We start from the raw sequence: 82,157 nt of genomic DNA, 5'->3' as shown, positions 1-82,157 counted from the left end.
AAATGTTGATAAAAGAGATGCTGAAAGTGAAAGGTTCATCTTAAAAATCCAGCCGGATAATAAATACTCTTTTTTTGACACCAATCAAGATTTGATTGATGAAATCAAGAAAAGTCTGGTAAAATATATTGAAAGAGGACAAAAAGATAATGATAACTTCGACAAAAAGCTCATCTTAAACTCATCAATCGATGATGTTGACGATGAGGCATATGGATTGTTTTTTGATTTATTAAAAGATGATGATTCATTCACTAAACTAAAAGATATAGATAATAAAGCATATCTGTTGGAAAGGATAGGTGCAGGTGAAATAGTTAATGGTGTTTTTCATTTAAACATTGCTGGAGCATTATTCTTCGCAGAGGATGTCAACAAATTTTTATCTCATGAAATCAAGATGGTGAGATTTAAAGGAATCACTAAATTCGATGCAATCGATCGGTTAAATTTTAAAGGTTCGCTTCTAATGGGAATCAAAGAATTTGAAAGATTTTTTAAAAAAAATACAAATTCTGGTTTTATCATTGATGGAATGAATCGTATTAATATTGACGAATATCCAATAAAAGCAATTCGTGAAGGTTTCATCAATGCCCTTGCACACAGAAACTATGAAAGGTCATCAAGTTTTATAGAATTCTACATATTCGATGACCGCATTGAAATAATAAATCCCGGAAAGTTAAAATATCCATTAACTATTGAAGACATAAAAAATGATGAAGGAATTGGTCATAGAAATGAGAGAATATGTGACATATTATATAAGACTAATTATATGGAACATATTGGTAGAGGAATTTCTCAAATGATTGATGAGATGAAGAACTCTGGTTTGGAAGAACCAGAATTTAGTGAAGGAAATGATTCATTTAAAGTAATGTTTAAAGGAAATGGTGGAAAGATATCTCATTATGAAAATAATGAAAATGTTATTAATTTAAAAGATTTGGGATTAAATCAACGTCAAATTGTTATCTTAACTGAAATTATAAACAATAATGTTTCCATGACATATGATGATCATATTAAGATGTTCAATACATCAAAACCAACTGCTGAGAGAGATTTTAGAAAATTGGCTAAACTCAATCTGGTTAAAAAGAGTATAGTGAATAGGAAAGTTCAATTCTCATCACCAGATTATTAAAATGATGGACTTCATCAATTTTTGATGGACTTTTTGATGGACTTTTTTATCAAAGAATCAATTAATTATTTACTATAGTTTTTACAATCATTCTCATTTAATAGATTGTATTTTTAATATAATTGGTAGTTAACTGACTTTGATGGACTTTATTCATCCAATGTAAGTTTTCTACAAATCTTTATTTTGTTATTGTTAAAAGAGATTATTGTATCTAAACAAAATATTATTTTTTTAAAACATAAATTTCTTGAAAAGTCAACTCCATCACATCATCAAATTTTTGAACTAAAACATGTGTAGCATCATCATATTCCACAATATTATACTTATTGTCTGAAAGATTAATGTAAATTCTTAATTCAGATTGATCCACTTCGTAAGACTTTGATAAAATATACTTTGCATGAGGTTTATATGTGTAATTAGTATAATATTCACTTAATTGGTTTGTTTTATAGCAAAAATCTTTAAATTCAAGATATTCATACTTATTTTCTTTCCATGATTTTAACATTAATTCTTTTTTATTTTTTTCATTCAAATCAAGGAAATAATTTATTTTTTTATCAAAATCAATATTTGAAGTAGTTTTTAAATAGTCTACTGGTTTTAAAATAACATAAAAGCTATATTTCAAACCTAAATAATCATAACATTTTCTTAATTTGGAAACTATTAATTCTTTTAAACTGTACAGATTATTTTCATAAGTTGAATCATATTCAAATATGAATTCTATATCTTTCCACAATTCTTCTGGAAAATTTTTTATATGAAAATCAAGTAATGGAGCAATTTTGATAATAATTTCAGATATGAGGTAATCTTTGATAAAATTATTATTTGCAACATCAACAATGTCATTTTTATTTTTTAAAGCGACATCAGATATTCTTTTATGTTTGTCGATTTTAATATAGTCAAAAATTTCGATTTCAGTGAATCCCATGTTTTTAAGGAGTTCATAATTTAATCTGACATCTGCATATGTGTTTAATTTAGGGATTTTGGTACCCTTACTAATTTTATCTGCTCCAACAGTTTCAAGTAAATATTTTAAATTAGATAAAAATAAATCATAACTCCCTTTAGTGTATAATTCATATCTTGTTTATCCATATCCTTTGTATCTACTATAAAATAATCAATACAATGAATTATATTTTCTATAGATTCTTTTTTAACACTAAGTGATGTTTCAAGTGTGAATTTCCAACCAGTTTTCGCATATTTAATAAACTCCTTGATAAAAGCAGAATATAACAGTGGTTCACCACCACCGAAAACTAAATCCCCTTCAGTTGCAAGAAAATAAAGATTATCAAGTTTTACTTCTTCATATAATTCATCAATAGAATATTTTTTAGGTTAAAGTGAATCATCCTATGTGAATGGATTAAAACAATAAGCGCATCTTAAAGGGCATCCCATACAACCAATTAGCGTTGAAACTCCATCACCTTCAGAGTTTATTCTTAATCTTGAGATTTTTGAAATATTAACATTATGCATAATTATCATTTTCTTTTAATGTGAAGATATTTTTAATATTAATTTTTTCACCAGATTCGTGTTTTTTAATTAGTTCATTTTCAAGATACTCTAGTTCTGCTTCACATTTAGGACAAGTTCCTAAGCATTCTCCTTCAAAAGTGCATTTTTCAATGTTAAAATCAATATTATTCTCATCTGCGATTTTTGTCTAATTTTATTTAATAAATCGCACTTTTCTTTTTCTTTCATTTTAATCACCAAGTTTTATCTGCAACCATATATAGTAATTGTTATTAATTTGTTATTATAAATATTTTATTAAAGGTGATTCAAATGGAATTTTTAGATGAAATAATAGATTTATTAAATTCGGGTGAATTTCAAAAAATAATAGATAGTATTGGTGATTTTTTAGATGAAAATCCAGCATATAAAACTATAGATTATCATCATTTTGCAAATCCTCTTGAAGAAATGTTATTTGATAATTATCTTGGAAATTTTGAATCAATTAAAACACTGGACTTAGATAAACCATTAGAAGATATTTATACTATATATTCAATAGCATATATGAATTTGGGACAAATAAATGAAGCAGAAAAGTATTTAAAAATAGCTAATCAAATTAATCCAGTATCTGCCCCAATATTAATTAGACTATGTGAATTCTATCAATCCAAACATGAAGAAGAAAAGTTAAAAGATTTATGCTGTGATATTTTCAAATATACTTATGATGTTGACATATTAACTTCAAGTTATTTCAAGCTTGCAGATTATTTATATCACACAAAGCAGAATATGGAATTATATAATCATCTGTCTAATTTCTTCGTATTCTTAAAATTTGATGAAGAACAAAAACCAGTTAAAGAGGATATTATATACTTTAGACAAAATAATATTCAAGTTGGTGTTAATCCTAAAATAATTCAACTATTAATGTATTTAATAGCACTTTACAGCCAAAATAATATGTTAAGCAGTTCAGGATACTTTAAAAATATTTTAGATGAAGTTTCTAAATTTAATAATTATTTAAATCATCTTGTTGATGATGAAATAGATGAACAAAATGTGGTTGAATTAAAAAATGAAACGGGGGTTGATAATTCACGATTAGAGGAATTAACAAAAGAAGAAATAACTCCAATAATGCAAATTGAATTTTTAAACATGTTAAAAGAGTCCAGATTATATATGCCAGTTAGTTATAGTGAAAATATGTTTGAGGGTATTGAAAGTGCAAAAGTAGGGGATGTGATTGGACCTACTGTCCAAATTGGGTTTAATATTGAATTTTTAACTGATGATAAAGGAAATAAAGCAGTTCCTTTATTTACTAGTGATGAAATGATGGAAGCTGCAGATTTTAGAAGTTCAACATATGTATTATATATGGGTGATTTGGCAGATATGTTAAAACAAACTGATAGATATTCTTTAATTGCAATTAATCCATTTACAGATTATAATATTAATGTGCCTATGGAAACTTTTTTAAGTTTATTTAATGACGAAAATGAAGTTACTGATATAAGAAATGATGAAATAAGAGAATTGTTACGTCAAGATTCTTTATCAGAAGACAAATTAAATGAATTTGGTGAAAAATTATTAACTTCAATAATGATTACTGGTTGTGTTGATGCTGATGGTACAAATTTTGTTTTAATATGGGATGACGATAATAAACCGCATTTGCCTTTATTCACAGACATTGATGAGTTTAAAAAGATTTTTAATAATTATGAAAGAGATATTTATCCCCAAGCATATCAATTTAAAGACCTGGTAAATGTTGCAAATGAAAATATTGTAATAAATCCCGCATCCGAATCAATAATATTGAATCCAGAAATGTTTAAAAACTAATATGAATATTTCAAGAAATATTCCACATATAAAAAAAATATCTGGAGGGAATATATGAATGATAAATACATGGGGAAAAGAAGAAATTACAAAGTTAAATTATGAATTTAGACAAGATGGAATATATGATAAAAAAACTTCAAAAAAGTTAAAATTAAAATTTCTTGAATATAATCATGGACTATCAATGAATTTTGGTTTTTCAAGACATAATATTAACATTGATTTTGAAAAAAAGATGATGGAAGGCTGTATAAATAAAAATATGACGAATAAAGATATTGAAATAGTATTTGAATTACTTGAAAAATATCATATTTATCAATTAAATAGTGGAAAATATTGGAAAAAATTAACTTATCATTCGTCATCGTGTTTTGATGGATATGAATGGAGTCTTTATCTAGTCTTTGAAAGAGATAAATATTTGCGGATTTTTAATGGTAATGATTATCCAGATATTTTCACGCATTTAGCTCAGGAGATCATTGATTTAACAGGAAAAGATATTTTAAATGTAACTTCTATCGATGAAAAAGATTTTAAATTATATAAAAAATATGGGGATGAAATATTAAATGAATAAAAGGGATGATGCCATAAATAATAAAATTTTAGTAGGGATTATAACTTGAGATTAATAAAAAATTAAGATAAAACTTTGAAAAATGTGATTTCAATGGAAAGAATTGAAGATTCTTTAACAATATGTAAATTATTATTTAAATCAAGAAAATATGTGGAATTGATTAAATATTGTGATGAATTATTGGAAAAATACTCTGAAAATGGAGTCTGTAAAATTTTATAGGCTTATTTGATTTTTATGTGTTTTTTCTGTCCAATTTTCCATTTGGTAGTCTAAAAATGTCAGGATTCCGTTTTTAGTTTTGTACAATTTTTTTATTTTTTCTGGGTTGGTTTGTCTGTAGTAATTTTCGACTGTGTTCGATGTTTTTTCAATATTTTCATTATCTAAGTATTGTACGTATCTGTGAAAGTGATTAATGATGTGTTTTCTTATAAAATCTTTTAATACTACTGACATGACTATGTGATTTTGTAAATATTGTTTAAATTGCCTTATTGCTTATTTTGTTGAGTTTTGTCTGAAACAGTTTTTCAATTCTTACGCATTTTCATAGATATGTTCTCTTTGTTTTGTGTTAATCTTGTTTCTTCTGCAGTAGACTTTTAATTTGTGATTTATTGTTTGAAATAAATGAAATATGCATAATTGGCGATTTACTCCTATTCATCGACTACATTGCGATACATTGGAAATAAATCTGTTGTTAAGCAAATAAATGGTTTATTTTTCGTTGAATCTAAGATAAATTTTTTAGTATTTTTTGGTATTCTGCGACGTACTATTCGTTCTAAGATTGGAACATTAAGTATAGCATCAAATAATGTTAATCTGTAATGTCTAACTTCATTAAGTCTTAAAAATTGCTCATCATATAAATAGTAGCCAGAATATTCAAATTTTTCGTTGTTGATTGTTTCCTTGTGATTTTTGTTGGACCAATTCTTGATTGTTTGATGAGATACATGGATTTTAAGGAATATTTCAAAGTATTTACTTATTTTACGAAGTGATTGATATCTAATTTTCATTATTCCAGGTATTTTATCCATTATTTCTTGTAAAAATTGTTTATTTTTTCCAATTAATGGATTGTTGTATATTTTAGAATTTTTTTCCACATTTTTTGCATTGATATTGCTGTTCTTTGAATTCTGTAGTTTTTCCATTGATATTTTGTTTGTTTTTTGTTATTGTGCCTTTTTTGATAATTTTATGAGCTCCACAAACTTGACAAATTGGATTAACATATGAAAATATGTTATTTTTGTCTAAAAATAGTTTTTGATTAGTATTTTCAATATTTGGGCTTTTGTTAAGCCTTTCTGAAATGATTTTTTCATGATCAATTTTTTCTTCAGAAAAATCAAAAAGTTTAAGTTGTATGAAGTTTAAATTACTATTGGGGGCAAATTTGTTTTGTTTGGTCATAAAATATTATTTGTCCTCACTTATTTAAGTAATTTACTATTTTTAAATCAATATTTTCTAAATTAAAGCAAAATTAGAACGAATTTTTCATCAAGGTGAAGTTTCAACTGTAAAAAAAATTAATTTGAAAAAAGCCTATAAAATTTTACAGACTCATGAAAATCAAATAATAAATTTCAAGGATTATGGAGCGAACAGCAGTCGTACCCGTTCAGTTACAATTGGCGTTAGAAGAGATTTAATTGATAAAGTACATCCTTTAGATTTATTTCCAGATAAAGAAGAACCCAAAACTCTTATTGAAGTCATTGGTAATTTATTTAGTCTGAATGAAATGGGAGAAATTGATCCTTCTGACATATATCATCATTTTAAGCCCTATAGAGAAGATATGAGAGCATGGATTCATGATATTTCCGAAGGTGAATCTGCATTTGATAATGAAGACATTAATAAAAGACCCCATAAAATTGTTGATGGAGAAATTGTTGTTCATAATAACAAACATGGTGATAAATATACAAGACAATGTTGGGATAAAGTTGGTCCTTGTGTGCATACTTATATGGCTAATCTAGCGAGTCAAAATACAGTCCATCCAGTTGATGATAGAGCATTTTCAATACGTGAATTATTATTAATGAATATTCCTAATAATTTTAAATGGTCTGAAATAAGTGAAGAAGAATTAAATAATTTACCATTAGAAGAAAAACAACAATTTTTAAAGGAAAATGAAGCAAATATAAGAGAATGTATTGGGGAAGCTGTTCCAACTATAATAATGCAAAAAATTGCAAAGAATATTAAAGAAGTATTGATAACTGGAAAAAAATCTCAAAAAAAAAGGACAAACACGTTTAATCTAATGGACTAAATTTTCATTCAAAATATTAATTTTATTTCCAGTTCATTTAATTATTCTTCCAATAGGAAACTGTATTTCCACATATCTTTCTAAATAAAATAAATAGCTTCCTTTAGCAATATCCGGAATTTTATTCTGCAGTTCTGATGCAGATGAAGTTAATTTATATTTAGTATAATCACTGTTTGCAACATACCCTATTTTTTTATCTTCAACATATACTGCAATTGCATCCTTATCAAATTCATTATCAGGTTCCTTGACAAGTTTCAAAGGTAAACCTGGATTAAATTGCACATCATTTTTATAATAGTTTATTCCAGTTATTGTAAATAGTTCTGATTTATCATATTTTTTTAATGTTTCAATGTTTCTTTTGAATTTTCTTTCATAGCCAATATAGAAATTTATTGAGTCCCATAATCGTAGATATTGATTAATATCTTCTTCACTATTTTCTCCGGGAAGTGCTTTCATTGCTTTAATGCATTTTTGTTTTGCTTCTTCAAGTTTATTGGATCCGTCGGGAATATCTTTTGACTCTTCAAGTAATTTATGTGCCCATCTAAATAACATTCTTGCCTTGTTGTCATAAACCATATTTCTTTTGGATAATTCCAGTGATTTATTGTAGCAATTTTCTGATGTTGCATACATTTTCAAGCCTTCAAGAATAATAGCTTTCTTATTCCAGTTTTCAACATGTCTATCATCAAAATCTAATGCCTGATTGATTTTGTAAATTGCATCATCATAGTTTTCATCAAGATATAAATCCCATGCTTGTTTACCTAATCTGTCTGCCCTGCTTTCAACAGGAGGATTATATGTTTCATCTTCATCTTCTGAAGTAATGTAACTACCACTGGCACCACAGCCATGACATATGTCTCCTTCATCAACCCAACTTCCACAATTCGGACAAATCCCCATATTTAATCACATCCATAGATATTTCATCAAACTTTGGTTATCCCAAACAGTTTATAATATATTCATCATCATAATTATACATTGTTATTAAATAGGTTATATACACAAAATATAAAAATACCTATAAGAAACTTTAATAATGGAATAAATAAGATAGTGAGTATGGTGATAAAATATGAGTTTACCTGCCGTGGATGAAAACTGGTACTGTGAAGACTGTGATTTAAATTTTGAATATTGTGATAAACCTGATTTTCTTTTCTGTCCGAACTGTGGCAAAGTTTTAAAAAATGATATGTATCAATATAAGTTAGATGGACTTATAGATTCTTTAAATAATCTGGGTAAAAGCATATGTGAAAATTGTGGTGAAGAATTTGACAAAGAATATAATTTCTGCCCATTATGTTCGGAAAAATTAAAAAAAGAAACCATACCATTTGATATTGAAAAAGACAACTCCGTTACTGTTGACTGGAATGGTGAAAAGGCATTGGTATATGACAAATGTGTTTATTTATCAAATCCTCATTTTGCAGTAGGCAGTATTATTGAATGCATATCATCTAAAAATTACACTGATGAGAAACTGGAATGTGACTTTAAAAGAATTGATGAAACTCTTCCCGAGAAACTTACTTATGATGAAGCATATTCCATATATGAATTAAATGGTTGGGGAAACCTTGTTCATATAGAAGAGTTCATATCCAAACTTAGTCAAGACATTTTAGAAAGTGACCAGTTTAAACCAAACGAAAAGATAAATTATATTGAAAATGAAAGATTCAATAGGATTTTAAAACTCCGAGAAGACCTGTATGTTAAATTAATGATTATAGAAAGTGGAATTAACTATTAATCTAAATTTTTGAGTCTGTAAAATTTTATAGGCTTATTTGATTTTTATGTGTTTTTCTGTCCAATTTTCCATTTGGTAGTTTAAAAATGTCAGAATTCCGTTTTTAGTTTTGTACAATTTTTTTATTTTTTCTGGGTTGGTTTGTCTGTAGTAATTCTCGACTTTGTTCAATGTTTTTTTCAATATTTTCATCATCTAAGTGTTGTACATATCTGTGAAAGTGATTAATTATGTGTTTTCTTATAAAATCTTTTAATACTACTAGTATGGCCACGTAATTTTGTAAATATTGTTTAAATTGTCCTATTGCTTCTTTTGTTGAATTTTGTCTGAAACAGTTTTTCAATTCTTACGTATTTTCATAGATATGCTCTCTTTGTTTTTTGTTAATCTTGTTTCTTCTGCAGTAGACTTTTAATTTGTGATTTATTGTTTGAAATAAATGAAATGTGCATAATTGATGATTTACTCCCATTTCATCGGCTACATTGCGATACATTGGAAATAAATCTGTTGTTAAGCAAATAAATGGTTTATTTTTCGTTGAATCTAAAATAAATTTTTTAGTATTTTTTGGTATTCTGCGACGTACTATTCGTTCTGAGACTGGAACATTAAGTATAGCATCAAATAATGTTAATCTGTAATGTCTGACTCCATTAAGTCTTAAAAATTGCTCATCATATACATAATAGCCAGAATATTCAAATTCTTCGTTGTTGATTGTTTCCTTGTGATTTTTATTGGACCAATTCTTGATTGTTTGATGAGATACACGGATTCCAAGGAATATTTCAAAGTATTTACTTATTTTACGAAGTGATTGATATCCAATTTTCATTATTCCAAGTATTTTATCCATTATTTCTTGTAAAAATTGTTTATTTTTTCCAATTAATGGATTATTGTATATTCCGAATTTTTTTTCCACATTTTTGCATTGATATTGCAGTTCTTTGAATTCTGTAGTTTTTCCATCGATATTTTGTTTGTTTTTTGTTATTGTGCCTTTTTTGATAATTTTATGAGCTCCACAAACTTGACAAATTGGATTAACATATAAAAATATATTATTTTCGTCTAAAAATAGTTTTTGATTAGTATTTTCAATATTTGGGCTTTTGTTAAGCCTTTCTGAAATGATTTTTTCATAATCAATTTTTTCTTCAGAAAAATCAAAAAGTTTAAGTTGTATGAAGTTTAAATTACTATTGAGGGCAAATTTGTTTTGTTTGGTCATAAAATATTATTTGTCCTCACTTATTTAAGTAATTTACTATTTTTAAATCAATATTTTCTAAATTAAAACAAATTTAGAACGAATTTCTCATCGAGGTGGAGTTTCAACTGTAAAAAAATTAATTTGAAAAAAGCCTATAAAATTTTACAGACTCATTTATTATATAATTTATTATTTATAATATATAAAGATTTATATATAATGGCTACTTTTTTTTTAAAGTGATAAACTATCTTCATCAAAAATACCATAACAAAAATAACCCCCTATGGGCCATATTAGCTTAAATAAAAGATAATAAAAGAGATGTTGCTATAAAATTACCTTAAAATATAATGTAAGTTAGACAAAATCTAAAGCCTATATTTAACACGCTTTTCAAATATTCTCTAAAACTTTATTAATTTACTAAAATATACTAGTTAATATGACTAACCAAATATTTTAAAAACAATTATCACATCACAAATTTGATGATAATCTTAATAAACAATTAGTTCTTGAATAAATAATATGAAATTGGATTAAGGTGTTGAATATGGTTGATTGGGCACAATTTAAAATAAATAGTTATGAAAAAGAAACAACCACATTTGAGGAAATGATTTATTTATTATTCTGTTCAAAATATGGTCGTGAAGAAGGCATTTTTAGTTATGTTAATCAACCGGGCATTGAAACCGAACCCATTGAAATTGATGGAGAATGTATTGGTTTTCAAGCAAAATATTATACTGACAGATTATCTGCTCATACAAAAGAATTAATTGATACAATAGAAACTTCTAAAAGAAGATATCCCAATCTAACTAAAATTGAAATCTATACTAATTCTCAATATGGCCCAGGTAGAGAAAAAGGAACAAATAAACCTAAATCACAAATTAAAGTGGAAAACATTGCCAAAGCAAATAATATAAAAATAGAGTGGTTTGTTAAAAGTAATTTAGATGAAATTTTAGCTCTAGAAAAAAATAAGATAATTCACGATAAATTTTTTGGAAAAGAAAAATCATCTTTAGATTATATTATTGAATTAAATAACTATTCTGAATCCATGTTTGATTCAATTGAGAATAAAATAGTCTACAATGAAAATAAAGAAATAAAACTGGATAGAAACGTATATCTTCAAAATATAAGTAATGCATTATCTGAAAAAAATTTATTAATAATTAGTGGAAAAGCAGGTTGCGGCAAATCAGCTTTAGTAAAAGAATTTCATGAAACCAAAAAAAGTCCTTTTCTAATGTTTAAAGCTGATGATTTTGAGGAAGATTCCATTCAAGATTTGTATAACAGATTTAATTTAACATTAGGAGAATTTAGAGATTTTTATAAGGATTCAAATGAAAAATTTATTTACATAGACTCTGTGGAGAAGATATCTCATTTAAAAAATCAACGCACAATTGAAGAATTCTTAAAATTAATGGTACTGGATGATTGGAAAATTATTCTAACAAGTCGAAATGACTATTCAGACATACTAAGAAATAATTTAAATATTAATCAGGGTCTAAAAGCTAATGAAATTAAATTGCCTGAATTAACAATAGATGAATTGGAGGAAATTTTCAGAGACCATGGTCTGACAATACCTGTCAATAGCAATATAAAAAACCCTCTACAAAATTTATTTTATTTGAGGTTATATTTATCCAACATAAAGAACATTAATCCTGACAATAATGATGAATTAAAAAACATATTATGGGAAATTATCATTAAACAATCATACCACCAATCAGATAACCATCACGAAAAAAGAGAACATTGTTTTCTAGAATTTGTAAAAAATAGATCAATTAATCCTCACTTTAAATTCAAGATAGATAATATCTGTTCTGAAATTATAAATGAATTTCAAAGAGATGGAATTATCGAAATGAGATATGGCAGGTTTTTTATAACACATGATGTTTATGAAGATTGGGCTCTGGAAAAAATAATTAATAATGAATTAATAACATCAAATGGAGATTATACTACTTTTCTAAATAGCATCTCTAACTCATTAAAATTTAATGATGCATTTAGAAATTGGATATGTAATAAATTAATTGATGATTATGAAGAAGCTAGTGAACTGATAGATTATATTATAACCAATGAAAAATGCGATGCAGCTTTAATTGATGAAACCATATTAGCAGTACTGCAATCAAACACTTTTAAATCATTTTTGACTAAATATAAATATCTTATCTTAAAAAACGATTATATTTTTGAAAGGATATTATATTGGTTGAAAACTGTTTTTATAATTGAAGATGATTCAGAATTTTCAAAAGTAATAAAAGAAACATCTAACAATACTATTTATAAACCTTATGGGAAAAACTGGAAGCAATTTATCTCATTTTTATATGATAATCTTGAAAAAATAACAGAAAGACAAATGGAATACATCATCCCTTCATTGTTATATTGGAATAAACATTATCCTAAAGGTGAAACAACAAGATATTCTTCTTTAATTGCACTGAAATTCTATAAAGAAATAGAACAAATAAATAATCACAATTATAAACAAATTAAACAAGATAACATTTCAATTATTTTACTAGGAGCAAATGAAATTAAACAAGAATTAGAAGAAGTTTTACAAAAAGTTATTTCAAATAACTGGAAAAAAAGAATGGATCCATATTATGATTTGTCTATAAGAATTTTAAGTTCAACATCAGGACATATTTGTGAGGTCATACCAAAATTGATTCTAAAACTTGCAAAAACATTTTGGATATGCAATGAAGAGCCAGATTGTTACAGATCTAGTGATGCTGAACTTTTTTCAATCGATGAAAATACAACATTTGATTATCATTATGCAAGTGCTTTTGAAACACCAATTCACCTATTGTTAACAGTAGATTCTAAATCAACAATTGATTTTATAATTGATTTTGTGAATGTTACAACCGAAAATTGTGCTAAAAATACATTTGATAATAATAGATATAGCTATTATAAACCCAATGTAATTAAATTAAATATTGATAACAAAAAAGTAACCCAATATATTTCAAATTCACTGTGGCAATGTTATAGGGGCACTAGTTCACCAGTAATGCCAAAATTATTAGAATCAATCCATATGGCGTTAGAGCGATTTTTATTGACAGAATGTGATAAAGATAATTTTGAAGATGTTGAAAGAATTATGAAACATATCTTAGGTAACTCTAAATCTGCATCATTAACTGCAGTTGTAAATAGTATTACTTTAGCATTTCCAGATAAATTTTTTGATATTGCTCTAATTTTATTTAAAACAATTGAACTGTTTATCTATGATACTAACAGATTATTAAGGGAAAGAGAAACCAAAACTCTTTATGGATTAGCATCCAATATAACAGAAAAATATATGATTAATGAAAGATTAAGCACCATTAATCAAAAATTTAGAAAAAACAATTTAGAATCATTGCTGCTAAGATACCAATATTTCAGTGAAGAAGAAATAGATGATGAAACATTTAAACAAAGATTGTATTCTATTCAAAGTGTAATTGACCAACATAAAAAAGAACTTAAATCTAAAAAATTAACCAAAGATGAAATGGATAATTATAGGATATTATTATCAAGAAATGACCGTAGAAACTTATCACTGAAAACAGAAGAAAAAGATAATCAGATTTTAATAACATTTGAGAATAATAATCTTGACGAAGATTTAAAAGAAATATCTGATAATTCATCCAAAGCATTTGAAAATTATTTCAGATATGTAGATTTAAGTTTATGGGCCAATGCTAAATTAAAACATGAAAAACTTGATGAAAAGCAAATAAAATATGAAAATGACTTGAAATTGGTGCTGGATAAATTTAAAGGATTAATTGATGATTTAAATAATAATAAATGTTATTATGAGCCTAGCAATACTCCATTATTAATTGCTTCATGTTTACTTACATTCTATTCTGAGCAGTTGAATAGTGATGATGAAGAACTATGTGAAGAAGTTATATTGGCTAATATTTATGAATTATTATTTAATGAAGAATATTTCTATCAAATTTCCCATGAATTAAATACAGGAATTAATGTAATGTCCATCATGTTTGACATGTTTCCAGAAGATTTAGAACTTTTCATGATTATATTATTATTAATATTGTTTAATGATGAAATAGTTTATGGAACTAATCATTATTGTGATTTTGCAATAATTACATTAAGAAAATTATATAAAATTCATCCAAATTATGTTAATGACATTTTATGCTGTTATTCCATTTACAAACAAAAATTTGATGACATTTATATTCCAATTTTAAAAGAAAATAGAGATTATCAAATTCATAATCCATTTGCATTAGCTATTAAAAAATTTTTAGAAAAATATGAAAATGAACTGGAAGATATTTTAAAATTTAATTCTATTAAAATTGAAAATTTAGATTTAAAACCAATGAATATTATATTTCAAGTAATCCCTATTGAAATTACCTTAGATTTACATTATGAATTTATTAAAGACATATTACCAATATTTTCAAAAGAATTGTTTGATAATGACTCTTCATTAAATGATTCCGAACATTTTATTCCAAGATATTTCTTTTTAAATAAACTTTCATTAATTATTTTAGAAAATAAGAAATATTTAAATGAATTTATTTCACCATTTTTAGATAATTTTTTAATGAATGATGGAACTGTTGAATTACTTGACGCATTTTGTAGAAATGTTAATGAAAACACATTTAATGAATTTTGGGATATTTGGTGGATGTTTTTAGATAAAATCAAAGAAAAACATGCAACCTGCAGAGAATATAATCTAGAAAAAGTTTTTAAAAAATTCATTCTTAATTACCAATATAAAATTGATGATGAATTAACTCATGAGGTTAACGAATTAGAAAAGCAATTTTATGGAATTCTATGTAAAGAGTTTAGCAAATACGAAATTGTTTTAGATTTGATTTCAAAAATAGTAATAAAAGACAAATTTATTTTATCAGGACTTAATTGGTTATATAATCTATTGAATGAAAATAATTTTGAATCAATCAAAAAATCTACAGTAACTAATTTAGATAATTATATTCATCAGTATATCCTAAAAAATGTAGAAAAGATAAAAATAAATGTTCAAATTCAGAATAAGCTTTCAATAATTATTAATCTCTTGATAAGTAATAATTCCAGCAATGCTTATAGATTTAATAAATGGTTACTTTCAATAAAATAAATTTAATATAATTCACTTCCAATTTTCAGCATCAATAATTGATTGATTAGCTTCACCACTTTCAATCATATTAATAGCCATATCAAAATTGGTTTTGATTTCACACATTAACTTTAGCTCTGAATTCCATGTTTCATTTTCTTGTTCTCTTGTGATTCCCCAAACGCTAGCATCCAGTTCACCTTCGGTTAGCTCTTCATTGAGAAGTTCTTCATAGATTGAGAAGTACTTTTCTTGGATGTTTTCTATGAGCTGTTTTAGCTCTTCGTAATCGTTTATTAAGTCTTCAACTTTGTAATTGTATAGTCTGAATCTGTTGTAGTCCGACATTAGCTTCATTTGTCTGAAAGCGTCAAGGACTTCTTTTTCATCAGCTTCAAGTTCATTGTATTTTCTAAATCGGTCTTTGGTCATGATAATCACCAATATTAATCATGTTAAATTACCCTTTTTTATTTGTCAAAATTTTACTAATATTATTCTGTATCATAATATTTTATTTCATAAATATCATTTTTTAATTCATCTAATGAAAAAGGTAGTTTATTTGTAACGGGAATAGGCTCAATTAGATTGTTAAGAATGTAATCTCCATTGTAATCTAGTAATTTCAATATTACTCTATTTAGTATAATCCTATATATTTCTACATAAATCATTAAATCGGAAAATGTGTCATGATCAATATCATTTCCATGTACTGGATCATTTCTAGAATATAATGCATTTTTTTCAATATCCCCCATATCCAAATTTATTTCTTCAAAAAATAGTTCTATACTTTTATTGATACTTAATCTATTTAATTGATTGAAATTATTAATAATTTGAGTATGCCCTTCAAATGTTTCTAAGAATACTGGACGTATATCCTTAATTAATTGTTTATATTTTGATTTTTCAATTATGACTGTACTTCTTTTTGAATTTATGGAATCAAACCATTTATTCATCAAAGATTCTAATGAAGCAGCCAATAGTATTATTCTGGATTCTGATGGAAGGAAAGTTGAACTCCAATAATTAATAAACATTGAAGTAAAGTCTAAAGTTTCTTTTTTTGAAATGAATGAATTTATCATGTTAGTCATAATTGATTCACTTGAGTCTCTACTATAATCATAAATAGGTATAGGGAAATTATCTGATGATTCACAAATATTTTTTATATCTAAATTATTATTAATAAAAGGATCAATCATAGTTTCTTTTATCTTATTTCCATTGATATCGTAGTAAGATTCTGCAATTTTAATTAGTTTCCTTCCAAATATAAAAGAAATAATATTTTCAATATCCCTGCGAAGGTTAATGTCATCCATATGTTTTTTTGAAGAATATTGCAAGCAAATATTATCCGACCAAGCAGGTTTCATTTCATCTGGAACTAAACTAATAATAATATTTTCATCATCATTTAATTTACAAAACATATAATTCCTACGTGTACTTGATACATGATTTGTTTCAATTTCAAATGGATTTGCTGTTTGTAATTCAGGAACAGAGTTATCTAATTGTTTATTATAAATTTCTTTTTTTTCAAAAGTAGTAGTTCTATGAAATATCCGATGATTATGTGGTCCATTCAAATACCATTCTTTTATCCAGGTGACTTCGCCATCAACTCCAGAATCAAAAAGAATTGATGTTACTGTTAATTTCAATGTAAAAATACCATGAGAATTTTCAACAGAAGTAATTTGTTCAAAAAGATGACAATTTTTAAGCACATAACCTTCTGAAGAATATTTACCTCTAATTTTAATAGTATAGGAATTTTCCTTTATTTCATTAGGAAGTTTTCGGTTCATTTCACATTCAATATTAATCAGTATATTATAAGATTCATCCCGTTTAATGAGTACATGTTTTATTTTAGGCATTTCAAATGGAAATTCAAAATTCCATTTCCCTGGTGTAAATTTTTTTTCTTCTTGTAAATTTTCCCATTCAATTTTATTATAATAAGGCATTATTTCACCATATTTAATCCTTTTAATTATCAGTATCTATATTTTCTATTTTAAGTATTTTTCAAATCATAATTTGAAATAGCAGTATGTTTAAGTTTTTTTCTCAAGTAATCAGTTTCTTCTTGTAAAACGGACAATATCAATATCTCATTTTGTTTTCTTGCCAAAAACCAAAAAATAATAAATTCGAATATTCCAACAATGACAATAATTAATATGAGAGAGCTAAATTCAAAAAGTTCAACCAGTATTATAAAAATTGGAGTAATTATTAGAACCGTTGTCATACTGTCTCTGCAGAATAAAAATTGTCTATTCTGTTGGTAAATCTTATTATCATATCTATGCTTATTATATATCTTGTACCATAAATTATTCTCTTCTACTTCTGTTTTAGGTTTCTCATGATTCTTCAATATTAAATCCACATCTATTAATTCTGAATCATATTTTATGTCATGATTTTTTAATCTGGTAAAAATATCATATGCAAATCTATGTGATTCATTTTTTGGATATAATAATTTATATTTCCATTCACGTGAAAATAAATTATTAATCACGTAAATAGGCAAAAATAAAACAGGTACTGTAAGCACAATAGAGATTATTTCATTATTTTCAACAAATGTTGCAGGGTTATTGAGAAGTAATGTAACTGCTACATTGAAGATAATAAGATATATTAGTTTATCATCATAATTTTTTAAATCATCCATTATACGTACCTCAACTTTAAGATTTTTTGTTTAAATATAGTGTCCCCCTATATCTTTCTCCGCTAGATAATTTAGTTTTATTGTCTTCATATTCTAAAAATTCATTATCAAATTTATTCTCAGTATACACATCTATTTTTCCAGATGCACAATCTAAAACAATGTTTTTAGTAGTGTTTTGTGTTATAGTATCAAAATCATTATAATAATTTAAATACTCGGATTTAGCTTCCCCAATAATAATTATTTTTGGCTCAATTTCATCTAAAATGTCTTTAGGTATTTTACCACTATTTCTTCCATGATGAGGAGCAAAAATAACATCTGCCTTTGGGAAATCTATTTTATCTTTTATTTTTTCAAGAAAATCACTTTCCATATCTCCAAACCATAATGTCGTTACTCCTTCGTTTAAAGAGTATTCGATTATTGGTGAAATATTATTAGCAGAATCTTTCTCACCATTTTCTAATTTTTCTAATTCCTCTTTAAAAGATTCATTATTAATGTCTGGCCATAAAATAAATACCTCCGAACTTTCTTTAGTATCATCTGATTGGTTCATCCATTTTCTTGAACAATTTTTATATATGAAAAATTGCTTGTCAGTATCATCCCTTAGTTCACAATATTTATTAAAATCTTCCTCATTATCTAATTCTATCTTATTTTCAACACAATAAAAATTTCTAATATTAATTTTACTATCAAGTTCAGACAATCCTAATAAATGGTCTTTATCAGGATGTGTTGAAATGAATCGTGTGACATATTTTTCTTTTCGAACATCAATTATCTCATCAATAATATCTTCTTTTCTTTCTTCAACTAAATTACAATCAATAATTGAAAAATTATCTGAATTATGTTTAATATAAAACATATCACCATTTTTTACACTAAAACTTTTTATGATGGACATTGTATCACCATTATTTTTCACAGTATACATTCAATGTTCCATTGTTTATAATTGCATAAATTGTTCCATCGTTACGTGTTGTTAAACAACTATGTTTAACAAGTTCTGCATTTTTTAATACCCAATCTCCACGAGAGTTTGAACTATATTTACTTGATGCAGTTACATCATCCTGATTACTTTTATCAGAAATTATTGTAATTTTTGGATTTACATAATCCATTAATTCTTGCTTATAACAGGATAATCTCCCATGGTGTGGCGCTAATAATAAATCGATGTTTTGAGCATTTTTTAGAAAATCAGAATTATTTAATAGTTCTTCAATATTTGTTTTTGTATTGTCTCCCATCAATAAGATTTTAAAACCTTCATACTCAAGAAATGTTGTAAGACTGTAATAATTTAAATCTTTTACATCGTTTTTTAAGGGAACATAATGTTTTAAATTAAATCACCATTTACAAAAGAGTTATCTGGATCAATGGTGTCTGGCACAGGAGCTGTGAATTTTTTATCAAGATTTAAATATTCTTCATATAATTTTCTATCGTCCACTGTCTGTGCTTTGCCAGTTTGCTCATAAATCAAATCTAAGGGTATGGTTGTATTTCTTCTAAAAACCTTTGGTGTTTTATAATCGATTCTTGAAATTCCACTAATATGATCTTTATGTGGGTGGGATATTATCAAATAGTCCAAATTCCCATTAAATGAAAATAAAGGATTTTTACCCGTTCTTCATTGATTCCTAAGTCGAATAACATATTCATTGTTCTTGTTTCGATTAATGTGGAATTTCCTAAATTTAAATCAAAAAATGTTAATTTTAATGCAATAATCACCTCATTTTTATTATTGTTAATAAAATATGTAATAAGATGTATAATTATTGTTCGCTAAACTTCGAACAATTTATAAATAGAAAATGAACTTAATTTAATTACAGTTCAGAGGTTATTTGAGTGTATAACCTCGCAAGTGTCTGTTCAATTTTGTCCTTTTTCAATTCACATTCCCACACTGTGATGACCTTCCATCCCAGTTCTTCCAGTTCTTTTTTGTTACGTTCATCCCGTTCTTTGTTTCCATAGAGTTTCTTCTCCCAGAATTCAACATTGGATTTCGGCATTGCTGCATATTTGCACCCCTCATGGAGATGCCAGAAACATCCATGAACAAATACAATTGTCTTGTATTTTGGCAGTACAACATCAGGACTTCCAGGATATCGTTTATCATTTTTTCGAAAACGAAGACCTTTTGAGAAAAGATAGCTACGGACAAGAATTTCGGGTTTGGTGTCTTTACTCCGAATCCGTGACATGTTATAACTTCGGACCTCTTTGCTAAATTTGCCGACCATATAAATCAACTTCAATATAACTATATTATATATATCATAATTAATATACAAATTTTTATTTTCAGATTAATAATAGATTAATTTACCATTAGTACTTTCAGTCAAACTCTCCTTTATGAAAATTAATTTATACTAATATCTTTAAAAATATTATTAGATATTTATCTTATTTTTTATGGTGAAAATATGGAAAAATTTAAAACTGTAGATTTATGTGCGGGCATTGGCGGGATAAGAAGAGGTTTTGAGTTAACTGGAAAAACTGAAAATGTATTGTCTGCTGAAAACGATAAATATGCTTGTAAAACCTATGAACATTTATACAATGAAAATCCAATGCATGACATCACTACAGACGAATTTAAAGAGTTAATGAAAGAAACTGATTATGATATTTTACTTGCGGGGTTTCCATGTCAAGCATTCAGTGCAGTTGGAAAACGAGAAGGATTTAAAGACGCCACTAGAGGAACAATCTTTTTTTATCTGGCAGAAATGATTGAAGAAACTAGGCCAAAAGCATTCCTTCTAGAAAATGTAGAAGGATTATTAACGCATGATAAAGGGAATACTTTCAAAGTAATCTTAGATACATTAATTAATCAATTAGATTATCATATAGTTGGTGTACAAGAAAATTTAATGGGTGATGGATTCTATTTTGAAAGATTAGATTTATTAAGAAATGCTAAAGATTTTGGTCTTCCACAAAATAGGCCTAGAGTATATCTTGTCGGTTTTGATAACAAAAGATATGGCGAAAAGTTAAAAGAAATTAAATTTAGACAACTACCAAAGAAAAGAACTAGAAAACCAATATATGATGATTTGAATGATGTATTAGTTATGGGAGAGGATAAATCATTCTATTTGGCTCAAGGTTATGTGGATACACTAAAAAAGCATAAATCAAAACAAGGTGCTAAGGGTAATGGATTTGGTTATGTGGTAGTTAATGCAGAAGGAATTAAACATCCAATTTCTAATGCGCTTTTAGCTACTGGAGGATCAGGTAAAGAAAGAAATCTTGTATATGACCCTCAGGAAGGAATCGCAGGATTAATAGTTAAAAACAAAAAAACTCCATTAAATGATGAGGGAATTCGCATGATGACACCTGATGAATGGGCAAAGCTCCAAGGATTTTTAGGTTATGGTTTTGTAGAAAATGGGGAAGAAACATTTTCTTTTCCAGATGATGTCAGCAATACTCAAAGATATAAACAATTAGGCAATTCTGTTGCCATCCCTGTAATTGAAGAAATAGCAATTAAACTTGTTGATTCATTAGAAAAGTTAGAGAGTGAATAAATATGAAGTACAATAAGGGCGAATGGAGTGAAGCTTACGCTTTTGTTAAGTTAATTGGTGAAGGAAAGGTTTTTGCTTCCGATGAAGATTTAAATAAACTTTCCAATAAAATATATCCCATCATGAAAGTATTTAAAGATGAAATCGAAAAGTATTATGAAACAAATACGGATGAAGGAATCGTAAATATGGTTAATTATGATGGAGACATCATCGCCACATTCGAATCTTCGAAATTCATTGATATAGCTGACAAATCATTAGACATTATAAGTAATGCAGAAGGTAGAAGTTTTGAAGTTTCCATCATGAAAAATTTCCTTAATGATATTGGAATTATTACTTTTAAAAGTTCCAGTGCGAAAAAAGAAGATATTAAAATGGAACTTTTTGATCTCATTTTAGATAAATCAGACATCTTAACATTTAGTATTAAATCAGAAATAGGCAGCAAACCAACTTTATTAAATGCTTCCAGATTGACAAATTTCACTTTTGAAGTTGAAGGAATGTCCGATGATGAATTTAAATCTTTGAATAATATAAACAAAGAATTTGATAGAAAATGGCTTAAGATAAAATTTAATAAGATATTTGGAGGCGTTGTGAATGGAAATTATAAAGTCAAATTATCTGATGATAAAAACAATGTGCTCTATCAGAATTTAAGATTAATTGATAGTAAATTGCCTCAAATGTTAGCTTTCATGTTGTTCTACTTTTATTCCCATGAACGATCTGGAGATATTAAATTATTGACAGATAAGTTAATAGAATTTAATCCGCTGCAATTGGGCAATGCTGAAAAAGATATTTTTTATAAAAAGAAGATTTCAGAGTTTATTGAAGCAGTTACATTTGGGATGATGCCAAATATTAAATGGGATGGAAATTATGAAATCTCTGGAGGATTATTAACTGTCAAAAAAGATGGGGAAATAGTTTGTCATCATATTTTTTATGACAATATTGCATTGAAAAACTATTTATTCAAAAATACTAAGTTAGAATCACCAAGTACAACTAGACATGGATATGGTCAGCTATTCAAAGAAAATGATAAGGTATTCTTTAAACTAAATCTTCAATTAAGATTCAAATAATCAATATTTGTCATGATTATAAAATAGTGAATAAAAAAGTTGAAAAATTAATCTAAATTAATGTTTTGAGTTACTTCTTCACCTTTATCCGTTAGTCTATATAATCTACCTTTTCTAGCTTCTGGATTAATATATTCAACTAGCTCATGAGCTTTAAGCTCAGAAAGTACTTTTGAAATGTGATTTGTCCTTATCCCTGAATCTCTGGCGATGGTACTTGGTATTTTAACATTACCGTCCTGTGCTTTCAATGTTTTTGTCCTATATTTGAAAATCTGTACATGCCTGATTTCTATTGGGAGTTCGTCTGAAAGTTCATATTATCACTTATGGACTTCCTACAAAATAAATTATATCATTGAATAGCTACCTGATGCATCTGAGATGAATCTGAAGAAAAGAGCATTATTTTTTTTGAAAATCTGTCAGATTAAAAAAAAGAGAGTGTTTGGTGTTTAATTGTTTTTTGGAGGAGAGTTAAACACCAAAAATTGAGGTTTAGGAAAATTTTTTTGGCAGAAGAAAATTTTCCAGCTTTGTATTAAATTAGAAAATTGTGGAAAGCTAATCTAATACGACATATTTGTATTTTGGAGATTGTATAGTATTTAACTAATATGTTTTGTTAAAGTGAAAATTTAGGCATGCCTAAATTTCATCACTTGTATAAGAGTTGGTCATAATCATATATAAATGTTTCTAAAAAGTTAGGAATACCTAAAAATTTTAGATAAAACATTACAATGACACCCCCACTAACTTCTGATAAAATAAATCGTATCGCTGTCATAGCTGCTTAAAGCATCATATGCAGACTGAGTCATGAATCGGAACTTACCGAAGACCCCATATTCAACACCCCCTGTAAACAGGACCTGTTGATTTTGCAAGATACATTTGTATACTTCCAGAATGTTTTAATGGTATCACTGAATACGGATCAAGAGATTCTGTATCCCAAGAACTTCCATTATACTCCTTAATGACCATAACAGGACTGGTAACAATAGTTACACGATAACCTGCACTGACACCAGTAGGCAATGTTGTTGTAGTTAATATCTGATCGACAGGCAGTTTCCATCCAGCTTCATCATCACTGCCCTGACCAGTTGCGCATGTAGCACCAGTGTCTCATTTAGGACTGGTTGCACCACTATATCCTTTAGCACCTGTTGAACCAGTATTGTCTGTATCTCCTTTGGGGACAGTTGCACCAGTATTACCTTTCAAATTCCCAACATTTTCCCAGGCATTTCCATTCCAGACATAAAGAAAACCGCCCATTATATAGCTGTTCCCAAGACTGCAGGTAGGATGAGCCACAATCAGTTCCTGGTAAGTGTTATATGAACCTTTAATAGTAGTACCAATACCTCTTTTTCCTGTTTTCGCATATCCTTTGGTGCAGGTATCACCAATACTTTCCATAAACTTATCCATCATGTGTTAATTATTCAATATTAATTTTTTCAAATTTTTCATGTTCTAACTGATGATTATGGGATAAATATTGCTTGAGTAAATGTTGGAATCTGTAGGGATCATGAAATCCATGAAAAAATCAGATTAGGATATCAAAAGCACTTAGGCAAAAATATAATCTTTATTTTTCTTTTAACATAAATTGAATTACTAAATAGATTCCTAAAGCGGCACTGAATACAAATCCTATCAGTCCCAATATTGAAACATCAAATATTTTAGGCCCCTTATCTGAAATGATGGCCAGTGATGACCCGATAATTAGTGCAGATAAAATAAGTGAAATTGACAGCTGGTTCATGATTTCACTGATTGATTCGTGCTTAAGTTTCACGCTTAAATTACCTGCTTCAAGTTTTGAAAGCATATTGTTAAGTGTTGTTGGCAGATCTTTAGCTAAGTGTTCTATTTGCAGCATGTAATTGGAGCTTACTTTTGCTAATCTGCTGGGGCCGTATTTTTGAAGTATTATTTTTCTGGATAATTTTTTCAGTTCAATTACTGCATTGAAGTCAGGGTCTAATTTCATTCCTGTATCTTCAATTAAACTCATTCCACGCCCAATCATTACAAATTCTCTTGGTAATTGGATGTTGTGTTTGATCATTACCTTTAGAAGTTGCTGTACTCCTCCGTGCATGTCTTTCAGGTCTGCACCGTAATACTTATTCATTATGTCATTTACATCGGCTTTTAATTCAGGAGTGTTTTGTGCAGGTGTTAATATGTCCATGTAAATTAGCTGGTTGATAATATTGTCTACATTTCTGCTTAATAGCAATAATATTAACTCTGCAAGTTCTTCTCTGAAATCATCATCTAAAATACCCATCATTCCTTCATCAATGTAACATAAGACATTGTTTTCCATTATCATCATATTTCCTGGATGTGGGTCGGCATGGAAAAATCCGTCAATCATTATTTGTTTAAAATAAGATTTCACTCCTCTTTTGGCAATTAATTTTTTATTATATTCCGGATAATCGTGAACCATTACTTCAGAAACTTCTTTTCCTTTTATTAATTCCATTGTAATGATTTTTCCGCTGCAGTACTCAGGATAAGCAGTTGGTATATGAATGTAATGTACTGCTCTGAAATTATGTGCCAAATTTTTCATATTGATTAGTTCTTCATGGTAATCAATTTCTTTGAATATTGAGCGTTCAAATTCTGTTAAAATAGAGGGAATATTATAAACTTTAGTCTGGTTTATGTATTTTCCGATTTTATCAGATAAAAATTTCATAATATTTAAATCGGATTCAATAGTTTCACGGACATTTGGTTTTTGAACTTTAATGGCTACTTCATCGTTGTTTTCAAGAAGTATTCCTTTATGGACCTGTCCGATTGAAGCTGAACCTAAAGGCTTTTCGTCAATTTCCTTGTAGATTTCATTTATTGGTTTTCCAAGTTCTTTTTCAATAACTTCTTTTATTTCATTAAATGGTGTGGTGGGAGTGTTGTCTCTTAAGGATTCCAGTTCCTTTGCTATTTCCACTCCAATCAAATCAGGTCTGGTACTTAACATCTGACCTAATTTAATATATGTTGGCCCTAATTCTTCTAACACATCTTTTATTCTTTTTGGAATGGATTCGTCGGGCAATTCTTTATATTTATCTCTTTTAGTATCTTTTAAAAAAGGAAAATTCTTAAAAAATGTATTTTCTTCGATAAGATAACCGAAATCATTTTTTTTAAGAACTTTATATATTTCCTCTACCCTTTTTATGGAATCATTTTTTGTGTTAGAAATTATTCTCATATTTGTGTAATTAGTTAAAACTTCTATATATTAATATCTTAAAATTTCTCCAGGATTCTTGCATATACCTGTTTCAGATTATCATCTGACTTTTCATAAATCCTTTTTAAGATAAGTTCAGGAGTACTTTTTGCAAGGAAATTCATTTTCGGAGTTCTGTCCACTATCAGATTATAATTTTCATCTAATCCTTTTGCTTCAATACCGTCTACACGAATATCTGTGTAATTCATCAGTTCTCTGGCCATATGTGTTACAATTATTCCGTAGGAATTGGATTCTTTAATCATGTCTATAAATGTTGAAATGATTTTAACTGCAGCTTCCAGTTCTGTTATTCCTTCAAGTTCGTCAAGCAATACCAATTTTTCACTTTCTGTTGTTACAATTGGAATAAATACATTTAAAAAGGATTCAAAAGCCCCGGCATCCAGTGATCTTTTCTTTGAAAAATGATATATTTCATCAAATAATTTGATTTTGGCTTCAGCAGCACTTACAGGAAGCCCCATTTGTGCCATTATGGAAATTTGGGTTAGTGTTTCAAGAAGGGTTGTTTTACCTCCACTGTTTGCCCCGGTAAGCAGTGCTATGTTTTCATCATTTGTAAGTTTGTAATCAATTGTCTGTGTGTTTTTATCATCTTTTCTAAGGGCCAGTTCCAGATGCAGTGCCTCTTTTAAATTTATTTCATCGCCAAATTCAGGAGCATTTAAATCATATTCATATGCAAAGCTGCCTAAGCTAAATTCATAGTCAAATTTAATTACATCTTCAACTTCTTTGATTGCTTGTTCTTTTATGGAGTTCAATTCAATGGCAGCACTTTTTTTAACATCAAAAATATCATTTTCTTTTTTGGATGACTGTTCCAGTTGGATTCTTTGGATTTCGCTGTCGTCAATTTCAATAGGATATTTTCTGAGATACGGATCAAAATCAAATCCTGTTTTTTCTTTGATAATTTTTTTCCTTTCATTTATAATTTCATCAAATATTTTATTGATCTTTGGAGGAAGGTTCTTGTTTAGCAGGTTAAGAATTTCATCTCCTTCAAGATCAACATTTTGTATGGCATTTTCTAATTCTTCATCCATATCCTTTTTCAAAGAATTAACTAATTCTTCAATATCCACTTCTCTTTTATCAATAACATTAAGTTCATCAATAATGGGGATAATTTCTCCCAAAATTGTTTCCCGACCTCTGATTTTTTGTATTTCATAAACTCTGTTAAAAAGGTTCTGGTTATGTGTAAAGAAGTTTATTATCTTTTCAGGAACAATTTCATAATCATTTTCTTCAATATTAATCATTACAAGGTTTGGCATTCCTTCAAAATCAAGTATTCCCTGTGAATATACATAAAAAATAAGGTCATAATTCATCAATTCTTCCTGTAGTAATGGAGAATCGCTGGCTGTAATTATCGGGTAATATTGGTTAAGTCCCAAATCTGTAAGGTAGGAATTGTCTTCTTCTGTTTCCACTAAAATAACTTTACTTGCATCATATTCTGCTTTTGCTTTTTCAACTTCCTTTAAGTTTTTCATCAATCCTCTTAACTTGATTATTGGAAGCTGTGAAACCTGTTTTTTTGCATCCATCACAAAATTGATTTGTTTTTCTATTTTTTCCATATCTTTTGAAGGGGAAAGCAGTAAAATCCTATTTTTTGAATAGGAAGTGTTTGAATATGCCAGTATCTTGTTTATGATGTCTTCATAAATCTCCATTGCCCTGTCGCTTTTAATAAACTCATATGTAGGATTATTTAATAGCTGGTTCATTATTTCAATAGCTTTCCTTTGGCTGATTCCATCAATATTTGCTATTTTTTCAACATCCGCATTTTCAACTATTTTTTGAAGATTTTCTTCTCCTCCAACACTATTTAATATTTTTTCAGAGATTTTATCTCCAATACCTTTTATGTTTTGCAATGTTACTTTCTCTCCTTGCATTTTAACCAAACCCTTTTTTCTATACATTTTTATTTAAATATATATCCAAAATTCCCTAGAGCATTTGGGAAGTATTATTTCTTATTTGTCAATAGCTGTGTTATATTCCTGTATTTTATTTAAATAGTTTTCATCTCTCCATCGACCGTCAATAGCAAAATTAACAAGCCCTATTGATTTTAAGTAGATAATGTCATTTAAAAGTGAGATATCTTCACTGTTTGAAATTATAAGTTCTTCATTAGATAGGCTTTTATGAATCGGATATCTGTTGTTTTTCTTATCAATCAGAAAGATGTCATCTGTGTTGTTCTTTAACTTTTTAGATTCTTTTTTAGTAAATAATCTGTTTCTGCTTTTCATTAGCTCAACAGATCCCTGAACAATAATTTCCAATTTGGAATTGTCACTACAATTGTCTAAAATATTTTTCAAATCTTCTTTTTTCAGTTCCGGAGACAATGTAATTATTTTGTAGTTTTCAAGACTGTTTATTGTTTGTGTATTTGTTACGTTCATGGAGTATGGTCCGTATTGGCCTGTAAAATCAGGAGCCATTATTTCAATATGGTAATGAAGTTTGTTTAATATGCCCCTTACCTTTCCTAAAACTTTTATTAAATTGTCATGGGCAATGTCCGGCCATTTCCAGACCAATTCATAGTCTCTGTTTCTGGAAATGTCAATAGCCTTTTGCAGATAGCTGACCATATAATTTATATTGTATTCTTCCCTGCTCTGATTTATTATTGATGTGTCTTCAGGAGGTATCTCCAAATAAACCCTTTCCACATTATTTATTTTATTCAAATCATTTAAGTTATTTGTATAATATGATAAACTGCATTGGTCAGTTTTCAGAGCATTGCTTTTGTTTTCAAGCTGTATTTTTATCTTTTTATTTGAGTATAGCAGATACACTTCCTTTTCTAATTTTTTGAAAAGTTCCCTTCTGATTTTATTGATTTCACTTAGGGGGATAAATAATGTTCCGTCATAGTTAATATTGGCTCCTGTAATGTCGAACGGGTATTTGTCAACTTTCAACAGTTGTTTTTTTATTGTTTCAGCATCTACACTTCTTTTAAGAGGTTTTTCAAATGGAACTTCTCCTTTAACTTCACATTCAATTTCTTTTTTATTTGCAAGAGTTAATCTGCCTTTTAAGTGGGGATATTTGTTTTTAATTGAAAATGTAAGTATTAATTTGGATTTGATAAAACTGCTGCCCTTATTTTCAATCTCTTTAACTTTTGAAGTTAATCTGTTTCTTTTTGTAAGATATGCTGTTGAATCGTTTAAATTGAAATGGTGTTTTTTATTCTGCTTTACTTTTTTAATGATTAAAACTCTGTTTTTTCTGTTAATGTCTTTAATTTCTTTATTTCTGCCTTTTTTATAATGGTTGAATGTTGTTAAAAGAGGGTTTTGTGAAATTTCAAATCCGTAGTCATCTTTTGCTTTTATTAATAATAATCCGTCACCTTTTTGGGGAATTGTTTTTAAACCGTCATCTAATTTAATGACTATTTGGCTGTTTTCACTATTGCAGACTTTACCTAATTTTAAACCGACATGTCCTGAACGGATACTTCTTGAAGATGCATAGTTAAATTGCCCTTCACTAAATCCTCTATTAAATGCAAGGCTTATTTCTTCACTTTTGCTGGTTTTATTGCTTTTCAATTTGTTTAAGGCTTTCCTATAATTGCTCACTGCAATAGCCAAATATTCCTTGCTTCTCATTCTTCCTTCTATTTTGATGCAGCTGATGTTTAGCTCTGCAATTTCTTTTAAATGATCGTATAATGACAAATCTTTAGGTGAGAGGTAATAATCTTCACTGTTCAAACAGGATAATCTGTATTTTTGGCGGCAGGGCTGTGCACAACTTCCTCTGTTTCCGCTTCGACCTCCTTTAAAACTGCTCATTAGACATTGTCCTGAATAGGAATAGCACAGAGCTCCATGAACAAATATTTCAAGTTCCATATTTGTTTTTAAGTTTTTAATTTCATCTTTTCTCATTTCACGGGGGAGAACTATTCTTTTAATTCCTTTGCTTTCAAGATAATCTAATTTCAGCTGGTTTTCTGCAGTCATTTGTGTTGAACCATGAACTTTCAGTTTTGGAAGGTGTTTGTTTATCAGTTCAACCAGACCTAAATCCTGAACTAAAACTGCATCTACTCCTATTGAATATAGGTGGGACAAATAATCTATTACATCCGGAAGTTCATCTTCTTTAATTAATGTGTTTACAGTTACATAAACCTTAACATTGTGCAGGTGTGCGGCGTTAACTGCTTCGGCTATTTCATTTAAAGTAAAGTTTTCAGCAAACCTGCGGGCACCATATTCTTTTCCAGATAGATATACTGAACTGGCTCCGGCATTAATAGCTACTTTAAGATGATCCATAGAACCTACAGGTGCAAGCAATTCAGGAATTCTCATGTTTGTCCTCGTGTAATCTGCCTTCAATATAATTTCCCTTGTTGATATATGACTGTGAGAAATCCATTATCTGGTATTTGTATTTGGAAAGCTCTTCATCATCTCTGTCTTTCAGGGAATCATTATAAATGGACAATATGTTTGTTGTGTATTTTTCATTGGAATATCTGCAGTCCAGGATTATGGAATCAATACCTAACTGTTTAATTTCGTTCATTTCTTCAATTAAACATAAGCAGTCTTTGTTTATAATGTGGCTTTGTTTATTGTAGTCAAATAAAACTTTATACTTGAATTTTTTCCTTTTTTTATCTTCTAAAATAGCATAATCTGCATTGTTGTGTATGATGAAATCTTTACCGTCATTTAAGTTACTGAAATCATCCTTACTTACAATAACTTCCAAATTCCCGTTTACAATCATTTCCAAATCAATATCTGAGGTATTATTTTTAGAAACTAACTGCTTAATTTCATTACCTGAAAGTTCTGAAGATAAAATCAGACCATCAAATCCTGCTTCTTTAAGATTTTTAACTGTAAATGAATTCCAGACATTCAGATTATGATTTCCGTAAATTGGACAGTCAAAAATCTCACCCATTCCAGGGAAATCTCCCATAACTGAAATAATTATTCCTTTTGATTCAAGCTCTTTAACTATTTCATTGCATTTAACAGCTTCTTTTTCATTAATAAATGATGATAATACCCAAACAAGTTCTGCATCAGGAGTCATAAGACGGGCTTCTTCTAAAAGCTTTGGAATATTTTCATAATAATCTTCAGGGTTATTGTATAAACAGTTTCCGTCAAAGTAAACCCGTTTAAGGTCAAATCCGGAAATTGATTTTAACTGGTCTAAATTATCAATAAATAAGGATATTTTAGGGTTTTTCTTTTTGCCGTTGTTATTGAAAGATTCATAATCTTCATAAAATTTATTCAGTTTTTTCCTTGTAGCTTTAACGGACTTTTTGGTTGGGGTGTAGTGATTTAACAGTAAATCCTGTGCCTGAACAAGAACATCTCTTCTGATCTGGTTAAGCTCACTGATTGGAATAAATAAACTGTCCGGCATATTGTGGAATTTGATTTCATCTATATAAAATGGTGTTCCTCCGGTTTTTGATAACTGTTTTTCAATTTTTTCTTTTGTAACAGGTTTGTTTTTAGCTTTTTCAAATTTGCCTACGACTTTATGTCTGAAATTGATTAATTCATCATCTAAATAATATTCAACATTAACAAATCCTGTTAAGTCTTCATTCCAGCTTAGGGTTAATGAAAGTGGGACATGGTTTTTAATAACTTCTTTTTGGAATTTTTTAAGGTTTTCATGAATTGACTTGGAAAAACTGATAAATACTTCAGTACCTTCCTTAACCAAACGTGTTGTATTAATTACAATTTCATTTTCGTCCTGTTTAACAATGTCTTCTAAATAAATTCCTTTGATTTTGCCGTTGTATTTAAAAGCTATTCCGTCACCCTTTTCCAGTGTGATGTAATTGTCTTTGTTTTTGATTTCAATTGTAACTTCAGTGCCATCTATTTTTACAATGTCGCCTATGTATAAACCTTCATGACCTGAACTGCCTCTTCCCATTACTTCACCGGGTTTATCTCCCATTATGTATCCGTTTGTAAATTTCCTGTTGAATACAAGATGTAAATTTTTGGCATAATCTCCGGTATTTCCGTCCAGTATATTGCGGTAGCTGTTTACAATGGTTCCGATGTAGTCTCCGGATTTCATACGGCCTTCTAATTTTAGAGAGGTTACTCCAGCATCTGAAATTGCGTCCAGATTATTGTATGTAGCCAGATCATGGGTTGATAAAAGATAGCCGTTTCCAATATTGTATCCTCTGTATTTCAAACGGTATTCCCGTCTGCATGGCTGTGCACAGGCTCCTCTGTTTCCGCTGCGGCCGCTGTTGTATGAAGACATATAACAGTTTCCTGAAACGCTATAACATAATGCACCATGTCCGAATACTTCAATTTCCATATCGATATTGTCTTTTTTCAGCTGTTCATGTGTTTTAGCTATCTGTTTTACATTAATTTCACGTGGAAGAACAACCCGTTTAATATTGTTTTTAGCAGCCCATTTAATGGAGCTGTAATTGCTCAATGCCATCTGTGTTGATCCATGAACTTCCAAATCAGGAATCAGGGTTTTTAAAAGCCAGCATATTCCAAAATCTTGAACAATAACTGCATCCACTCCTATTTGATATAATTTAAACAGGTAGTTCATTACATCAGCTATTTCAAAATTGTTTATTAATGTATTTACAGTAACGTGGACTTTAACTCCATTTAAATGAGCATATTCAACAGCTTTTTCTATCTCTTCCATTGTGAAGTTTTTAGCAAATGCTCTTGCTCCGTATTGTTGTCCAGCTATATAAACAGCATCAGCACCTGCATTAACTGCAATTACAAGCACATCATAAGATCCAGCTGGAGCTAATAATTCTGATAAAACCATTTTATTATTACACCCTAAGATTTAATCATTTAAAAATATGTTTTTTGTAATATAAATAAATTAAAAAATAGTTAAAGTTTAATATAGTTTAATTCAAATTAAAAATCATGTACATTGTTTTTGAGGGAATTGATGGTGCAGGTAAATCTACTCAGATTAACTTGTTAAAATATTGGCTGGAAGAAAACGGTTTTGATGTTGAAACAGTTGTGGAACCGACAGATTCAAAAGTTGGTAAGTTAATTAGAGAGATATTACAAAGACCGGATGCAACAACTAACAGAATTCAAAAAACATTGGGTTTGCTGTTTGCAGCAGACAGGATGCTTATTATGGATAAACTTAATGATGATTCTAAAGTTATTTTAAGTGACCGCTCTTTTATTTCTAGTTTAGCTTATCAGGAACCTGCAGACTGGATTAAACAGATTAATAAATATGCAAAAGAACCTGATCTGGTTTTACTTTTGGATGTAGATGTTAAAACTTCTGTAAATCGATGCTCTAAAAAAGACGAATTTGAAAATGAGGAATTTTTAAGTAAAGTCAAAGCTAATTATTTGGATTTAATTAGTAATTTCAATCATGAAATAATTGATGCAAGTACTGGGGTAAATAAGGTCTCAACAGATGTTAAAAAAGCTGTAGCCCCGTATATGGGTATTTGTCCGGATTGTATTAGGTGATATTATGAGTGAAGTCTTAAACAATGTAGTAAATGTAATAAGTGGTTTGGATGGTGTTTTGGAAGTAAGGCAACTTTCCAATGATGATATTTTAAAGATAATTGATATGGAAGCACAGCGTTCAAAGGATTTGGTTCCGGTATTTAATGAAGGAGTTCAGGAATGTTTCAAAAGGGATGTCTGTTTTGTAATTTTTAAAAAAGGATATTTCAGAGTTCCCCCAACTCCTACTGTTTTACTGACATTTGACGGAGAAATATTGGGTCATGATGTTTTTGCTCCTGAAGATAAGGAAAAATTCAGGGCTGATGAAGATATTATGTTTTTAAGTGATGATTTTGTAATTTTTAAAGATGTATTAAATAATTACAATTTGGAAAAAGGCAATGAATATTTTGTTTTACCTCCTGTTCCATTTCCGGAATTGGATCCTTTTAAATTAGATGGTGTTGTTTCATCAAGTCCGTCAACTAAATCTGACGAATATTTAAAAAATAAGTATAGTTATGGTGATGATTCTTCAATAGCTACAATTATTGTTTCATTTAATATTTAAATATTAAAATATTCATTTCTAGCTTCAACTAGTGCTTTAACATTAGCTAGTGGTGTTTTTGGAGCTAATCCACAACTTGGAGCTATAATATCAATATCTTCACTTAATACTTTTTTTACATCTTCTTTTACATCTTCAGGTGTTCCGCTCAATAATGTTTTAGATGTTGAAATGTTTCCTACAATAACACAATCATTCTCAATGCTCTCTTTAGCTTTTGGAATGTCAACAGCTTCTTCAATACTTATTCCGTCAAAGCCGACAGAGGACATGTCACTTATAATAGGTTGTGTTGACCCGCATATATGCAATACTTTTTGCACATCAATAAAATCAGCCAAATCTTCAAGATTAGGTTTAATCATTGATTTAAATTGAAGAGGATCAATTAATTCCGGTGATGCTGTAGGTTCGTTTACACAAATAACATCTGCATTATGTTCCTGAATTGCTTCAATATAATCCATACTTGCATCAAGACAGTTTTCCATAGCTATTTCTATTTCATCAGGATCAGTTTTCATATATCTTACGACATTTTCAATTCCAAGCAAATGTCCTGTTAATGTAAATGGTCCGGTAATTCCAACGATTATCGGCAAATCTTCATATTTTTCTTTTAAAATATCAATAGCTTCAAGAACTGTTGGAATACGCCCATTTTCTAAAAAATCATCTGGTGCTTCAATATCATCTGCAGATTCAAAAGGAGTTCCAGTTACTTCCGGAGTTCGCTCATTGTTTCCGAGATTCACTTCAGCCCCCATAGATTGTGCTTCAACTGTAAGTCCAAAAGGTATTCTTGCACATTCAAGGCCTGCAAGTTCATGTAGGGAACTTCCTAAAATTGCCATTTGCTCAGGATTGGTATGTGCTTCCGGCCAGGAAGCATTAGTCTGTTCCATTGCTTCGATAATTCCTGCTTGTGTTACACTTATAACAGGTTTAACTTCCACATCTTCACCTGAAAGTGCATTTTCAAGATTTTCTTTTAGATTCATATTAATCACTATATATCTTTGTAAAATTCTTCATATTTAAAAGCATGTTCTTTGCAATTTCCAGCACACCTTAAACAGCCAAGGCCTGAACATAAGTCTGTTCTTAATTTAAATTCATCTTTCTCAAAAGACAGAGCATTTTCAGGACATGAATTAACACAGTCCATACAGTAAATACATCTGTCAAATTTTGCAGATAATGTATTTTCAATATCAACTGTGTTTAAATCATTTTCTCCCAAATCTGCAATATCTCTTGGGTATAATTTAGTTATTTCAGGTTCTGTTTCAATATTTGGGATTTCCTGAATGCCGTATTTTTGCAGCCATTGATTATACATCCAAAATGGCATTCCCTGTTCATAAATGGCCAGTTCCAGGGAATATATTTTTTCAAATATTTCAGAAGTAGCAAGCATTATATGATTGCTTTCAATTTTATCAGCCAATTTCTGCAATTCATCTAATAATTCGGGGTTTAATACAATATCTTTAGCCATAGCTAATGATGTATTTCCAATTTGATAAACTTGTTGGGGGCAGGGCGGAATTTGTCCTATGTTTAATGATTTTTTAGCATCAACATAAAATCCTGAAGCTCCGGCCATATATACACTTTCAATTTCATCTAAAAGGATATCTGCACTTTCAGCTAGTGTTAACTGTCCTGCTCTAAAAGCACCTAATGCCTTTCCAATATTTGAAATATCTTTTTCTTTTAGATAAATGTTGTCCTGCAGGTAAATTGTATCTTTAATTTTGCCGTCTTTTATGATTTTATCATCACTACCTAAACTAAATGCAGCTATTACACCGGTTCCTGTAATTCCTTTTGCTTGTATGTCTGATTTTTTAATGACATTTCCATTAACAGGATCAATTAAATCTCCGTCTTCAACTATTAAATTGTCATTAAGAATTTTCATTTTCCAGAACATTTCCTCTTCATTAATATCGCAGATTACTCCTGGAGAAGCCAGCCGGCCTTTTTCAATATTCTGCCCTTCAATAGCAGGTCCTGCTGCAGCTGATGCAGTATAAATTTCTCCGTCAGCAATCAGTGCCATTTCAGCATTTGTTCCAAAGTCTATAATAAGTGAATATTCATCTTTTTCTAAAGCTTCGGATTTATAAAGCATAGCTAAGGCATCTGCTCCAATTTCATGTTTAATAGCTGGAGGAATGTAAATTTTGGCATTGGGATTAATATCTAAACCGATTGCTTGAGGATTTAATATTTTTCCCCGTCTGGATGGGGGAATTATATTTTTTTCTTTTAGAGCATTTTCTCCCCAAAAAGCCAAATCTCTTATTTCAATATTGTTAAATAAGGATAACTGTATTGGATTTCCGCAAACTGCCAGTCTTTCCACTTTATTTAAATCAATATCTAAATTAGCTATAACTCTGTTTATTGTAGTTATAAGAATGTTATGGGCAGTTTCACGACCTATATTTAATGCAAAGTGAAGATGATCTACTACATTGGCTCCAGGCAATGGATGTCTTAAAGTTATAGCTGTAGATATTGTTTTACCTGTGGTTAAATTGTAGCTTTGAGCCCTGATACCGCTAGTTCCAATATCTATAGCTATTGCATAATGTTCTACCATGGTTATCTAGTTTGAATATTCCGGTACAAATTCTCCTACAATGTCGCTGTATTCTTTTCTTAAATCTTCCCATGTTTTATGGTTCTTCAAGATTGCATCAGCTAATTTTGGTGTGTGGTAAGCTTCTACTCCGTATACTGTCATAGGCATACTTTCAACATAGTCTTTTCTTACAGCTCCCCCACCACATCCTATTGCAGGTACTTCAAGACCTTCTTTTTCAAGGGCATCTACAACTTTTGGAAATGCAGTCATTGTAGTTGTCATAAGTGCAGTACCGGTCATAAATAATGGATGGTACTTTTTAACAGCTTCAACAACTTTCTCGGTAGGAACATCTCTTCCTAAATCGATAGCTTCATATCCTCCTGCTCTTAAAAACATCAAGATTAAGTTTTTACCGATATCATGCGGATCTCCTTCAGCAACAAAACAAACAACAGTTCCTTTTGTTTCACTTTTGTGTCCAAGAACTTTTTCACATTCTTTTACACTTTCCATCATTGCATCTCCTGCAAGCATTAAATCAGGTAAGAAATAAACTCCTTTTGTATAAAGTAAGCTCACTGCATCAATACCTTTCATAAGTCCTTTGTTTATGATGTCCAGTGGTGAAATCTCATTTTTAAGAGATTCCTTAACATCGCTTAATACTTTTGCTTTATCTTCATAGAGCACTCCTAAAGCTATTGATTTGAATGGTTCTTCTGTTGGCAATCCTTCTTTTACTTCAGGATAGTCCTCAGGTTTTATAGCTGCACCTTCTACAACTATGTTGTATCTAATAGCTATCTTATTTTGATTTATTTTATCCTCTAAATCTTTATAAGTCATTTCAATCCCTTCTTTTTTATTATAATTCATAATTCTTAGGATCAAAGTCCTCTACTTTACGTCCGTATCGTTTGGATGATTGTTTGATGAATTTGCCGGAATCTTCAGGTAATTTCTCATAGATTTTCATAGCTCCATTGAGGCTGTCCTGTTCAAATCGGGTTAACTGCATTTTTTTGTCTTCAACAGCTTCTTTTATGATAGCACCAGCTTCAAGAGCTCCAGCTATACTTCTTTGATATGGATCATCACCATGTTCTGCAATAGCACTACCAATTCTATGTGCGTTGTCATATGCAAGAATTAATGCTTGCGGGTCTCTGTATTTGTCTGCTAATGTGTACAGGTCTCTTAATATTTTATTGTTTTCGGTTTCAATAGCTGTATTCATTAATGCAGCTTCATATCCTGTTGCCTGTAACCAGACTTCAGGTGTTGTTCCACCCATTTCTTCTCTATGATAAACTGATTCATTACTCCAGCAGTCAGTTATTCCGGCTATTAAATTTCCCATTAAGTCAGAGTGTGCACAAACAGCATTTTTACCTTCTGTTGCAATAGGAACTCCACTTATTGATTTTACAATAGGGTTTTCATAACCGCAGTCTTTAAGAGGTCCTTTTGCACCGCATTCCACAGCAACTAAACTGTTGCATGCTCCAATAGCTCTGGCTATAGCTGCCAATGTATGAGAACAGTCTTTATCCAATAATCCTCCTGCTAAAAACATTGCAGTATTTGACTGGGAACAGTTAGTATCTCCTCCCGGAACTACATTGTGTTTGCTGCAGATTTTTACAATTTCTGTCCACATGAATTCCATATCTATACTGCCTAAAACTCCGATTCCAAATAATATTGCTCTCGGGTCTCCTCGAGAGATTCCGTAATCTGAAACAGATTTTCCTCCGGTTGTTTCAATACAGATTATTGATGCTCCATTTTCACAGCATTGCTCGATACTTTCCATTACCTGCTGATATTGTGAAGAAGTTCTGTAATTTTCTCCTTTTGCTTCATCTCTAATATCTGCAGGTGTAGCTTTAAGTGCAGTTTTAATTCCATATTCGTCCTGGAATTTTTCAAGAACTTCAACCTGTGCCTGAGTACATTCTCCTGCCCAATCAGGATTTGCAGTTTGCTGTGCAATATGTTCCTGTTCTAAAATAAATGAGGGCAATCCGATATTCACAGCCCTTTGACAGGCACTTATTGCAATATTTCTACATTCTGATACCATGGTGTCTTTTGAATTTTCAGTTCCTTCTTTTGGAGCAACTTTGATTATCGGATTAACATAGCCTGCTCCGATTTCCAATCCATTTTTTGTTTTAACTGGGTGTTTTGAAAATCCGAAAGTCATTTCATCAGGATTTTCGTACTCCATTTTTGTATACCTTTTCATAGTATCACCTCAGATGGTTAATAATAATCATTAAAAGTATATAAATTAATTGTCTTGATTTTTTAATTTAATTTAAGTTATGGATTTTGTTTTTGAATTAAAATAATATGCTTATTTTAAAATGATGGTGTTTTAGTTATAGTATGTTTTTATTAAAAATAGTTAAAATTGGTAGTTTATTCTTCTTTTATTTGAAAAATAAAGCTTTTGCCAAATAGGTGATTTTATTTGACTCTTATAAAATAAAATTTTATTTATATTTTTTTAATTAAAATTTAATTAAAAGGTAAAATTTATTCTTTACCTTCTAATTGATTTAATCTGGCTTCAATAGCTTCGTATAAGAAAACTTTAGCTTTTTCAAGTTCTTCATAAGTTCCTATGAGTTTAGGTCCAAATTCACTATGTTCTAATTTTACATCGAACTTTTCAATAGCATGAGCAAGCATCTGTTCTCCTACACCATTGGGCAAGCCCATTTCAAATTCCTGTTTTTCATCCATTGTTTATTCCTCCATATATTCTCTTACCGGAGCAAAATGTTCAATTAAGAAATCTTTAATTCCATTTTTTAAATCCATTGGATGTAAGTCTCCATTTGAGAAATCATTAATTAACTGTTCATGAGTAAGTTCAATGTCTCCTCCGAATTTTTCAGGTCTTTTGATAAGTAAAGTTTCCTGGTTTGGATATACAAATGTTTCAGCTATTTCAATCATTGGATTTCCTTCAACTTCTCCTTGAGGGCAGTAGCTTTTTTTGATTTTCTTGGTAATTTCTTCAACTGAATCATCAACAGCAATGAAATTTCCTTTACTTGAAGACATTTTAGCATCTCCGTCAAGACCATGTAACAATGGTGTGTGAATACAAACGGGGACTTTTTCATCAATTTTCTCCAAGTTTTCACGTGCGAGCATTTGAATTTTCCTTTGTTCCATTCCACCAAGAGCGATGTCTACATCTAGAGCAACCATATCTACAGTTTGCATAATCGGATAAATTACACTAGCTACTTTAGGGTTATCGTCATGGCGACTTACCTGATCCATACTTCTTCTGGCTCTTTTTAAAGTAGTCATGGTAGCTAATTTATAAACTTTAGATGCATAATCTTCGGTTAATTGGAAACTTGAACCTAGTATGAATTCAGTAGTTTCATCTAAACCTAATGCTTTAAAACATTTCATATTATACTGTGCAGTTTCAGCAATTTCTTCAACACTTCCTTTTCCATTTAAAAAAGCATGGTAGTCTGCAAGAAGTATTTTGATTTTAAAACCTAACTTCTGAAGGGTTTTAAGTTTTTGCACTGTTACTGCATGACCTAAATGAATTTTACCTGAAGGTTCATATCCGGTATAAGCTATAGGCTGTTCTTTTTTAAGAACTTCTTTTAATTCTTCAGTATCTATAACTTCTAAGGTTCCTTTCTCAATTAATTGAATCTTTTCTTCAATGCTCATCTTAATCACTTAATTAAATAAATGTAATTGTTAATTTTAATAATTTTGACTTCATCACCAATATTGGAATCTTTAAATTCATCTATCATATCTAAATCAACAGCAGAGTAATCTGCAGGGTCTAGAATTTGAATGTTGTTTGGAGATTTGGAGATGATTGTTGTTGTTTCAATTTCATCAGACTTTTTAAGAAGTATTATGTCTTCACTTTCTTTTAAAGGTATTGTATGTCTTTTATGATTGCTTATATCTATTCCAACAACTCTGTTTTTATCAATATCTTTTACCTGCAGTATTTTATTGTCATATTTGATAAAATCATCTATTTCAAATTCGGGAATTCTGATTGAAATCCAAATTCTATAAAGGCCTTTTCCTGTAGATTTGTCTTCACTGATAAGTCTTGGAGACTCTTTAGTAATTCCTCCAAATTCTTCTTTTAAGCTTTCAGCTACTTTTCTACCGGTTTTCAATGATCCGATATAATAATCATATCCTTCTTTTAATTTGGCTATTTGAGGACAGTAAGCTAATTTGTCGCTTTTGCTTTGCTTATCTAAAGTTCTTTTAACAACTTCATCAGCTTTATCATATTCTTCAGGTTTTATATCTCTGTTGTCTGCTCTAAACTGAACAACTGATTCATAATAACCTGCCTGAAGTTTACTGCATGTTGGACAAACTGTTTTCATTATTCTTACAGAAGTATCATGGGTTTCATCAAGCTGAACTCCGTAAACTTCTCCAATAACTTCCACATAACAATTAGTTATTGTTCCTTTTATTTGGTCAATTTCAAGATTGATAATTTCATTTTCAACAAGGTCGTTGATTTTAATGTTTCGCTCTAATGCACGGTAAATTATTTCATCTTCCGGTAAAAATGAATCTGTCCATTTTCCTTCTTCGATTCTACTGTTGCAATGGCTGCAGATTTCTACTTTAATATTTTCTGGAATTTCAATCATTTGAAAATCTTTTAAAAAGCAGTCAATGCAGATGTCTCCAACCATTTTTTTATCAGTGCTTCCGCATTCTACACAAAACATAAAAATCATTAAAAATAAGTTAAAATAGGATTTATAATGGTTTTAATGGAGCTTTAGCACCACATGCAGCACATTTTAATATGAATATCCTATCTTCCCTGATAATTTTAGTATCTGGTCTGTTACATTCGTGGCAAATAACATATTTTTCCACATAATCTTCTAATCTTTCATTGATTAAGTAATGTGTAAATTTACCTTGTAAAATTGCTCTTGAACCTTCTAAATTACCTGCAGTACCTAATTCTCTTAATAAAAATTTTAATACATGTTGTGGGTCTCTGTTTAAGTCTTCAGCAACATCTTTAAAGTTTTTTATAAAAGTTCTGTTACCTTGTATATCTGAATAAGCTTTAGGAATTTTAAATCTTTTGTGTTCAAATACTTCAGGAGGTAATTGGTCTATTGCTCTATTTAATAAATTTTCGTATTCTTCCATATTATCACTCCGTAAAATTAGTATAAATATAATATATTAATTTTGATTTTAATCATTTATTAAGTTATCCTATTTGATTAAAAATATAAAATAAAAAAAGAAGGTTATGCTCTTTTGAGATAACCGTTTGTTGGTTCGTAGATTACTCCTTTGTGTTTTAGGTTTCTAACCATTTCATCTACTTTTTCTTCACTTATATCGTATTTATCACTCATGTTAGATATTAAAACATTCATTGGTGCTTGTCCGGCATATTCTTCTTCAAGCAATTCAATTTCAGAAATAATTCTTTGTAATTTATCTCTGTCTGATTTAGGTGTTCTTCCTTCTACTTTATCAATATCTATTTCCCCAGTTTCAGGATCAACACCAACTTCTTTAAGACAAGCTAATTGTAATCTCACAGCTTTTTCTGCATCTTCTTTATCTACTGTGTCTTTTAATCTTATTTTGGCACTAGCTTCGGCTAAACGGATTATAGCTTCTAATTGTCTTGCAGTAATTGGAACTGGAGATTCTTCATCACCAGAACTGTTCCTTGTACTTACATAAAACTCTTTTAAAACCATGTTTGCTTCATCGGTAAGTTTCGGATTTATATTTTTACGGGCATATGCAATATATTTTCTAAGTAATTCCGGTTCAATTTCGTAATTCACAGTGTTTTGCTGGTGTATTTGAAGAATGTGCTGTGCGAGTTCTGAATCTCCTTTTACACTTGGTTTATCTTCAACAACAAATATTAAATCGAAACGAGATAAGATTGGAGAAGGTAAATCAATTTGCTCTGCAAGTATTTTAAATCTGTCAAATCTTCCAAATTTAGGGTTAGCTGCTGCAAGAACTGAACATCTTGAATTTAAGGTAGCCATAATTCCTGCTTTAGCAATACTTACAGTTTGTTGTTCCAGTGCTTCGTGAAGTGCTGAACGGTCTTCTGACCTCATTTTATCCAGTTCGTCAACACATACATTTCCCTGGTCCCCAAGTACTAATGCACCTGCTTCAAGAGACCATCCACCTAATTCGTCTCTAACTGCTGCTGCGGTTAATCCTGCTCCAGTTGTACCTTTACCACTTGTATATATACTTCTTGGAGCTAATTTTGAAACATATTTAAGCATTTGGGATTTACCAATACCCGGATCCCCAACGATTAAAATATGAATATCTCCTCTTAATCTGGTTTCATCTTCAAGCTCTTTTGCAGCACCACCAAATAATTGAAGAGCAATAGCTTCTTTTACATCCCTATAACCTCTGATTGATGGAGCAGTAGATTTGATGATTTTTTCATAAATATTAGGGTCTTTGGAAAGTTCGATGATTTTTGCTTCATCTTCTTCTGTAAGTTGCAATTCTTCAAACTCTTGTTCTAAAGGTTCAATATGATTCACATAAATGTAGTTTTTAAATTTACCGCTGCGCTCTTCTCTAAATGTTTTTAAAGTTCCGGTAATTCTTACTTTGTCTCCGGGATTTAACTGGTCTACCAAATCATCTTCTAAAACCATCAGCATTTGTTTAGGTTCAGTTCCTCCGGATAAATTCTCTAATGGTTCTTGCATTCTTGCTGTTTGGGTATCAACATATTTTGATTCCTCTTGCAGCAATCTAAATGATCTTCCACCACATTCGCTACATAAAGAAGGTTCTATAATCCTGCTGTCAGAACGTTGTTCTACTTCATGTAATCTCATACAGCCTCTACATTCAAAGACTCCAGTTTCAATTCTAGGTCTTATTTCATCTGTTTTTCTTACAATTCCATCTGCAGCGACAAATGTCCCAATGTACTTACTTAATAGTGTTTTTAAGGGAATTATATTAGAAAGATTTTCAAAACGAATATTGATATCAGCATCTTTCACTAATGGGTCAATATTTTTTATTGCACTTTTAGATGCTTCAATAACTTCTTCAGGTTTTTCAATTAATAAATCTGCCAAATCAGGGTCAAACATTTCTAAATCATTGTAATCTACAGTAAGTGACCTTTCATCAGGGTATTTTTCAAGGATTTCAAATACATCATCTTTGTATGTTGTAGAGAAAAATTCCTCGAATTTTGCAACAGATGTTCGTGATTTTGTACTAGCATTCATTAAAATATTATTAATTTTTCATACTTTAAAAAATATTGTATTGAGCATTTGATAAGTAAAATATTATATAGTAATAACAAGTAAAAATATTATTAAATTATTAGATAGTTTTTTTATTTAATAAAATGAGGATAATATGAGAAAATCTAGATTAAATTTATTTAAATCCACATCCATGCTTATTTCTGTTGTTGGAATCATAATGATTATTTCAACAATTGTTGTTGTGGCATATGTTGGATTTAGTATGGTTTCATCAGGAATTACTAATGAAATTTCTTCTGGTAATCAATATGATGAACTTGCTGAATTGAAATCTTCATATAGTGATTTGGAATCACAATTTGATAGTGTAAAATCTTTGTATTATAATAATGGTGATACATCTCAAGTTCAAAAATATAATGATGCAAGATTGGAATTAACAAAAGCGGATTCTGCTATTCAAAATGTTCAAAGTGCATTGGATTCTGGTAAATCATCAAATGAAGTTGATAGTAGAATAGATTTTGCTAAAGAAAAATTACAGAATGCTACAGTAGCATACAATAATCTTTAATCTTTACTTTTTTTATTTTTTTTAGGTTTAAAATCCAATCCTACAACATACATTTCTGAGCTTTTTTTACGGGAGGATGGTGGTTTTGTTGTTTTTACCTGTCTGTATTTCTTTTTAAGTCTGGTTAGCATGTCTTTATATTCCGGACCCTGAAATACTTTCATAACTAAGTTTCCTTTAGGTTCTAAAATATTATCAGCTATTCCAATAACTGTGTTTGTCAAATCAATGGATCTTAACTGGTCAATATTTTTAATTCCGCATAATGATGGTGATGCATCAGAAATTACGACCTTAGCTTTTCCACCAATTAAATTCATAACTTTTTCCTGAACTTCTGATGTTGTAAAATCTCCTCTAATTCCATGGAAGTTTTCTTCAGGAAATGGTTTTATTCTATTTAAATCCACTCCGATTACAAGACCTTCTTCTCCGACTTTTTCTAAAGCTACCTGAGACCATCCTCCGGGAGCTGCTCCAAGGTCTACAACAGTATCTCCTTCTTTAATAAGTTTGAATTTTTTATCTAATTGTTTGATTTTATATGATGCTCTTGAGCGATAATCTTCTTTTTTAGCTTTTTTGTAATATGGATCATGTTTTTTTTCCATTTGCCAGCGACTGCCCATTTTTTATTCTCCTTTAAATTTATCTAAATCCAGTGCACTACACACAGGATTTCCAATTTTAACAACTTCAACATCAACATCTTTATTATTAATTTCAAGTAACATTACAGTTCTATCTGCAAGTCTGGGAACAATAGGACTTCCCGGATTTAATAATAAAACGCCATCAATCTGTTCTATTTTAGGCTGGTGGGAATGTCCTGTAACTAAAATATCCGCATCTAATTGTTTTGCTAAATAAAGTAACTGTTGTGTGTCTGCCCGCGGGTATACTTCACCATGAGCAATTCCAATTTTTATACCTTCAGCTTCGATAACTTTTGCATTGGGTAATATTATTCCAGCAGCTCTATCCATATTTCCTTGAATAGCTATTGTTGGAGCTATTTTTTCTAATTCATCAATTACTTCCATGGAAGTTAAATCTCCTGCATGTAATATCAAATCAACATTTTGAAATGCAGATATTACATTTTTAGGAAGTTCTCTAGCTCTGTCTGGAATGTGTGTGTCTGATATTAATCCAATTAGCATAAAGTTCATCTCATGATTTAAAAATTTCTAATTTATTATTTTATCAGTTATCCTTTTTAATATTTGTTTTTAACATTTAATTGAATTTTTGTTAATTATTTTTTTAAATATAAGCTATTCTGTTCAATCTTTTTTTTAAAAACAAAAAGGGTTATAATATCTTAAATTATATACTATTATATATCAATTCTTTGAGGAGATATTAAAATGGGCGAAGTTAAACTTGAAGATATTTTAGAGATATTGAATAATTACGACAAAGATAATATAACCATAGCTACTCTTGGAAGTCACACTTCTTTGCATATTTTACAAGGTGCAAAAGAAGAAGGTTTCAGAACAGCTATTGTTTGTGAAAAAGGAAGGGAAGTACCTTACCAACGTTTTGATGTTGCAGATGAATATATAATTGTTGATAAATTTAAGGACATTGTTAATGAGGATGTTCAACAAAAGCTTAGAGATATGAATGCTATTGTTATACCTCATGGTTCATTTGTAGCATATGCAGGTCTTGAAAATGTTGAAGATAAATTTAATGTTCCTATGTTTGGTAATAGGGATATTTTAAGGTGGGAAGCTGAAAGAGACAAGGAAAGAGCACTTCTTGTTGAAGGTGAAGTAAGAATACCTTACAAATATGATAGTCCTTCAGAAATTGACCGTCCTGTTATGGTTAAATTCCCTGGTGCAAGGGGAGGGAGGGGTTATTTTGTAGCATCATCTCCTGAAGAATTCAATAAGAAAATAGAAGCTATGAAATCTCGTGGATGGTTAGAAGATGCAGATGTAGCTAATGCACATATTGAAGAATATGTTTCTGGCTGTAATTATTGTATACATTATTTCTACTCCGCATTGGAAGATAAGGTTGAATTATTAGGTATGGATACAAGATATGAATCCAGTATTGATGGTTTTGTAAGAATGCCTGCAAAAGATCAATTGGATATTGATTTAAGCCCTTCTTATGTAGTTACTGGTAATCATCCGGCAGTTATTAGGGAATCATTACTTCCTCAAGTATTTGAAATGGCTGATAAATTGGTGGAAAGTGCTAAAAAACTTGTTGCTCCTGGATTGAATGGTCCGTTCTGTATGCAAACTTTAGTGAATGATAATTTAGAAGTGATCTGTTTTGAAATAAGTGCCAGAACTGATGGCGGAACCAATACATTTATGGGAGGTTCACCTTACAGTTATCTGACTTATGGAAAACCTATGAGTATGGGTAGAAGAATAGCCCTTGAAATTAAAAATGCGATTAAAAAAGAAGAATTGGAAAAAATAATAACTTAAGATTATTTTTTTCCTTTTTTATTTTTACCTATTTTTGCTTGTTTTTCTTTTGCAGCAATTGCTCTTTGTCTGTTTCTGTAAGTGTATGCTCCAACAAAACCAACTAATGCTCCAACTATAAGCACTACAATAAGTGTAATCAACATAGTTACCTGCGGATCAACAGAACTGTCTGAAAGAGGTCCAAAAACACCATATGCTGCAAGTACAAATAATGGTGTTGCTGCTATTGCACCTAAAATAGCACCCCATTTCATATTTTTAGCTTTATAACCTACATAAAGCAGACCAATAGCTGCAAATGCATATAACCAGTCTAATTGATATTGTGCTGCAACAACACAGATAAATGAAGCAAATGCAGCACCCATTATAAATGATTTCCAATCAATAAAATTTTTAAAATCCATATATTTTTCCCCTTATTTTTTAGAAGAAAGTAATCCTCCAACACCACCAGCAATACCCATGACTATTGCATAGTATATTAAATATCCTAAAACTATGAAGACGGTTGTAATTCCGGATACTGTAAATCCAACCAAACCTCCAAAGATTCCAAATAGTGCTCCTCCAAAGGTTGCAATTATAACAAATAATATTGCAGCTACTATGGTTCCAAATGCTCCTGCAACTGCAGCATTCCACATTCCGCTTATTGCTCCGTCATGACATATGTATCCTACTATAAATCCGACAAGAAGCAATCCTATAAATTCATAATGTGCAAAGAATGATTTTACAATTACTGCAAGGATAAAACCAAGAAATACTGGTCCCCATTTAGTCATTTTTATCACCTGTTATTAATTTTGTTTTCAAAGTTATTTATTTTTTCTTCAGGATTTTCCATTTCATCTTTTGTTAAATACATTGTAGCTATTGGAGTTTTTCCAGTTGTTTTAGCTATTTTATTTAATGTTTTTTCATATCCGCTGCTGCCGCATGTACAAAAACTAGCTAAATTCTTGATTTGATTGCCGTATTCTTTTAAATAGCTGTATATTGGTGTTGCCATTGTTGCTGCCCAAACAGGTGTTCCAATTATAACCAAATCATAATTTTCAGGGTTTTTAGTTACTTTATTGATTTCACAAACTCTGTTTGCACCTGCATCAAATCCTCCTTTTATGTATCCTATGATTCCGTCATATTTTTTTTCAGCTGTAATTTCTTCAATGTCACAATTCAGGCCTTTCTGGATAGCTTTAGCTATTTTTTCAGTTTGCTGTGTTCTTGAATAATATACAATTAATGTTTTCATATTATCACTTTTTTATAAATCGCTTTCTTTTAATTCTTCTTTTATTTGTTCTAAAACAGCTTTATGCATCCTTTTTGTAAATTCTGCTTTATCATTTTGGTTTAATACATCCAAATATCCTTGTGAAACTAAATTAAATGCAAAAGGTGTTGGAATAACAGTGTTTATTGTTTTGATTTCCATCTGTCCGGAAGATATCCATTCGATAACTTTAAGCGCATTATTGACATCCATATAATCTTCTAAAGCTTCTCTTCTAGCTTCTTTTAGGATTGAAAAATCATTATCCATTTCCTGAACAAATTTAAGCAATATTTTTCCTCTTACTTGTTGGCGTCCAACAGATTTCGCCTCACCTTTATAATGTCTAAGGGTCATTAGTGACCTGCCTGCACAATGTCTGAATCTGCTGGCTAATGTTTCTGTTTTATTTAATGATTGTGTTAGGATATTTTTAAAGTTTTCTGGAGTTAGCTGTCTGAATGCCTCTAACCCTCCAAGTGTTCCTTCTGCACTTAAGTAAAATCCGTTGTCTGAGATGGATATTGTAACATTTGTATTGTATTGTCGTGCAACAATGTAAGCTACTGCTCTTGAAAGTGCATCATTTACTTTTCTTCCAAATAAACTGTGGAATATTACAAAGCGTCTGTCACCAAATCCTTTATAGTATTCAATCAATAACCTCTGATTGCTCGGTATTTTGGCATATGTGTACTGTTCTACAAAATATTCGTAAATTGAATTGGCTGCAAAATCATCTACATACAGGTAATCATATATAAACTCCATAATTTCATGTTTGCTTTTTCCGTATCTGAATCTGGTGTCCATATGGGCTCTAAATCTCTGAATATCCATAGCCAAATCAAAAGATAATGGTAACTGCTGTGAAAACCAGGAAGGAATTGTTGGAGGTCCGTTTGCCGGTGAAACATTTATTGTCATTCCTTTTCCATAATTGAAACGGTATGTTCGTCCGCCTAAAACAAAAGTATCTCCTTTTTTCAGTCTTTCCATAAAGTCTTCTTCTATTTTTCCAACAGTTTCACCATCACATTTAACTAAAACTCCTGAACTGTCTGGGATTGTTCCGATGTTTGTTGAATATAACATTCTGGCTAGTTTTCCCCGTTTACCAAAGGTGTTTTCCTTATAATTTATCCAGATTTTAGCATAGACATATCTCTCTTCAAGTTCTTCATATTCTCCAGCCATATAGCTTAAAACATCTTCATAATCATCTCTGGTTAAATTTTTGTAGCAATAGCTTTTTCTGATTACATCATATGCATAATCAATGTCCCATGGATTTTCAATACTCATTCCGTAAATGTGCTGGGCCAGAACATCTAAACAGTTTTGAGGAATGTTTATTTTATCAATTTTGCCTTCTTTTGCATCTTTTAATAAAACAGAACATTCAACCAGATCATCACGGTTTGTTACAATAATTCTTCCGGTGGATTTTTCATTTAGTTTGTGCCCGCTTCTTCCGATTCTTTGAAGAGCTCTTGAAACGGATTTTGGAGAGTTGATAAGAACAACCAAATCAATATATCCGATGTCTATTCCCAGTTCCAGAGATGTTGATGAAACTACAACTTTAAGTTTTCCTTCTTTTAATTTGCTTTCAGTTGCCAGACGAACTTCTTTTGAAAGTGAGGAATGATGAGCCATTATATTTTCATCATTGTAGTTTTTTGGAAACATTTTTTTAAGATTATAAACAAAACGTTCAGTTCCGCTTCTTGTATTTGTAAAGACAAGTGTGGTTTTATTTTCCTGAATCAAATCATCCAACAGGTTATATGTTCCAAGACGGGTATCTTCACTGTCAGCCAGCATAATGTCACTGACTGGACAAAGAACTTTCATATCAAGGTCTTTAAGATAGTTTATATTGATGATTTTACAGTCCCGCTCAACTCCATATTCATAACCTACAAGAAATTTAGCTACTTCTTCAAGAGGACTGACTGTAGCTGAAAGTCCGATTCTGGTATACTGTCCGATTAAATGCTGTAAACGTTCAAGTGATAAACTTAAATGCACTCCACGTTTGTTTTCAGCAAGTGAATGTATTTCATCAATTATAACATATTTTACATTACTTAATTTTTCTCTAAACTTTGGAGCTACAAGTAAAATAGATAAAGTTTCAGGAGTGGTAATTAGGATATGTGGAGGCTTTTTAAGCATTTTCTGTCTTTGATATTGGGTTGTATCACCTGTTCTGACGGCCTTTCTAATTCCCAAATCCTTGCCTGCAATTTTCTCAATACCTTTAAGAGGTTCTTCCAGGTTTTTTTCAATATCATTATCTAAAGCTTTCAGTGGTGAAATATAGATACAATAAACTTTATCTTCAAGTTTTCCTTTCTGAGAAAGGGTTGTTAGTTCACTAAGTATGGATAAAAAAGCAGTTAATGTTTTTCCTGATCCTGTAGGTGATGAAACTAAAATATTATTCCCTTTGTGAATATCTACAATTGATTTTTTCTGAGCGGGGGTAAACTCTTCGAAAGTTTCATCAAACCATTGTCTAACCCATGGATGTAGGGTTTTATATATCTGTTTTTTTGAATAGCTTTTTGTTTGCTCAGTTATCATTTTTATCTCAACTTTTATCTTAAAGATTATATATTTACTAAAACTAATTTATTATTAATATAAGTTTTAAACTTTTAGGAGATATAAAATGTCTGATTTAATTTTAAAGGAAGCTATTGACAATCTCTCAAATGATGATGTAAGTGTAAGAAAGGAAGCGATTAATGATTTAATTGGTGTAACTGATATTGAAGCTATTGATCCGTTAATTGAAGCAACTACTGATGATAATGCTCAAATAAGATTTAAAGCAGCTGAAATTTTAGGTAATATGGGGGAAGTTGCCAGAGATAAATTAATTGAAAAATTTGAGGCATCAGAAGGCAAAAATAAACGTTTTTTAACATTTGCTCTTAAAGAAACTAAAGATGAAAAAGTTATTCCTTATTTTGCAAGTGCTGTGGAAGATGATGATTTTGGTGTAAGAAAAACAGCTATCAGAGCTTTGGGGGAGCTTCAGGCACATGATGAATTATATACAATAGCTAAAGGACTTGAAGATGAAGACTGGGGTGTCCGATTAGCTACTATTTATGCATTGGGAGATTTAGCTTCTGATGAATCTATTGATTTAATTAAAGATGCAAGGCGTAATGAAAAGGATAAAGACTTTAAAAAATCATGTAATAAAGCACTTAAAAAAGCTGAAAAAGCTAAAAAAGCAAAAGCATCAGGTGAAACTTTATCAAAAGTAAAACCAATAAGCACAATTAAGGAAATGGAAAAAACCAATGTTCAAAAAGCTATTAAAGAATATGAACAGTATGTGACTGAAGAACAGCCAAAAGATGCTCCTTATAAAAGATTATGTATTCTTTATAGGAAAAATAATGATTTGGAAAATGAAATTAGGATTTTAAATAAAGCAATTGAAGTTTTATCTAAGAAAAAACCCGGAAAAGAAGATTGGTTTGAAAAAAGATTAGCTAAATTAAATTAATCTTATACAAATCATTTCTTTTATTTTTTAAAAGAGGAAGTTCCTCTCTTACTTTTTTTATTTCATTTAAATCTATTTCAACGATTTTTAAGTTTTCTTTCTCATCTAGCTGAGTAATTACTTCTCCCCATGGATTTGTAATAATTGAATGGCCGTAACTGTGATAGCTGGCATCTCTGTTTAGTGCAGGTGCAACACCAACACAATAAACCTGATTATCCAGAGCTCTGGCTCTAAATGTAAGTTCCCAGTGAGCAGGGCCTGTTGTCATGTTAAATGCTCCGGGATAAAATAAGATTTCAGCTCCGGCATTAGCCATTAGTCTGGCCAGTTCCGGAAAACGTATATCATAACAGATTCCAATACCTACGTTTCCAAATTCTGTTTTAGCTATTGTGAATTTATTGCCTGAACTTAATGTATCAGATTCTTTAAAATAGATTTTTCCTTTAACATCAATATCAAATAAATGCATTTTTCTATGTTTTGCTATTATTTCACCATTTTTATCAAATAAATAGCTTGTATTAAAGATTTTTGAGTCTTCTTTTTCAGGAATGGATCCTGCTAAAATATAAGTATTATTTTCATCAGCTAATTTGGCTATTTTAGATAATGTAAGACTGTTTGTTTCTTCTTCACAATATTCTATGAATTTTTCATTGGAATAAGGGCAGTTAAACATTTCAGGAAGAACAATAAAATCAGCATTTTGTTTAACAGCTTTTAAAATCATAGATGTAGCATTTTCAATGTTTTTTTCTTTATTGTCAACTACATTAATTTGACATAGTGCAATTTTAATTTTCATTTTAAACACTTTAAAAAATAGAAAAAAGTATGAAATGATTCATACTTATGCAATATCTGCGGTTTGAAGTACAGCATTAATATCACTAGAATTAATGGCATTTAATGAATCGCCACTTATTTTAAATACATATAATTCTCCATTACTGAATAATGATACGTATCTGGTGTAATTTCCACTGGATTGTTCTAAAATTACATCTGAAGCGTTTCTACCATCTAATGTTATTGTTTGAACTGTATCTATATAATCACCATTTTCTTGAGCATAACTAATTCTATCTTGAGTTATATCTTTTAATGATGTGGAATCATTAGACACGTTATAATATTGAATAGTAGTGCCATTTTCATTTTTAAAGAAGACGGAACCTTCATGGTCACTGTCAGTTCCATTTACTTCACTCCAACTGCTTGGATAGCTGAAAGAAAATCCTGCTTCAGAAAATTTAACCATATCTCCACTTTGTGCAGTTTGGTTATTATTATTTGGTCCTGTAATGACAATTCCACAGATGACGATTATTGTAATAAGTATAATTGCTCCAATAAGGATTCTGTTTTCTTTAATGATTTCAATTGTACTTTCTTCGTCACTAAATTGTTTTTTCTTTTTTTCAGGAGCTTTGTCAAATATTTCCTTTTTAGGAGCTGAGGGTTTCATTTTTGGAAATTTATATCCACAGTTCCCACATGCAGGTGCACCATCGTAACTAGGATTTCCACATTCGGGACATTTTTTCACAGCCTAACCTCCATTAAATTTAACTTTTATTATTTATAATATTTAAAACTAAATGTTTTTTAATTAGTGAAATATAAATAATATGTAAGTGTGATAGTATGGAAAAACCTGAAATTATAAACTTTGATAATATAAATTATGCAATTTATAAAGTGGGTAGCTGGAAAAATCATTATGAAATAAATCAAATTGGATTATCTAAGGAAGTTCCTGTTACTAAGGCTACATTACATCATGTTAAATTAAGTATGGATGAAATTAGAAAATCCGAGTTTGATATTGATAATAGAACTGTTAACGGATTTGTAGCTATTGCTTTACAATTAAATCCTAAAATTCAAAAAATGGATTTGGATGAGGTTATTGCTTTGGAGCAAAAAGAATATGAAAATATTCTTGAAGAATTGGATAATTTGGAATTATTAAGTGATGATGGTTCTATTTCTTTAGATACTGAAGATTATCTCATTTTCAAATTAGAAAAAGAGTGTCATGTAACCAATTCAATTCCAGCTAATTTACATACTAAAAAATATTATGTTGATGAATTAAAAAGAATTGAGAAATCTTTAAGCTAAAAAGCATCTAATGTTACTTTTTTATCTCTTTTTAACTCTTTTGGAGGTTCTACTGCAACAAATTCAATTCCTTCTTTTTCAAGTAATTCTTCAGCATCGTTTCCAAGTGACGGAGCTACAAGCAATCCTCGAATTTTCTTTTTTTGAACGCGACATTCTTTTAAATAGTCATTGTCATCATCTTCAAAGTCAGTAAGGTATCTTTTCAGTTGTTTTACAGCACTTACTCCTGCTTTACGTGCTTTCAACTCTAAAATCATTAAGTTATTGTCACGGTCTTTTCCTAAAATATCTATAAATCCATGTTCAACACTGTATTCTCTTGCTGTTGGTTTAAAGCCTTCTTCAATCATATGGGGCTTTTCCATAATCATATCTCCCATATCTTTTTCATAACCTGCCTGTTCAAGTTCTTCGAAGTCTTCAATATTGGCATAAGTTATGTATTGGACTTTCCTGATTTCAACGATTAATAGTTCTTTAGGTGTTCTTCTATGACTTTCTAAAATCAGATTGTCATCTTGAATATAACCTCTTGTTTTGGATTTTGGAGGTTGCCAGTTTACAGGTTCTACTTTTTTTTCCTGGTGTATTAAAAATGAACCGTCTGGTTTTATTAGGATTATACGTTCTCCCCAATTCAATTCACTTAATGCTCTTCCTTCATAAGTAACTTTGCAACAGGCATATATGGTTATTGTAGCTTTTTTTCTTAATGCTTCTTCTACTAAACCATAAGCATCTTCACAATTTGGGTTTTCTAGTATTTTATATTTCATTAAAATAAGATTACTGCAGTTTAGTTTAAATATTTTATTATGAAATTTATTATTATGGATTTAGACGATTATTTTATTTCAAAACGTGAAGAATATATTATGGATTCTTTCAGATTCCAAAATGGGGAAGTGTTAAACAATGCTGTTGTAGAATATATGACCTTCGGAACTCCAAAATACGATGATAACGGATGTATTAATAATGCTGTTGTATACTGTCACGGTTCTTTGGGAAATTATGCTTCAGTTAGCAAATTATGTCCTTTATCTTATGATGGAGGTCCTTTTGATAAAAATGAATTCTTTTTTATTTCACTTTCTGAACTAGGTGCTCCGGGTTCCTGCAGTCCCTCAACAACTAGGTTGAATAATTCATTTCCAAAATATAGTGTTGAAGATATGGTTAATTTTCAAAATAAGTTCTTAAAAGATAAATTCGGAATAACTCATGTTAGGGGAATTATTGGAAACTCTATGGGTGGTTTTGTAGCTTTAACCTGTGCAGTTCTATATCCTGACTATGCGGATTTCATTATTTCCGGAGCAAGCGGTTATAAAGTAGCTGGACGTAATTATATTCTCTCAAAATTAGTTGATGAGATTATTTCAACTGATGAAGATTATGACTCTGGAAACAATACTTCTTCATTAGAAAGAACATTAAGATTAGCTACTCAGGCGGTTTACAGTTTCGGCATTTCAAAAGAAGCTCTTCACAAAATTCCCAATAATCAGTTAGATGTGGAATTTGATGAATTTGGAGATGAAGGATTGCTTGACAGTATTTTTGATGTTAAATATTGTAATGATGCTACTCTGGATTATGATATTGAAAAGGATTTGAATAAAATAAAATCTAAAGTTTTAATAATTGGAATAAATCAGGATCAGTACTTTCCTCCAAATTTAGATGCTATTCCAATGTATAATTTAATTGAAGATTCTGAATTAATTATTTATGACTCTGATCTGGGTCATATTGGATTTAGGGAACTTGAAACAATTGAAAAAGAATTATCTGAATTTATGAAAAATTTCAGGTGATGATAATGGATGTTAAGATTGCAGATTATGGTATAATTGGTGATAAATGTTTTATTTTGTATAATATAAGTGGTTTGACCAATAATCAGTTGGAATTTTTAAATAATAATCTTGATGATGAAACGCGAATAGTAGAAGATAATCTGCTATTAAAAACAAAATTTAAAAAAGAGTTTTTCCCATTTAAAAGTAATGAATCCAAAATTAAAGAAGATGATTTTATTTCAAGAGAAGAAATTGAAATGAATTTGTTTTTATCCAGTTTTTTAGAAGATATGGATTAAAAAAAAGATTTTAAGTAGCTAGAATTATTCTAGCTATTTTGATACTTCCAGCATATGTTTTGTAGCTTTTAAGGATTTTTCAGCTATTTCTTTTGGAACAGTTACTTGTGGTTCTTCGTTTTTAAGTGCATCTCTTACTTTTTCTAAAGTATGTAATTTCATAGTGCTGCAAATAGCTCCTTCAAGTAAAGGATATAATTTTTTACCTGAAATTTCACTTTCAAGTCTTGTAATCATGTCAACTTCAGTACCAATTACAAATTCATCTTTATCACTTTGAGCAATATATTTTAACATGCCTCCAGTTGAGAGGACTTTGTCACATGCTTCCTGAACATCAATATTACATTCTGGATGACAAATTATTTCTGCATTTGGATGTTGTTTTCTTTTTAATTCAACGTCTTCAACATGGAATAATTTGTGAACATAGCAGTGTCCGCCTTTTGGAACAGGTATAATTTCTTTAGAAGTTTGTTTAGCTACATTACTGCCTAAATTATTATCTGGTCCGAAGAGTATTTCATCTTGAGGTAAACTTTCAGTAACTTTTAGTGCATTAGCTGAAGTACATAAAGTATCTGCATGTTGTTTAGCTTCAGCAATACTGTTCACATAAAGAATTACTCCTGCATCAGGGTGTTCTTCTTTTGCTTTCAATAATTCGTCTTCCGGTAACATATGTGCCATAGGACATTCTGCTTCTAAATCCGGAATTACAATTTTTTTATCTGGATTTAAGATATAAGCAGTTTCAGCCATAAAATCCACTCCACAGAAAATAACCAAATCTTTATCTTCTATTTCAGCAGCTTTCATACATAATTCTAATGAATCTCCAAGGAAATCAGCTATTTCTTGAATTTCTTTAGGCTGATAATTATGTGCAAGGATTATTGCATTTTTTTCATCTTTTAATTGTTTAATTTCATCTTGTAAAGACCCACTCATTATTTTCACCTATTGTTAACATACTTTCTAATTTCGTTAGTAATAATTGATTTATATTTTTCTTTTTTATTAAAGTCTTTTATCCAAAATGATATTTTTAGTGTGCTTTCTTCAAAATTTATGCCTTTTGAAAAAACTTGAGCTTTTGGATTTTTTAGAATACCTTTTTGTCTGTTTATAAAATCTAAAATATATGTTTCAAATTCTTTAATATCTATATTCAAACCTATCCCAATAGTTAAATCTACTCTGTGCCTTTCTTTTTTATTGTATTGTAAATAAGTGTTGTTGGTTAATATGGAATTTGGAATATTGCTTAACACACCATTGTCATCCCTAATAGTTGTTGATCTGAGGCTTATTGTTTCTACAGTTCCTTTCATTTCTTTGATTTCAAGAGTATCTCCAACTTTAACGCTTCTGCCCATTATCAGCAAAATTCCTGAAAAGAAATTGGATATAAGATCTTTAGCTGCAAAACTTACTGCAATACCTACGATTCCTAAACTTAACAAGGTTCCTGCCAGATTTATATCAAATATTTGCAATATAGACATTAATGCTATAAAATAAATTATATAATTTATAATGTCTCTAATAAGATAAATCAGAGTAATGTCTTTTTTAAATCTTTTTATTTTATTCATTAAATAAGCTACAAGCCTTACAATAATACTTGTAGCAACTATAATCGTTAAAATGAAGATTAATTTTGAAATAGGATCTTCTAACATATCTATAATATTCATATTATGCACTTAAAATTTCTATTGTCATTAAATCGTCTGCAACTTCAACATTTTCAAAAACTTGTTTAGCTTCTTTTAATAAATCCTCAGTATCAGTATATCGTGTACTGATGTGAGTTAATATTAATTGTTTACTGTTGGAGCATTTAGCTATTGTAGCTGCATCCTGTGATGTTGAATGGAAATTTTCTCTAGCTTTGTCTTCATCTTCAAGTGTGTATGTTGACTCATGGATTAGCAAAGTGCTGTTTTTTGCAAATTCAATCATTTCATCACATGGTCGGGTATCTCCTGAATATGTGATTTTTATTCCTTTTCTGGCAGCTCCAAGAACTTGTTCGGGTTTTATGATTTTCCCGTTTACTTCAATTTCTTCACCATTATGCAGTTTTCCAAAAAGAGGACCTACTGGAACGCCAAGTTCAATGGCTTTTTCTCTTAAAAACCTTGGTTTTTTCTTTTCTTCTATTGAATATGCAAGATTAATTACATTATGCTTAACTTCTTGGGATTTAATTATATATTCAGCAGTTTCAACGATTGTTCCACTATTAATTTCTATAAATTCAACTGGAAAATCAAATTTACAGTAACCTAAAGAATAAATTGCATTTTCAACTTGTTTAATGCCTTTTGGCCCATATATTTTTAATGGCTTTTCTCTTCCTCTAAAATTCAAAGATTGTAATAACCCTGGAAGTCCCAATATATGATCTCCATGATAATGACTAATAAAAATCTTGGATATTTTCATTGGACTTATTTTTGCATATATTAACTGTCTTTGGGTAGATTCTCCACAATCAAACAACATAACTTCACCAAATGCTTTTAAAATTATCCCTGGATGATTTCTAGTATATGAATGAACTGCTGAAGAGGTTCCTAAAAATGTAATTTCCATTTAATCACTTATTATATATTATAATAGAAATATATATCAACATATAATTTAAAATTTTGGTGATTTTTTGGATAAAATAATTGAGTACATGCTTGAAGAGGATGAAGGTTTTGGGGATATTACGTCTGAAGCAGTAGTTAATGAAGATAAAATTGTAAATGCCCATATTATTTCTAAAGATAAAGGTATTTTAGCAGGTATTGACATCATCAAAGAAATGTTTGAGTCTAAAAATGTCCAAGTAATTTTTAATTTAAAAGACGGAAATAAAATAGCTGAAAATGATTTGCTGATGAGTTTAAAAGGTGATGCAAGGACAATATTATTGCTTGAGCGCTCTGCACTAAATCTGATTATGAGAATGAGCGGTGTAGCTAGTGCTGCTGATTATCATGTTAATCTGGTAAAAGATTATGATGTAATAATTGCAGGAACCCGTAAAACATTGCCTGCTATTGGAAAATTTGACAAACAGGCATTGAAAATCGGTGGTGCTGATACACATAGATTTTCCCTTGATGATATGGTTTTAATTAAGGACAATCATATAGCCAGTGTTGGAACTCCTTTGGAAACACTTTTAAAAGCTAAAGAAAATGTCAGTTTTTCTAAAAAAATTGAAATAGAAGTTGAATCTCTAAAGGATGCTATTGACTGTGTTGAAAATAAAGCAGACATTGTAATGTTGGATAATATGTCTCCTGAAAAAGTTGAAGAGGTTTTAAACGAGTTAATTAAATTAAATATTCGTGATAATTCTTTAATTGAAGTTTCTGGAGGAATCACTGCTGAAAATATTGTGGATTATGCTAAATTAGGTATTGATATAATTTCTCTTGGAGCTTTAACTCATTCAAGCAGAAGCTTAAACTTTTCTTTAAGAATACTTGGTGATTAAAAACATGTCTGTTGTAAATAAATTCAACCAAAAAGCTAAAGAATATGATAGTGAAAGGAGAGCTTTAATACCATGTTTCGATGATTTCTATGGAGTAGCTATTGATTGTATTGATTTTGAAAAAGATAATCCGAAAGTTTTAGATTTAGGTGCAGGAACAGGTATTTTGTCCCAATTTTTACTTGAAAAATATCCCAATGCAGAAATTGTTCTTATTGATTTGGCTGAGGAAATGCTGAAAGAAGCTGAAAAAAGATTTGAGGGCAATGACAATATTTCATTTATATGTGATAATTATCTGACTCATGAATTTGACACGAAATTTGATATAGTTATATCTTCTCTTTCTATTCATCATTTAACTGGAGAAGAAAAGAAATTTTTAATTGAAAAGTATGCTGATTTATTAAATGATGGCGGAAACTTTGTCAATGCAGATCAGGTTTTAAATCCTAATAAGGGTGTTGAAGATTATTTTAAATTAAAACTTGATGAACATACTGGTGAAATTAGTGAGAAAGCTTATGAAGAAGCTAAAATTAGAAGAACTTATGATAAACCAAGTTCTGTGGATTTTCAAGTGGAATGTTTGAAAAATGCAGGATTTAATTATATTGGAATTCCGTATAAATATTATGTTTTTGCAGTATTTTGGGCTAAAAAATGATAAATTTAATAATATATAAAAATCATAATTATTAAAGATAGATGATTATTATTTTTTTACAATGGTGATTTAATGGTAAAAATGGCTAAATTAGCTTTGGAAGATGGTACAGTTTTAAAAGGTGATGGTTTCGGTTATGAAACTACTAAGGTAGGGGAACTTGTTTTTTCAACTGGTATGGTTGGTTATACTGAATCTTTAACTGATCCTTCTTTTAAAGGAGAAATATTAATGTCTACTTATCCTTTAGAGGGAAATTATGGGGTAAGTGAAGAATGGTATCAGTCAGATAAAATTCAAGCTGAAGGTTTTGTTGTAAGGGAAGTTTGCAGAGAAGTTTCTAATTTTTCACCACAGAAAACTTTAGATGATTTTTTAAATGAATTTGAAACTCCGGGAATTAGCGGAATCGACACACGTGATTTGACTCTTAAAATTCGTGAGGAAGGTTCAATGAAAGCAGCTATTTCAACTGAAGATATTCCTGATGACGAATTGATAGAACTTGCACGTGTTCAGCCAAGTATTATTGATATAGATGTGGTGCCGCAGGTATCCACTAAAGAAATTAAAGTTTTTGATGAAGATGCCAACAAAAAAGTAGCTTTAATTGACTGCGGTGTTAAGAAGAATATTATAAACAACTTTTTGGAACGTGGAATCGGAGTTGTTTTGTTCCCATATGATACTGATTATAAAACTATTTTGGATTACTCTCCTGACGGTCTGATGATTACTTCTGGACCTGGAAATCCGGATAGAGTATATGAAACTATCAGTACAGTTCAAAAATTATCTGAAAGATTGCCTATTTTTGGAATTTGTATGGGTCAGCAGTTAGTAGCTAAATCTTTTGGAGCTAAGTCTTACAAAATGAAATTTGGACACAGAGGGGCAAATCAGCCAGTAAAAGATTTGCAAACCGGCAAAGTGTATATCACTTCTCAAAATCACGGATTTACTATTGATAAAGAGTCTATTAATGAGACTGACTTAGTTTTAACTCAAGTAAATCTAAATGATGGAACTCCTGAAGGTTTTTCACATAAGGAATTGCCTGTTCACTGTATTCAGTACCATCCTGAAGCAGGACCGGGTCCAAATGATACAAGATATGTTTTTGATAAATTTAGTCAGATGATGGATGAATATTAAGATTACCATTTTATAATAAAAATTAATGAGGATTACAAAATGCCTATTGATAAGGATATTAAAAAAGTATTAATAATCGGTTCTGGACCTATTCAAATTGGTCAAGCAGCGGAATTTGATTATTCTGGTTCACAAGCATGTAAATCACTAAGAGAAGAGGGAATTGAAACCGTCCTTGTTAACAGTAATCCTGCTACTATTCAAACTGATATGGATATGGCAGATACTGTTTATACCGAACCATTAACTCCTGAAATTGTTTCAGAAATTATTAAAAAAGAAAAAGTCGATGCAATTTTACCAACTATGGGTGGACAAACAGGATTAAATATTGCTACAGGACTTGGAGATTTAGGTTTACTTGAAGGAATTAAAGTTTTAGGTTCTGATATTCAGACAATCAAGGATGTAGAAGATCGTGATTTGTTTGGTCATTTTATGGATAAACTCAATGAACCTATTCCAAAATGCCATGCTGTAGAAAGTGTTGAAGAAGCTATAGAAGCAGTAAAAGACATTGGTTATCCAGTAATTGTAAGGCCTGCATTTACACTTGGAGGAACCGGTGGTGGAGTAGCTTACAATGAAGAAGAATTAATTGAAATAGCTACTCACGGACTGGATATGAGTTTCATCAATCAGGTTCTTATTGACGAATCTGTTTTAGGCTGGAAAGAATTTGAATATGAAGTAATGAGAGATAAAGAAGACACATGCATCATTGTATGTAACATGGAAAACATAGACCCTATGGGAATTCATACTGGTGAAAGTGTTGTTGTAGCTCCTGCTCAAAATTTAAATGATAGGGATTCACAGGCATTAAGGGATGCTTCCATTAAAATTATCAGAGCTTTAGGTATTCAGGGCGGATGTAATATTCAATTTGCAGTTAATCCGGAAACCGGAGAATACAAGGTAATTGAAGTAAATCCGAGGGTAAGTAGAAGTAGTGCACTTGCATCTAAAGCAACAGGTTATCCAATAGCTAAAATTTCTTCTAAAATAGCTTTGGGAATGACTTTAGATGAAATCAAAAATGATATTACTAAAGAAACCCCTGCTTCCTTTGAACCGGCTATTGATTATGTAGTTGTAAAAATCCCAAGATGGCCATTTGATAAATTCAGAGGAATCAACCGTGAAATTGGTGTTCAAATGAAAGCTACCGGTGAAGTAATGGCAATCGGTAGAACATTTGAAGAAGCAATCCAAAAAGCTATCCGATCACTTGATATGGGTCATGACGGGTTTGAATATGTTGAATACACTGAAGATAATCTGGCTAATCCTACTGATGAGCGATTATTCCAGTTATATTCAGCTATTAAAGATGGAATGGATTTGGATAAGATTCAAAAATTAACCAACATCGACAAATTCTTCTTATACAAAATCAGAAACATTGTTAATTTTGAAAATGAAGTTACAGAAGAAAAATTAAATGATACAGACTTCCTGAGAAAAGCTAAACAGATGGGATGTTCCAATAAACGATTGGCTATTTTATCCGGTCAGACTGAAGAATATATTAGAAACCTGCTTAACAGATTCAATATAAAACAGTCCTATAAAATGGTTGATACATGTGCTGCTGAATTTGAAGCTAAAACTCCATATTATTACAGTACATATGATTCAGGTAACGAACTCAAATCATCCAATAAAAAGAAAATCGTTATTTTAGGTGCAGGGCCTATTAGGATAGGTCAGGGTATTGAATTTGATTACTGCTGTGTACATTCTTCACTTGCTCTAAAAGAGGAAGGAATTGAAACTATTTTAATTAACAACAACCCTGAAACTGTAAGTACTGATTATGATATTTCTGATAAACTCTTCTTTGAACCAATTACTTTTGAAGATGTAATGGGAATTATAGATCAGGAAAAACCTGACGGAGTTATTGTTCAGTTTGGTGGTCAGACTTCTATTAATTTAGCAGTGCCATTAGCTAATGCAGGTGTTAAAATATTGGGAACACCATATGAAAGTATTGATGGTGTTGAAGACAGAGAATTGTTTGCACAACTCTTAAATAAATTACATATTCATCAGGCACCATATGGAACAGCCAATTCTTTCGAAGAAGCAAAAGAAATTGCAGAAAGGATTACATTCCCTGTTTTAGTACGTCCGTCATATGTTATTGGTGGAAGGGCTATGGAAATTGTTTATGACAATAATGAGCTTGAGGAATATATGAAGGAAGCTGTAAAAGTTTCACCGGAACATCCTATTTTAGTGGACAAATTTTTAGAAGATGCTATTGAGTTAGATGTAGATGTATTATGTGACGGTGAAGAAGTATTTATAGCTGGAATTATGGAACATATTGAAGAGGCCGGTGTTCACTCTGGAGATTCTGCTTGTGTAATTCCACCTCAAACTATTCCTGAACACATTCTTAACACTATTCGTGAATACAGTACTAAGTTAGCTTTAGAATTGGATGTTAAAGGTTTAATGAATATTCAGTATGCAGTTAAGCTTGATGAAGAAATGGTTTATATTATTGAAGCTAATCCTCGTGCAAGTAGAACAGTTCCATTTGTAAGTAAAGCTATTGGAGTGCCATTGGCTAAAGTAGCTACTTGGATTATGACTGGAGCTAAATTAAAAGACTTTAATTTAACTAAAGAAATAAAAATTGACCATGTTGCTGTAAAAGAATCTGTTTTCCCATTCTTAAAACTTCCTGAATCCGATACTGTACTTGGACCTGAAATGAAATCTACCGGTGAAAGTATTGGTATAGATGAAAACTTTGGAATGGCATTTTACAAATCCCAGCTTGCTGCAGGTATGGATTTACCGAAAGAAGGTAAAATTTTCATTAGTGTAAAAGAACAGGACAAAAAGAAAATACGCCCAATTGCTGAAAAAGCAGCTAATTTAGGTTTTGAACTTGTAGCAACTAATGGAACTGCTGATGCTGCAAAAGGTGTTGATATTGAAAAAATTAAAAAAGTATCTCAGGGATCTCCAAACATCAGGGATGCAATTTTAAACAAAGAAATTAATTTAATCATTAATACTTCAGAAGGTAAACAGTCAGCTAAAGACGGATATATAATTAGGCGTTTAGCTATTGAACTTGGTATACCTTATGTTACAACATTGTCAGGAGCTAGGGCTGCTTTAAATGCTATTGAAGCTGTTCAAAATAATGAAATTAATGTAAAATCTTTAAATGAACATATTGATGGGGAATAAGATTAATTATTATATAAATAATCTTTAATGTCTATTCCACAATATGGACATTCTTTTTCTTTATTTTTTAATTTACGCCTACATTTGGGACAGTAATTTAATTTAACAGGATATTCTTTATTCAAATCTAATTTTTTATTAATATCTATTCTTAATGTGATCTTTGTTTTTAAAGCATTCATATCCCAGTTATTATCCATCAGCTTTTTTTTATAGTAGTAAGCTTCAGTCATACTTTTATAGTATCCAAAAACAGTTTTTCCTTTCTGTACAAAAAATTCCCGTTTTTTATGGTCAAAATGAATTTTACCTTCTCTTTCCTCTTTATTTATTTTGCTTCCTTTTATCCTGCCTTTTGGTCTTTTTTCAGGAAATGGAGGTAATTTCATATTTTCGTATTTATTTTCCAAATCTGATTCAACAAGCAAATCATAATCAAAATTACAGTAAAAAAGAGCATCTCTTTCATATAAAGCATCAGATAACTTTTTAAACTCACCATAGTCTTTGTTATTATATTTTATTCTATATACATTTCCAGATTTTATAATATTTCTGTAAAAATATCTTATTTCTTGTGAGTTAATAGTAATCATTCCTATTATGCTTAAAGAAAGGCATAAAGGCCATATTTTGGGAGGTATAAAAAGTGTTCTAATTTCTTTTTTGAAGTTAATTGAGGTTGTATTTATATTAATTAAAATATAGCCCTTTGCCAAAGTAATATATCTTATTGTATTTTTATAAAAGTTTCCATTCAATAAGTAATGTATATATAAAACAAATTAGAAAACTTTTTTTTAATGTTGACAATTAAAGATGGAATTGTATTAAAAGGACAAGATTTGACTCCAGTTCGTGAAAATATTGTTATTGATGATGGTAAAATCATAGAAATTGCTAAAGATGTCCGTGAAGGTAAAATTATAGATGCTGCAGATTCAATTATTTGTCCGACTTTCTTAAATGGCCATACTCATATTGGAGATTCCATAATTAAAGATGAAGGTTATGGATTGTCATTGGGAGAAATGGTTAAACCTCCAGAGGGTGTTAAACATAAGGCATTAGCTAATGCTGAAGATGGGGAAATAATTGAAGCTATGAAAAAGTCAATGAGGGATATGTTTGAATCAGGAACGACTCATTTCATTGATTACAGAGAAGGAGGAATTAAAGGTGTTGAGCTTTTAAGAAAGGCTTCTGAAGATTTGCCTGTAACTCCAATTATCCTTGGACGTGATGATAGTTTCTATGGTGATGATCCTGATTTGAGAAAGGTTAAAATAGCTATTCGTAAACTTTTAAAATTAGCTGATGGAATTGCATTAAGTGGATTTGGCGAAATTAGTGATGAAGTAGCTAGTTTGATAGTATCCAGATGCAGAAAAGCAGGTAAAATATCTTCAATCCATGTAGCTGAATCCATGCATCTTCAGGATGATTCTTTAAGAGATTTCAATAAAACAGAAATCCAACGGGGAGTAGATGCCGGTTTTAATCAGTTGGTTCATTGTACAAATCCGAGAAATAATGATTTGGAATTAATTAAAAATTCAAATGTTGTAGTCTGTCCAAGAGCTAATGCCACTTTGAACGTTGGTGTGGTTCCTTTAAATGAAATATTTTCTAAAGGAATTAAACCTCTGTTAGGTAGTGACAATCTGATGTTGAATTCACCAAATTTGCTTAGGGAACTGGAATTTAGCTTGAAAATAATGTCTGTTTATTACAGGAATTACTTGAATCCTAAGGATTTATTGAAAACGGCAACAACTAACATCTGCAATTTTGAGATTAATCGATATATTGAAAAGCCGATTATTGATGTTAATCAAGATGCAAATTTATTTATTTCTAAAAAATATTCAAAAAATCCTTATTTGAATATTATAAATCGTTGTGAAACGAAAAATATATTATATATTATGAACAGAAATATTCATATTAAAAATGTTTGATATAAAACATAAAGTCAAATTACTTTGGGAGATGGAAACATGTACAAAAAAATATTAGTCCCAACTGATGGGTCAGAATTTGCTCAAAAAGCTGAAAAACATGCATTATTTTTAGCTAAAACTACTGGTGCTGATATTTATGCACTTAGTGTTACTGAAAATAATTTTGTTAATGGGCTTCCATTAGATGATGAAGTATATCAATTAAACCAATTACTTAGGCAACGTTCTGAAGATAATATAAAAGAATTTGAAGAAATGGATGAAACTTCTGGCATAACATTCCATGGAATTATTAAGGAAGGTTCACCAGCTAAAACTATCTTGGAAGTAGCTAAAGAAGAGGACATTGATTTAATTGTTATTGGTAGTTCTGGTAAATCCGGATTTGACAGATTTATAATGGGTAGTGTTGCTGAAAAAGTAGTTAATGCTGCTAAATGTGCAGTATTGGTTATCCACTAATTTTTCAACATTTCCTTTTTTATATTTTTAATAAACTATTTTAAGGTGTTTAATCATGTTAGTAAAAAGAGCCATGTCTAAAAATGTTGTTAGTGTTTCAGTTCCTGGAAACCGTGAGAAAGTTTTAGACTTAATGAGGAAAGAAGATAAAGCGGTTCTTCCTGTTGTTAAAGGTGACACTAAACAATTAGTAGGCTTAATAACTCGTTCAGACTTAATTGTTAATCCTGATGAAGAACAAATAGCTATTTTAATGAGTACTGATTTAGTTACTGCAAGTCCTGATGATGATGTTGCGGATGTAGCTAAAAAAATGATTGATAATAATGTTAGAAGAGTTCCTGTTGTTGATGATAATGGTAATTTGGTAGGTATTATCACTTCATTTGATTTAGTAGCTAATGCATTAATTAAACTTGAAAGTGACGATCCTGTTGAGAATTTTATGATTACTACAGTTCCAACAACCTGGTATAAAACTCCATTAAATGTTGCATTTGAAACCATGAAACAATTTGGTCTTAAATCTGTTTTAGCTTTAAATGATTCTGCTAAATTGGTAGGTATTTTAACTGAAACTGATTTTATTGAAGAATCAGAAATTATTTCAGAACGTAGTGAACACAGCTCTACAGTGGGAACTGAAGGAGATAAATGGTCTTGGGACAGTACTTCTGTTTTATATATTGAAAAAAATTGTTTAAAATTCACTGACAAACTTGTTGAAGATGTCGGTACACATAAAGTGGAAGTAGTTAATTCCAAAACTAAAGCATCTGATTGTGCTAAAAAAATGAAAACATTAAATATTGAACAAATTCCAGTTATTGGTGTAGAAGGAGATTTAATTGGTCTTGTAAGAGCTAGTGATTTAATTAAAGCTTTAGTGGATTAAGTGTGGTGTATATGGCTCTTAATCCAGTTTTAGTAATAAAAATTGTAGATGGGAATTCTGTTGGTGTTAGAGCAAGACTTAAAGATGATTATATTGAACATGAAATTGTCTTAAATTCAGTACTTGCTTATTATTGGGCTAATGATTTCCCGCCTGTTGTAAAATTTTTAGAACTTTTTGAATCTGTTATAAAAAGAACTATTAATGAGCTAATGCCTCATAAAAACTTAAATTTAAAATATGAAGTTAAAGCAGATGCAAAACTTGAAGATGCATCTGAAATAGAGATTAATTTAATTGAAGTTGAAGCTGATGGTGTTGGCTTTAAAATTGACGGAAAACAATTAGTTCTTCAGGGCTTTAGAAACACTGATAATCCTGAAGAAAAAACTTACACATTCGCTGAAAGTTTTGATAAAAATATAGAAACGCCTGATATTGTTTTAAAAAAATATGAAGAAATGAAAAACAAATAAGTTTTATACATTTCTTCTTATATCTGGCAATAATTCCATAAACTTATTTAAACATTCTTCTTCTGACTGGAAGTTATTACCTTTAATTAATCCGTTTTCATAGATTATCTGATTTTTGACAGCTATTTTTTTAGAATCGCTTGAAATTACTTTATCTTTTAGCTGATTTTTTGTATTTTCAATATTTATTGTATATGGAAGCTGGTATTCGAAACTACCTTCCGAATAGTCAACAGTAATGCTTTCATCATCATCAATTTTTGATAAATTTAAAGCTACTTTTTTAAAACCTATTGATTTTAATTTAGCGTTTATTTCTTTTAATGTATTTTCATTTGATATTTTATTTAAATTGTCAACTTCACATAGGGCAAGCCCATTATTATTTCGAACTTTGACGATTTCACACTCTGTTTTTTTATAGATGTAATCTTCACTGTCACTGATCTGTTTAATATTTTCTCTGGTCATTCTGGTGTTGGTAGGCAGTCGGGTTCCAAGACAGGTAGTTGATCTTGAAAATGGAATACTGTGTCTGTTTAAGTATTCATGAATCTCTTTAGAAGTTAATTTGGCATGAATAAAAGGACTTTCAATATTGTTTTTATATGTAATTAGTATTCCTGGCCTGTCCAAAACCAGATCGCTTATATTATTTCCGTCTAAAACAGATTCATAACCGTTTTTTTCAGCATACTTTTTAATATTCCCATACATTAAATCTCTGCATACAAAACATCTGTCTGATTTATTGGCCAGTAAATTTTCATGTTCGTAGAAATTCAAATCAATAATCTGATGTCTGATTCCAAATTCTTTAGCTGTTTTTTTACAGTGTTTGATAAAACCTGTAGGAAATATGTGATTATCAATAGTTATAGCTATTGGGTCATCACTAACTTCAGATGCAAGATATGCAAGTAATGTACTGTCTGCACCTCCGGAAAAAGCTATTGCAACTTTACGATTTTTAAGTGTGTTTTTTACTTTTTCAACTTTTTCATCCAGATTCATTCTATCACATGTGTTATATACCTTATTAAAGATTTTGCATCCTCTTTTTTAATATCCTCGCAAAAACGAATAAAGGTAACTAATTGATCCTTTGTATCATCATCTAATTTTGAACTATTTAATGTTTGTGCATAATTCCTTTTTGGATAGAATGTGGACTTGGCAATAGAAAGCAATTCGTCCTTTTCATCTTCAGTAATAATATTTTCTTTTACTGCTTTTGTAAATGTATATTCCATATTAATTAAAGGTTCGGATAATTGCTCTAAAGTTTCACTGTCAAGCATAACTGCAACATCATCATCAGAAGTTACTTTACCTGTTGCATACTGTTCATAAACATAACCGATTCCTTTCATACCTAAAGTATCCAGTTCGGAAGCTCTTAAAGCCCCCATACTGGATGCTCCAACAACAGTTATTCCTTCATCAATTGCTTTTAGGATTTCCCTATGTGCAACTGCAGAATTCTGATGAAAAACACCATCAATTATTCCAATAATGTCCGGATGTTCATTGATGGCCAGTCCGATATCTCCACGTTTGATTGGTCTTTTATAGATAACTTCAACATCGTCGTGGCTATCCAATATTTCTTTTGCTTCATCAAAGGAAAGTGATAATCCGGTATAAATTATTATTTTAACCATATAAATCTAAAATTTTAAGCAGCGGTCTCCGGCACGGGTGTTGTCTATGGAATAAAGCTCCATTGTCGGAATTACAATGCGGACCACACTTACTCCAAGTTCAGGGCGTGTTAAATCACTATACAATATTTTGTCCAGCCCATTTTTCATTAATTCATCTTTAACAATTTCAATGTCCTGATTTATGGAATTGGTGCTTTTATCTTCAATATCACTAAAAGATATTTTGTTTTCTTCGTCTTCAAAATAATAGCTGTTGATTCTTTTCATACGCTCATAACCAGCTTTACGTGCAAAATCAGCTCTTACAGTATCTTCACGAGCACCCTGAATTTGTGTTGCTCTGCTTTGTGCTACTTCAGTAAGGGCACGTAAAACAGCTATTTCGGGATTGAGATGAGTTCCAATACCTAAAGACAATAATCCAGCATCTTTTAAAACAGTATCGTCTGCAGATGAAGCTATTGTAGGAACGCCCACATCTGCAGTTAAATCCATTAGCTTAATGTTAATTCCATTTTCTTTGTATTTATTAAGAATTTGATTAATACTGTCACTGTCAATACTTTCAAGGTCGATTTGTTTTGAATTTTTATGGGTAAGTTCAAAAATACTCCATGCATCTCTTTCAATAACTTCGAAAATCCCGTGTAAAATAGCTTCTTCTAAAATATTTCCGGAAGCTAATCCATTGGTATTTCCTTTAAATAAACCCTGAACATTATTTTCAGGAACATAAGGGTGGTATATAGCATTAGATGGAATATAGTAATCTTCTCCAGAAATCAGATCTCTTGACATGCTCCATTCCAAATTCATTGTGTCAAGTAAATCTTTGCTGAAATCTTTCGGTAAATTTAGAGAAATAGGATCAATATAATTTCCGTCTATTTCATTTAAAGTTGCAATAAAAGTTTCATCACTTTCCTGCTTTTCAGCAGAGTATCTCTCAAAACCCTCCATCATAGCTGAAGCTTTAGCATGGTCGGGGGTAATTCCTTTACCTCCATATATGCTTATTCCACCATCCTGAGCAGTAGGTCTGATAGCTGAAAAAACAGGAATTCCAATTCTGTCCAAATGGGTTATTTCAGTTATACGAGTTATTCCAGCTATTTTTGTTTTGCTTTCATTGTTTTTGATTGTTTTTGAAGGAGGTATTACCCTGTGTGTCCCTTTAAAAAATGTTATTTCTTGATTTTCCATTGTCCATTATCCTATTAAAATCTTTATTATGCCTTCAACACCTACTGTCATAGAAAGATAAGTCATAATTCCTGAAATAGCAATTGTAACAATCCAGATTAATCCATTCCATCTAAGTACTTTACTGCCGTCTAAATTCCAAATAGGAATCAAGTTAAATGTAGCTAAATAGCTGTTAATAGTAAATCCAAGTGAACAGACAAGGAATATGATTTGCATTGTTTGACTGAAAAATGCCATTGGATAAACTGCAGCAGCTATTAATAGGAATATAATAGCAAGTACTATATTAACTACAGGTCCAGCTATAGATATTATACCATTGGTTCTGTCATCTAAGAAATTTGCATAAGTATAAACTGCTCCTGGAGCTGCAAATACAATTCCGCAAAAGGAACTGGCTAAAGCAATAATCAAACCAACTGGCCAGAGCTGATATTCAGACCAGTAACCAAAATGCATTGCACTGAATTTATGTCCAAGTTCATGAAGAATAAATCCTAAACCTACACCTACCATTACAATAGGTAATATAAAGTACATTGCAGAGAAATCTCTACCTGTATACAATATTGAAAAAGAAAGTGAGATAACGAAAAATGAAATTATTAAGTCCCTCACTTCATTGCTTGTAAATTTAAACATGGTTTTTACATATCTAATTTTATATATAAAAATTTTTTCAGTAAATTGCTTTTTATAGTATATAATATAGCACAATACCAAGTATGATAAAGAAGAAATTTAACCCGTACAGTGAAAGAGCACCTCTTAAGTATTTATCTTCATCAGATTTTGCGTATAAATAATATGTTATGATACATCCGGCTATTAAAACTGGAATAGTTATATAAAGACTGATATATTTTTTAATAATGAAAATAGCTATTGGAATAATAATGGCTATTGTTTGTTTTGCATTCATTTTTTAATTCTCCTTTTTTAATTAGTAATTCCTGTAAGTTCTGTAAATGGGATTGTAGTAAATTGGTGGAGTAATATGAAGAATATGATTAATGCTATTGCTAAATATATTGCTTCTCCTTTTTTGCTTCTGTTTTCAAATGGCAGATATTTGTTGATTTTGTCAGGGAATGTTAGCCATATGAAACATGCTGTTGTGGATATTAGTAATCCTGCCATGTTTATTATGGATGTTTCGTAGAGGCATTGTGTGTATCCTAAATAGCAGCAGATAGTCAGTACTGGCCAATAGTAGTTAGGTTCGTAGCCTGCATCATAAACAATTTCTCCATTTTCTTCTAAACTGGAATCATTAAATGTTTTAAATTTAAGCCCTATTCCTAAAAAAGGCAGTGCAAATATTATTGCTAATAAAATTGATTTTATAATATTTACTCCAGCACACAAACACATCATAAGCACAGATAAAGATGTGGTTGATGCTCCTAGAAGCATGAATGAGAAAATTTGGAGAGAAAATCCTCTGAAATTAGTGAAGTTGTACAATCCATATTTTTCATCTAATTCGTCACCATAATACTCCACAATCCATACTCCACATGTTCCAAATACAAAAAAAAGAAAACAGAAAAATCCTAACCATGTGATACTAGATGTAGCTATTGCTAAAAATAGGATTATTCCATAACTTTTGATTGCTCTTTTTTTAATATCTTCTTTTTTTGGAAAATACTTTCTATTGGGATCTAATTTGAATAAATTAAATATGTTTGCCATTATTTATTCCTCTATCGTTATTTTAAGTCATTAAATACCTGATTAGTAATCTGAGGATTATAAAAACAAAATTTAGCATATATAATCTCATAGCATATTTTAAGTATTTGTTTTCTTTTGATTGCTTGTAATAAGCATAAGTTATTATTAATCCAATTATTGAAAAAATAATCCATAGATAAGTGTTTAAAAAGCTATGCACTACAAAAATTACAAATGGTACTCCTATTGTAATGTAATTTTTAAAATTTTTGTTCATATTAATTCACCATGTGTTTAAATAAATTTTTAAGTAAAATCCTGAATTTGTAAAATGGAACACAATGAAAAATACAATAAATATTAGTATAATATATAATAAGAATCCTTTTTCGGTTTTATTATTAAATCTTAATAAATTACTTCCTTTATCTGGGAAAATTAAAGCTAAAAATCCCAAACAGGTTATTGCACATAATATTGTTTGATTAATAACATTGTGTTCGAAAATTACTTGTGGAAAACCAATATAACATAGTAACATACTTAATCCAAGATAGATAAATGGCCTATAACCTAATGAGTTGTTATTTCTGCTTTTGTCATTGAAACAATTTGGTCTTAAGCCGATTCCCAGCATAGGTAAAACAAAGATAATTGCTAAAACAAATGCATTTATTTTATTGAAACAACATAAATATGCAATTAAAAATACTCCTAATGTTGATGGAGTAAAACATAAAGTCATAAAGCGTTCTATTGGATAGAATGTTATATACTGTTTCCAATCATGTTTTTTGTAAATTTCTCTTTGATAATAGAAAAATAACACTGGACCAATGGTTAATGAAATATATATTATCATGAAGTATGCGGTTAACCAATGCCATTTAAAAATTAAGAGCATTGCCATAAAAAATAATGCATACATCCAAAATGCTGCTTTTTTAAGAAATGATTTTCTAAAAAACATATTGTCATCTAACATTTTATTAAATTTATTCATATTAACACCCTTCTTAATAAACTGGAACTTCTGCAATTTCAAATAAATAATTGGCAGTAGTTTTTTGCACTGCTTTATTAAAATTACCCCATGTTGGATGTCGGAGAGTATCTGTTGATAGACAGTTTAAACCAAGACCCATTAGACCAAAACTCACTGCGATAACTGTTGGAACAGTTGCCAGAGGCCATAAAGGAGGGGCAAGTATGCAAGGTATGGCTATACCTGCAGCAATTTTTGAAATGGAAATACAAAGTCCACCACCTATTTCTGCAAGTTCTCCACATTGTTTGTCAGATAATCCAAAAAATGATTTAAAGTCATTGTATCGATTTGTAACTTCAGTTATTGTATGTTCAGTTATGTATGACAGTAATGAATATGTATTATTAAGTAAGTTGTCTGTTAATTCATCACAGAAACAATAAGAATATGTTGTTGATAATGCGCCTTTATATAAAAACCCTTCATTTTCAATAGTTGTAGAAACAATTCCTGTTGTTTGATTAATTATTAATTTTTCTGAAAAATTTAGAAACTTTAAATGCAATGAATCATTTATTTTTTCAGTCCTGAACCATTCTTCATTACAAATATGATTGATTAAGGAAGATAATGATCCAAAAATAGTTATGTTGTCTGCTAGTTTCAGAATCATGCTTTCTATGTCGCTTAACATTATTGAACATTCAAATCTGAAATTTTTCATATTTTTATTATTGTTACTTGATAATATCATATTCATACTTGGATTAGGAATATGGATATAACTCATTCCTCCATTCATTATGCCAGACATTACCACTGTGTTTTTGTTTCGTGTCCAAGTTAAGTTGTAAAAGTCATCTTTTTCGTTTGCTAGATTATCACTCATATATATTGTCATTAATCCATTTAAAAATGTTCCATATGTTGCTTTTTCAGGTCCATGGGAGTAATTTTTATTTAACCAGTATTTTATATCATCATTTGATGTTTTTCTATCTGTTATGGTGTATGTTTGTATTGTGTTGAATCCTGCTTGAGCATCAATTAACACTCCAGTATTTATTTTTTCAGTTTTTTCAATTAACTCGTTATTAATTTTGAAAATTGTGTTCATATATTCAAAATCTGGATTTTTATTAATTAAGGAATAGTCATAAGTATATTTTAATGTTGTATTTGTATTGGTATATTTTAATTTTGATAAGTTATTATTTAAAAATTGTTTATATGTGATATGTGCTATATTTGCTCCATTCCATATGGTTTTCCCTTGGCTGAGTTGTAGTCTAAGACCAATATCATCATTGAAAATAGAGTTAGAGTATAAAATATTTCCCCATGAATTAAAATTTTTAACAAAATCTATTTTTTGAATATCAAAATTGGAATTAATGATTGTTGAATAAATAGCACTAAATTCGTTTATATTGTTTTCATTAATTGTATCATAGTAATAAAATCTAACGAAATCTTTTTCAGTTTTTAGCAATATTCCTTGGCTAGATGGGATGTAATTGTTATTAACTTTAGTTTTTTGACCTTCTTTTGAAATAAAATAATTATCTCCATTTGATAATTGAGTATAACTGTTATTGTATAAAACATCACTATTTGCCCCATATTTAAAACCAAATACTTCTCCAGTAGTTTTAATGGCAAATGAACGGGTTTCATATACTTTTATTATTCCATTTGTTCCAGCTTTAGAAACATAATTAAATGAATAATTGGGATAAACAAAATCAAGTCCACTTACATTAAAATACATTGGAATATCTACTGAATAAACCATATTAGGTGTTAAGTTCATTTTAATAATGTTATTTTTTGTAATTGAATTGTAATATGTTGAATCAGCATATGTTGTTGATATTGAGTATTGTCCAGGGTTTAAATTTATGTTTTGTTTTGCAATTCCATTTTCATCAGTTGTTTTAGAGTAAGAAATGCCGTTTATTTTGAATATTATTGTTTTTCCAGACATTGGTAAACCATTGTTGTCTTTTAAAACAGCATTAAATGAGTATCCTTTGTCTCTAAAAATTGTATTGTTTGTATTTAAGTTTACATTTAGTTTTGTAGATGTGGGGAGCATTGTTATAATTTTATTGAGTCCGTTAAAACTGTTGTATTGGTATGTTCCAGGGAATGTGCAGTAAATATTATAATTTCCAGTTTCAAAACTAATTTTTAATTTTGCAATACCTTGGGTGTCACTTGTTTTGGTATATGAAACGCCATTTGCAATAATATTTATATTAAAATTAGTTAATGGTTTTCCTGAGGGGTCAGTTACTTTTGTTATGAAGTATTCTCCTTTTCGATTGATAACAAAGTTATCATATTTTATTATAATATTTTGTTTTAATACTGTAAGGTTATATGACTCTGAGAGTTTGTCATTGTTATTTGTGATGGTAATTATATATTTTCCTGGATCAAGATTAATATTTAGCTGTGCAACACCCGTTTTATCAGTAGTTTTATTGTAAAATACTCCATTAATATTGAATGTGACAACAGAATTTTTTAAACGATTACCATTTCCATCAAATACCATTGCAGTAAATTGTGAATCATTTTTGTATGATTTAATAAGATTATTACTGTAGATAGTTGAAATGATGTATATACTATTTATTATTGTGGATGATTTATATTGGTTGCTTCCTGCAAATAGTGTCGTAATTGTATAATTTCCAGGTCGTAAATTAATATTCATATAAGCATAACCATTGTTGTCTGTCACACGATTATAACCTACACCATTTATGTTAAAAATAATTCTTTCATTATTTAAAGGATTACCATATGTGTCTTTTAAATAAACTGAATATTTTCCATTTTTATAAAAAAAAGCAGTATTGTGTCCAGTTAGAACACTATTTTCTTGATTGATGTTACTTTGAATCTCATTAACAATTAAATATGATTTGTTTGTTAGTATATCTGTGCCGTAATATAGTCCATAATTACTATTATTTTTTAAATTTTTGTTTAAAATTATGTCAAAACATTCATCTTCATTGATAAAATTCTTTTGATTTGAAATATCTTTAAAAATTAAATTTGTGTTATTTGTGGACATGATGAATTTATTTGTAACTTTTTGAAAGTCTTGGTTTAAATTGTAATCTGCATTATTATTAAGTTTGATTTCATTTTCATAATTATAAGTTATGTTGTAATTATTTTCGTTTTCTGTGTGGATGGTTTCATTAATTTCACTGCCTGAAACACCAGAAATGAAAATAAAAAACATGATAAAACTTAAAATTAATATATTTTTATTCATTATTTTCACCTCATTGTATTTTAATAAAAGTACTTTGTAATATTGATAAAAAATAAAGTACTATATATAATAATTTTAAATAAAAATATATAATTTTTATCTAAATTTTCAACGAGTTATAATAAATAGTTGTTATTTGATTGTTATTATTTTGAACATTTTCATATTTTTAACATGATTTGTTGATTACTAGTTATTTTTTTTAATTAGTAATTCCTGTAAGTTCTGTAAATGGGATTGTAGTAAATTGGTAAAGTAATATGAAGAATATGATTAATGCTATTGCTAAATATAGTATTTCTCCTTTTTTGCTTCTGTTTTCAAATGGCAGACATTTGTTGATTTTGTCAGGGAATGTTAGCCATATGAAACATGCTGTTGTGGATATTAGTAATCCTGCCATGTTTATTATGGATGTTTCGTAGAGGCATTGTGTGTATCCTAAATAGCAGCAGATAGTCAGTACTGGCCAATAGTAGTTAGGTTCGTAGCCTGCATCATAAACAATTTCTCCATTTTCTTCTAGGCTGGAATCGTTAAATGTTTTAAATTTAAGGCCGATTCCTAAAAATGGCAGTGCAAATATTATTGCTATTAAAATGGATTTTATAATATTTACTTCAGCACACAAACACATCATAAGCACAGATAAAGATGTGGTTGAAAATCCTAAAATAGTAAACGCAAATATTTGATAAGAATATCCTCTAAAATTGTTAAAATTGTATAAGTGATATTTTTCATCTAATTCATCACTATAATATTCTATTAAGAATATTCCTCCTAATGCAAATAATAATAACAAGAAAAATAAAAATCCAATCCATGTAAATGGTGATATTAGAATTGCTATTAATAAAAATCCTCCGAATAATTTTATAAATCTTTTTTTCACGGTTTTTTTATCTGCAAAATATTTCTCATCAATATTAAATAAATTAAATAATTTTAACATAGAATCACCTAGGGTAAAGGAACTTCTGTAAAACTGGACCTGTCATTTGTTATTATTAGTTATTGCCTGCTCAAGTCAAATATTGCTGCAGTTTTGCTAATCTTATTAACTGAAGCATTTGAAATAAAAACAGTCTTCTTTTTCATTAAGTATTTTTATCCTGTGTAGATTAAATGCTATTTAATAATTTTAAAATAAAAATTATATATATATATAACTGTTGTTTAATATTTTGAAAGATATTAAAACTAGAAAAATATAATGATTATCTAATAGAAGGTGTAAAAAAATGGAAATGAATGAATTTCATATTAACAATATTTTAAAGGACATGGAAAAAAAGGATTATCATGGTTATTTACTTGCACAGTTTACTAATGTTCAATATATTTCAAATTACAAACCTACTAGTTTCGCTTTTTGTGTTATAAAAGAAGATCCAATTATTTATGCATCAAAAATGGATATGGAAATAGCTAATAAAACATCAGCAATTGAGGTTAAACAATTTACTTCATTTTCAGATATGGTTGATGAACTTAAAAAGGAAGGAATTTCCAATCTGGCTATTGAACCAAGTTTGGTTTACAGTACATATGAAAAATTCAAAGATTCTTTCAATATAAAATCTGAAACATTCATTGATACTCAAAGACAAATTAAAACATCTGATGAAATATCCAAAATTCAAAAAGCGACACAAATTGCTCAAAAGGCATTTGTTGATTTGGATATTTTAAATAATACAAATCCTGAAAATATTGTTGCTTTGGATTTGGATAATTTAATGAGAAAATACGGTGCTGAAGGCAATTCTTTTGATACTATTGTAACAAGCGGTTCAAATTCAAGTCTTCCTCATGCAACACCTCAGGATAAACAGTTAGAACAGCCAATATTGATTGATTGGGGGGCAAAATATCATGGGTACTGTTCAGACAACACCAGAACTATGGTTTACACAGAAAAGCAAAATGAAATTTGTGATATTGTAGCTGAAGCTCATGACAAAGCTATAAAAGCAATTAAACCAGGTCTTAAATGCTGTGAAATTGATAAAGTAGCTCGTGATATTATAAGTGAATATGGTTATGGTGACAATTACATTCACTCAACAGGCCATAGTGTAGGTTTGGATATTCATGAAATACCGACATTTTCAGCTAAAGACAAAACAGTAATTGAAAAAGGAATGGTTATCACAGTTGAACCTGGTATTTATCTGGAGGATAATTTTGGCGTCAGGCTTGAAGATACAGTAGCTGTTGAAAAAAATAAAGGAAAAATAATTGGTGATTTACCTTTAATTATTGAATAAACTTTCAAAAATTGATTTAAGTTACAACTAAGATTTTATATACTTCAAAGTTGTAGTTTAATTTATGAAATCTAAAATTATTCATTCATTATCTTTATTTTTAGAAAATAACCTTTCTAAAAAGCAATTGTCCAAAGTTCAGGAATTTTTACTAAGTGGGGACATTGAGATAGTTGCATCTAAATTTTTAGCTGTTTTAATATTTTTTATTTTGTTTGCAGATGTTGTAATTGGAATATTCATTGTATTTCTTAAAATATCTGATTTGTATTTGTTTTTACCGTTTTTAACTGTTCCTCTTTTTGCTACTTATGTTTTTATAAAACAGGAAAAACGGGCAGCAGAAATTGAAAAATCAGCTCCGGACTTTTTAAGACAGCTTTCAGCTATGTTGAAAGTTGGTTTAAGTTTTGAAAATGCAATGGATGATCTCTCTAAATATGGTGAAGGGCCTTTGTATGATGAAACAAGACGTGCAATTGCAGAAATAAAAGTTGGAAGAAACTTTGATGACGCATGGATGGCTATGGCTCAAAGATTAAAGTCAAAAGAACTTGAGAGAATTTTTGCAATAATATTGGGAAGCCGTAAAAGCGGGTCAAGTATTGCTAATGTTATTTTTGATGTTTCAAATAATTTGAGGGATATGCTGGCTTTAAAACGTGAAAGGAAATCTTCGGTTATGATGGCAGTTATGTTTTTAATAATTTCGGCAGTAATAGCCAGTCCTTTTGCATTGGGGATGGTTAGTGTTTATTCCCAGTTTATGCAAAGTTTTGGAAAACAAACACAGCTGATTTCAGTAGCTCCTTTTGCAGGGCAAATCTATTTAGTAATTCATTCAGTTTTGGTTGGTTTGATAGTAAGTATAATCATGTATGGCAATGTTAAAAAAGGAATTAAGTTTTCCATACCTTTAGCTCTGCTTTCTTATGGGATATTTTATCTGATTTCCAATTTTGCAGGAGCTATGTTTTTAGGTTAGGTGATAATATGGTTGATAATAAAGGTCAGACTTCAGCAGAATTTATTTTATTGGTTGGCGGAATTATTGTAATTGTTTTACTGACTTTAATGTTTTACAGGAATTATATCACAGGTTTGTCTGGTGAAATTAAAGGTGAAGAAGTTTCTAACTTTAATGGTAAGTTAGACTCCCTATCAGAATATTTTACTTAATTATATGTGGTATAGACCAGATAATAATTATTGCAACTAAACAGGAAGCAATTATTGCTGGTGGATAGAAGAAATAACCAATTACATATCCAATTATGATTGTAGCTATTGTTGCTGTAAATTCATAGTTCTTATCTAGAGCTACCTGCAGAGCAATATTTCCTTTATCTGCATTTTTTAAACTTTCTGAAGTATAAATATAAATTAAATTAACCAGTATGAAATCCAGCCCATATATTGACTGAGCAAAGAATGAATGGAAGTTATTAGCTACAAAACTTGTTAAATAGGGTAGCAAAGACAATATAAATATTGAAATTCCGCTTGACCAGATAACTTTATGATCAATGTGGTTTACAATGCTGAATAGATTGTTATGATAATTCCAGTAGTTAAAACAGACTATAAAACTGATTAAATAAACAATAAATTCTAAATGCAGTTTTCCTAAAGCCTGCCAGCTACCGTCTGCAGGTATTGGAATTTCCAGAACAATGATTGTTATTATTATTGCAAGAATTGCATCAATTAATGCTTCAAATCTTCCACTTTCCATTTTCAACACCTTTTCTATGTATTCTGGCTATGACTATCCACATTATAACTGCAATTAAACAGCTGATGTAGATTCCAGGAATAAAAACACTGTAACTTAACCCGAAACCAATTAAAATCACAGCTAATGGAATTAATGCATATAAGTTGTCATAATCTGCTTTTATTAGTTTATCATTGTAGGGATCACTTTTATGAACAGCTTTAACTGCCATATTATATGTGATATTTATTGCAATGAATAGTAATCCGAAGGTGGTTTCACTAGCTATTGAATATGCGTCCTGTGTTAACCATAATGTAAAATATGGAATTAGAGTTATTTCAAAAATTAGGATTCCATTTAGTATTACTGCAGTATTGTCAATATTTTCTACAATTTGGAATAAATTGTGGTTGCTGTACCATATATTGAACAACGTTAAAAAACTGATGAAATAAGCAATATAATATGTTTTCAAGGTCCAAAAAGCTCCAATTGTTGCACTTTCTGGTTGGGGCA

The 82,157-nt window shown here is 29.7% G+C and carries 77 protein-coding genes and 2 pseudogenes (2 of these 79 cut by a window edge); 28 read left to right on the top strand and 51 right to left on the bottom strand.

The features are described 5' to 3' along the window. Window positions 1–1,153: the 3' portion of an ATP-binding protein gene (locus K4897_RS03250; protein WP_250416685.1), read on the top strand. The gene continues 302 nt to the left of window position 1, outside the view; the window shows 1,153 of its 1,455 coding nt (coding positions 303–1,455); its start codon lies off the left edge, out of view; its stop codon occupies window positions 1,151–1,153. A 226-nt stretch (window positions 1,154–1,379) separates the two neighbouring features. On the opposite strand, the gene K4897_RS03245 is transcribed toward K4897_RS03250, so the two are convergent. After that, entirely contained in the window at window positions 1,380–2,105 is a 726-nt protein-coding gene (locus K4897_RS03245; RefSeq protein WP_250416683.1) for a DNA-directed DNA polymerase, read from the bottom strand. An 878-nt stretch (window positions 2,106–2,983) separates the two neighbouring features. On the opposite strand from K4897_RS03245, the gene K4897_RS03240 reads away from it, so the two are divergent. From K4897_RS03240 to K4897_RS09120, 3 genes are all read left to right on the top strand, one after another. Beyond that, window positions 2,984–4,528 carry an SseB family protein gene (locus K4897_RS03240; RefSeq protein WP_250416680.1) on the top strand — a complete coding sequence of 515 codons (1,545 nt, stop codon included), beginning with the start codon at window positions 2,984–2,986 and terminating at the stop codon, window positions 4,526–4,528. A gap of 58 nt (window positions 4,529–4,586) precedes the next feature. After that, window positions 4,587–5,114 carry a hypothetical protein gene (locus K4897_RS03235; RefSeq protein ID WP_250416677.1) on the top strand — a complete coding sequence of 176 codons (528 nt, stop codon included), beginning with the start codon at window positions 4,587–4,589 and terminating at the stop codon, window positions 5,112–5,114. Window positions 5,115–5,207: 93 nt separating this feature from the next. Beyond that, complete coding sequence (locus K4897_RS09120) at window positions 5,208–5,339, top strand: hypothetical protein (RefSeq protein ID WP_019264462.1); 132 nt, start codon at window positions 5,208–5,210, stop codon at window positions 5,337–5,339. On the opposite strand, the pseudogene K4897_RS03230 reads toward K4897_RS09120, so the two are convergent. After that, window positions 5,334–6,548: pseudogene (locus K4897_RS03230) on the bottom strand (hypothetical protein). The gene K4897_RS09120 and the pseudogene K4897_RS03230 sit on opposite strands and share 6 nt — an antisense overlap. 124 nt (window positions 6,549–6,672) lie before the next feature. Here K4897_RS03230 and K4897_RS03225 point away from each other — a divergent pair. Further along, window positions 6,673–7,425: a DNA cytosine methyltransferase gene (locus K4897_RS03225; RefSeq protein WP_250416674.1), complete on the top strand. Its 753-nt coding sequence runs from the start codon at window positions 6,673–6,675 to the stop codon at window positions 7,423–7,425. Window positions 7,426–7,458: 33 nt separating this feature from the next. Here K4897_RS03225 and K4897_RS03220 read toward each other — a convergent pair whose 3' ends face one another. Further along, entirely contained in the window at window positions 7,459–8,349 is an 891-nt protein-coding gene (locus K4897_RS03220; RefSeq protein ID WP_019267695.1) for an HIRAN domain-containing protein, read from the bottom strand. 175 nt (window positions 8,350–8,524) lie between these two features. Between K4897_RS03220 and K4897_RS03215 the strand changes: the two genes are divergently transcribed. Then, on the top strand, window positions 8,525–9,211 hold the full coding sequence (locus tag K4897_RS03215; RefSeq protein WP_250416672.1) for a hypothetical protein: 687 nt from the start codon (window positions 8,525–8,527) through the stop codon (window positions 9,209–9,211). 33 nt (window positions 9,212–9,244) lie between these two features. Here the strand turns inward: K4897_RS03215 and K4897_RS03210 are convergent. Beyond that, window positions 9,245–10,451, bottom strand: a pseudogene (locus K4897_RS03210) (hypothetical protein). A gap of 538 nt (window positions 10,452–10,989) precedes the next feature. On the opposite strand from K4897_RS03210, the gene K4897_RS03205 reads away from it, so the two are divergent. Further along, a complete protein-coding gene (locus K4897_RS03205; RefSeq protein ID WP_250416669.1) occupies window positions 10,990–15,663 on the top strand; it encodes an AAA family ATPase in 4,674 nt (1,557 codons plus the stop codon). 12 nt (window positions 15,664–15,675) lie between these two features. Here the strand turns inward: K4897_RS03205 and K4897_RS03200 are convergent, their stop codons facing one another. The 7 genes from K4897_RS03200 to K4897_RS03170 all read right to left on the bottom strand — a co-directional run bounded on the left by K4897_RS03200 (window position 15,676) and on the right by K4897_RS03170 (window position 20,646). Next, window positions 15,676–16,077: a hypothetical protein gene (locus K4897_RS03200; protein WP_250416667.1), complete on the bottom strand. Its 402-nt coding sequence runs from the start codon at window positions 16,075–16,077 to the stop codon at window positions 15,676–15,678. 62 nt (window positions 16,078–16,139) lie between these two features. Further along, entirely contained in the window at window positions 16,140–17,639 is a 1,500-nt protein-coding gene (locus tag K4897_RS03195; protein WP_250416665.1) for a hypothetical protein, read from the bottom strand. Window positions 17,640–17,689: 50 nt separating this feature from the next. Beyond that, entirely contained in the window at window positions 17,690–18,358 is a 669-nt protein-coding gene (locus K4897_RS03190) for a hypothetical protein (RefSeq protein ID WP_250416663.1), read from the bottom strand. A gap of 16 nt (window positions 18,359–18,374) precedes the next feature. Continuing rightward, window positions 18,375–19,280: a hypothetical protein gene (locus K4897_RS03185; RefSeq protein WP_250416661.1), complete on the bottom strand. Its 906-nt coding sequence runs from the start codon at window positions 19,278–19,280 to the stop codon at window positions 18,375–18,377. Window positions 19,281–19,290: 10 nt separating this feature from the next. Further along, the gene (locus tag K4897_RS03180) at window positions 19,291–19,632 is read right to left on the bottom strand and encodes a hypothetical protein (protein ID WP_250416658.1); all 342 of its coding nucleotides are present in this window, start codon (window positions 19,630–19,632) and stop codon (window positions 19,291–19,293) included. Between the two features lie 92 nt (window positions 19,633–19,724). Further along, window positions 19,725–19,982, bottom strand: a complete 258-nt coding sequence (locus tag K4897_RS03175) for a hypothetical protein (RefSeq protein WP_250416656.1) — start codon at window positions 19,980–19,982, stop codon at window positions 19,725–19,727. A 241-nt stretch (window positions 19,983–20,223) separates the two neighbouring features. Beyond that, on the bottom strand, window positions 20,224–20,646 hold the full coding sequence (locus K4897_RS03170; RefSeq protein WP_250416655.1) for a very short patch repair endonuclease: 423 nt from the start codon (window positions 20,644–20,646) through the stop codon (window positions 20,224–20,226). A 186-nt stretch (window positions 20,647–20,832) separates the two neighbouring features. Here K4897_RS03170 and dcm point away from each other — a divergent pair, with 186 nt between their 5' ends. Together dcm and K4897_RS03160 are read left to right on the top strand one after the other, a co-directional pair. Continuing rightward, window positions 20,833–21,957, top strand: a complete 1,125-nt coding sequence (gene dcm / locus K4897_RS03165; protein WP_250416652.1) for a DNA (cytosine-5-)-methyltransferase — start codon at window positions 20,833–20,835, stop codon at window positions 21,955–21,957. 2 nt (window positions 21,958–21,959) lie between these two features. Then, window positions 21,960–23,060 carry an HpaII family restriction endonuclease gene (locus tag K4897_RS03160; protein ID WP_250416649.1) on the top strand — a complete coding sequence of 367 codons (1,101 nt, stop codon included), beginning with the start codon at window positions 21,960–21,962 and terminating at the stop codon, window positions 23,058–23,060. Between the two features lie 47 nt (window positions 23,061–23,107). Here the strand turns inward: K4897_RS03160 and K4897_RS03155 are convergent, their stop codons facing one another. From K4897_RS03155 to K4897_RS03125, 7 genes are all read right to left on the bottom strand, one after another. Next, window positions 23,108–23,356: a transcriptional regulator gene (locus tag K4897_RS03155; protein ID WP_371921669.1), complete on the bottom strand. Its 249-nt coding sequence runs from the start codon at window positions 23,354–23,356 to the stop codon at window positions 23,108–23,110. A 556-nt stretch (window positions 23,357–23,912) separates the two neighbouring features. Continuing rightward, window positions 23,913–24,104, bottom strand: coding sequence for a hypothetical protein (locus tag K4897_RS03150; RefSeq protein ID WP_250416645.1), 192 nt, complete (start codon window positions 24,102–24,104; stop codon window positions 23,913–23,915). Between the two features lie 90 nt (window positions 24,105–24,194). Beyond that, on the bottom strand, window positions 24,195–24,491 hold the full coding sequence (locus K4897_RS03145; protein WP_250416642.1) for a hypothetical protein: 297 nt from the start codon (window positions 24,489–24,491) through the stop codon (window positions 24,195–24,197). A gap of 175 nt (window positions 24,492–24,666) precedes the next feature. Further along, entirely contained in the window at window positions 24,667–26,319 is a 1,653-nt protein-coding gene (locus K4897_RS03140; RefSeq protein ID WP_250416640.1) for an AarF/ABC1/UbiB kinase family protein, read from the bottom strand. Between the two features lie 38 nt (window positions 26,320–26,357). Continuing rightward, window positions 26,358–28,310 carry a helix-hairpin-helix domain-containing protein gene (locus K4897_RS03135; RefSeq protein ID WP_250416639.1) on the bottom strand — a complete coding sequence of 651 codons (1,953 nt, stop codon included), beginning with the start codon at window positions 28,308–28,310 and terminating at the stop codon, window positions 26,358–26,360. A 54-nt stretch (window positions 28,311–28,364) separates the two neighbouring features. Beyond that, complete coding sequence (locus tag K4897_RS03130; protein ID WP_250416637.1) at window positions 28,365–30,740, bottom strand: U32 family peptidase; 2,376 nt, start codon at window positions 30,738–30,740, stop codon at window positions 28,365–28,367. Continuing rightward, on the bottom strand, window positions 30,727–33,240 hold the full coding sequence (locus tag K4897_RS03125) for a U32 family peptidase (RefSeq protein ID WP_250416634.1): 2,514 nt from the start codon (window positions 33,238–33,240) through the stop codon (window positions 30,727–30,729). The genes K4897_RS03130 and K4897_RS03125 overlap by 14 nt, the downstream gene beginning before the upstream one ends. Window positions 33,241–33,347: 107 nt before the next feature. Here K4897_RS03125 and tmk point away from each other — a divergent pair, with 107 nt between their 5' ends. Together tmk and K4897_RS03115 are read left to right on the top strand one after the other, a co-directional pair. Then, window positions 33,348–33,926 carry a dTMP kinase gene (gene tmk / locus K4897_RS03120; protein WP_250416632.1) on the top strand — a complete coding sequence of 193 codons (579 nt, stop codon included), beginning with the start codon at window positions 33,348–33,350 and terminating at the stop codon, window positions 33,924–33,926. Between the two features lie 4 nt (window positions 33,927–33,930). Beyond that, window positions 33,931–34,482: a hypothetical protein gene (locus tag K4897_RS03115; protein WP_019264395.1), complete on the top strand. Its 552-nt coding sequence runs from the start codon at window positions 33,931–33,933 to the stop codon at window positions 34,480–34,482. Here the strand turns inward: K4897_RS03115 and mtaA are convergent. The 9 genes from mtaA to mcm all read right to left on the bottom strand — a co-directional run bounded on the left by mtaA (window position 34,479) and on the right by mcm (window position 44,394). Then, window positions 34,479–35,483 carry a methylcobamide:CoM methyltransferase MtaA gene (gene mtaA / locus K4897_RS03110; protein ID WP_250416629.1) on the bottom strand — a complete coding sequence of 335 codons (1,005 nt, stop codon included), beginning with the start codon at window positions 35,481–35,483 and terminating at the stop codon, window positions 34,479–34,481. The genes K4897_RS03115 and mtaA overlap by 4 nt on opposite strands. Window positions 35,484–35,491: 8 nt before the next feature. Beyond that, window positions 35,492–37,096 (bottom strand): methylamine methyltransferase corrinoid protein reductive activase, encoded by a 1,605-nt coding sequence (locus K4897_RS03105; RefSeq protein ID WP_250416627.1) that lies wholly within the window; start codon window positions 37,094–37,096, stop codon window positions 35,492–35,494. A 6-nt stretch (window positions 37,097–37,102) separates the two neighbouring features. Then, complete coding sequence (mtaC, locus tag K4897_RS03100) at window positions 37,103–37,960, bottom strand: methanol--corrinoid protein MtaC (protein ID WP_019264392.1); 858 nt, start codon at window positions 37,958–37,960, stop codon at window positions 37,103–37,105. Then, the gene (gene mtaB, locus K4897_RS03095) at window positions 37,950–39,335 is read right to left on the bottom strand and encodes a methanol--corrinoid protein co-methyltransferase MtaB (RefSeq protein ID WP_250416624.1); all 1,386 of its coding nucleotides are present in this window, start codon (window positions 39,333–39,335) and stop codon (window positions 37,950–37,952) included. Before mtaB ends, mtaC begins: the two co-directional genes overlap by 11 nt. 293 nt (window positions 39,336–39,628) lie before the next feature. Then, the gene (locus tag K4897_RS03090; RefSeq protein ID WP_019264390.1) at window positions 39,629–39,838 is read right to left on the bottom strand and encodes a hypothetical protein; all 210 of its coding nucleotides are present in this window, start codon (window positions 39,836–39,838) and stop codon (window positions 39,629–39,631) included. A gap of 3 nt (window positions 39,839–39,841) precedes the next feature. Then, window positions 39,842–40,801, bottom strand: coding sequence for a tyrosine--tRNA ligase (locus K4897_RS03085; protein ID WP_019264389.1), 960 nt, complete (start codon window positions 40,799–40,801; stop codon window positions 39,842–39,844). A gap of 5 nt (window positions 40,802–40,806) precedes the next feature. Further along, complete coding sequence (locus tag K4897_RS03080) at window positions 40,807–41,859, bottom strand: 60S ribosomal export protein NMD3 (protein WP_250416623.1); 1,053 nt, start codon at window positions 41,857–41,859, stop codon at window positions 40,807–40,809. 22 nt (window positions 41,860–41,881) lie between these two features. Further along, window positions 41,882–42,289: a translation initiation factor IF-2 subunit beta gene (locus K4897_RS03075; protein WP_004032261.1), complete on the bottom strand. Its 408-nt coding sequence runs from the start codon at window positions 42,287–42,289 to the stop codon at window positions 41,882–41,884. 104 nt (window positions 42,290–42,393) lie between these two features. Beyond that, on the bottom strand, window positions 42,394–44,394 hold the full coding sequence (mcm, locus tag K4897_RS03070) for a minichromosome maintenance protein MCM (protein ID WP_019266375.1): 2,001 nt from the start codon (window positions 44,392–44,394) through the stop codon (window positions 42,394–42,396). Between the two features lie 136 nt (window positions 44,395–44,530). Here mcm and K4897_RS03065 point away from each other — a divergent pair, with 136 nt between their 5' ends. Continuing rightward, window positions 44,531–44,953 (top strand): hypothetical protein, encoded by a 423-nt coding sequence (locus tag K4897_RS03065; protein ID WP_019264386.1) that lies wholly within the window; start codon window positions 44,531–44,533, stop codon window positions 44,951–44,953. Here K4897_RS03065 and K4897_RS03060 read toward each other — a convergent pair. Together K4897_RS03060 and K4897_RS03055 are read right to left on the bottom strand one after the other, a co-directional pair. Further along, window positions 44,950–45,582 (bottom strand): RlmE family RNA methyltransferase, encoded by a 633-nt coding sequence (locus K4897_RS03060; RefSeq protein WP_019264385.1) that lies wholly within the window; start codon window positions 45,580–45,582, stop codon window positions 44,950–44,952. The two genes, K4897_RS03065 and K4897_RS03060, sit on opposite strands and share 4 nt — an antisense overlap. A gap of 3 nt (window positions 45,583–45,585) precedes the next feature. Next, a complete protein-coding gene (locus K4897_RS03055) occupies window positions 45,586–46,125 on the bottom strand; it encodes a metallophosphoesterase (RefSeq protein ID WP_019264384.1) in 540 nt (179 codons plus the stop codon). 198 nt (window positions 46,126–46,323) lie between these two features. Between K4897_RS03055 and K4897_RS03050 the strand changes: the two genes are divergently transcribed. Continuing rightward, on the top strand, window positions 46,324–47,415 hold the full coding sequence (locus K4897_RS03050; protein ID WP_019264383.1) for a formate--phosphoribosylaminoimidazolecarboxamide ligase: 1,092 nt from the start codon (window positions 46,324–46,326) through the stop codon (window positions 47,413–47,415). Window positions 47,416–47,417: 2 nt separating this feature from the next. On the opposite strand, the gene K4897_RS03045 is transcribed toward K4897_RS03050, so the two are convergent. Genes K4897_RS03045 through K4897_RS03030 form a run of 4 tightly spaced genes read right to left on the bottom strand, consistent with a single transcriptional unit; the run spans window position 47,418 to window position 51,292 of the window. After that, entirely contained in the window at window positions 47,418–47,825 is a 408-nt protein-coding gene (locus tag K4897_RS03045) for a hypothetical protein (protein WP_019264382.1), read from the bottom strand. Between the two features lie 12 nt (window positions 47,826–47,837). After that, complete coding sequence (locus K4897_RS03040) at window positions 47,838–48,206, bottom strand: DUF5518 domain-containing protein (RefSeq protein ID WP_019266373.1); 369 nt, start codon at window positions 48,204–48,206, stop codon at window positions 47,838–47,840. A gap of 5 nt (window positions 48,207–48,211) precedes the next feature. Continuing rightward, window positions 48,212–48,679: a flavodoxin family protein gene (locus K4897_RS03035; protein ID WP_250416621.1), complete on the bottom strand. Its 468-nt coding sequence runs from the start codon at window positions 48,677–48,679 to the stop codon at window positions 48,212–48,214. Window positions 48,680–48,691: 12 nt separating this feature from the next. Beyond that, window positions 48,692–51,292, bottom strand: coding sequence for an ATP-dependent helicase (locus K4897_RS03030; protein WP_250416619.1), 2,601 nt, complete (start codon window positions 51,290–51,292; stop codon window positions 48,692–48,694). A gap of 88 nt (window positions 51,293–51,380) precedes the next feature. Between K4897_RS03030 and K4897_RS03025 the strand changes: the two genes are divergently transcribed. Next, complete coding sequence (locus K4897_RS03025) at window positions 51,381–52,232, top strand: HEAT repeat domain-containing protein (protein ID WP_019266370.1); 852 nt, start codon at window positions 51,381–51,383, stop codon at window positions 52,230–52,232. Here K4897_RS03025 and K4897_RS03020 read toward each other — a convergent pair. Next, window positions 52,219–53,043 (bottom strand): carbon-nitrogen hydrolase family protein, encoded by an 825-nt coding sequence (locus K4897_RS03020; protein WP_250416618.1) that lies wholly within the window; start codon window positions 53,041–53,043, stop codon window positions 52,219–52,221. The genes K4897_RS03025 and K4897_RS03020 overlap by 14 nt on opposite strands. Before the next feature lie 45 nt (window positions 53,044–53,088). Continuing rightward, a complete protein-coding gene (locus tag K4897_RS03015; RefSeq protein ID WP_250416615.1) occupies window positions 53,089–53,787 on the bottom strand; it encodes a zinc ribbon domain-containing protein in 699 nt (232 codons plus the stop codon). 98 nt (window positions 53,788–53,885) lie between these two features. On the opposite strand from K4897_RS03015, the gene K4897_RS03010 reads away from it, so the two are divergent. Then, window positions 53,886–54,365 (top strand): hypothetical protein, encoded by a 480-nt coding sequence (locus K4897_RS03010; protein ID WP_019266367.1) that lies wholly within the window; start codon window positions 53,886–53,888, stop codon window positions 54,363–54,365. Here the strand turns inward: K4897_RS03010 and nucS are convergent. After that, on the bottom strand, window positions 54,362–55,144 hold the full coding sequence (gene nucS, locus K4897_RS03005) for an endonuclease NucS (protein WP_019266366.1): 783 nt from the start codon (window positions 55,142–55,144) through the stop codon (window positions 54,362–54,364). The genes K4897_RS03010 and nucS overlap by 4 nt on opposite strands. 39 nt (window positions 55,145–55,183) lie before the next feature. Between nucS and K4897_RS03000 the strand changes: the two genes are divergently transcribed. Then, a complete protein-coding gene (locus K4897_RS03000; protein WP_250416613.1) occupies window positions 55,184–56,188 on the top strand; it encodes an alpha/beta fold hydrolase in 1,005 nt (334 codons plus the stop codon). A 5-nt stretch (window positions 56,189–56,193) separates the two neighbouring features. Then, window positions 56,194–56,472: a DUF5750 family protein gene (locus K4897_RS02995; RefSeq protein ID WP_019266364.1), complete on the top strand. Its 279-nt coding sequence runs from the start codon at window positions 56,194–56,196 to the stop codon at window positions 56,470–56,472. Window positions 56,473–56,505: 33 nt separating this feature from the next. Here the strand turns inward: K4897_RS02995 and nadA are convergent, their stop codons facing one another. Genes nadA through rnz form a run of 3 tightly spaced genes read right to left on the bottom strand, consistent with a single transcriptional unit; the run spans window position 56,506 to window position 59,076 of the window. Beyond that, window positions 56,506–57,423, bottom strand: a complete 918-nt coding sequence (nadA, locus tag K4897_RS02990) for a quinolinate synthase NadA (protein ID WP_019264371.1) — start codon at window positions 57,421–57,423, stop codon at window positions 56,506–56,508. 5 nt (window positions 57,424–57,428) lie between these two features. After that, window positions 57,429–58,172, bottom strand: coding sequence for a mechanosensitive ion channel family protein (locus K4897_RS02985; RefSeq protein WP_019267673.1), 744 nt, complete (start codon window positions 58,170–58,172; stop codon window positions 57,429–57,431). 1 nt (window position 58,173) lies between these two features. Beyond that, a complete protein-coding gene (gene rnz, locus K4897_RS02980; protein ID WP_250416611.1) occupies window positions 58,174–59,076 on the bottom strand; it encodes a ribonuclease Z in 903 nt (300 codons plus the stop codon). A 67-nt stretch (window positions 59,077–59,143) separates the two neighbouring features. On the opposite strand from rnz, the gene nadC reads away from it, so the two are divergent. The 4 genes from nadC (at window position 59,144) to carB (ending at window position 65,012) form a co-directional block, all read left to right on the top strand. Next, window positions 59,144–59,974, top strand: coding sequence for a carboxylating nicotinate-nucleotide diphosphorylase (nadC, locus tag K4897_RS02975; protein WP_250416608.1), 831 nt, complete (start codon window positions 59,144–59,146; stop codon window positions 59,972–59,974). Window positions 59,975–59,978: 4 nt separating this feature from the next. After that, window positions 59,979–60,641: a class I SAM-dependent methyltransferase gene (locus tag K4897_RS02970; RefSeq protein ID WP_250416605.1), complete on the top strand. Its 663-nt coding sequence runs from the start codon at window positions 59,979–59,981 to the stop codon at window positions 60,639–60,641. A gap of 72 nt (window positions 60,642–60,713) precedes the next feature. Continuing rightward, window positions 60,714–61,796 carry a glutamine-hydrolyzing carbamoyl-phosphate synthase small subunit gene (carA, locus tag K4897_RS02965; protein WP_250416603.1) on the top strand — a complete coding sequence of 361 codons (1,083 nt, stop codon included), beginning with the start codon at window positions 60,714–60,716 and terminating at the stop codon, window positions 61,794–61,796. Window positions 61,797–61,835: 39 nt separating this feature from the next. Then, window positions 61,836–65,012, top strand: coding sequence for a carbamoyl-phosphate synthase large subunit (gene carB, locus K4897_RS02960; RefSeq protein WP_250416600.1), 3,177 nt, complete (start codon window positions 61,836–61,838; stop codon window positions 65,010–65,012). 2 nt (window positions 65,013–65,014) lie between these two features. Here carB and K4897_RS02955 read toward each other — a convergent pair whose 3' ends face one another. Further along, the gene (locus K4897_RS02955; RefSeq protein WP_019267668.1) at window positions 65,015–65,731 is read right to left on the bottom strand and encodes a zinc ribbon domain-containing protein; all 717 of its coding nucleotides are present in this window, start codon (window positions 65,729–65,731) and stop codon (window positions 65,015–65,017) included. An 84-nt stretch (window positions 65,732–65,815) separates the two neighbouring features. Between K4897_RS02955 and K4897_RS02950 the strand changes: the two genes are divergently transcribed. Genes K4897_RS02950 through K4897_RS02935 form a run of 4 tightly spaced genes read left to right on the top strand, consistent with a single transcriptional unit; the run spans window position 65,816 to window position 68,809 of the window. Then, window positions 65,816–66,973 (top strand): amidohydrolase family protein, encoded by a 1,158-nt coding sequence (locus tag K4897_RS02950; protein ID WP_250416598.1) that lies wholly within the window; start codon window positions 65,816–65,818, stop codon window positions 66,971–66,973. Between the two features lie 39 nt (window positions 66,974–67,012). Then, window positions 67,013–67,438: a universal stress protein gene (locus tag K4897_RS02945; RefSeq protein WP_250416595.1), complete on the top strand. Its 426-nt coding sequence runs from the start codon at window positions 67,013–67,015 to the stop codon at window positions 67,436–67,438. Between the two features lie 55 nt (window positions 67,439–67,493). Further along, on the top strand, window positions 67,494–68,333 hold the full coding sequence (locus K4897_RS02940) for a CBS domain-containing protein (protein ID WP_250416594.1): 840 nt from the start codon (window positions 67,494–67,496) through the stop codon (window positions 68,331–68,333). Between the two features lie 11 nt (window positions 68,334–68,344). Further along, window positions 68,345–68,809: a hypothetical protein gene (locus K4897_RS02935; protein ID WP_250416590.1), complete on the top strand. Its 465-nt coding sequence runs from the start codon at window positions 68,345–68,347 to the stop codon at window positions 68,807–68,809. 3 nt (window positions 68,810–68,812) lie between these two features. Here the strand turns inward: K4897_RS02935 and larE are convergent, their stop codons facing one another. From larE to K4897_RS02890, 9 genes are all read right to left on the bottom strand, one after another. Further along, on the bottom strand, window positions 68,813–69,823 hold the full coding sequence (larE, locus tag K4897_RS02930) for an ATP-dependent sacrificial sulfur transferase LarE (protein ID WP_250416587.1): 1,011 nt from the start codon (window positions 69,821–69,823) through the stop codon (window positions 68,813–68,815). Next, window positions 69,820–70,473 (bottom strand): TfuA-related McrA-glycine thioamidation protein, encoded by a 654-nt coding sequence (locus tag K4897_RS02925; RefSeq protein ID WP_250416585.1) that lies wholly within the window; start codon window positions 70,471–70,473, stop codon window positions 69,820–69,822. Before K4897_RS02925 ends, larE begins: the two co-directional genes overlap by 4 nt. Before the next feature lie 6 nt (window positions 70,474–70,479). Beyond that, the gene (locus K4897_RS02920; RefSeq protein ID WP_250416582.1) at window positions 70,480–71,679 is read right to left on the bottom strand and encodes a YcaO-related McrA-glycine thioamidation protein; all 1,200 of its coding nucleotides are present in this window, start codon (window positions 71,677–71,679) and stop codon (window positions 70,480–70,482) included. 6 nt (window positions 71,680–71,685) lie between these two features. Then, the gene (locus K4897_RS02915; RefSeq protein ID WP_019266350.1) at window positions 71,686–72,324 is read right to left on the bottom strand and encodes a site-2 protease family protein; all 639 of its coding nucleotides are present in this window, start codon (window positions 72,322–72,324) and stop codon (window positions 71,686–71,688) included. 52 nt (window positions 72,325–72,376) lie between these two features. Beyond that, window positions 72,377–72,604: a hypothetical protein gene (locus K4897_RS02910; protein ID WP_011953916.1), complete on the bottom strand. Its 228-nt coding sequence runs from the start codon at window positions 72,602–72,604 to the stop codon at window positions 72,377–72,379. A gap of 17 nt (window positions 72,605–72,621) precedes the next feature. Beyond that, window positions 72,622–73,380 (bottom strand): hypothetical protein, encoded by a 759-nt coding sequence (locus K4897_RS02905; protein WP_250416577.1) that lies wholly within the window; start codon window positions 73,378–73,380, stop codon window positions 72,622–72,624. Between the two features lie 265 nt (window positions 73,381–73,645). Beyond that, entirely contained in the window at window positions 73,646–74,365 is a 720-nt protein-coding gene (locus tag K4897_RS02900) for a hypothetical protein (protein WP_011953913.1), read from the bottom strand. Between the two features lie 13 nt (window positions 74,366–74,378). Continuing rightward, window positions 74,379–77,648: a hypothetical protein gene (locus K4897_RS02895; protein ID WP_250416574.1), complete on the bottom strand. Its 3,270-nt coding sequence runs from the start codon at window positions 77,646–77,648 to the stop codon at window positions 74,379–74,381. Window positions 77,649–77,850: 202 nt separating this feature from the next. After that, entirely contained in the window at window positions 77,851–78,603 is a 753-nt protein-coding gene (locus K4897_RS02890) for a hypothetical protein (protein WP_250416572.1), read from the bottom strand. Window positions 78,604–78,892: 289 nt separating this feature from the next. On the opposite strand from K4897_RS02890, the gene K4897_RS02885 reads away from it, so the two are divergent. The 3 genes from K4897_RS02885 to K4897_RS02875 all read left to right on the top strand — a co-directional run bounded on the left by K4897_RS02885 (window position 78,893) and on the right by K4897_RS02875 (window position 81,100). Then, the gene (locus tag K4897_RS02885) at window positions 78,893–79,921 is read left to right on the top strand and encodes an aminopeptidase P family protein (protein ID WP_019266348.1); all 1,029 of its coding nucleotides are present in this window, start codon (window positions 78,893–78,895) and stop codon (window positions 79,919–79,921) included. Window positions 79,922–79,985: 64 nt separating this feature from the next. Beyond that, on the top strand, window positions 79,986–80,906 hold the full coding sequence (locus K4897_RS02880; protein ID WP_250416567.1) for a type II secretion system F family protein: 921 nt from the start codon (window positions 79,986–79,988) through the stop codon (window positions 80,904–80,906). A gap of 8 nt (window positions 80,907–80,914) precedes the next feature. Next, window positions 80,915–81,100, top strand: a complete 186-nt coding sequence (locus tag K4897_RS02875) for a class III signal peptide-containing protein (RefSeq protein WP_019266346.1) — start codon at window positions 80,915–80,917, stop codon at window positions 81,098–81,100. Here the strand turns inward: K4897_RS02875 and K4897_RS02870 are convergent. Next, complete coding sequence (locus K4897_RS02870; RefSeq protein WP_019264348.1) at window positions 81,093–81,656, bottom strand: TMEM175 family protein; 564 nt, start codon at window positions 81,654–81,656, stop codon at window positions 81,093–81,095. The genes K4897_RS02875 and K4897_RS02870 overlap by 8 nt on opposite strands. After that, window positions 81,637–82,157, bottom strand: the 3' portion of a protein-coding gene (locus tag K4897_RS02865) for a TMEM175 family protein (RefSeq protein ID WP_019264347.1). Its footprint extends 73 nt past the window's final position; the window shows 521 of its 594 coding nt (coding positions 74–594); its start codon lies off the right edge, out of view; it ends in the stop codon at window positions 81,637–81,639. Before K4897_RS02865 ends, K4897_RS02870 begins: the two co-directional genes overlap by 20 nt.

Origin of the sequence: Methanobrevibacter sp. TLL-48-HuF1, from assembly GCF_023617305.1 — an archaeon.
GTDB classification, from domain to species: Archaea; Methanobacteriota; Methanobacteria; order Methanobacteriales; family Methanobacteriaceae; genus Methanocatella; species Methanocatella intestini.
This window is presented reverse-complemented; position numbering and strand designations above follow the sequence as displayed.

Coding starts and splice junctions, on each gene's coding strand:
- K4897_RS03245 (WP_250416683.1), bottom strand. CDS start 2,105: ATGGGATTCACTGAAATCGAAATTTTTGACTATATTAAAATCGACAAA.
- K4897_RS03240 (WP_250416680.1), top strand. CDS start 2,984: ATGGAATTTTTAGATGAAATAATAGATTTATTAAATTCGGGTGAATTT.
- K4897_RS03235 (WP_250416677.1), top strand. CDS start 4,587: ATGATAAATACATGGGGAAAAGAAGAAATTACAAAGTTAAATTATGAA.
- K4897_RS09120 (WP_019264462.1), top strand. CDS start 5,208: ATGGAAAGAATTGAAGATTCTTTAACAATATGTAAATTATTATTTAAA.
- K4897_RS03220 (WP_019267695.1), bottom strand. CDS start 8,349: ATGGGGATTTGTCCGAATTGTGGAAGTTGGGTTGATGAAGGAGACATA.
- K4897_RS03215 (WP_250416672.1), top strand. CDS start 8,525: ATGAGTTTACCTGCCGTGGATGAAAACTGGTACTGTGAAGACTGTGAT.
- K4897_RS03205 (WP_250416669.1), top strand. CDS start 10,990: ATGGTTGATTGGGCACAATTTAAAATAAATAGTTATGAAAAAGAAACA.
- K4897_RS03200 (WP_250416667.1), bottom strand. CDS start 16,077: ATGACCAAAGACCGATTTAGAAAATACAATGAACTTGAAGCTGATGAA.
- K4897_RS03195 (WP_250416665.1), bottom strand. CDS start 17,639: ATGCCTTATTATAATAAAATTGAATGGGAAAATTTACAAGAAGAAAAA.
- K4897_RS03190 (WP_250416663.1), bottom strand. CDS start 18,358: ATGGATGATTTAAAAAATTATGATGATAAACTAATATATCTTATTATC.
- K4897_RS03185 (WP_250416661.1), bottom strand. CDS start 19,280: ATGTCCATCATAAAAAGTTTTAGTGTAAAAAATGGTGATATGTTTTAT.
- K4897_RS03180 (WP_250416658.1), bottom strand. CDS start 19,632: ATGGGAGACAATACAAAAACAAATATTGAAGAACTATTAAATAATTCT.
- K4897_RS03170 (WP_250416655.1), bottom strand. CDS start 20,646: ATGGTCGGCAAATTTAGCAAAGAGGTCCGAAGTTATAACATGTCACGG.
- dcm (WP_250416652.1), top strand. CDS start 20,833: ATGGAAAAATTTAAAACTGTAGATTTATGTGCGGGCATTGGCGGGATA.
- K4897_RS03160 (WP_250416649.1), top strand. CDS start 21,960: ATGAAGTACAATAAGGGCGAATGGAGTGAAGCTTACGCTTTTGTTAAG.
- K4897_RS03145 (WP_250416642.1), bottom strand. CDS start 24,491: ATGGAAAGTATTGGTGATACCTGCACCAAAGGATATGCGAAAACAGGA.
- K4897_RS03140 (WP_250416640.1), bottom strand. CDS start 26,319: ATGAGAATAATTTCTAACACAAAAAATGATTCCATAAAAAGGGTAGAG.
- K4897_RS03135 (WP_250416639.1), bottom strand. CDS start 28,310: ATGTATAGAAAAAAGGGTTTGGTTAAAATGCAAGGAGAGAAAGTAACA.
- K4897_RS03130 (WP_250416637.1), bottom strand. CDS start 30,740: ATGAGAATTCCTGAATTGCTTGCACCTGTAGGTTCTATGGATCATCTT.
- K4897_RS03125 (WP_250416634.1), bottom strand. CDS start 33,240: ATGGTTTTATCAGAATTATTAGCTCCAGCTGGATCTTATGATGTGCTT.
- tmk (WP_250416632.1), top strand. CDS start 33,348: ATGTACATTGTTTTTGAGGGAATTGATGGTGCAGGTAAATCTACTCAG.
- K4897_RS03115 (WP_019264395.1), top strand. CDS start 33,931: ATGAGTGAAGTCTTAAACAATGTAGTAAATGTAATAAGTGGTTTGGAT.
- mtaA (WP_250416629.1), bottom strand. CDS start 35,483: ATGAATCTAAAAGAAAATCTTGAAAATGCACTTTCAGGTGAAGATGTG.
- K4897_RS03105 (WP_250416627.1), bottom strand. CDS start 37,096: ATGGTAGAACATTATGCAATAGCTATAGATATTGGAACTAGCGGTATC.
- mtaC (WP_019264392.1), bottom strand. CDS start 37,960: ATGAATTATAATAAAAAAGAAGGGATTGAAATGACTTATAAAGATTTA.
- mtaB (WP_250416624.1), bottom strand. CDS start 39,335: ATGAAAAGGTATACAAAAATGGAGTACGAAAATCCTGATGAAATGACT.
- K4897_RS03090 (WP_019264390.1), bottom strand. CDS start 39,838: ATGGATGAAAAACAGGAATTTGAAATGGGCTTGCCCAATGGTGTAGGA.
- K4897_RS03085 (WP_019264389.1), bottom strand. CDS start 40,801: ATGAGCATTGAAGAAAAGATTCAATTAATTGAGAAAGGAACCTTAGAA.
- K4897_RS03080 (WP_250416623.1), bottom strand. CDS start 41,859: ATGATTTTTATGTTTTGTGTAGAATGCGGAAGCACTGATAAAAAAATG.
- K4897_RS03075 (WP_004032261.1), bottom strand. CDS start 42,289: ATGGAAGAATACGAAAATTTATTAAATAGAGCAATAGACCAATTACCT.
- mcm (WP_019266375.1), bottom strand. CDS start 44,394: ATGAATGCTAGTACAAAATCACGAACATCTGTTGCAAAATTCGAGGAA.
- K4897_RS03065 (WP_019264386.1), top strand. CDS start 44,531: ATGAGAAAATCTAGATTAAATTTATTTAAATCCACATCCATGCTTATT.
- K4897_RS03060 (WP_019264385.1), bottom strand. CDS start 45,582: ATGGGCAGTCGCTGGCAAATGGAAAAAAAACATGATCCATATTACAAA.
- K4897_RS03055 (WP_019264384.1), bottom strand. CDS start 46,125: ATGAACTTTATGCTAATTGGATTAATATCAGACACACACATTCCAGAC.
- K4897_RS03050 (WP_019264383.1), top strand. CDS start 46,324: ATGGGCGAAGTTAAACTTGAAGATATTTTAGAGATATTGAATAATTAC.
- K4897_RS03045 (WP_019264382.1), bottom strand. CDS start 47,825: ATGGATTTTAAAAATTTTATTGATTGGAAATCATTTATAATGGGTGCT.
- K4897_RS03040 (WP_019266373.1), bottom strand. CDS start 48,206: ATGACTAAATGGGGACCAGTATTTCTTGGTTTTATCCTTGCAGTAATT.
- K4897_RS03035 (WP_250416621.1), bottom strand. CDS start 48,679: ATGAAAACATTAATTGTATATTATTCAAGAACACAGCAAACTGAAAAA.
- K4897_RS03030 (WP_250416619.1), bottom strand. CDS start 51,292: ATGATAACTGAGCAAACAAAAAGCTATTCAAAAAAACAGATATATAAA.
- K4897_RS03025 (WP_019266370.1), top strand. CDS start 51,381: ATGTCTGATTTAATTTTAAAGGAAGCTATTGACAATCTCTCAAATGAT.
- K4897_RS03020 (WP_250416618.1), bottom strand. CDS start 53,043: ATGAAAATTAAAATTGCACTATGTCAAATTAATGTAGTTGACAATAAA.
- K4897_RS03010 (WP_019266367.1), top strand. CDS start 53,886: ATGGAAAAACCTGAAATTATAAACTTTGATAATATAAATTATGCAATT.
- nucS (WP_019266366.1), bottom strand. CDS start 55,144: ATGAAATATAAAATACTAGAAAACCCAAATTGTGAAGATGCTTATGGT.
- K4897_RS03000 (WP_250416613.1), top strand. CDS start 55,184: ATGAAATTTATTATTATGGATTTAGACGATTATTTTATTTCAAAACGT.
- K4897_RS02995 (WP_019266364.1), top strand. CDS start 56,194: ATGGATGTTAAGATTGCAGATTATGGTATAATTGGTGATAAATGTTTT.
- nadA (WP_019264371.1), bottom strand. CDS start 57,423: ATGAGTGGGTCTTTACAAGATGAAATTAAACAATTAAAAGATGAAAAA.
- K4897_RS02985 (WP_019267673.1), bottom strand. CDS start 58,172: ATGAATATTATAGATATGTTAGAAGATCCTATTTCAAAATTAATCTTC.
- rnz (WP_250416611.1), bottom strand. CDS start 59,076: ATGGAAATTACATTTTTAGGAACCTCTTCAGCAGTTCATTCATATACT.
- K4897_RS02970 (WP_250416605.1), top strand. CDS start 59,979: ATGTCTGTTGTAAATAAATTCAACCAAAAAGCTAAAGAATATGATAGT.
- carA (WP_250416603.1), top strand. CDS start 60,714: ATGGTAAAAATGGCTAAATTAGCTTTGGAAGATGGTACAGTTTTAAAA.
- carB (WP_250416600.1), top strand. CDS start 61,836: ATGCCTATTGATAAGGATATTAAAAAAGTATTAATAATCGGTTCTGGA.
- K4897_RS02950 (WP_250416598.1), top strand. CDS start 65,816: ATGTTGACAATTAAAGATGGAATTGTATTAAAAGGACAAGATTTGACT.
- K4897_RS02945 (WP_250416595.1), top strand. CDS start 67,013: ATGTACAAAAAAATATTAGTCCCAACTGATGGGTCAGAATTTGCTCAA.
- K4897_RS02940 (WP_250416594.1), top strand. CDS start 67,494: ATGTTAGTAAAAAGAGCCATGTCTAAAAATGTTGTTAGTGTTTCAGTT.
- K4897_RS02935 (WP_250416590.1), top strand. CDS start 68,345: ATGGCTCTTAATCCAGTTTTAGTAATAAAAATTGTAGATGGGAATTCT.
- larE (WP_250416587.1), bottom strand. CDS start 69,823: ATGAATCTGGATGAAAAAGTTGAAAAAGTAAAAAACACACTTAAAAAT.
- K4897_RS02925 (WP_250416585.1), bottom strand. CDS start 70,473: ATGGTTAAAATAATAATTTATACCGGATTATCACTTTCCTTTGATGAA.
- K4897_RS02920 (WP_250416582.1), bottom strand. CDS start 71,679: ATGGAAAATCAAGAAATAACATTTTTTAAAGGGACACACAGGGTAATA.
- K4897_RS02915 (WP_019266350.1), bottom strand. CDS start 72,324: ATGTTTAAATTTACAAGCAATGAAGTGAGGGACTTAATAATTTCATTT.
- K4897_RS02910 (WP_011953916.1), bottom strand. CDS start 72,604: ATGAATGCAAAACAAACAATAGCCATTATTATTCCAATAGCTATTTTC.
- K4897_RS02905 (WP_250416577.1), bottom strand. CDS start 73,380: ATGGCAAACATATTTAATTTATTCAAATTAGATCCCAATAGAAAGTAT.
- K4897_RS02900 (WP_011953913.1), bottom strand. CDS start 74,365: ATGAATAAATTTAATAAAATGTTAGATGACAATATGTTTTTTAGAAAA.
- K4897_RS02895 (WP_250416574.1), bottom strand. CDS start 77,648: ATGAATAAAAATATATTAATTTTAAGTTTTATCATGTTTTTTATTTTC.
- K4897_RS02890 (WP_250416572.1), bottom strand. CDS start 78,603: ATGTTAAAATTATTTAATTTATTTAATATTGATGAGAAATATTTTGCA.
- K4897_RS02885 (WP_019266348.1), top strand. CDS start 78,893: ATGGAAATGAATGAATTTCATATTAACAATATTTTAAAGGACATGGAA.
- K4897_RS02880 (WP_250416567.1), top strand. CDS start 79,986: ATGAAATCTAAAATTATTCATTCATTATCTTTATTTTTAGAAAATAAC.
- K4897_RS02875 (WP_019266346.1), top strand. CDS start 80,915: ATGGTTGATAATAAAGGTCAGACTTCAGCAGAATTTATTTTATTGGTT.
- K4897_RS02870 (WP_019264348.1), bottom strand. CDS start 81,656: ATGGAAAGTGGAAGATTTGAAGCATTAATTGATGCAATTCTTGCAATA.